This is a genomic window from Gordonia terrae (assembly GCF_051789125.1).
Taxonomy (GTDB): domain Bacteria; phylum Actinomycetota; class Actinomycetes; order Mycobacteriales; family Mycobacteriaceae; genus Gordonia; species Gordonia terrae_A.
The window spans coordinates 55,511-170,233 of record NZ_CP196526.1; the positions used below are offsets into that span (position 1 = coordinate 55,511).

Sequence of the window (114,723 nt, forward strand, 5' to 3'; positions counted from 1 at the left end):
CATCGATCTGGTAGGTTTGAGCAAACCCACCGCTGATCGGAAGACGTTGTGACAGAAGCGAATAAGTCCGCCCGCCGCCCGGCATATCAGGTGGTGGCCGACGCGCTTCGGGTCCGCATCCTGGCCGGTGAGCTGACTCCGGGCACCAGACTGCCACCCGACACCGATCTGCGCGCCGAGTTCGGGGTGGGGCAGAGCACCGTGCGTGAGGCCATCCGGTCCCTCGCCAGCGAGAACCTGGTCCACACCACCCGCGGGGTGACAGGTGGGACGTTCGTCGCCACTCCCGACATCAGTCAGCTCAGCGCGCATCTCGAGGCGGGGGTAACACTTCTCGCCGCAGCCGAGGGCGTGACCGTCGACCAACTCATGGAGGTCCGGCAACTCACCGAGGTGCCCGCGGCCGGGGTGGCCGCCTACCGCCACACCGACACCCATCTGGAAGAGTTGCGCGCCACCATCTTCGATCCGTCCGGCGAGATCGGTCCCGAGGTGTACGCCAACAACCAGGAATTCCATCGGGTGCTGCTCCGCGCCGCCGACAACCCCCTCCTCGACCTCATCACCGTGCCGGTGTTCCGGGTCATCGGAAGCCGATTCAGCCGGGACACCGCGCCGGAGGACTTCTGGAAGTGCGTCGACGAGGACCACCGGGCCATCCTCGAAGCGGTCGAGGCGCGGGACTCCATGACCGCGATGACGCTCATGCGCCGCCACCTCGACCACCTCGGGGACGTCTACAAACAGATGGACCTGCTCCGACGCCAGAACTGAGGCGAGCCCTCAGACGTCCACGTGCACCGGCGGGCGTCGAAGGTGCCAGTCGGTGTGCTCCTGGAAGTGCTCGGCCAGTGCGAACAGCGTGCCCTCGGCGCCGTGGGCGGCGGTCATCTGGGCGCCGATGGGCATCCCGGACGGATGAACACCCACCGGCAGGGCGAGCGTCGGACCGTCGTGCAACGACCACGGGTAGGTCAGCTGTCCCATCCGACGCGCCTGCTCGACGACGGCGCCACCCCCGCCCAGCAGCGGGACGTCGACCGGCATCGCCGGGGTGAGGACCGCGTCCACCGAGGTGAACACATCTCGCATGGCGGAGCGGAATTCGTCGCGCCGCCGCAGTGCGCCGACCACCTGTTCGTCGGAGATGCTGAGTCCCAGCCGGATTCGTTCGCGCGTCGCCGGCTGAAACCGGCTCGGCTCGTCGCGCAATCGCTCCGCGTGGGTCGTCGCCAGGTCCGAGTAGATCAACGTGTAGACCACGTCCTGTGCCGTCTCACTGAGTGGCACCGGCGTTTCCACGATCGAATGGCCCAACTGACGTAGCAGGCCCGCGGCGGCGCCGACCGCGTCGCGCACAGCCGGGTCCACCTCGTCGGTGACGAACGGCCACGGCAGCGCGATGCGGAGCGGCCCGGTCCGCAGGGGTTCCGGGTCGGCTTCGGCGAGGACCGCGAACGTCTCTCGCACCTGTGCCGCCGAACGTGCCAGAGGTCCGACAGTGTCGAAATCGGCACTCACCGGGAAGATCCCGGTCATGTCGAGCATGCCGACCGATGGCCGCAGGCCGGTCACGCCGCAGCACGCGGCGGGCAACCTGATGGACCCGCCGGTGTCCGTACCCAGCGCCACGTCGACGACTCCCGCTGCGACCGCGACGCCCGACCCGCCGCTCGAACCGCCCGGCACCCGGGACGCATCCCAAGGGTTCACCGACCCGCCCGACGCCGAGTTCTGACTCGTCACCCCGACGGCGAACTCGGCGAGGTTCAGCGTCGAGGTGATGACGGCGCCGGCCTTCTTCAACGCGGTCACGCACGCCGCGTCGGCAGATGCCACCCGGTCGGCGAAGTACTCCGAGCCGCAGGTGGACAGCACCCCGCCGACCTCGATGTTGTCCTTCACGCCGATCCGCACACCCGACAGGGGGCCGGACGCAACCTTGGAGTCGATGCCGAACTGCTCGGGCACCCACGAGATGACCGTGTTCAATTGATCAGCGACCGAGACGATTTCGGCAGAGCGCATCCCGGACATGCCGGAAGGGCCGGCGACAGAATCACCGGCCCCTCCGAAGTCTCTGCTCAGGACGCCACCCGCGACGAGCGCAGCTGCTCGGTGGCCGCAGCGTCGACGGTCCAGTCGTCGGTGTTCACGACGACACCGTAATCCTGGCGAGCCTCCTCCGCGGACAGGTATTCGTCCCACACATCGGACAGCACCGCGAACGGGTCACGCAGGAACGGATCGCCGAACCCACCGCCCGACGGCATCCGGATCTCGAGACGCTCGCCCTCGCGGATGACCTCCTGGGTCACCTTGGAGAACAACACTTCTTCCTCGGGGGTGCCGGGGTTCCGGATGAAGGAACCCGATGCACCGTCGCCGCCGCCGAGAGCGCCGGCGGGCGGGTCGGTGCGGTTGTCGGCCTCGGAACCGAGGAAGGTGTCGGTCTGCATGTACCAGGTCCGCACGCTGCCGATGCCGCCGCGCCATTGGCCGGGAGCAGGCGACTCGTCGCGGAGCTCGTAGCGCTCGGCACGCATCGCGTGGTTGAGCTCGAGTTCCTCGATCGGGTTGTTACGGGTGTTGGCCATCAGGGCGTCGACGGCGTCCATGCCGTCCTTGCCGTTGCGGGCGCCGTAGGAACCCTCGTTGATCTCGATGTACACCCAGTACGACTCGCCGTCCTCGGCCAGACCCGAGTAGGCGATCGCGCACAGTGCTGCCGACGAACCGGCGATCGCCCGCTCGGGCAACACCGGTGCGAGCGCCAGGTTGATCGAGTCGAAGATGCGGTTGACCTGAGAGAACCGAGCGAAACACGACGCCGGGAAGTCCGGGTTGAAGATCGTGCCCTCCGGGGCGTAGGCGCGCACCGGACGGAAACACCCGTCGTTCTGCGGGACGAACTCCTCGGTGAGGTACTCGTCGAGCAGGATGGTGCGGATCGCACTCACCGCGACGGGCAGCACCGAACCCTCGAACGGCACGTTGAACGCCGTCGGCACCTGGTCATTGGAACCGGTGAGGTCGATGAGGACGTCCTCGTCCTCGATCTGCACGCGCACCGCGACCTTCAGCGGCACACCGCGGTTCTTGCCGTCGTCGTCGAGGTAGCCGATCGGAGCTTCGTAGCTGCCGTTGGGGATCTGCCGGATTCGACTGCGCAGCATCTCCTCCGAGTAGTCCATCCAGCGGTCTGCGGCGCTCATGACGACGTCGAGGCCGTACTTCTCGAGCAGCTCGATGAACCGCTTCTCGCCGATCCGCGAGCAGGCGATGAGAGCCTCGAGGTCACCGCGGTTCTGCTCCGGGGTCCGCACGTTGTCCAGGATGTGCTGGATCAGCATGTCGTTGCGGACGCCGCCGTCGTAGATCTTCATCGAGTCCATCAGCTTGCCCTCGGCCCAGACGTCGACGACGTCCATGCACAGGCCGGGGAAGTTGCCGCCGATGTCGGAGACGTGCCCGGTGCACCCGGCGAAACCGATGTGCTCACCCTCCCAGAAGATCGGGATGATCACGCCGTAGTCGGGGGAGTGGGCGGCGCCGTGATAGGGGTGGTTGTGCAGGATCACGTCACCCGGCTTGTAGGTGCCGGCGAGCTTGCGGTTGACGCCGCGGATGTAGGCGGGGATCGAACCGCAGTGCATCGGAGTCGAATCCGATTCGCACAGCTCGCGACCGTTGACGTCGAAGATGCCGGCGCCGAGGTCCTCGGACTCGCGGATCAGGCTGGAGTACGCCATCCGGTAGAGGACCTGGGCCATCTCCTTGGCCATCGAGTTGAGTGCACCACCGATGACTCGCAGGGTGATCGGATCGACCTCGACGGTGTTCCAGGTCCGGTTGGCCTCGGCGGCAAGCGAAACGCCGTCCGTGGGCATCAGGGCTTTCGCCATGTCAGGCGCTCCTCTCGATGATGATGTGACCGACGGCGTCGACCGTGGCCTTCTGTCCGATGCCGACGATGGTCGTCGAATCGAACTGCTGCACGATGGCCGGACCCTCGAAGGTGTTGCCCGCCTCGAACAGAGCGCGATCGTAGATGGGTGTGTCGACCCATTCCGGATCGGCCGAGTCGTTCTTCCAGAAGAGCGCCCGCGTGGTGGCCTTGATCGCGGATGAGGCGTCCGCGTCGCCCTTGGAGATCTCGGAGATACGGATGTGCTCGACGGCGCCGACACCGGTCACGCGGATGTTGACCAGCTGAACCGGCGTGTCGTCGAAACGCTGAGAGTAGGTGCGGCCGTGGACCTCGTGGAAGGCGGCCGCGGTCTGCTCGACCCACTCGGCGGTGATCTCACCGGATGGTGCGGGCACGCGCAGCTCGTAACCCTGTCCGACATAACGACAGTCGACGCTGCGCTCGAGCGTGATGTCGTCGTCGGCGATGCCGTCGGCCTGCAACTGGGCGACCGCCTGCTCGGCGAGGCGGTCCATCTCCCGGCGCAGCAGTTCGAGATCGGGATCGGCCGACGAGGTCCACACCGTCGTGGGCACCTCGTAGCGGACGTCGGTGGTCAGCAGTCCGACCGCGGAGGTGATGCCGGGATGGCCCGGGACGATGACGCGGGGGATGCCGAGGTGCTCGGCGATCTGCCATGCGTACAGGGGGCCGGCGCCGCCCTCGGCGACCAGCGAGAACTCACGCGGGTCATAGCCTTTGCGTACCGAGTGCAGCGAGATGGCCTCGGTCATCGAGTGCGCGAGGATCTGGAAGATACCCATCGCGGCGTGTTCGATGTCGGCGCCGAGTTTGTCGGCGATGTGGGTCTGGACGGCCTCGGTGGCGAGTTCGGTCTTGACCTCCATGGTTCCCGACAGGAAGCTGTCCTCGCGGAGCCAGCCCATGACGACCATCGCGTCGGTCGAGGTGGGCTCGGTGCCGCCGCGGTTGTAACAGGCCGGTCCGGGCATGGCCCCGGCGCTGCGCGGTCCGACGCGGAACATGCCGCCCTCGTCGATGCTGGCGATCGAGCCGCCGCCGGCACCGATGGTGTCGACCTCGGCCATCGGGACCATTGCGTGGTAGTCGCCGATCCGGGTGTCGAGCAGGTGCTTCATGCGGAGCTTGCCGTCGGGTGCGACACCGATGTCGGCCGACGTACCGCCGACGTCGAGCGTGATGACACTGGGGTATCCCGACGCCTTGCCGATGAAGCAGCCGCCGAGCAGACCGGCGACGACGCCGCTGGTCAGCAGCGAGACGGGCACCTCACTCGCGCTGCGGGACGTGACGAGACCGCCGGCGGAGGTCATGAGATGCACGTCCTCGCCGACCCGGGCGTCCTTCGCCTTGCCGGCGAGGTTCTCGATGTAACGGGAGGTCTTGGGACCGACGAAGGCGTTGAGGGCCGTGGTGGAGAAGCGCTCGTATTCGCGGTACTGCGACGCGACGTCACTGGAGAGCGAGACGAAGACCCCGGGGTACTCCTCGGCGATGATGTCACGCACGCGCTGCTCGTGCGTCGGGTTGCGGTACGCGTGCAGGAAGGCGACCGCGATGGCCTCGACCCCGCGTTCACGCAGCAGGGCGACCTCGCGCCGGACGGCGTCCTCGTCGAGCGGCGTCAGCACGTTGCCGGCCGCATCCATCCGCTCGGCGACCGTGCGCCGGTTGCGGCGGGGCACGAGCTGCCACTTCTGCCAGGGAAGATCCTGATAGTTCGAGTAGTTCAGGGGGCGCTTCTTACGCGCGATGTGCAGGATGTCCCGGAAGCCGTCGGTGGTGATCATGCCGACGTCGCTGCCGTTGTGCTCCAGCACGATGTTGGTGGCCACGGTGGTGCCGTGGAAGAACATCTCGATGTCGGCGACGTCGATGCCCGCGCGTTCGGCGAGCACCCCGATCCCGTCCATCGTGCCGATCGAGGGATCGTGGTTGGTCGACGGCGTCTTGTGCACCGTGACCGTCCCGTCGTCGTCCCACAGGACCAGGTCGGTGAACGTGCCGCCCACATCCACGCCGATTCGCTTCATCGAAACTCGCTTCCTCTGTCCATGCCGTCACCCCGACGTCTTCGGCAGTGTTCGCACCCGATGACGGGAGTGATCTGAGCCATAGCTGCGCTCCGGAGCATCATGCAATACATCGGATGGTTTCGGCAACACCTGGATGTAAATTCGGGGTATCGCCAGGTTGGGCCGCACCTTGACAACCGAAAGATCAGATGTTTATGGTGGTCCGCGTCACGGCTCGTCGGCTGCTCTCCACGACGCCGCACCCTGAGGAGGACCATTGACCACCCATCCCGCCACTCTCGGACGCTTCTTCGAGGACTACGTCGTGGGCGACGTCTACCAACACCCGATGGGCCGCACCATCACCGACACCGACAACGCATGGATCACGTGCCTGTCGATGAACACCAACCAGAACCACTTCAACGCCCACCTCGCCGCGACGAATCCCATCACCGACGGCAAGGTCATCGTGAACTCGGGTCTGACCATCGCGCTGGTGCTCGGACTCTCGGTCATCGACATGAGCCAGAACGCGGTGGCGAACCTGCAGTTCACCGACGTCAAACTGGCCCACCCGGTCTACGTCGGCGACACCATCTACGCCGAGAGCATCTGCACCGACCTGCGCATGTCCCAGTCGCGTCCCTACGCGGGGATCGTGTCGATGGTCACCCGCGGGATCAACCAGGACGGCGAGGTCGTCATCTCCTGGAAGCGTTCGGTGATGGTGGCGACGCGTGAGAGCGGGATCGGGCAGAACTACTTCCCCGAGGTCAAGGCACCCTCGCTGACCGAGCTGACCGAGCTCACCGAGCTGACCGAGCGCACCGCGTCCAGCGAGGGGAGTGTCGGATGAAGCCGCTCGAGGACGTCCGCATCATCGCCATCGAGCAGTACGGCGCCGGCCCGTTCGGCAGCGTCCACCTCGCCGATCTCGGTGCCGACGTGTTGAAGATCGAGGAGCCACAGTCCGGCGGTGACGTCGGAAGGTATGTCCCGCCGTACAACTCGGGTGAGGACTCGCTCTTCTTCGAGGCCTTCAATCGCAACAAGCGCAGTCTCTCACTGGATCTCGCGACCCCCGGCGGCCGCCGGGTGTTCGAGGACCTCGTGCGGACCAGCGACGCGGTCTACTCCAATCTGCGCGGGGATGTCCCGGCGAAGATCAAGATCACCTACGACGATCTCAAACACCTCAATCCAGCGATCGTCTGCTGCAGCCTCACCGGCTTCGGCATGACCGGTCCACGCGCCAGCCAGCCCGGTTACGACTACATCCTGCAGGGTCTGGCCGGTTGGATGGACCTGACCGGAGACCCCGATGGGCCGCCCACGAAATCCGGTCTGTCCCTGGTGGATTTCTCCGGCGGATTCGTCGCCGCCCTGAGTCTCATGGCCGGCCTGCACGCCGCGCGACGCGACGGGATCGGCGGGGATTGCGATGTGTCGCTGTACGACACCGCGGTCTCCATGCTCACCTACCCGGCCGCGTGGCACCTCAACGCCGGTTATCGTCCGGGCCGCACCAAGAACTCGGCGCACCCGTCGCTGGTGCCGTTCCAGGCGTTCGAGGCCGCCGACGGCTGGTTCGTCGTCGGCTGCGCCAAGGAGAAGTTCTGGGTGCGTCTCGCCGAAGCCATCGGGCTGGCGGAGTTGCTCGACGACCCGCGGTTCACCGACTTCGCCGCGCGTGGACAGCACAAGGACGAGCTGCTGCCGATCCTGGAGAAGCGGTTCGCCGAGTCGACCGTGGATCACTGGGTGTCCTTGCTGACCGAAGCGGGGGTTCCCACCGGCCCGATCAACGACGTCGAGCAGGCGCTCACCGAGGAGCACACGCTCGCTCGCGGCCTCATCGCCACCACCGAACACGAGGTGTGGGGCGAGGTGCGGCAGGTGACGTCGCCGGTGCGTTTCGGGACCGACAAGACCGAGTATCGTCGGGCACCGCATCGCAACGAGAACTTCGACGAGGTGATGGGTCTGCTGGGCTACAGCGCGGATGACGTCCGGGGTCTCGTCGACGGTGGCGCTTTCGGCGCCGTCGAACAGGCCTCGTCGTGACCGCCCGCCGGCTCGCGACCTGGGCTGCCGGCCTGAGCGTCGACGCCATCCCCGAGAGCACCCGCCGCGCCGCGCTTCGCCATCTGCTCGACGGCGTCGGCAACGGCATCGGGGCCCGGCGCCTCGACCAGGGTGGTCCGGGGTTGACGGTGGCCCGCGGGCTCGGCGGTCCCGCGCAGGCTCATCCCCTCGGGGATTCCGAGGCGATCTCGGCTCCCGCGGCGGCGTTCGCCAACGGCGTGCTGATGCATACCCTGGACTTCGACGACACGCACGCCGGTGCGCTGGTGCACCCGACCACGGTCGTGGCCCCGGCGGTGCTGGCGGTCGCCGAGGAGGTCGGCGCGACCGGCACCGAAGCCGTGGTCGCGTTGGTGGCCGGGCTGGAGGTCGCGTGTCGTCTCGGCGCGGCCGCGCCCCACGGGTTCCATGCGCGCGGTCTGCACGCGACCGCTGTCGTCGGTCCGCTCGCCGGTGCCGTCGCCGCCGGGTTGCTCTACGGCGCCGGAGCCGATGTACTCACCAACGCGATCGGGATCGCCGCGTCGTCGTCGGGAGGACTCCTGGAGTTCCTCGACACCGGCGCGAACACCAAGACGCTGCACCCCGGCAACGCGGGCTTCAGCGGTGTCGTGGCGGCGCGGCTCGCGGTGGCTGGTGCCAGCGGACCCGAGTCGGTGCTCGAAGGCCGTCGCGGTCTGTACCGCGCCCTGGCCGATCGCGACGTCGACCCCGACCTCATCGTGGCCGACCTCGGAACCCGCTGGGAGAGCGCTGGTATCGGAATCAAACCGTACCCGAGTTGCCAGCTGATGCATGCCGCGCTCGACGCGGTCGGCGCAGCACTCGCCGTCGCGAGCGAACAGGGGCGCGACGTGGCCGCCTCGCACATCGCGGGTATCGCCGTCGACGTACACCCCGACAGCGTCGAGATCGTCTGTGGCCCGGGCACCGGTACCCGCAGCCCGCGCAGCGTCTACGACGCCAAGTTCGACCTGCCCTGGAGCGTCGCCGCGCTCGTGCACGACGGTGCTGTCACCGTCGACACCTACGCCTCGGACTCGATCGTGCGCCCCGAGGTCGCTACCACCGCGGGACTCGTCGAGGTCACCACCGTGCCCGATGGCCGCCCGGCTGCCGACGCCGCCGGCCGGGCGGTCATCACCTTCGACGACGGCACCCGGATCGTCGGCGAAGTACCGTGCAGCCGAGGCACTTCGGGCCGGCCGATGGACGATGCCGCCGTGGCCGCGAAGTTCCGCGGGAACAGCGGTGGAGGCGCCGCGTCCGACGACCTCGTCGACGCGGTGTTCGGTCTCCAGGACGCGTCGTCGGTCGTACCGATCACCACCCTCGCGACGGCCATCGTCGCCGCCGGCTGACACACACCACGCCCACCTCGACGCGGGTTTGCCGTCGCGAACCCGTTCGGTCACGCCTGAGAGCAAGGATCACAATGGATTTCAGCTTCAATGAGGAACAGCGCGACTTCCGCGCCGCCCTGCGCCGGCTCGTCGACAAGGAGATCATCCCGGTCGCCAACGAGTGGGAGCGCACCGGTCGCTATCCCACGGAGATCGTCGCGCGCCTGCGCGACATGGGGCTCTTCGGGATCACCACCCCCGAGCAATACGGCGGACTCGAACTCGACATGGTGTCGTTCACACTCGTCTACGAGGAGCTGGCCCGCGGCTGGATGGGTATCGCCGGAATCCTGGGCAGCCACAACCTGGCGTGCTGGATGATCGCCCGGCACGGCACCGAGGACCAGAAGCAACAGTGGCTGCCCCGCCTGGCGAGCGGTGAATGCCGCACCGGCATCGGCCTCACCGAACCGGGGGCGGGCACCGACCTGCAGGGCATCAAGACGACCGCGACCCGCGAGGGCGACGACTACGTCATCCGCGGGACCAAGACCTGGATCACCAATGCACGTCACGCGAATGTGCTTCCGGTGCTGGTGAAAACGGACCCGTCGACGTCGCCTGCCCACAAGGGCATGAGCATTCTGCTGGTGGACACCACCACCCCCGGGTTCGAGGTCCAGCGCGATCTGGGCAAGCTCGGCTACAAGGGCACCGAGTCCTGCGAGATCTTCCTCGACGAGCTGCGCGTCCCGCAGTCGACATTGCTCGGCGGCGTCGAGGGCCGCGGTATGCAGCAGGCGCTCTCGGGCCTGGAGATCGGTCGCCTCAACATCGCCGGACGCAGTGTCGGTATCGCGCAGGCGTCGTACGACGCGGCGCTGAACTACTCGCGGGAGCGGACCGCCTTCGGCAAGCCGATCTCGGACTTCCAGGCGATCCAGCTCAAGCTCGCCGACATCGCCACCCAGCTGCAGGCCGCTCGCCTGATGACGTACTGGGCTGCGGCCAAGGCGGATTCGGGGGCCCGCGTCGACGGCGAGGCCGGCATGGCCAAGTACTTCGCCTCCGAGACCGCGATCACCGCGAGTCTCGAGGCGATGCGTATTCACGGCGGATACGGCTACTCGACCGAGTTCAACGTGGAGCGCTACTACCGTGACGCCCCGCTGATGTCGATCGGTGAGGGCACCAACGACATCATGCGGACCGTCATCGCCAAGGCGCTCGTCAACGGCACCGTCACGGTCGGATGACGCAGGCCCTGGTCTTCCTGTACGTCCCGGGTGACCGGCCCGAGCGCTTCGACAAGGCGGTCGGATCCGGGGCCGACGCCGTTGTCCTCGACCTCGAGGACGCGGTGCCGGTGTGGGCCAAGGACACGGCCCGCATCGCCGTGGGCGGGTGGCTGGAGAACCGCGACCGGGACGGCGTGCCCGTCTGGGTGCGGGTCAACCCGGGAGCCGAGCTCCTCGACGACCTGACCATGGCGGTGCGAGCCGGCGCCGACGGCATCTGGCTGCCGAAGGTCGACGACGCCGCGACGCTCGACCGGGTGGACGCGATCCTGGCCGAGCTCGAGGCCGAGGGGGGACGACCCCGCACACCGGTGTCGCCGCTGATCGAGACCGGGGCGGGACTCTTGGACGCGGCGGCGATCGCGGCCGGACCACGGGTCGACTTCGTCCAGATCGGCGAGGTCGATCTCGCCGCCGACCTCGGTGTCACCTCCGTGCTCGGCAACGAACTGCTGTGGGCACGTTCGCAGGTGGTCGCCGCGTCGGCGGCCGCGCGGATCAGGCCGCCGCTCGGCGCGGCGTCGCCGGTCATCGACGACCCGGACGGCTTCGCCGACGAGACCCGGCGGCTGACCGCTCTCGGCTTCCTCGGCCGCGCCTGCATCCACCCGCGACAGATCGCCCCCGCCCGTGCGGGGATGGCGCCGACCGACGCCGAGGTCGCCTCCGCGCGCGACATCCTGACCGCCTTCGACGCCGCGGGTGGCGCCGCGGCGACCGACAGCGCCGGCCGCCTGATCGACGAGGCGGTCGCGCGGATCGCACGACGGACGCTGGCCCGGCAGACACCGTCCTGACGCCAGGTGGTACTCAGGTCGGTGGCGTCAATGACACGCCGGCAGGGAAAGGCGGTCAGCGTGACCTCGACGATCGACACCGGTCGGGCAGCGGAGAATCCGTTGCCGAAGAAGAAGGTCCTCTACGTCGACATGGACAACACCCTCGTCGACTTCCAGTCCGGGGTCGACCGGCTGAGCGCGGAGGACCGCGAGAAGTACGCGGGGCACTACGACCACGTTCCGGGCATCTTCGCCCTGATGGACCCGCTGCCCGGGGCGATCGAGGCCTTCCGGGAGCTGTCCGGACTGTTCGACACCTACATCTTGTCCACCGCACCCTGGGAGAACCCGAGCGCCTGGACCGACAAACTGCTCTGGGTGAAGAAATACATCGGCGGTGACGAGGACTCGCCGGCCTACAAACGATTGATTCTGTCCCATCACAAGAATCTGAACAGCGGCGACTACATCATCGATGACCGGGAGATGCACGGCGTCAAGGAGTTCAAGGGTGAGCACATCTTCTTCACGCAACCCAGATACGAGGACTGGGATGTCGTGATGGCGTACATGCGGTCATTGGCGTGAGCTGACCGGTGATTCTGGGAGCCGACCGACAATTCTGGGACAACACCAGAAATGCGACTCCTATTGTCTCAGGATTTGTTCAGGAAGTCCGTTTGTCCCGCTAATGTTCAGCAATGCGCATAGGTAAAGACCGCTCTCACCGGTCGATCCGCCTGTCGGCAGCCCTTCTCGTACTGACGCTGGCGACGACCTTCTCGTTCGTCGCAGCGGGCACTTCCGACGCCGCGCCCGTGGTGAACCCGCAGTCCGGCAAGGTGGTCGCACGATCGGACTTCCAGGTCAAGCGGGACGGGTTCTCGTTCGAGAACTGGGGACCCAACACCCCCGAGCACACGCGGGGCCTGTCGATCGACGGGATGCGTGCCGTCTTCGGTGACGAGGTCTGCGCACGCGTCGTGCTCGGCGTGTGCTCGCCGACGACCGTCGCCGAACTCCTGCAGGACGAGTTCAACGACTCGATGACGGGAGGGCACTGTTTCGGCATGGCCGCGCTCGCCGGCTTGTACTCGACCAGACGACTCAGCCCGTTCCCGCTCGCGTTGCCCTGGCAGTCCGTCTACGGCATCCGGCCGTCGGCGCCGCTCGACGAGCTCATCGCCCGCATGTTCATCACGCAGGGCTTCCCTCCCACCGACCTCGTCCAGTCAGAGGTCACGGTCACGCAGGGGTTGTCGCAACTGAGGTCCGCGTGGGCGCGCAACGACAACTACGTTCTCGCGATCTACACCGACGAGGAGCAGTCCGCCGGACATGCGATCAACCCGATCGCCATCCGCGACCTCGGACAGGGAAAGCGCGGCATCGTCGTGTACGACAACAACTTCCCGGGTGTCGAGAAGATGATCGTGGCCGACCCGGCCGCCAACAGCTGGTACTACTCGACGGCCACCAATCCCGCTGAGCCCACCCTGCTCTTCCAGGGTTCGCCGAAGAACAGGATGATGCTGGTCCCGTTGGCGCCGATTCTGGCCCGCCACCAGGACCCGGATCTGCGCAACGACGAGACGGTGGTCATGGTGTCGGACACCAACGGCGGCGCACGGGGTGCCGGCGACGTCGACTGGGACGTGCGCGTGACCGACCTCGCCGGCCGCGCCATCGCGGGCGTCGACAAGAAGGTCCATTTCAACAACGACAACTCTGCGACGTTCACGGTGCCTGCCGGACGCACCTTCCGGCTCGTCGTCGACGGCGTCGAAGCCGGCCGCACCGCGGACATCAATGCGACGGTGCTGAGCGCCGGCGGTGCTGCGGCTCTGGGCGACCTCGAGGTGCCCGCGGGCGCGGTGGCCGCGATCGATGTCGATCCGATACGCCACGGTCTCCGCGTGAGCTCGTCGGCACTGTCGACCGCGGAATTCGCGGTGGCGACCGAGAACTCGCTCCGGTCGCTGTCGACCGAGACGACGCAGCTGGCGGTCGGTCCGGGGTCTGCCGTGTCCCTCGGGACCACGCCGACCGGTGTGAGTGTCCGATCCGAGGGCCGGGCCCAGCGGTTGCGGCTCTCGGTCGAGCGCAGTGACACGTTCACCGATCGGACGGCGGTCAGCCCGTCGGTGATCACGCTGCCGGCCGACGCGACGGTCGCCGTGCCGGTGAACCTCTGGACGGGTTGGGGTCCGATCCTCGCGACCGTGCGCAGCGGTCCGTCGATCACGCCGGTACCGCTGAGCGTTCGGTGAGATCGCCCGCGGTGGCGAGGACTGTCGTTCGGCGACGGCGGATGACGGCACTCCTCGCCGTGCTGGTGGCGGGGGTGACCGCGTGCGGCGATGCCGGATCGGGCGCGCCGGCCGCCACGTCGAGCAGTCCGGCGCCGGCCGCCGAGTACCTCGACGAGGTGAGCGTGCATCACTTCGACTATCCGACGCCGGACGGCGGTGACTCCGAACAGAATTGGGCGGAGCTGTATCTGCCGGCGGGGGAGCAGCGAGTCGATTCGATCCCGCTTGTCGTCCTGATCCACGGCGGCGCGTGGCAGAGTGCGCTGGGCGCGGACATCTTCGAACCGCTCGCGCAGGACCTCGCCGGCCGGGGCATGGCCGTCTACAACATCGAGTACCGGCGAGTCGGCTCGGGAGGCGGATGGCCGACGACGTTCCGAGACGTCGCCTCCGCACTCGACCACGTGGCCGTGGTCGATCGGGAGTTCCCGCAGATCGACACCGATGACGAGCTCGTGGTCGGGCACAGCGCCGGAGCGCAGCTCGCCGTCTGGGGCGGCACCCGGCACAAACTGGACGACGACGAGGTCGGCGCACGACCGGTCTTCCGTCCCACCCGGGTCGTGTCCCTCGCCGGGCCCCTCGACATGGTCTACGCGGCGACCCACGGTGACGACCGCATCGTGACGGCACTCGGCGGTACGCCGCGGCAGATCCCGCAGCGCTACACGATGGTCGATCCCATCCAGAACATCGATCCGGACACACCCGTCGTCGCGGTCCACGGAACGGCCGATCGGATGGTGTCGCCGGTCAATTCGCAACGTTACGTCGACGCCGTCGTCGAGCAGGGGGGTGAGGCGGAGGCCGTGCTGATCGAGGGCGGCAACCACGGCTCGGTGGTGTCATCCGACGCCGCCGAGTACCCGCGCGTCCTCGACATCATCTCCGGTGCCTCGGCAGCCGACATCGAGGACGTCGCCTGAGCGGCAGGTTCAGATCGACACCAATGTGGCTGCGGGCGTGTACTTTTCCCGTTTGATGCGACGCGGAGGCATGCGCTTGCGTTTGAGTGCCTTGACTCCCGCTTCGACCATCGCGGGCGGGCCGCAGAGGTAAGCCGCGTGGTTTCGGCAGGACTCGAAATCCTCCATCAGCGCGTCACCGACATATCCGGTGCGTCCGGACCACGGTTCGCGGCTCAGGCATGGCGTGTACCGGAGGTTGGGGTGCTCGGTCGACAGTGCGCGCCAGAAGTCGACGTCGTAGAGCTCAGCCTGGGTACGCACGCCGTGGTAGACGTGGATCTCCCGGGTGGGCTCGAGGTCGAGCGCGGTCCTGGCGATCGACTTGAGCGGCGCGAGACCCGTGCCGCCGGCGAGAAGTACCAGGCCGATGCCGGAATCGGCGGGTTCGTAACAGAAGTCGCCCCAAGGGCCGGTCAGGGTGACCGATGCCCCGACGCTCAGTGAGGCGAAGATCCACCCGTCGGTGGCCAAGCCGTCGGGCTGGCGGCGGATGTGGAACTCGAGTTCGTCGGATCGACTGGGCGGGTTGGCCATCGAATAGGGACGCGTCTGGTCGGTGCCCGGTATCGACAATTCAACGTATTGGCCCGCGGTGAACTCGAGCGGGTCGTCGAGCAGCACTGTCGCCGCGACGGTGTCGTCGGCGACTTTTGTCATGCTGCTGACGGTTCCGGCGAGGTCCCGCAGGACGTGCTGACGCGTGCCCGCCTCCTGTGCGGGCGGTTCCACGATGACGTCGGAGGTCGGGGTCGACTGACAGGACAGCACATAGCCCTGATCCTGTTCGGCGGTGGACAGTACGCAGTCATCGACCGGTGGTGAGTCCACCGTCCCCCCGAGGACGCGCACCTTGCAGGTGCCACACGTGCCCTGATTGCAGGAGTTGGGGATCCAGACCCCGTTCCGCAGGAATGCGTCGAGCATCTTCTGTCCGGTCCCGCAGGGCACGGAGGAACGGCCGGCCTGGACGGTGAAGGCGGGAGAATCCGGCATTGTCACACCTCCCACACCGTGTGCAGCGAGGTCGGACCTCGAAATCCCCAGCCCCAGAACTCGACGTCGCTGTTGTGGTCGCGTTCGAGGTTCGGAATCGATTCGAACAACTCCTCGAGCCCGATCCGGCAGACGTGGTTGGCGAAATAGATGCCCGCGCAGGCGTGAGTGCCTGCGCCGAAAGCCAGGTGCGGCAGTGGTGGCCGGGTGATGTCGTACTCGGACGGGGCCTCGTAGATGGAGTCGTCGTGATTGGCCGACCCGTACGACATCAGCACCACCGAACCCTCCGGCAACTCGACGCCGGCGACCTCCACGTCCCTGGTGCTGATGCGAGCCGTCGCCGACCAGATGGGCGAGGTCCACCGCATTCCCTCGGAGATGGCGCGCGGGATCAGACCGGGTTCGTCGACGACCTGCTCCAACTGGTCAGGGCGAGTGAACAGGCCGACCAGCGTCGAGGCCATCGCATGTCCGGGCTCCTGCATCGCGCCGAGCAGGTAGACGTACAGGGTCGGATAGATGTAGTCGCGGTCGCGCGTCCGGCCCTCGGGCATGCCGTCGTGCAGCCAGTGTGAGATCGCGCTGTCGTCGGGGTTCTCGATCCAGTTGTCGATCAGTGGGTTGACAATGGACTGGATTTCGAGCTTGGCGTCGTCGGCCTCGGCGAAACCCTCGGGGTTGGTGAACTCACCGTTCTCGTCGACTCCGGCGTTGGTGAACGAGTTCGACAGTTTGTGGAACCACTCCCGCAGCTTGTCCGAGCTCACCGACTGCAGGCCGAGCAGGTCACCTAGTGCACGGACACTGACCGGTTCGCAGTACTGCGCGACGAGTTCGGCATGCCCGGTGTCCTCGAAGTCGCGAAGGTAGCGGCGCGCGATGGGCCGGACCAGGTCGTCGATCCACCGGTCGACCTCCTGGGGTTGCAGCGCGGGGTCGACCATCGAACGCAGGTCCTCATGGATGTGCCCGTTGACGCCGATCACCGCGGGATGGCCAAAGGTGCGTCCACCGGCCTTGGTGATCACCGCCTCGAAGTCCGGGCTGGTGGCGATCGACCGGCAGATGTCGGCGGTGGTGGCCACAAACGATCCGAGGACCGGCACATAGGCGAGGGGCGACTCGGCCCGCAGCCGCTTGTATACCGGATACGGATTGCGTTCGAGCTCGGTCATCGTGATGTCGTCGATCCACGAGAGTGTGCTGGTCATCGTCGTCTCCTCGAGGTGTTGCGGTCGTGGTGATTGGTGATTGGTGATTGGTGATTGGTGATTGGTGATGTGTGGTGTCTGGCGACATTAGGGATCGGCCCGTCCCGGGGCGATACGCGAAGCGCGATCCCGGTACGCATCCCGCGGCAAATGTGAGTGCGATCTCGGCATTGCTGGCGAGTGGCATGGATCACCGGTTGAATCAGGGGGTCGGCACACCCCGGCGGACCCGGACCGGAGCACGAGGAAGAACGATGTCCACGCGAAGCGGTACCCACACGAAGGACTGGGAGACGGCGCATCGGGCCGTCGAAGAGGTGTACTTCCCGCACGAACTGACCGCCCTCTCGGCGCCCGACCGGTTGGAACTGATGCTGCAGACGGTCGAACTGGGTCCGGTCACCATCGGCCGGCTCAACTGGGGGACCGACGTGTCCATCGCGTGTGACTATCCGGGGGCGTACGAGGTCAACATCCCGATCCGGGGCGTTCTCGATTCCCGCGCGGGTTCGGTTCGCACGACATCCGAGCAGGGCAAGGCCACCGTGTTCACCGCCGGTCGTCCTTCGGTCATCACCAGGTGGTCGGCCGACTGCGACGTGGTCGGGGTGAAGTTCGACGCCGAGTACCTGGAGCGTGAGGCCGATCGGGTGCGGGCGTCGGCGTTGCGGTCGACGTTGGTGCTGCCGGATCAGATCGATCTCTCCGGACGCGATCAACAGGCGTGGTTTGCACTCGTGCGCGCACTGTCGGCCCAGATCCGTGAGCCAGCGGATCTGTTGTCCAATCCGCTTGTCGGACCCCAACTCGCGAGTGCGATCAGCAGTGCCTTCCTGCTCGCGGTGTCGCCTCCGGACGCAGGCACTGGTCTGCGGCCGCGGACGGTCAAGCGGGTGCTCGACGCGTTGCACGACGATCCCGGTCGGGACTGGCGTCTGGCGGACATGGCCGAACTCGGCGGGACGAGCCTGCGCCGTCTGCAGGAGGGGTTCGCCGAACACGTCGGGTCGAGCCCGACCCGTGCCCTGCAGGACATCCGGCTCGACCGTGCGCACACCGAGCTCACCTCGCCGGACAGTGTCAGCACTGTGTCCGAAGTGGCTGCGCGATGGGGATTTTCGAGCCCGAGCCGGTTCGCTTCGGCTTATCGCAAGCGATATGGTGTGCCGCCGTCACAGGACCGTCGCCGCTGACCCGCGCCCGCTGGGCCGAGGCCGAGTCCACGTGGTGGCGGCCCGGCGCTCAGAGTCGCGTCAGCAGCTCGGCCAGGCATCGCTCGACGGGTGACAAGCCGACCGTCGAAGGCGGGATGACCTGACGGATGTCGAGACACGCGGCATCGTCGGACCGGTTGGGTCCGTGGATGTCTCGGCGCACATGTGCGAGATGTGCGGCCAGCCGCTTCGGTATGTCGGGTCGGCGGTTGATGTGCTCGGGGTTGGGTGGTGCTCCTGGTTCGCTGTTCAGTCGCCATGCGCAGCGGCCTTCATCGGGTCCGTGACGGACGATGCGGGTGGTGTACTGGCCGGGGTTCTTGCCGACCATGCGGTTGTGCCGTGGGCAGGCGGGGGCGAGGTCGTCGATGTCGGTGAGGCCGCCATCGGCCCAATCCTGGTGGGCGTGGTGCATCTCGACCTGGGTGGCGGGTTGATCGCAGCCGGGTGCCGAGCAGACATCACCGTCGGGTCGGGCGAAGGAGGCCAGGCGTTGTCCGCGGGTGGCCAGGCGTGTGCCGCGTCCGAAGTGCAGCGGCACCGTCGTCTGGTTCTTGAACACGGCCAGCCACGGTTGGGCATCGGCTGCGAGGTCGATGACGTCGGCGATCGGCAGCAGGGTGCCGGTGGCGGTGGTGGCGAGTCCGGCTTCGCGGATCAGGTCGTCGAGGTCGGCTTTGATGATCAGCTGTACGGGTAGGCCGCGATGGGATTTTCCGAGCAGTCCGTCTTCGAGGACAGCCTTGAGGAGCGCGTTGAGGGCGTCGTGGTTGATCTGCGCGGGGGTGCGGGCGTCACGTTCGGCGGCGGCGGCCAGGGTGTTGGGGTCGGCGTCTTCGAATGACCCTGTGGGCGAGTCGGGGTCGCCGGGGTTGTTCATGCCGGGTTTGGCCCACACGGCGAGCAGCATGGTCACGCGTGCGGCGAGTTCGGGTGTGAGGGTGCCGGTGAGTTTCGCTGTGCCGTCGGCGCGTTGGCGATTGACCCAGAGGTTGCGTCGCCGTGTGCGTTCGGTGTCGTCGGCGAGGGTGCCGTCGGGGTCGAGGTGGGCGATCAGCCGTGCACCCAGCTGGGTGATGTCGGCGGGGGTGTGAGCTTCGGCGATCTCGGTCATCTGTCGTTCGGCAGCGACCCTCACGTCATGCCCCACCGCCACCGGGATGCGATCGAGCACATCGAGTGCGGCGTGCACGTGCGCGCTACCGGCCGCGCCGGCAGCGAATGCGTCGGCGAGACTTGGATGTTCGGGCGGCAGGGTGTCACCGCACAGGCTGGTGCGGGTTGCGGTGGCGTCCATCTGCTTGCGGCGGCGCATCGGGTTCGACACCCGCAGGTGGTGGGTCATGAACTGGGTCAGGGTGCGACACCCGGTCTTGCGGGGGAGATCGCGCGCCTCGACGCGGTCGATCTGTCGGTCCCCGGCGAAAGTGAGCCGGGCGATGGCGCGTTCGGTGTCGGCGGCCACCGCGGCGAGCTCGGCGTCAGTGCAAGGGGACAGGTCGACGGTCTGCAGTTCGTCGAGGAGCCGGTGCAGTTCCACGGTGAGTTCGACTGCCCGGGGCGAGGGAGTGTCGGCGTCGCCCGGAGCAGAACCGTCGAACATGATGATCGTCACCCCCCAGCTGATCGAATCGAATGTATGTTCTACTCTAGCGCGTAAGCTCCAGGCGCGCAATGAATTCCGAGGCCAATGTGGAAGCCTCGGCCTGTCGGTGGCGTGTGATAGCGGCTGTCCCCACCGGTGAGTGCGACAGTCTGTCGGTGGCGATACGGTCGCGAACGAACATTCTGTCAGTGTCGTCGGCACCTGGGACGGATGAAGATGTATACACAGCGCATCGTCGCGCGACATGACCATCGCGCCCGAACCCATCGGGCCGACCACTCTGGACGGACTCCATGACCGCAACCGATGCCGCACCTTCGCCGGCCCCCGGCCCCGACCATTCGGTTCTGCACGCCGAGGCCGAACTCGAACTCATCCCCGAATCCGCCAAGACCCACGATGTGCGCGGCCAGTTCTGGATCTGGGCCGGGGCCAACATCGCGCCGATCAACTGGGTGTTGGGCGCACTCGGCGTCACGATGGGCCTCGGGCTGTGGGAGACGGTGGCCGTCCTCGTGGCCGGCAACGTCATCGGCATGACGATCTTCGGCGTCTTCGTCGTCATCGGGCAGCGCACCGGGGTGACCGGCATGGTGCTCTCGCGCGCGGTCTTCGGTCGCCGCGGCGCATACGTGCCGGCCGCGGTGCAGGCGCTCGTCTGTATGGGCTGGTGTGCGGTCAACACCTGGATCGTCCTCGACCTGGTGATGGCGCTGCTGGGCGAGCTCGGCCTCGTCGACCCCGACCTGGACAACAACGCCGCCCGCATCGTGGTGGCCGCCGTCATCATGGTCATGCAGGTGACGATCGCGTGGTTCGGCTACCGCGCCATCTCGGCGTTCGAGCGCTGGACCGTGCCGCCCACCGTCGCCATCCTGTTCGTGATGACCGTCGTCGCCTGGGTCGGGCTCGACGTCGACTGGGGACGGTCCACCACCCCGGAACTCACCGGATCGGCCCATGTCGGTGCGATCACTGCGGTGATGACCGCGATCGGGATCGGCTGGGGCCTCACATGGCTCGGTTACGCCGGCGACTACTCCCGGTTCGTGTCACGGGATGTGCCGTCGCGCAAGCTCTTCCTGGCCAGTGCGCTCGGCCAGTTCATCCCCGTCGTGTGGCTCGGGGTACTCGGCGCCTCGCTGGCGACCCTGAGCGATTCCGCGGACCCGGGCGAGATCATCGTCGACGCCTACGGGGCGTTGGCGCTGCCGGTCCTGCTGCTCGTGGTCCACGGACCGCTCGCCACCAACATCCTCAACATCTACACGTGCACCGTCTCCACGCAGGCGCTCGACATCCGCGTCGACCGGCGGGTGCTGAACGTCATCATCGGTGTGGTCGCTATGGCGATCGTCGTCTACTTCGTGCTCAACAGCGACTTCGCGACCACCATCGACAGCTGGCTGGTGTCGATCGTCGGGTGGCTGAGCCCCTGGGGCACAGTCGTTCTGGTGCACTGGTTCCTCATCGCCCGACGTCAGGTCGACGCAGAGAGCCTGTTCGCGAAGCCGGCCGACAGCGTGCTGCCCATGGTGCGGCCGACAGCGCTGGTCGCCCTCGCGCTGGGGGTCGTCGCGACGTGGCTGTTCATGTACGGCATGTTGCCCGTCCTGCAGGGCCCGGTCGCGGTCGCGCTGGGCGGCGTGGACCTGTCCTGGCTCGCCGGGGCGGTCGTCGCAGGCACCTCGTACTGGGTGATGGAGAAGGCCACCGACGGTCGCGTCGCCGCCTGACACCCATGCGGATCGGTGCATGTCGCGCCCGCCGAAACGCGGTCCCGGGCCGCGCCCGTCGATTAGGGTTCGGCGCAGCGGGAGGCGACGCGGCCTCTCGGTGAGGAGGGTTCCATGGCCACCGTTCACACCGCGACCGGCCCCATCGACTCGGCCGACCTCGGGCACGTGCTGGTGCATGAGCACGTCTTCATCGTCGGGGAGGAGTTCCGGCAGAACTATCAGGACGACTGGGACGAGGACGCCAAGGTCGCCGAGGCGGTACGCGATCTGACGGAACTCAAAGAGCTCGGGATCGACACCATCCTCGACCCGACCGTGCTGGGCCTCGGCCGCTACATCCCCCGCATCCAACGCATCGCCGAGCAGATCGACCTCAACATCGTCGTCGCCACCGGGCTGTACACCTACAACGACATCCCGTTCCAGTTCCACTACGCCGGTCCCGGCATGCTGTTCGACGTCCCCGAACCCCTGGTCACGCTGTTCGTGCGCGACCTCACCGAAGGTATTGCGGACACCGGCGTGCGGGCGGCATTCCTCAAGTGCGCCATCGAATCCCAGGGTCTGACGCCGGGCGTCGAAAGGGTGATGCGCGCCGTGGGGCAGACGAGTGCGCAGACCGGGGCGCCGATCACGGTGCACACCGACCCGCACAGCCAGTCGGGCCTGGTGGCACAACGTGTGCTGGCCGAAGAGGGCGCCGACCTGACCAAGGTGGTCATCGGGCACTCCGGTGACAGCGTGGACATCGACTACCTGATGAAGCTCGCCGATGCGGGGTCCATCCTCGGCATGGACCGCTTCGGACTCGATCTCCTGCTGCCCTTCGACCAGCGCGTCGACATCGTCGTCGAGCTCTGCAAACGCGGCTACGCCGACCGGATGGCGCTGGCGCACGACGCCGCGTGCTTCATCGACTGGTTCGATCACGAGGCGAAGAAGCAGGCGCTGCCGAAGTGGAACTATCGGCACATCAGCGAGGAGGTGCTGCCGGCGCTACGGGAGCGTGGCGTCAGCGACGCCGACATCACGACGATGCTGGTCGACGTCCCCCGACGCTACTTCGAGTAGTCGGCGGTCACTGACCGCGGAGCGCGGTCTGGTAGCGACGCATTCCTCGGAGCCAACGGTCGTAGTCGGCCCCCTTGTGCCGGTACATCTCGAGGACCTCCGGGTGCGGCAGGATCAGGAACCGTTCGTCGGCAACGGCTTCCAGGACGATGGCGGCCACCGCCCCGGGGGTGAGGACGGCGCCCGCGGTCTCGACGGCACGTCGCATCAGCTTCTGGTCCTCGGTGACGGAGTCGTCGTCGGACCGGAGCAGTTTGGTGTCGACGCCCATGGGACACAGGCAACTCACGCGTATGCCGTCGTCGCCATGGGTGATGTTGAGCCACTCGGCGAAACCGACCGCAGCATGCTTGGTCACCGAATAGGGCGCATTGCCGATCTGGGTGAGCAGACCCGCCGCCGACGCCGTGGAGACGAAGTAACCGCTGCCGCGCTCCACCCATCCCGGGACCAACCGCCGCGCGGCACGGATGTGGGCACGGAGATTGATGTCGAGGGTGAGGTCCCAGACGCTCTCCTCGGTGTCGACCCCACCGCCGACGCCCACGCCGGCGTTCGCGAAGTACAGGTCGACGGGCCCGAAGCTGTTCTCCGCCAACCGGACCGCGGCATCGATGTGTTCGTCGCTCGATGCGTCGCCGCCGATGGCCGCCGCGGACTCGCCGAGTGCGGCGGCCACGTCGTGGGCGGTGGCTTCGTCGAGGTCGGTGACCACGACCTTCGCGCCCGCGTCGACCAACGCGTGCGCAATCGCACCGCCGATGCCACCGCCACCGCCCGTGACGATGGCCACCTTGCCCGCGATGTCCATGGAACTCCCTTGTTCGGCTCGTGTGTCGATCCAGAGTTACCAGACGCACGGGGGCTTCGACAGGCTCAGCCGGCGGGTGGGGGGTTCAGCCGGCGGGTGGGGGGTTCAGCCGGCGGGAGATCTGCCGATGACTTTCCGGCGGGCCCCCGGTCTGACATCGTGACACCCACTCATCGAGACACAAGCGAGGCACAGACCATGGGCAAGATCCACGTCCACGAATTCATCACCCTCGACGGCAGCTACGAGGACCCGAGCTTCACCATGCCGTACGGATTCGCCGACGGGATGGGCGAGGTGCTCAACTCGTTCATGGCCGACTGCACCGGGATTCTGCTGGGCCGGAACACGTTCGAGATGTTCGCACCGGCCTGGTCCACCAGGACGGCCGAGGACGACCCGGGTGCGCCGTTCTTCAACGACACCACCAAGTACGTGGTGTCATCGACGCTCGACTCCGCCGAGGGTTGGCAGAACTCCGAGGTCCTGGGACCCTACGATGCCGACCGGATCTCCGAGCTCAAACAGGACCGCGACCTCTACATCAGCGGAAGCGGCACGCTGGTCCGGGCATTGCTGCGCGACAAGCTGATCGACGAGCTGCACCTGCTGGTCTACCCGGTGGTCCTCGGATCCGGGGCCCGGCTCTTCGACGGACTCGCCGACGTCCCGCTCACGCTGGTCGGCTCGGATGTCTTCGACAACGGGGTGGTGCACCTGTCCTACGGTTCGGCGGACTGAGGCGCCCGACTCAACTCTCGATCGACCGCTCCGACGATCCGCCCGCCAACTCCATCGCGCTCAGGAGTATTCGGGCGAGCCGCGCGTAGGCGCGGTGCTCGGCCTCGCACAGGGCGATCTCCTCGTCGCCGAGCTCCGCCCTGCGGGCGAGGACGAGACTGTCCATCCAGTCCCGCATCTCGGCCGCGCAGATGTCGAAGAACTCGTGCACCCTCTCGGGGTCGTTGCGGCAGGCGATGAGAGCGCTGCCGGGCGGGAGGCTCGAGTCCTCGCGGTGGGCCACCCGCAGGAGAACCTGCAGCGCACTGGGGAGGCGATCACCTCGGAGCCGATTTGGCAGCTTGTGGTTCTCGTCGGCTTCGAGGCGCCGGACCATGTCGCGTCGGGCGCCCTGGGTGAACTCATCCCAGCGTCGGAGTGCGGCGACGAGGTTGGCGGGACTGAACACGGCGACATCGATCCGGCGCTGCGCGTAGACGAGTCCGTTGCGGACGACGAGAGCGACCTCGGGCCACCTCGGGGAGAACTCCGACACGATCGAGCCCACCACCGAGGGGGCGGGCACCGTGGAGCTGAGGATGGTCACGAGTTCCAGCGCACGGCCGTCGCGCGCCGGTCGCAGCAGAGAGGTGTGTGTGGCCCGCAGGAAGATGGACTTGCGGGGGCTGACCACCACGGGCCGGCCGGTAGCCGCCATGGCAGCTCGGACGAGTTCGACCAGATGGTCCTGCGACTGTGGCACCACCCCGCCCTCGACCGGTGCGTCGACGGGCCGCGTGAGGGAGGCGAAGCGGATGGTCTCGGCGTCGACGGAGCCCCGACCGGCATCGGTGGGTTCGCCGGCCTCGAGTTCGGTCGAGGGCGTGGTCGAATGGTGTCGCGCGAACGACGGGTCGCTGATGCTGACGAACGACGGATGGATCACACCCCACACCTCGCGGAGTGCGCGTACCGCGGCGGCGGACAGGTCGCCGAAACGCACCGGGTCGACCTCGTAACAGAACGCGCTGCGGCCTTCGAGTCGACACCACCCGCGGTCGACGATGTAGGTCGCCTGGCGCATCCACCGGTCCTTGTCGGTCCAGGTCAGGTCTCCCGCCGAGATGGTGCACCGCAGCCGGACCGATGCGCCGGCGGTCTCGACGACGGCGAAGGTCATCCGACGACGCCAACCGCCGGCGGCCGCCTCGACGACGGCGAGCGTCTGTCCGGGGACGAGCCGGGGCACGCGGGTGGAGAGGGTGTCGGCGAAGTCCCGCCAGGCCGCCTCGAGGACGGCGTCGAAATCGGGGGACATGCAGTCTCCTCCTGGGTGTCGAGCGGCGCGGGACGTGTGCGGACCGGGATCCGAATACTACGACGCCGCGCGGACACCCGGGACGGATCTACCGCGGTGCCGGGGGCGCCGCGCGGCGTGCGTCGACGCGACGGGGAATCACCTGCGGGGACGAGGTGCGCGCCCCAGCGATCACCGGCGAGTGGGGCTCACTTGGCCGACGGACGACGGTCGGCGGTGTCGTCATCGGACAGCACGACGACCCGGAGCGCGGCCCGGAGATTGTGCGTGGTGGCCTGCCAGGCGTCGGCCTCGAGGCGGCACGCATCGGCTTCCACCGAGTCCGACGCGGCTGCTGCGTCGACAGCCGAGCGACGCCAGGTGAGGTATTGCTCCTCGCTGGTGTGGATGTAGGAGAGGATGTCGGTCTGGTTGTGCCCGCAGATCTTGGCGACCTCTCGTGCACTGAGCGACCGACCGTCCGGATCGAGCTCCAGCAACGTCTGCAACGCGTCGGGCAGCCGGTCGCTTTTCGTGATCGATACGGGCGAACCCTCGGTGACCTTGGCGATCACGCTGGGCGCGCAGTCGGCCAGGAAGCTGAACCACTCGGCGAGCGCGGAGCTCAGATTGTGGGGATGGTAGACGGCGCATTCGACGGTGAGGGTCGCGAACACCTCGTTCTCGAGCAGGTGCACGCGGACCGCGGAACCCATCGTCGGCTGGGCGGCCACCACGTCGGCGGCGCGTCGCCGGTCGGTGATGTCGCCTGCGAGACGCGCGAAGAACTCCAGCCGTGGCGCGTCGGAACGCGGGCTGAGCCACGAGGAGACCGGCTTGGTCGGGAGGGCGATGTCGCCGTCGACATCGGTCTGGATCCGGCAACCCGTCAGGTCCTCGAGCGACCCGACGAGCAGGGCTCGTAGGTGGTCGGCGTCGAAGGGCTGGACGGCCACCTCGATCTGCGGCTCGGGCCGGGCCGCAGGGCTGTGGTCGAGGAACGCCGGGTGGACGACCTCCCACACCTGTCGGAGGGTCTGCACGGTCACATGGGCCAGCTGGTCGACGCGGCGTCTGCCGACCTCGAAGATGTGGGTGTCGTTGCGCAGTCGCCGCCAGCCGAGAGCGGCCAGCATCTCGACATGCTCGTCGAAGTGTTGCGGGGTGGGGTGCAGGTCGGCGTCGTCGATGGTGCAGCGCAGCCGACGCGAACCGGTGATGGTGAACCGGAGCATGCCGTGGGGGCCCTCGGGGATCGTCGGATCCTGCTGGATGGTGAGGGTGTCCCCGGTGTCGAGGTGGGACAGGCGGTCGCCGACGTGCAGTGCGAACGTGCGCCAGGCCTCGTCGATGTTCGAGTCCACGGTGAAGTCGGTCATGTCGACTCCCTTCTTCGCGCTGACCTGCATGCGCATGTCTGCGGTGTCAGATCGGAGAACGGCTCGACAAGAGCTATGCGATGGCCGGCCCCGAACCTGCCTTCGGGTTCAGGTTAGGCGACTTCGCCGACAGACTTGGTCGGTTGATCAGACTCGAGCCTGAACTCCTGCCCGAACCGTACCCCGATGGTCGCCAACCGGCAGACTCAGGCGGGGGTTCGCCCGACGGGAACCCGAACCGGCGGTCGCATCGATGCCCGGATCAGACGCGCGCGCCGTCGCGCACCAGCTGCCAGCGGAGGGTCACGGCGGTACCGGATGGGCCGGTCGTGACCTCGGAGTCGTCACTGAGCGCGGTGAGCAGTGCCAGGCCGCGCCCCCGGAACTGATCGGAGTGTCCCGGCTTCCAGGTACCGGTGTCGGTCACCGCGACTTCCAGCTCGCCCGCCGGCGTCACACGCGCACGTACCCCGATGGAGCCGGGTGTTTCCTGCGCGGCGTACGCGTGCTCGGCCGCATTGGCGACGGCTTCGTAGACCGCGAGGATGATGTCGCTGCGCCGCTCGGCGTCGACGCTGACCGCCGCGTCGAGCCACTGGGTGAAACGCAGGCGGAACGAGTACGCGGACTCGGGAGTGGCGGCGACGGACAGCTCGAGGGCGCTGTCGGAGTCCCCGGGTCCGGGCCGGTGTGCCGGTGAGATCAACGCCATGGGGTCATCCAGCCGGGCGGTCGACCATTCCCTCAGGGCAGGTCATGGCCGTCACCGCTGCGGTGAGCGTCGGGTACAGGATCATGGTCTGGTCGAGCCCCATGATGGTCAGGGGCCGGGTGGTCGCCGGTCCCGCGGCGACGACCCCGAACAGGCCGCTCGGCGCGATCGCCTCGTGCGCCGCGACGAGTGCCGCCATGCCGGCCGACGCCAGGAACTCGGTGGATGTCAGGTCGATGATGAGACCGCGGGGTCGGCCGCTCAGGGCCTGGGACACGGCGTCGGAAAGCTGTGGGGCGGTGAGGACGTCGATGCTGCCCTCCACCGTGAGGATCACCAGCTCTTCATGCGCGACCGAGACCACCGACATCAGCGCGCGTCCGGCACTGAAACCGCTGTCGTCGACGATCACAGCCTCAGGATTGTCTGCCTGCATCGGTGGCGGCCCTCTCTCCTGGGGACGGTCCGCCTGAGGGCGATCCGTCCTGACAAAGACATGACGGCAACTGCTTCACCGGTGTGACCATCCTGCCACGGGGGAACATCCCGCGGCCAGCGGGGTGCGCCCATTCGTGCCCGTTTTGTTGCGTCGCATCGTCGGAGAGACTGTGCGGCAGCCTGATTCAGACCGCGATGACAGGGTGCGAGTCAGCGCGCGAAGAGTCGGCCGAGAAAGGGGATGGCGTCGGCCTGAGACCGGATCAGCGTTCCGCTGTGGTCGCTCTGATAGGTCCGGAACGTCACCGGTTGGCGATTGGCCGTGAGCGCGGCGACGTAGGCGGCCGTCGTGGGGTAGGGCACGTCGGTGTCGAACAGGCCGTGACCCATGAAGAACGGCTTGTCGAACCCGTTCTCGGGCATGCCCATGTATCGCGCGAGGGTCGCCGCGAATCCCGGCAATCCGGTGAGCGGTGCGCTGAAGAAGTCCCCGAGCGAGACGCCCCGCAGCCGGTCCTCGAACTCGGCCACGCACTGCGTCTCGGCGAGGGCCAGGTATTTGCGGCCGGTGGGTGTCAGCAGGCGGTCGATGCCCAGCTCCGGGTGCGCGTACCGAAGACTCGCGGCGATGTAGCTGACGTAGGCGGTGAGCGCGGGCGAGATCGCGATCGGCGGCACCCCGGGTCCGGCGACCTGCACGAGGCGTTCGATGTAGGCCGGTGTGCCGGTGCCCACCGCGCCGCGATAGTCGAGCTCGTCACCGCCGAACGCGGTGGCGTGGCGCGCGGTGTAGATGGCGGCGCCCCCGCCCTGGGATTGGCCGACCGCGGCCCACGAACGCGACAAGCGCTGGCCGACAGGCAGATTCGACGAGTACTCGCGCCCGGCGCGCACCATGTCGACGACATTGTGGGCCGTCGTCCGCCCGTCGAGGTAGGCGTGTAGGCCGGGGGTGCCGAGCCCGGCGTAATCGCTCGCCACGATTGCGTAGCCCTGCTGCATCCATCGCGCGAGGTAGGGCAGGTCGCGTTCGGGCAGGCCCGGACCTCGCACCGACGGCGCGCAGTCGTCGCCGAGGCCCGACGTCCCATGGGCCCACGAGATGACCGGCCAGCCGCCGCGCGGAGCCGTTCCCGACGGAATGAAGACCGTCCCGGTGCTCAGGGCCTTCTGACCGAACGTGTTGGTGGTGACGTAGGTCAGCACGGTGGCGCGAGCCGAACCGGGCACCCGGAACTGCGGTGCGAGGTCCCGTGATGCGACGACCGAGCCGACGTCGCCGACGGTCGGCGGTGAGGCGGTTGCCGGGCCCGCAGCGAGAGTCCCCGAAACCCCGATCGCGACCGCCGCGCACGCGACGAATGTCAGAGCCCTGCGGTGCCATCGAGTCACGCTTGTCACCGTACTGCGAACCTGTCCCGACCGTCCGACCGCTCACCGGTTCCGTTGACGGCCAGTCGGGTTCGATGAGCGGCAACGCATTCGGAGAGCGCGCCGGGGTGTCGCGGTGCTGTCACCGGGCGCGGAGTTCGCGTTTGAGCAGTTTGCCGCTCTGGTTGCGGGGCAGCTCGTCGACGAAGCGCACCCGCTTGGGCACCTTGAACGGGGCGATCTGCGACCTGACGTGCTCGATCAGCGCCTCCTCGGTCACCGATTCGCCGCTCCGAAGGACCACGACCGCGGTGATCGCCTCGATCCACTTGTCGTCCGGTTCGCCGATGACGGCCACCTCCGACACCGCCGCATGGGTGTAGAGGGCGTCCTCCACCTCGCGCGAGGCCACGAGGATGCCGCCGGTGTTGATGACGTCCTTGATCCGGTCGACCACGGTGATGAAGCCCTCGGCGTCGCGTGTCACCAGGTCGCCGGAATGGAACCATCCGTCCCGGAACGCCTCCTCGGTCGCCGGGGAGTTCTCCCAGTAGCCGCGGCACAGCTGCGGTGACCGGTAGAGGATTTCGCCGGGAACGCCGGGTTCCACGTCGTTGCCGTCGGCGTCGACCACCCGTGTCTCGACGAAGAACACGGGGCGCCCGCACGACGAGGCTCGGTCCTCATGCTCTTCCGGCCGGAGAACCGTTGCGAGCGGGCCGATCTCGGATTGTCCGAAACAGTTGTAGAACCCCAGGCCGGGGAAGCGCTCGCGGAGTCGGTTCAGGACGGTGACCGGCATGATCGACGCACCGTACTGCGCCTTGCGCAGGGACGACAGATCGCGGGTGTCGAGGTCGGGATGGTTGGCCAGCGGCACCCAGACGGTCGGTGCGAGGAAGAGTGAGCCTATGCGCTCGGCCTCGACCCGGCGCAGGATCTCGGGAATGTCGGGGGTGGCCATGAGTCGGACGGTCGCGCCGACCGACAGGTACGGCAACAGGAACACGTGCATGCCCGCCGAGTGGTAGAGCGGCATCGCGATCAGCGGATTGTCGTCCGCGGCGAAGTCCAGGGCGATGACCGACGAGACGTACTCGCTGATGAGCGCCTGATGAGTCATGAGTCATCATGGCGCCCTTCGGTTTCGACGTGGTACCCGAGGTGTACAGCAGCTGAGCCAGGTCGGCGCCGTCGGCCCCGGAACCGGAATCGGGCACCTCGCCCGACGTCGACGACGCGAGGACCGAATCGGCCGCGTCGCGGAACGGGATGACCCATTCCACGTCGGCGAGGTCGCCGCGGACCTCGTCGAGGTTGCCGGCCAGCGCCGGATCGACCAGCACCGCGCGTGCACCCGACTGGGCCGCGAGGTAGCGGAGTTCTTCGCCGCGCAGCGCATAGTTGATCGGCACGTGTACGAGTCCGGCGCGGCAGCACGCCAGGAATCCGATCACGTAGGCATCGGAATTGGTTCCGTATGCGGCGACCCGGTCGCCGCGTCGAAGACCGTGCGCCAGTAATCCGGCGGCCGCGCCGTTCACCGCGTCGTCGAGCTCGCGGTAGGTGTGCTTGCGGTCCTCGAAGACCAGGGCCGTGCGATCGGGGTGCCGAGCGGCCGACCTGCGCAGTATGCCGTCGATGGTGTTCGCGGAGGTGAGTGCCGTGGACATGCCCCGACGGTACTAGGACATCCTAGTGAACAGAAGCGGTTCTCACTTTCGTACCCGGGGTGTTTCGTACCCGGGGTGCTTCGTGCCCGGTGGTGTTCGGGGCCAGGGTGTTCAAGCCCAAGGGTGTTCAGGGCCAGAAGATGGTGCCGTTGAGGAAGTCCTGGGCGAACCGGCCGCCGGTCCGGTACTCGCCGCCGAGGGGGACGCCGAAGTACCCGCCCGCACCGCCGGTCTGCTGCCACTTGCGCAGGATCTGGCCCCAGACGATCTGCGCGCCGCCGGCCTTCGACCAGGTGACGACACCGCCCTGGAAATCGTTGCTGCGTCCGCTGCCCGACTTGTACTCGTTGGTCGTCGGGAAACCCAGGGCACCGCGCTCGGCTCCGGCCCGCACCCAGCGGGTACGGATGGCGCCACCCACCTGGTGCGCGGTGCCGCCGTCGACAGCGGGATGCCAGTAGAACGAGGCGTCACGTGAGAAGCTCTGGTAGCGACCGCGTTTGGCGGCGGCGCGCTCGGGCCCGACGGGCACACCCCACTTGAAGAAGCCACCGGTCTGCGCGTAGGCCTCCTCGATCTTGCCGCCGACCAGATGCCCGTTGATGATCCGGTCGGCCTGCGCGGTCGGTGCGACGGCGACGAGCGAGAGCACCGTGCCGAGGACCACCGCGAGCATGAAGGCGAGCCGCAGACGCGGCCGGGCGTGGCCGGCAACCGGGTCGTGGGATTCCTGTCGTAGCGATGAAGTCAGACCACTCATGCGCGCGATAGTACGGACGTACCGAGATGCCCGCCGTCTGCCCCGGCCCCGTCCGACGCCGGGGAGTGGGTCAGACCCGCCCGAACACCATCGACTCCTCGACCTTGTTCAGACGATGGTCGATGGCGTCGCGGTAGTAGTTGTGCCGGACCTGCCAGTGGCCGCGGGTGCCCGACTTCGGCAGCGCGTCCGGTGACCGTTCGACATAACCGGCCTTGAGGTCCCACAGCGGTCGCGCGGCCATGGGCTCGGAGCCGAGGTGCGGGTAGGCGTGCGTGTACCCGTTGACGCGCATGTGTTTCACGAGATCGGCCACCGCACGCGCGGTCATGTCCGCTCGAAGCGTCCACGACGCGTTGGTGTAGCCCACCGACCACGCCAGATTGGGCACGTCCTCGATCAGGTAGCTCTTGAAGACGAAGCGGTCGTGCGGTTTGACCTCGGCACCGTCGACGCGCAGCCGCGTGCCGCCGAAACCGAGCAGCTGCAGACCGGTGGCGGTGACGATGATGTCGGCGTCGAGGTGGCGTCCCGAGGTCAGCACGACGCCCGATTCGTCGAACCGGTCGATGTGTTCGGTGACCATCTCGACCGACCCGCCGGTGATGTGATCGAACAGATCGGCGTCGGGGACCATGCACATGCGCTGGTCCCACGGGTTGTAGGCCGGATTGAAGTGGACGTCGACCGGATAGTCCTCGGGCAGATTCGCCACGACGTTGCTTTGGATCAGCTTGCGCCCGAGCGACGGGAATCGGTGCGTGAGGTGCACGATGGCGGCGGTCTGCGTCGCGTATCGGGTGCGGATGACCTTGTGCGCGGCGCCCGGTGGCAGCAGACGCTGCACCAGCGGGGCGAGGTACTGCTTCTGTTTCGACGAGAAGATGTACGACGGTGATCGCTGCAGCATCGTGACGTGCTCGGCCTGCTGGGCCAGGCTGGGTATCAGGCTGACAGCCGTCGCCCCGCTGCCGATCACCACGACCCGCTTGCCCCGGTAGTCCAGATCCTCGGGCCAGTGCTGCGGGTGGACGATCGTGCCCGTGAACTCATCCGCCCCGGTGAAGCGGGGGGTGTACGGGTTGTCGTAGTCGTAGTAACCGGTGGCGAAGATGACGAACCGTGCGCGCTGGGTCTCCAGACGCGTCTGTGTCCCGTCGTCCACCTCGACGCCCAGCGTCCACGTGTCGGTCGTCGAATCCCAGTCCGCGGTGACGACGTGCCTGCCGTAGCGGATGTGCTCGTCGATGCCGAACTTGCGGGCGGTGTGCTCGATGTAGTGACGGATGTCCTCGCCCTGGGCGAGCGCACCGGGCTTGCGCCAGGGCTCGAACGGGTAGCTGAGCGAGTAGATGTCGCTGTCGGAGCGCACGCCGGGGTAGCGGAACAGATCCCACGTGCCGCCCATCCGGGCTCGACGCTCGAGGACCAGGTACTCGGCGTCGGGATTCTGCTCGCGGAGGCGGTACGCGCAGTCGATGCCCGAGAGGCCGGCGCCGATGATGATCACGTCCTGCAGGGGTGGCGGCGGATCGTCCGCCGACGGCCTGCCGGTTCTCTCCGGGCCGGTGCCGGTCGTCGGATCGGTGATGTCGCTGTCGGTCACATGGACCTCCTCGGGAGGGATGCCTCGGTTGCTGTCATCATGCAACACTTGTCCTCAGATGTGAACGGAATCACATCGAACCGCTGGCCGGCCCACTTTCATGCCGCGGTTTTCCGAGTCGAGGGGACGCATCATGGCGTTGGAGAAGCACACTTATTGCCGGATCTGCGAGCCGCTGTGCGGGATGATCGCCACCGTCGAGGACGATCGGCTGATCTCGTTGCGGCCCGACAAGGACCACCCGTTGTCGAAGGGATTCGCGTGCCCCAAGGGGATCGCGTTCACCGAGATCGTCAACGACCCCGACCGCCTGCGGCACCCGCTGCGCCGTCGGCCGGACGGCGACTTCGAACCCATCACCTGGGACACCGCGCTGTCGGAGATCGGCGACCGCCTCGCCGGCGTGCACCGGACCCACGGTGCCGACTCGATCGGCTGGTACTTCGGCAACCCCGCTACGTTCTCCACGGGACACACCCTGTGGACCGCGATCTTCATGAACCTGCTCGGCACCCCGCACGTGTACTCCGCGGGATCGCAGGACGTGAACAACCGGTTCGTCGCCAGCCACTTCCTCTACGGCAATCCGCTCACCGCGCCCATCCCCGACATCAACCGCGTCGACTACCTGATGATCATCGGCGCCAACCCGATCGTGTCGCACGGCAGTGTGATGAGCTCGCCACGAATCCGTGAAGGGCTGCGGGCGATCACCGCGCGCGGAGGAACGGTGCTCGTCGTCGACCCGCGCCACACGGAGACCGCGCGTGAATTCGACTGGCAACCGATCACACCCGACACCGATGCCCTGTTCCTGCTCTCGTTGCTGCACGTCATGTTCGATGAAGGGTTGGCCGACGAGGACCGGCTGCGGCGGCAGGCGCGTGGCGTCGACGATCTCAAGACGACGGTCGCGGCGTACGCCCCCGAGGTGACCGCCGCACGCACCGACATCGATCCGGGGCGGGTCCGTGAGATCGCCCGGTTGCTGGTGTCGACAGAGCGGGCCGCGGTGTACGGGCGCGTCGGCACCTCGCTCGGGCGGACCGGCACGCTGACCACAGCGCTGCTGGACATGGTCAACCTCGTCGCAGGCAACCTCGACGTCGTGGGCGGGTCCATGTTCGGCGATCTCGGCATTCCCGGGCAGAAGCTGGGAGTCGCTGCGCTGCAGAAGGTGTCGAGCTTCCGCTGGGCGGGACGTCGCAGCCGGGTCGGCAACCTCCCGCAGGTACTGGGGACCGCTCCGGCGTCGTTGATGGCCAAGGAGATCACGACTCCCGGCAAGGGGCAGCTACGCGCACTCTTCGTCAGTGCGGGCAACCCGGTGTTGTCGGTGCCCAACGGTGACGAGTTGCGTTCCGCGCTGGACGAACTCGACCTGATGGTCTCGCTGGACATCTACCGCAACGAGACGAACGCCCACGCCGACTACATCCTGCCGGCGACGACGATGTACGAGCGCGAGGACTTCCTGCTGCCGTTCCAGGCTCTGTTCACCACACCGTTCAAGCAGGCGACCGAAGCTGTGATCCCGCCGCAGGGCGAGGCCCGCGAGGAGTGGACGGTGATCAACGAACTCGTCGGAGCGCTGGCGTCGCAGAACCTGCTGATCCGATCGCTGCACACGACCAACACGCTTGCTCGCCGGCTCGGCCGGCCGGTGACGCCGCGCCGTGTTTCGGATCTGGTGATCCGACTGGGGCTGGGCGGTGACCGGTTCGGGCTGCGGCGCGGCGGCCTCAGCTATCGGCGGCTCATCGAGAAGCATCCACATGGCGCTGTGGTCGCCGATGGCCTTGCGCCCGGACAGCTTTCGAAGAACATCACGTTTCTCGACGGGCGCATCCGTCTCAGTGCGCCAGAGCTGATGGCGGAGATCGAGCGACTCGAGGTCGAATTCGACTCGGGATTTCCGTTGCGTCTCATCGGGATGCGTGAGATCCGCTCGGAGAACAGCTGGCAGCACAACGCCCCGATGCTGCTCCGCGGCGGACGATCACACGCCGCACGGATGCATCCGGATGATGCGACGATTCGCGGACTGGCCGAGGGCGATCTGGCCACCGTGGAGTCCCGCCACGGCCGGATCTCGCTCCCGGTCACCATTACCGAGGACATCAAACCGGGCGTCGTCGCGATCCCACATGGATGGGGCCACAACGGTTCCGGCGGTTGGACGCAGGCGAATGCGGCCGCGGGCAACGATCTCGGCACCGGCGGCGTGAACGTCAACGCGCTCATCTCCTCCGACCCGGCCGACCTCGAACGTCTTGCCGGGATGGCGAACATGACGGGTGTGCCGATTCAGGTGACGGCGCTCGACGATTCGCGGAGACGCGCCGGCGCGTCCGCCGGCGCCTCGCAGAACTGAACGCGCACAACCTGTTCGGACATCATCAGATCGGTTCGGACATGACGATTCCCGGCGACGGGGTGTGTCGCCGGGAATCGTTGTGAAACGTGTTGTCAGCCAGGGGTGCAGCCGACTCACATACCGGCCGGGGGCATCAGCACGGTGTCGATCAGGTAGACCTGCGCGTTGGAGGTCATGACTCCACCGCACACGACTCCGGACTCGTTGACCTTCAGGTTGTCGCCGGAACCGGTGACGGTGACCTTCTGGCCCTCGAGTGTGGTGTGCTCACCGACGATCTGATCCGGCGTGGCCTGACCCGAAACCACATGGTAGGTAAGGATCTTGCTCAGCAGATCGGAATCGGTCTTGAGCTGCTCGACGGTCTCCGGGGGGAGCTTCGCGAACGCGTCGTCGGTGGGTGCGAAGACGGTGTACTCACCCTCGTTGAGGGTCTTGACGAGGTTGACGTCGGGGTTGAGCTGTCCGGAGAGCGCCTGGGTGAGCGTCTTCAGCTCGGGGTTGGTCGCAGCCGCGGTGGCGACGGGGACACTGGACATTCCGGTGACCGACGCGGGGCCCGAGGGATTCGCCTCGGCGTATGCCGCGCAGCCGGGTCCGACGAGGTTCGCGGCCGGGTCGACCGACGCGCTCATCGACGACATTCCGGTTGCGGCGCTGGTGGTTTCGTCTGACGAGCCGGAGTCGTCGCTCGAACAACCGGCGATCACGCCGACGGCGAGGACCAGTCCGGTCACCGCTCCTGCTACACGGGGAACTCGCTTGATCATCGTTGATCCAATCTTCACGGTGGGTGAGCTGCCCTGTCTGGCAGCCTCACTGACACATTCGGATCAGGTTCCCCACCGGATGGGTGGTTTGCGAAATCAGTTGCGAATCCCGGTTGTTGTGCAGGTGGCGGTGCCGGCCGGGGTTTGTCGCCTGCGCGGGACTACTGGGCCCAGTCGGCGTCCGCCCAGTCCTTCGCCCAGTCCTGTCCCTCCGAGATCGCGCCCATCGTGTTCTGTCCGTCGAGTGCTTCGCGGATGATGTCGGCGTGGCCGCTGTGGTGCGCGGTCTCCCGCAGCAGGTGGAGCATCATCGTCCGGATCGACGACCACTCGCGCTCGGGTGCCCACGGCGCCGTCGGCTGGGGGATCAGCTCGTCGAGGCTCGCGGCGTCGGCGATCACCCGGTCGAGCTCGGCAGCCGCGCGGTCGTAGGCGTCCAGCCAGCCGGCGAGGGTCTCGTCGTCGCACATCTCGTACTCGGTGAGCGCCTGGCTCATGTCGAACTCCGCGTTCTCATCGCGCTCGATGATGATCCGCGCCGCGTTCTGTTCACCGTGTGCGAGGTGCTTGATGAGCGCGCCGATCGTGAGCGTGCTGACGGTCGACTGCTTGCGGGCGTCGTCGTCGGAGAGGTTGCGAGCGGTGATCTTCAGCATGTTGCGCTGGTCCTGCAACAAGGTCAGGAGTTCCTTCTTCTCGCCGGTGACCTCGACGCTCAGTTCCGCGGGGGTGTAGGTGCTCATCTCGGGTTCCTCTCGGTTGGTGTGAGAACCACGCTATGAGCGATAGAGGACAGGTTCGGTCCTCGTTGTCCCGGCTGCGGGAAATCGGTTGAATGCGGTCTCACCGCCGACGACGATGGCCGCATGACGAGTGATGGAACAGCCGGCGGAGGGGAGGGTCGCCCCCTCGGCTCCCTCACCCGCAAGCCCGAACGCTCCGCCGACCGTGCGGTGCTCGACGACCTGTTGGACGAGGCGAAGACCGGAACCCTGAGCACCGTCGTGGACGGCCTGCCGTGGTCGGTGCCGATGCTCTTCGCCCGCGACGGCGACTCGATCCTGCTGCACGGATCCACCGGGGCGGGCGCACTGCGGCACGTGGCCGCGGGTGCACCGGTGACCTTCACGGTGTTCGTCCTCGACGGGCTCGTCGTCGCCGACACCCTCTTCGACCATTCGGCGAACTATCGGTCGGCCGTTGTGCGCGGAGTCCTCGAAGTCGCCGACGATGCTCGGGCGGCTCTGGAGATGCTGTCCGACAAGCTCATTCCCGGACGGGTCGCCGAAGTCCGGCCGACGAGCCGCAAGGAGCTGGCGGCGACCGTCGCCCTGCGGCTGCCGATCATCGACGGCCGGTGGATCGCCAAGGCGCGTACCGGCGGGCCGGGAGGGGAGTCCGCGGAGTGGACCGGCGTGGTCCCCGTGCGGACGGTGTACGACGCCCCGGTCGCCGACAGCGGCGACGTCCCGCCGGCCTCGGTCCGGGCTCTCGTCGAGGGGACGCACCCGGACCGGTGAGCGACCCCGAGGCCGGAGCGGTCAGCGCCGGCGCAGCAGGAACCTCTGGATCTTGCCGCTCGGGGTCTTCGGGAGTGCGTCGACGAAGTGAACCGTGCGGGGATAGGCGTGTGCCGCGAACTGCGTCTTGACCAGCTGCTGCAACTCGGCTTCGAGTGCTGCGGAGCCCTCGACGCCGTCGGCGACCACGACGAACGCCTCGAGCACCTCACCACGCAGTTCGTCCGGGCGCCCGACGACCGCGACGTCGACCACCGACGGGTGGGTGATGAGGACACTCTCGACGTCGAACGGGCCGATGCGGTACCCGGCCATGATGATCACGTCGTCGTCGCGCGCGGTGAAGAAGTACCGACCCTCGTCGTCGACGCGTCCGGTGTCACCGGTGAGGTACCACCGGCCGTCGGCCGAATAGCGTTGCGCGGTCTTCTCCGGGGCGTCGAGGTAGCCCGAGAACCACATCAGCGGGCTGGCCGGGACATCGATGGCGATCTGACCGTCGACGATGCCGGCCGCGAAGCCGGGCATGGGTTTGCCCATCGAGCCCGGGACCAGCGGCTCGTACACGTCGTCGTGCCAATGGTTGTTGATGAACATGCCGTGCTCGGTCTGACCGTAATGGTCGCGAACCTCGGTGCCGATGGAGCGCAACGCCCAATCGATGACGTCCGGGGTCAGGGGTTCGCCCGCCGATGACGCCCGCCGGAGCGAGAAGCCCGAGATGCGCGCGTCCTTGCTGAGTGCGCGGTAGACGGTCGGTGCGGCGGCGAAGTTGGTGACTTCGAGCTCGCCGAGGATCCGCGCGGTGAGCTCGGGGGTGAACCCGGCGCGCAGCAGCAGATTGCGGCGACCGGCGGCGAGCGGACCGAGCACGCCGTAGTAGAGGCCGTAGGCCCAGCCCGGATCGGCGGCGTTCCAGAAGACGTCGTCGGCGCGGACGTCGAGGCCGAAGTGCATGTAGGCGACGAACGAGGCCAGCGCCTTCACCGGGACCGGAACGCCCTTGGGCGCGCCCGTGGTGCCGCTGGTGAACAACAGGATCAGCGTGCCGTCGCCACCGACCGCGACCGACTCGGCGATCGGCTGGTGCGAGGAGATCAGTTCCTCGAACTGCTCGCCGGCGATCACCGTGGTGATCCCGTCGATGTCGGTGAGTTTGTCCGCCTGACTCGGCTCGGTGATCACGACCTTCGCGGCGCCGGCAGCCAGACGCATCTCGATCGCGGGTGTGGCGAACGCGGTGAACAGGGGGATGTAGATCGCGCCGAGCCGGGCGATCGCCAGGAGCGAGACGACGAGCTCCTCGCGCTTGCCCATGAGGACGCCGACGGTGTCGCCGCGACCGACGCCCATCTCGGCGAGAGCCGCGGCGAGCCGCTTGGACCGCTCGGCGAGCTCGCCGTAGGTGACATCGGTGGTGACCGGGCTCGCCGAGCCGGAGGCAGCGCCATCGGGATCGACTTCGATCACGGTGAACGCGACGGCATCGGGGTCGTGCCCGTCGACGAGGAGTGCCGCCGCGTCGGCGTCGGGCGCCCCGTAGATCGCCATCCAGCGTTCGACCATCTCGGTGGGGGTCGTGGTGGCCTGTGTCATCCTGAACCTCGCTCCTGACTGAGTAAGCTGAGTCACAGTGTCCTCCGCGGACGGCCCCTGGAACACCCTCCGAAGAGGGGGAGAAGTGAGGTGAGATGCCCGAGCCGATGAGCGGGATCGTCACCGACGCGCTGCGCCGGGTGCGCAAGTCCAGCGGGGTTCCGCTGGCGTTCGCGGGCGTGCTGAACGGACCGTCCCACCTGCGACTACAGCACTTCGCCGGGACCACCGTCGGGGCACTCAACGGGGTGTCGGTCGAACTCGGGCACGGACTCGGTGGCAAGGTCGTGTCGCTGAACCGGCCGATGGTCGTCGACGACTACCTCCGTACCCCGCGGATCACGCATCGCTACAACACGATCATCGAGCGTGAGGGACTCCGCGCCATGATGGCGGCCCCGGTGATCGTCGACCGGACCCCGGTCGCGGTGATCTACGGCGCCTTCCACACTCCCGACCCGATCGGCGGCCGGATGCTCGACGTCCTCGCCATGGAGGCGCGGACCGTCGAACACGAGATCGTGGCGTCACGCGCGCGGCTCGAACATGCGGCGCAGGACGAGGCCGAACTGCGCGACCGGATGACGGCGGCGTACGCGCGGTTGCGCACGCTGGCCGACACGGTCGACGACGCACGCCTCGCGGACGAGATCGCCGCGATCACCGAGGTTCTCGTTGCAGCGGAAACGGCACGGACCTCGCACGTCGAACTGACCGGACGCGAACAGGACGTGCTGTCCCTCGCGGCTCTCGGGTATCCCAACGCGCGGATCGCCGAGACGCTCGGTGTCACTGTGTACACCGTCAAGGGCTACATGAAGGACGCGATGCGCAAGCTGGGGGCGTCGTCGAGGTTGGAGGCGGTGGTGACCGCCCGCCGGGAGGGGCTCCTGCCCTGACCCACGGGATTTCGTAGCGCGAATGCGCGCCATTTGCGCACTGGCGCTACGAAATCCCGGGCGGGCGGTTCGAACTCGGGCAGGTGGGTACCCCCGGGTCCTATGCGAGCACTCTCGTCGGCACTGCTGACACTCGGTCTCATCGGATCACTAGTCGTCGCCGTGCCGACACCCGCGCACGCGGCACCGGCCCGCGCATGCGGGGCCCCGCTCGACGACGCCGACCGGGCACGGATCGTCGAGCTCAGTACCGTTGATGAGAGCTCTCGTGACCTCCCGCTGGTCCAGTTGCGGCGTAACGTCACCAAGCTCTACGGCATCGTCGACATCCTCACCGAACACCGGGACCGGCGTGGGCTGTTCGCGCTGGGACTTGCCGCCGTTGAACGCGACGCGGTGATGCCGCTTCAAAACAACCCGCGGGTCTTCCAGACCCCGCGATGGGCACCGGTCATCAGTCTCGAACTGCTGAACCGCTTTCTCGACGCGGTCAACGACGAGTTCTCGGGACGTCCGGTTCCCGCGCAGTGGCGAAACTACTTCGATATGGCGGCCGATTGCCGGGTGCCCGGACAGCGCGTGGCGATGGCCGGATACAACTCACACATCACCGTCGACCTGGCCTACGCGACTGCCGACGCACGAGCGACCACGAACAACGCGCGTGACTTCTTCTTCATCGTCGACGCGATTGCTGCGCACGGGAAGTCGATCGTCGACGCGACCAACCGGTGGTACGGGGTCGACCTCGGTCCGATCTTCCGGTTCTACGTCGTGGGAGAGGGACTCGACCGGGTCGCGGGCGCCGGTCGCGCGACCGGGCCGATGCTGCGCGCCGCTGATGTGGGTTACAACGTGCTCACGTTCCGCAACGGCCTGGCACTGCAGAACCCGGGCTCGGCGGCGGGCGCTCGGTCCGACATCGCCGCGCTGTGGACCACCGCCGAGACCGCGCTGACCGCATTCACCGAAGCCGGGATCGTGCGGTGAGAAGTCCTCATGAGCGCCGCGGAATAACTCGCCGAGGGGTGCGGTTGTATCCCTCGACGGTGACGGATTCACTGCCCCGGGTCCCACCCTTTTGCCGCTTCGAGCGGCCTGTTTGCCGAGAGGCGCACTGACCGGCACCGTCCCTTTACACATCGAAGCCGCCGACCCCGAGGGATCGGCGGCTTCGGTGCGTTCTCAGACCTTGCGGATTCGCGGCCGGTGCGTGCCGGTCAGTGATCGCGCAACTTCTCGATCAGCTCGTCCTTCTTCAGATCCGAATAACCGGACAGGTCGAGTTCCTTGGCGCGCTTCTTGAGTTCGTCGACGGTCCAGTCCTCATACGACCCGGACTTGCCGCCGCTCTTGCCGACGTCCGAGCGCGAAGTGTTGGCGGCGGCATTGGCGATGCGGGCGGACTTCTCTTTGGAATTCCCCTCGTCGCGGAGCTTCTCGTAGAGTTCGTCGTCCTTGACCGAAGGTCCGGGGTCCTTTTTGTTCTCTGCCATGGGTTACCTCCTCGCGGTCGAAATGCGCAGCGTTCTTACGGGGAGTGCCCCGCCTCGTCCGTCCCGAAACACCGATCAATGTGGGTGTCGACCGCCACGGTGTCCGCGATGACCGAAACCGGGTCGGATCTACCGGCCCGAGCTTAGGGTGAGACGAGTGGATCGCGCCGGATAATCGCAGTGGACTGTGGCTACTCCGAGTAGACCGAGATCGACCGTACCGATAAGGTTGTGGCGATGTGTTCTGGCGCCGCCACAGTGCGCGCCGAAGTCGCGAACACACGTCGCATACGTACCCCGAACAACGCAGTTGCGGAAGGAACATCGCATGTCGCAGACAGTCAAGGGAGTCATCTCGCGCAGTAAGAAGGCGCCGACGGAGGTTGTCGATGTGGTGATCCCGGATCCGGGTGCGCGTGATGTGGTGGTGGCGATCAGGGCGTGCGGGGTCTGCCATACCGATCTGGCCTACCGTGAGGGTGGCATCAACGACGAGTACCCGTTCCTGCTCGGGCATGAGGCCGCGGGTGTGGTCGAGTCGGTGGGGTCGGATGTCACCCACGTGGAGGTCGGCGATTTCGTGGTGTTGAACTGGCGTGCGGTGTGTGGGCAGTGTCGTGCGTGTAAGCGGGGTCGTCCGTGGTATTGCTTCGACACTTTCAACGCCAGCGTGCCGATGACGCTGACCGATGGCACCGAGCTGACGCCGGCGTTGGGGATCGGGGCGTTCGCTGAGAAGACGTTGATCCATGAGTTGCAGTGCACGAAGGTCAATCCCGACACCGATCCGGCGGTGGCCGGTCTGTTGGGTTGCGGTGTGATGGCCGGTATCGGTGCGGCGATGAACACCGGCAACGTGGGTCGTGGTGATTCGGTCGCGGTCATCGGTTGCGGCGGTGTCGGTGACGCGGCGATCGCCGGGGCGCGGCTGGCCGGTGCGACGACGATCATCGCGATCGACCGTGATGCGTCGAAGCTGGAGTGGGCCACCGACCTTGGTGCCACCCACACCATTGACGGTTCGAAGGTCGACGACGTGATCGCCGCGGTGCAGGAACTGACCGGCGGTAACGGCGCTGATGTCGTGATCGATGCGGTCGGTCGCCCGGAGACCTACAAGCAGGCGTTCTACGCTCGCGACCTCGCCGGGGTCGTCGTGTTGGTCGGTGTGCCGACTCCGGAGATGACCTTGGAGTTGCCGCTGGTGGACTTCTTCTCCCGTGGTGGTGCGCTCAAGTCGTCGTGGTACGGCGATTGTCTGCCCGAACGTGACTTCCCGATGCTGATCGACCTCTACGAACAGGGCCGTCTGCCGCTGGAGAAGTTCGTCACCGAACGCATCGGCATCAACGATGTCGAGGCCGCGTTCTCGGCGATGGAAGCCGGCAAGGTGCTGCGATCGGTGGTGGAACTCTGATGTCGGAGCTGCGGATCGACAACGTCGTCACCTCGGGCACGTTCAGCCTCGACGGCGGTACCTGGGATGTGGACAACAATGTGTGGCTCGTCGGCAACGACGACGAGGTGATCATCATCGACGCCGCGCATTCGGCGCGGCCGATCCTCGACGGTGTCGGCGACCGCACGGTGACGGCGATCGTGCTGACCCATGGTCACAACGATCACGTGACCGTGGCGCCGGAACTGTCGCAGGCCACCGGCGCGCCGATCCTGTTGCACCCGGGTGATGACATGTTGTGGAACGACACCCACCCCGACGTCGCGCATTCCGACCTCGAGGACGGCCAGAAGATCAGCGTCGGTGGGACCGAGCTGACGATCATCAACACCCCCGGTCACTCGCCGGGGTCGTCGGTGATCCATCTGCCCGAGGCCAAGGTGCTGTTCTCCGGCGACACCCTGTTCCAGGGTGGTCCGGGCGCGACGGGCCGCTCGTACTCCAGTTTTCCCACGATCATCGCCTCGATCACCGAGAAGATCTTCACCCTCGACCCCGAGACCAAGGTCTACACCGGCCACGGCGACGGCACCACCGTCGGCACAGAGGCTCCCCACCTCGAGGAGTGGATCAAGCGGGGTAGCTGAGTTAGGGACGCGATCAGCCTGCCCGTTGGCTGGCTCGAGCAGTTCTCCGGGGTCGAAACGCGTGACCCACTCGGGCATCCTGCGTGCGGAAACCCGTTCACCGGTCCTGCGGGGTGCGCTCGACGAGTATTGGTCGACGGCCGACGCTGCCGGTGGCGGCCCACGATCGACCCGTCGGTGATTACCTCGGAGATGGCGGTCGCTGACGCGTCCGGCCTGTCCGAATACGAGTCGGTGCATTTCCCCACGCGACTTTTCCGCTGGCCGAACGCCTGAGCGTCACGGTGAGATACCGACCAGCGCGACCGTTGTCGTTTACTGTCGCGGCGAGTTCTGCCGACTGACGCGGCAGGCCGCGCAGTGGTTGCGCGATTAAGGCACTGACGCCAAGGCCATGGACGAGGGTGTCATCGAATGGCGCGCGGGCGAGGCGGCGAGCCTTGATGTGATGTCGGCGCCTGATGCGGTGTCCGAAGCGTCCCATTGCGATACTGATCGCCTTGCCGCGTCGGATGGGCCGAGCGAGGTCGGTACCGGGGTAACGAGCATGCAGATTTGTCGCCCAACGCGAACCCAGCACTCAAACCGATCCTGCGTCCACGAGCCCGTGAAGCGCCTCCGACCAGGAACCCCGCCAGAGCCGAACCGGTGGTGAACAACCGGATGGCGGACCCGCCATGCTGTGATTCCGAGCATGTCCAGCGCCAGCAGCCTCGGCGGACCGGGTTGGTGCCCGATCGCAGGTCGGTGGGCTAAGACGGCGGGGTCAGTCGGGGGCGGAACAGACCGAGCAATTTGAGCAGGCCCAGACCGAAGACCGGAAAGCGCTGGTAGAGCGAGGTGACGACCGTGAGCTGCCAGGGGAAGGTGAGCTCCCGGCGATTCTTGCGGATAGCCCAGACCGCACGTTCCGCGACCTCGGAGGGTTCAAGAACCGGGAACCACCGCGACATCCTGGGGTACCACCCCATATCAGCGTCGTTGCGCTCGAAGTATCCGGTGTTGACCTCCGATGGGCAGATCAGGGACACCCCGATCCCGTAGCGGCCCACCTCTTCGCGCAGGCTGTGCGAGAGGCCGACGATGGCATGTCGAGTCGCGGTGTAGGGAGCCATGAACGGCAGCGGAAAGTACCCGGCGGGGCTGGTCAGGTTGACAATGTGCCCTTCGCGGCGTGCGATCATCCCTGGCAGCACGGCGCGGCTGGCATGCAGGGCTGCCCCGAGCGGAAGGCTGAGGGTCATCGAGATCTCCCGCGGTTCGATCTGTTGGAGCGGCTTGAAGGTCCCCGTGCCGACGTTATTGACCAGGATCGCGATCGGCCCGAGATCGTGCTCGACATCGGCGACCATCGTGCCGACTGCGTCGGGGTCGCCCATATCGCAGGGATAGGCGTGGGCGCGCTCGCCGATTCTGGCGACCTGTTCGTCCAGAGCCTGAGGGCCGCGCGCCACGAGCGCGACGTGCGCGCCCGCACGGGCGAGCTCCTCGGCAATGGCCGCGCCGATTCCCAGTGACGCGCCGGTCACGATCGCGACCTTGTTCTGCAGTGTTCGCATCTCGGGTTATCCCTCGTACTCGACAGTGACCGACGGTGTGGTTGGGCGCGACTGGCAGGTCAGCACGTAACCCGCCTTCATCTGGGCGTCCGATAGTGCAAAGTTCTGTTCCATCGACACCGCGCCGCCGGTGACTTTCGCCGAGCAGGTGCCACAGGCCCCGCCCAAGCAGGCGTAGGGAGCATCCAAACCGGCCTTGAGAGCGGACTCGAGGACGGTTTCGCCCGCAGCCAGGGACACTTCGTGACTGCGTCCTGCCAGCCCGACCGTGACCTTCGCGGTCGCGAATCCATCGGTGGCAATGGACTTTCCGTAACCCTGGAACACCTCGACGTGGACGTGCTCGGAGTCGGCGCCGTGTTCGATGAGGATCTCTCGCACCTCGGCGACCAGGTCCACCGGCCCGCAGAGGAACCACTCGTCAATCGAGGCCGGTGTGAGTTCGGCGCCAAGCCAGTGCTCGAGCTTGTCCCGGTCGATCCGCCCGCTGAGCAATGGTGGGTGCTGCGGGTCGCGTGAACGGATGTGGATGATCCGGAGCCGGTCGCCGAAGCGGGCCTCAAGGTCATCGAGGTCACGGCGGAACATGGTGCTCGCCGCGTCGCGGTTACCGTAGATCAACGTGAAATGGCTCGTCGTCTCGACCGCAAGCGCAGTCTGCACGATCGAGAGCACGGGGGTAATACCACTGCCGACCGCAACGGCGACGTACCGCTTGTCGGACACCGGATCCAGCTCGGTCCCGAAAGATCCCGTCGGGGCAAGTAGCTCCAGGGTGTCTCCCGCCTTGAGCTGTTCCACCGCGTAGGTGGAAAAAACCCCGCCGGGAACGCGCTTGACGGCGATCGCGAACCGGCCCGAGAGCGCAGAGGTGCAGATGGAGTAGTTGCGCCGCACCGCGATGCCGTCGATCGTGGCGCGGACGGTGACGTGCTGCCCGGCCTCGAAGGTGAAGGCCTCGCGCAACTCATCCGGAATCTCGAACTGGATCAGCACGCTGTCGGAGGTCAGTTTGTCCACACCGGCCACCCGGATCGGATGGAAGTCCGCACGCCGGCCCGTGCCCTGCGGGACCCGCCGCAGCGGCAGCAGACGTCCCATCTTGGCGTTGAGCTGCTTCCATTCGCGGTACTCGTCCGGGGTGAGCTGTTGCCCGAAAGCAGTGCCGATAGCGGCATTGCGTTCGAGGTACTGGTCTTCGTTGCGTCGCCACGCGGCCACGTAACGGTAGAACGGGATGGAGGGGTGCAGGTGATGGACCAGGTGGTAGTTCTGCGACAGCAGCAGCGGGGTGAGGATCCACTCGGCGCCGACCCGATTACGGGTGGCCCGATACCGGTTCTCACGCTGGGTGTCTTCGAGGTCGTGATGGGGTAGCCAATCAAACCACCATGCGAGGACGAACATGCCTACCCGCTCCGGGATCAGGTATACCAGCGCCAGGGTCCAGAAGTGGCCGGTCAGCGCGCACCCGATGATCACTGCGACGCTCATCGTCAGGAGCGCCGCGGTCTCGATCAGTTCCGCTCGGGGTCGGCTCTTGGCGTTCCGCACCACAAACGAGAGGTAGGGGACGTCCATCACTCCGAATCGAGCTGGTGCCTTCCAGACTGAGGCGCCACTGATGAAGTGGTCGGGGTCGCTGCCATCGTGATCATTGGTGTTGCGGTGATGCGAAATATGGATGAAGGCAAAGGATTTGAAGGAAATCAGTGGCGAGACAAAGAACATCGCGACCCGGCCGAAGGCCACGTTGACCCAGCGGTGTGTGCTGATCGAATAGTGGGACGCATCGTGAAGGACGGTGAAGAGCACGAAGATGGCTGCCCCGCTGATCCCGATCGTCACCAGAGCTGGGAGCCGGTCGGTCACCGCCGCCCATGTCGATGCCGCAAAAGCGGCGATGGAGCCGACGAAGAGGGCGACGATGGGCCAGGACAGGGTGGGGATTCGTTCTCCGGGATCAGGGAGAGCTTGAATCGGCCGGGCGTTACCTGGGTTGCCGCCAGGATCGAGGTTGATAGGCGTGACCATGGTCACTAAGTTACGAATGCCGCGGATCGCGCGCGAGGGGTCGCGCGCCCATACGAATGTGCGGGGCGCACACTAGGTCACGCTAGTTCTTCGGTGCTGCCCAGCACCGCGGCTCCGAGCGTTTCGGCCAGGTGCAACGCCGCGTGGAGTTCGACGATTCGGCCGGAGGCGGTCCGCCCCAGACGCTCCTCGGCCCGGCGCATCCGCTGTAGCACTGTGTTGCGGTGTACACCTAACACTGTTGCCGCCGCGGCTAGACCTCCTTGTGCGTCGAGCACTGCCAGCAGCGCCCGGCGCTCCTCCGCCTCGCGGACACCGACGACGCCCAATTCGCCAAGTTCAGCGGCGACGAAGGCCCGAGCCAGGTCGAGGTCGCCGCTCATCGTGTCAACGAGGGCCATCTCGGCGTACGAGGTGACCGGAGCGCTTCGGCTTCCCAATTCGACGATCCGGCGGGCACGCTGTGCCTGGGCATGTGACTCGCGGAAGCCGACCGGGCCACGGGCCGGGTTACCCAGCGAGACCCGAACCGACTTGGGGATGGCGGATCCCAGTGACGCCAGAGAGTCCGGGCCGACATCGGGGGAGCCCGGGGTCGAAACCCACCCCCACAGCGTCTGAGTACCGTCGGGGAGCAGCAGCGGGTGTTCCGAGCCCAGACGTCCGCCGATCGTCTTGCCGATCCGCTGCAGATCGATATCGTCGCGTTCGGTCCAGCAGATGAACGCTGTCTGCCATCCGGTGAGACGGTGCGATAGCGTGCCTTCGGTTCCGCCGAGATCGACCCTGTCCCCGGCGAGTAGCCTGCGCACGGCATCGGTGCGAGCCGCGCGGACCCGGTGTTGGATGCGGTCTAGCTCGGCGACATACTCGGCTGCGACCTCGCTGGAGATCCGATCGACGTAGCCGAAGGCGTAGTTCTGCAGTTCGGCTACCACGGTCATCGCCAGCGCAGAGTCGGGCACAAACCTGCCAACTCCCGCCAGGATCCGTTCGGTGAAGTACGCGTGACCGAGACGGTAATGGCGCAGCATCACGTCGACGCTGTAACCGCGGGCCGCCATTGCCCGTGCGTGCTCCAGCGCGGTCACCGGGGCCGACGCCGCGGTAACGTCGATCGCGTTGCGCACCATCGATAGTGCGGCCTCGAGGTTCGATGAACAGGAAGCCAGAGTCAGCCCGCGTAGACCATCGTCCGTGGTCGCCTCGGGAATACGTTCGACAATGTACTCGAGCATTTCCTCGGTGTAGGCGGGCAGGCGCTGCAGCAGAACGGCGGCAATCCGGTTGATTTCGGCGCCGACCTCGTCGGGGAGGTTGGGCCATTGTGTCGTGGCCACTCGCTACCCGGCCACCGTGGCGGCGATGCGCTGCCGGTTGATCGCGGCGAGGTCCAGTGCGGACGTGTAGGCGCAGTGGGTCAGAAGCTCGAAGCGCTCGAGCGCGTCGGGGCTGCCGACGACGGCGGCCCGAGGCAGTTCGGTCGCTTCGCCCGAGAGCGAACGAAATACCTCGTCGCCGGTCCCGGTGATAGTCACCTCGGCGGACGCCGCCGTGCCGGTGACCTGGGTGCGGATGCCAACGAACTCTCGCCGCGATACCCCGCACACACGCATGGCCCGACCGTGGTCCAGCGCAACGACAACGATCACGGCCGCAGCCATGCCACGCCACACCTGTTTGATCGCGAGCCGAGCCGGCGCCGGTGTGTCGCGGAAGCCGAGCCGCAGACGCCGAATCTGGAACGGGACGTGATGACCCTCGTCAGCGAGGATGCGTTCGGACACGTCGACAAGGAGACGATCGCCCCCGCCCTCAGCCAGCGCACGGTAGTAGCGCAACGCGACGACCTCGGCGATGGTCAGGATCATCAGTTCGAGCCGGAGTCCCAAGAGTCGCCGAAGATGCACGAAGACGCTGTCGGACCAGTGCCATCGTTTTGTCTGCGCCCCGCCGGCGCGCAGCAGCAGCGCCAGCATGCGTGCGTGGTTTTGTTCTTCCGCGACGAAGAGACGCACGGCGGCCTCGTAGTCGCGGTCGCCTGCGGCGGCGGCGTTGGCGATTAGGTGAGATCCGTCGCCACTCTCGCCCACCTGGAACTTCTGCAGGCTCCGAACGATCGACGGGTCGAGCCGACTGCCGGCCGACCACTGCGGATCAGCTGCCTCGGACCGTTGCGCAGCCCGCACACGGAACCCCTCGGACCAATTGCCTGTTTCCACCTGTGAACTCATCGGCGCTCCTCCCCGGGTTACCTCTACCAAGCCAGTCTCCTGACTGACAGTGTCGATGACAGCGAGTTCGGGGCGGGGCATGTGTCTGAGACCCTGGGCCCCATCCTCGCTCCTCCATCCGGTGTTGTGACCCTACGGGTGTCCACGCGCGGGCGTGCCGCGAACCGGGACACGAACACCCCCACCAGGCAGCTGAAATCAACTGACGGGATGCCCCGCCGCCCGACGCTCAGCCTTTTCTCAGGGGTCGAAACGTATGTCCGCCGGCGCAGGCGTAACGTCGCGCGGATGAGCGATTCCGCGGTCCGCAACATCGATCATCCCGACCAGGCGCCGGTACCCCGTAGCCGCATCGTGATCGCGTCGATGATCGGGACGAGCATCGAGTTCTTCGACTTCTACATCTATGCGACAGCCGCGGTCCTGGTGTTCCCGGTGCTGTTCTTCCCCAAGGGGGACGACACCGCGGCGCTGCTGTCGTCGTTCGCGACCTTCGGCCTAGCGTTCGTGGCGCGGCCCATCGGTTCGATCCTGTTCGGCCACTTCGGCGATCGCATCGGGCGTAAGGCGACGCTGGTCGGGTCGTTGCTCACGATGGGTATAGCTACGTTCGTGATCGGGCTGCTGCCCACCTACGATTCGGTCGGTTACCTCGCACCGGCGCTGCTCGCGCTGATGCGCTTCTGCCAGGGCCTCGGGCTGGGCGGAGAGTGGTCGGGCGCAGCACTTCTCGCCACGGAGACGGCCGAGAAGGGCAAACGTGCATGGGCGGCGATGTGGCCGCAGCTCGGCGCACCGATCGGCTTCTTCTTCGCCAACGGGACCTTCCTGCTGCTGATGATCGGACTCGACTTCGACGCCAAGACCTCGGCCTCCGACCATGCCTTCATGACCTGGGGTTGGCGAATCCCGTTCCTGGCCAGCGCCATCATGGTGGCGGTGGGCCTGTACGTCCGGTTGAAGCTCACCGAGACACCGGTGTTCGCGAAGGCCGTCGCCGACGGCAAGAAGGTCAAGGCACCGCTGGCCGAGGTCGTGAAGACCAGTTGGCGTCCGCTCATCGCCGGCACGTTCATCATGGTGGCGACCTACACGCTGTTCTACATCGTGACCACCTGGGTGATCTCCTACGGCACCGGCAAGGTGACCGACGCGTCGGGCATCAAACTGTCGATCAGTTACGTCGACTTCCTGCAGCTCCAGCTGGTGGCCGTGCTCTTCTTCGCCGCGTGCGTGCCGATCTCGGGACGTCTCGCCGACCGCTACGGGCGCCGCGCGTTCCTCATCATCATCACCGCCGCGATCATCGTGTTCGGCCTGTGCTTCCAGTGGCTGCTCGCCCCGTCGTCGATGTCGGACGGGATGATGCTGTTCTTCCTGATCCTCGGTATGACCCTGATGGGTCTCACCTTCGGGCCGATGAGCGCGATCCTGCCGGAACTGTTCCCCACCAACGTCCGCTACACGGGCTCGGGTATCTCCTACAACGTCGCCTCGATCCTCGGCGCCGCGGTGGCCCCGTTCATCGCGACCTGGATCGTCGCCGACTACGGCGTCGGCTGGGTGGGTGTGTATCTCGCGGTGGCCGCGGTCGCCACGATGATCGCGCTGCTCAGCGTCCGCGAGACCAAGTCGGTCGACCTCACCGAGGTCTGACTCACGGCCATGGTCGGCCGCGATTGTCGGGGCCCCGGCGTACCGTCGAACGCGTGAATGCTCGTCCGGCTGCAGGTGAGGCGACGTGAAGCTGATCGATGTCGTCCAGACGTCGGCGGACGTGGCGCGCGACCGGTCGCGGACCCGTAAGACGGCGGTGCTCGCGGATGCGCTCTCGGCGACGACCGACGCGGAACTGCCGATCGTCGTCGCATGGCTCTCGGGTGAGATCCCGCAGGGTCGTCTGGGCGTCGGCTGGCGGTCGCTGTCGAAACTGATCGCGGCACCGGCGGATTCGCCGTCACTGGAGGTCGCGGCTGTCGACGCCGCGCTCGGTGAACTCGCGTCGGCCTCGGGCCCCGGTTCGACGAAGCGTCGCGGTGAGATCATCGCGTCCCTGTTCGCGGAGTCGACCGAGGCCGAGCAGAAGTTCCTCGTCGCACTGCTCACCGGCGAGTTGCGGCAGGGGGCGCTGGCGGGTGTCATGACCGACGCCATCGCCAAGGTCACCGGCCAGGAACTGACGCTCGTGCGCCGGGCGAACATGCTCACCGGCTCGCTGCCGGAGACCGCCGCCCTCGCCCGGTTCGGCGCCGAGGCGCTGGCCGCGGTCGGCCTCGAGGTGGGCCGTGCCGTCGAGCCCATGCTCGCGACCCCTGCCGACGATCTCGATGCCGCTCTCGCGCTCCTCGGGCCCGACCTGATCGTCGACTACAAACTCGACGGAGCGCGCATCCAGGTGCACCGCAAGGGAACCGAGGTCTCGGTCTTCACCCGGACACTTCGCGACGTGACCGCCAACGTGCCCGACCTCGTCTCGGTGATCGCCGCACTGCCGTGCGACTCGGTGATCCTCGACGGCGAGACCCTGATGCTCTCCGACGACGGCCGCCCGCGGTCCTTCCAGGACACGATGAGCCGGTTCGGCTCCGGGCCGACCGCGGCGGGTGAACCCGAACGACTCCTCAAGCCGTTCTTCTTCGACTGTCTGCATCTCGACGGCACCGACCTCATCGACCGCCCGTTGTCCGAGCGGCTCGCCGCCATCGACTCCATCGCCCCACACCTGCGCATACCGGCCGTGACGCGCCCGAGCGCCGAGGAGGCGCGCAGCCATTTCGACGCCGCGATGGCCGACGGTCACGAAGGTGTGATGGTGAAGTCGCTCGACGGCCTGTACGTGGCCGGCCGTCGCGGAAAGGCATGGCAGAAGGTCAAACCGACGCACACCTTCGACCTCGTCGTGCTGGGTGCGGAGTGGGGCTCGGGGCGGCGCTCGGGTTGGCTGTCGAACCTCCACCTCGGAGCCCGCGATCCCGAGACGGGTGAACTGGTGATGGTCGGCAAGACGTTCAAGGGCCTGACCGACGAGCTGCTCCGCTGGCAGACCGAGGAGTTCCCGAAGCACGAGACCCACCGTGACCGGTACGCGGTGTACCTACGTCCGGAGATCGTCGTCGAGATCGAACTCGATGGCGCACAACGAAGTTCGAGGTACCCGGGCGGTGTCGCGCTGCGATTCGCGCGCGTGGTCCGATACCGGCCGGACAAGACCGCGGCCCAGGCAGACAGCATCGAGTCCATTCGCGCGCTGCTGAAGTGAGCGCCCTTCGAGGTTCGTCGCCTGCGCTCCTCGCACCTCAGGGAGCATCGGTGGCCGGTGACGTCGTCGTCCGGGGTCAGAGCAGCGACAACTGCGCCACCGGAGTGGTGGTGGGTTGTGCCGATCCGCCGGGCGGTTCGACGGTGAACGCCAGCGCGGACGCGGAGTTGATCCCCGACAGCACGGCGGTGGTGACGGGTTCGACGTCCTTGTCGGTCATCGTGCCGGCCGAACGCGTGCCGTCCGGACCGATGAGCCACATCTGATAGACGGTGCCCGGCTTGGGCGGCGGCACGGAATTCATCACCAGCACACCGGTGTCGGCGGAGTTCGCCAAGTACACCGTGGCGTTGCCGGTGGCGACGGGGCCGGCCCGCGACCGCAGATCGTCGGCGGAGAAGACCTGTTCGGCAGGCGATGCCAGGGGTGGGGCCGGCTCGGGGTCGGAGCTCGACAATCCGATGGCCCAGCCCGCAGCACCGATCGCGATCGCGGCCACCGCCGCGGCCGCCAGATAGGACCAGCGGCGTCGTAGGCGCCGGCGCGACGCGAGGTCGTCGGGGTCGTCCGGTGCGGGAATGGGCGCATCCCGCTCGACGGAGGGGGACCGGACCACTGCAGGAGCGGCGACCTGAGGAACGACGGGCGGAGCATCCGGCTCGTCGAGGCCGGCCTCGGCACGCGCGGCGGCGAGCACGCGGTCGCGCAGCGTCGGCGGTGGAGGGGTCGCGGTGATCTTGCTCATGGCGGCCAGGGCCTCGCGCGTCGCGCGGACCTGCTTGTCGAAGAGCGCTCGGAACTCGTCCGGCGCAGCGGCGAGCCGAACCTCCACGTCCCGCGACTCGGTGGCGGACAGGGCGTCCAGGGCGATGAGCGGAGCCATCTCCAGCAATTCGGCAGCGTCGGGATCGAGATGATCAGACATCACGCACCTCCTGCTGCCATTGGTCGTCCGAGCTTCAGATGTCCCATCCCGCGCCGTCGCGGACGGGAGACCATCACGTTCCTGCGAGCGTCCGTGAGAGAGGAAGTCGCGGCAAGCAGTATGACGTGCGGTGCCGGAGGCCCGGCGACCGGCCGGAGCCGGGCCGGATCGTGAGTGTCATGCTCACTGTTCGGATCTGACGTCATACCCGGATGGGTGCCCGGTGGATCCGCGGAACGTACGGTCGGTCACAGTCGCGCGGGCACGCCTCCGGGCATCGGCTGATCGGTGGGAACGATCTCGGCACCGAGCGGCAGGAGCGACACCGGGACCATCTTGAAGCTCGCGATGCCGAGCGGGATCCCGATGATCGTCAAGCACATCGCGAGGCCGGTGGTGATGTGACCGATGGCCAACCACAGGCCGGCCACGACGATCCAGATGATGTTGCCGATGGTCGACGCGACGCCTGCGGTCGGTTTGCGAACCACCGTGCGCCCGAACGGCCACAGCGCATAGCTGGCCATCCGGAACGACGCGATCCCGAACGGGATGGTGATGATGAGAATGCAGCAGATGATGCCGGCGACGACGTAGCCGATCGCCATCCACAGTCCGCACAGGACGAGCCAGATGACATTGAGGATGGTCTTCATCCCCCCATTCTCCACGCGCCGACGGGGCGCGGGGTGGAATGTGAGACCAGGACCAGCACCTCGCGGTGCGCGCGGCACTACGATGACGGCGTGGGCGGACGGTCGGCTCGGACCCGAGAAACTGTATGGGCGGTACTCGCCACCGTCGTGCTCGTCATCCGCATCCTCGCGACCATCGCCCTGGTCCTCTTCGTGATCGGCTGGGCGGTGGCCGCTGTCCGGGATTCGCTCGACAACGTCTTCCTGTGGCCGTCGGTCTACGCCGGGATCGCATTGCTGGTCAGCACCTACGTCTACGGCTATCTCCGGGCGCGATATCCGCGGCACAACGGTTGGATTCCCTGAGGTCGGCTCACCCTCCTGCTTCCTGGGTGCGAGCGGAGCCGCCCCCTCGCACCGCAGGGAGCATTCGTCGCGAAGCTCAGGACGTGCGACGACCCAGCTTCGCGAGCAGCGTCGTCTGCCGATCGGCGCCGGTCGGGATCTCGACGCGCTCGCAGACCCCCTCGGAATACAGCGCGTCGCCGAAGCCGTCGACCGCCGTCTCCATCTCGGTCAGCTCGTCGTCGGTGAAGGTGTGTCCGACACCCGCGGCGCGCGCGATGTCCCACCGGTGGGCGATCATGTCGAAACCGTAGAAGCGGATGAGGGTTTCGCCGATGGTCGTCGGTCCGAAGTGTCCGTCGAAGGCGCGGTCGCCGACTGCCGGGTCGGCGAGAAGTCCGACGACGGTGTCGCGGTGGGCGCGCCAGGCGGCGGCCGGGTCGTCGAGCGGGGGGACCGGGCCGAGGTCGACATCGTGACGCGAGAAGAACTCCCGCTGGGTGTCGATGATGTGGGCGACCACGTCGCGGCCCGACCAGCCCTCGCACGGGGAGGCGTTGGTCCAGGTCTCGGCGGGTACGGAATCGAGGACGCCGGCGAGGCCGTCGGCGAGCCGGGTGTAGTGGGCGAGAAGTGGTGAGGTGTCGTTCACAGCGGTCATGATGGAAGTCAACCGCGACAGCACTGGACGGTGATAGATGAAACCCGACAAGCCGGGATCGACGCGACTCGACGACGTCGAGCGCGCCCATCTCGTGGACCCCGCGGACGCGACCTACCGGATCGGCCGCTGGACCCCGAGCCCCGACGTCGGTGACATGGTGCGGCGCTTCTGGGTTCCGGTCTGGTCGGTCCCGCCGGGAGCCGAGTCGCCGCAGCGGGTCTTGCAGTACCCCGTCTGTCTCATCGTCGTCAGCAACACGTACGCGCGGTTCTACGGCGTCAACAGCGGACTGTCGGAGACGGTGTTGAGCGGTGACGGGTGGGCTGTCGGAGTCATGCTGACGCCCGGTGCGGGGGGTCTGCTCGTCGGCGACGTGAGTTCGTGGACCGATCGATTCGACGAGCTGTCCGTGGTCTTCGGGGACCGCGGCGCCGAACTCGAGCTCGCGATCCGCTCGGTGATGGCCACCGGGTTCGACGACGAGGCGACCCAGCGGGAGGCGACCGACCTGGTCGAGAACTGGCTGCGGACCCGACTCCCGCTCGACGACGACGGCCGGCTGATCAACGCGATCGTCGAGTATGTGGAAGACGATTCGTCGGTGGTCGCGGTGGCCCAGATCTGCGATCGGTTCCATCTCACCGAACGCAGTCTGCAGCGGCTGACGCGCCGCCGCCTCGGCCTGACCCCCAAATGGCTCATCCAGCGTCGTCGACTCCACGAAGCCGCCGAACGCCTGCGGGACGACACCCGACCGTTGGCGACGCTGGCCGCCGAGCTCTCCTATGCCGACGAGGCGCACTTCGTCCGGGACTTCCGGACGGTGACCGGCATGACGCCGCGGACGTTCTCGGCGCGCTTCGGGTGAGGGCGACTGTGCAAGGCGCGGCGGCCGGCGGCGCGTCGAACTGCGCGGATGTTGCCGACATCACAGTCGGACGGGCACAATCGTCGGCACATGGACGAACCATGGAGGGTGCATGACTGACGCGGCTGGGGGTGCCACACGCATCCGCAGGGCGTATGAGGACTTCCTGTCCGGCGTGACCCCACCTGCGGATGCGGTGCGTTCCATCGTGCGCGATTCATGGGCGCGGTCGCTGACCAGGGGTGTGGACCCGACCGAAGCCGCGCGCGAAGGTGAGCGCGCTGCCGCGATGTCGGCGGAGGAGTTCGCGCGGTACCGCGCCTCGCATCCCATCACGGCGGTCCGGCCGCTCGTGCAGTCCCTGATGGTCGACGCGATCGCCGACACCGGGGTGGTCGTCGCGCTCACCGACCAGGCCGGGCGCCTGCTGTGGATCGAGGGAGACTCGGCGGCCCGCGACCGCGCCGGGCACATCAACTTCGTCGAGGGGTCGGTGTGGAGCGAGGAGGTCGTCGGCACCAATGCTCCCGGCCTGGCGCTCGCGGTGGATCGTGGCGTGCAGGTCGTCGGCCCCGAACACTTCGCCGGTCCGGTGCAGGAGTGGAGTTGCGCGGCGGCGCCCGTGCACGACCCGCTGACCGGGCACGTGATCGGCGTGATCGACGTGACCGGCGGGCGTGAGGTCGCGGCGCCGTTCGCGCTCGCGGCGGTGCGGTCGGTGGTCGCGGCCGTCGAACGGGAACTGCAGGCCGGAGCCGTCGATCTCGCCGACCCGTCGACCTTCGTCCCGGCCCCGACGCGGACCGCCGCCGCGCACCTCACCGTGCTGGGCGACGGGCCGGCGCGATGGCGCAGGGCCGCCGACGCGGCGAGCGCACGTACGCCGTCGCGTCGACACGCCGAGATACTCGTTCTGCTGCAGGCCTTTCCGGAGGGACTCAACACCGAGCAGCTCGCGCTGAAACTCGCCGAGGACGGACTCGACCCGGTGACCGTCCGAGCCGAGATCTCCCGGTTGCGCCGCGACCTGGGGGCCGACGTGGTGGCGAGCCGGCCCTACCGGCTCACGCTGGACATGTCCTCCGACGTCGACGACATCCGTTCACGCATCGCCACCGGGACCGATCTGATGTCGGTCGTCGACGATCTGGGACGCGGTGGTCTCCTCGCCGAATCGACGGCTCCGGGGATCGTCGAGATCTTCGAGGAGCTGCGCGAAGACCTGCGGTCGCGGGTCATCTCGGGTGGCGGCGTGTCCGCCCTGCGCAGGTGGACGTCGTCCACCCATGGCCGCGACGACCTCGCCGCGTGGCGTCGCCTCGAACACCGCCTGCCCGCGGGGCATCCCGACCGCGCGGTGGCCGGAGGGCGTATCCGATTGCTGGACAGACGCTACGGCGCCTGACGCGGTCGACCCGGGTTGGTTGCTCACGTTGCAACCCTCGTGCAACCAACGCGCCCCTACTGTGTGGAGCAGATCACATCGGGTCGCTCAGGTGGCCCGCGTGACATCCGCAGAGCGTCCTCAGTTGAGGCCCACACGCAAGGAGCAACCATGACCGTCTTCGCAAAGCCGGGTGCCGACGGCTCGGTGATGAGCTACGAGTCGCGATACGACAACTGGATCGGCGGACAGTGGACCCCGCCGGTGAAGGGTCAGTACTTCGAGAACCCGTCGCCGGTCGACGGCAAGGTGTTCTGCGAGGTGGCTCGCTCGACCGCCGAAGACATCGATCTCGCCCTCGACGCCGCGCACAAGGCCGCACCCGCGTGGGGCAAGACCTCGGTCGCCGAGCGCTCGCTGATCCTGCTGCGCATCGCCGACCGCATGGAGGAGAACCTCGAGAAGCTCGCCGTCGCCGAGACCTGGGACAACGGCAAGGCGGTCCGCGAGACCCTCGCCGCCGACATCCCCCTCGCGGTCGATCACTTCCGCTACTTCGCCGGCGCGCTGCGCGCCCAGGAGGGCTCGATCTCCGAGGTCGACGAGGACACCGTCGCCTACCACTTCCACGAGCCGCTCGGAGTCGTCGGGCAGATCATCCCGTGGAACTTCCCCATCCTGATGGCCGTGTGGAAGCTCGCACCCGCGCTCGCCGCCGGCAACGCGGTGGTCCTCAAGCCCGCCGAACAGACCCCCGCGTCGATCCTCTACCTCGTGAACCTCATCGGCGACCTGCTGCCCGCCGGAGTCCTCAACGTGGTCAACGGGTTCGGCGTCGAGGCCGGCAAGCCGCTCGCGTCGAGCAACCGCATCCGCAAGATCGCCTTCACCGGTGAGACCACCACGGGCCGGCTCATCATGCAGTACGCGTCGGAGAACCTGATCCCGGTCACCCTCGAGCTCGGTGGCAAGAGCCCCAACATCTTCTTCAACGACGTCATGTCGGCCGACGACGGTTTCCTCGACCGTGCACTCGAAGGCTTCACGATGTTCGCGCTCAACCAGGGCGAGGTCTGCACCTGCCCGAGCCGCGCGCTGATCCAGCAGGACATCTACGACGAGTTCATCGCCAAGGCCGTCGACCGCGTCGGAAAGATCAAGCAGGGCAACCCCCTCGACACCGACACGATGATGGGTGCGCAGGCATCGAACGACCAGTTCGAGAAGATCTCCTCCTACCTCGCCATCGGTCGGGACGAAGGAGCCGAGGTCCTCATCGGCGGTGGGCCGGCCGAGCTCGACGGCGACCTGTCCGGCGGCTTCTACATCAAGCCGACCGTCTTCCAGGGCAACAACAAGATGCGCATCTTCCAGGAGGAGATCTTCGGCCCGGTGTTGGCGGTCACCACGTTCAAGGACTTCGCCGACGCGATGACCATCGCGAACGACACCCTCTACGGTCTCGGCGCCGGCGTGTGGAGCCGCGACGGCGCCACCGCGTACCGGGCCGGCCGCGAGATCCAGGCCGGACGCGTGTGGACGAACACCTACCACGACTACCCGGCGCACGCGGCCTTCGGCGGGTACAAGCAGTCCGGCATCGGACGCGAGAACCACCGGATGATGCTCGAGCACTACCAGCAGACCAAGAACCTGCTGGTCGGATACGCTCAGAACGCCAAGGGCTTCTTCTGAGCCCTTCGAGGCTCGTCGCCATCGCTCCTCGCACCTCAGGGAGCGGGGGGTCGCGCTCCTCGCACCTCAGGGAGCGGGGGGTCGCGCTCCTCGCACCTCAGGGAGCGGAGGGCGTGGCGCTCCTCGAGCAAGCGTGAACGAACAAGCGAACAGAAGGTGATTCACGATGACCGCCGAGCAGAGTGTTCCTGATCGCGTGGTCGCCACAGACTCCGCCGTGCAGCTCCTGACCAAGTTGTCGGAGCTGCACGGCGGCCTCATGATTCACCAGTCCGGTGGATGCTGTGACGGCTCGGCGCCGATGTGTTACCCGGTCGGGGAGTATCGCGTGGGCCAGCGAGACGTGCTGGTCGGCGAGATCGGACTCCCCGAACCCATTCCGGCCGTGCGGGTCTGGATCAACGGCGACCAGTTCGAGTTGTGGAAGCACACTCAGCTGATCCTCGACGTCGTGAAGGGGCGCGGTGCGGGGTTCAGCCTCGAGGCGCCGGAGGGAGTCCGTTTCCTCTCGCGTGCACGCACTTTCACCGACGAGGAGAACGAGAAGCTGGCCGCGTCGCCGCCGCTGACCGGAGCCACCGCCGGCCCGTAGGCGCGCCGACCGCGAGCGGCCCAGACCGAGGGCGCCTCTCCGGGCGGTGTCATTGCCCGGTTCTCCCGGGGACGGGTCGGCGTGGGCCTACCATCGAGGAATGTCCAACGCCGGCGCCTCACCACCGCCCCGCCCGCGCGTCGCGATCACGCCGCTGCGTCCGCAACAGCCGATCGAACGCGCGCGCGCCGTCGGATACGTCGTCCTCGGATGGGTGGTGACCGTCGTGCTCGTCGTGGCGACCGTCGCGATGGTCGCGGTGGCGCTCACCGACATCCGTGCGGTCCTGGCGGCCGACCTCGTGCGTCGCCACCCCGAGAGCGGGACCGACGCCGCCCGCGCGGTCGACATCTCGCTCTGGGCGGGTGCGGGTCTGGCGCTCGCCATCGTGGCGGCCGGGCTGTTCGGTGCGGTGCGGCTGTGGGACAGCCGACGTTCGGGCCGCACCGTCCTCACGATCGGGGCGGTGCTGGCCGTCGCCGCCGCGGTGGGATTCCATCTGACCGTCAACCCGTCGGCTGCGGCGCTGACCGACGCCGGTCTGCCGACCCCGATTCAGTGGGCACCGGCGGCCGCGGCGGTGGTCGCCGTGATCGCCACCGCGGCGAGCTTCACCCGTTCAATCGGTGCGACCCTCCGCTGACCCCCCGCTGATGCGCGCCTCCGGTCTGCGCGGGACTGCCCGCCCCGATCATCGCGACGATGCCCTCGGCGCTGCGCACCGCCACCTGGCACGCCGATGCCGCGGTCGGGGAGAGCAGGGGATGGGCGGCACGCGCGCGCCAAGCCCGAGCGGCATCGACAGCCGCGTCGCGAATCCGGTGGGCGTCGGTGTCGGTCGGTAACCCCAGGCGTGTCGTCGGATCGATGCCCGACCCGCCGATCAGCCGCGTCAGCTCACCGATCTGGTCCGCCGGGAGATCGAGTCCACCCGCACGGATCGTGCTCAGCAGACGCAGTTCCCGGAATCCGTGGACGTCGGCGAGTTCGCGCCGTACCGCGGCCCGCACCTCACGCGCACTCGCCGACGACGAGCCGCTGAGCAGATGGTCGAGGGTCACCAGTGCGGAGTGCGACTTGAGCTGATCGGCCCGCTGGGCGAACTGGGTGTCGATGATGGCACCCAACTCCGACAGCCCGCTGCGTTCGACGAGCTCGGTGGCCAGCGCCGACGACGAGGTCGCGCCGAACCGGATGAGAGTCACCGCCATTCGGATCCCGAAGGCCCCGAAACGTTCGGCGAGAGATCGACGCAGATCGACCGAGATGGCCGGCAGGATGTCGGGCCGGGTGAACCGGTCCATCGACAGCAGAGCCGACTCGAGATCGGGGCCCGGGGTCGCGGCCAGCTGCGCGAGCGCGCGGAACTCGACCTCGCGCAACGTTCGCGCGCCGAGGGCGAGCAATCCCGCGACCGGGACGACCGCCTGGCACAACCCGGTTCGTTCGAGTTCACCGGCGAACCGTCCGGCGATCTGATGCGCCGAGATCATCGCGTCCATCCGGCCGGCACCGAGTTCGTCGGCGCGCGAGACGACCCCGATGACGCCCAGCGGTCCGGACGAGCCGCCGATGGCGGTGCCGATCCGACGCAGCATCGCGGTGTCGGTGGCGGTCAGCGAGCGGAGCAGATACACGACGGCATCGACGCCGGACTGTCCGTCCTCGGGGGTGAGTAGCCGAATCGTCGACGCCGACAGCTCCGTCGACAGTGACGCCGTGCCCGGGGTGTCGACGATCGTCGTCGAGTGCAGGGCGCGGGCGGGCCACTCGACGTCGAGGCGGTCGACGCGGTCTGCGGTGAGCCGGCCGAAGTCGAATCCGAGCCTGCCGCCGATCCGGGTCACCGGGATCGGTACGGCCCTGCCGTCGTCGACGTGCGCGGTCACCGACGGCGACTGCCCGTTGCGGTACCACGTCACGACCCGGGTGCACTCGGTTGCGTCCGTCGGCGCGATGTCCTGGCCCACAAGGGCATTCAGCAGGGTCGACTTGCCGGCCTTCAGCGAGCCCGCGAGTGCGACCCGCACCGGCTGATAGAGCCGGTGTTCGCAGAGGTCCAGGTCGGCACGGGCGTGCGGGTCGTCGGCGAGGGCGGTGCGGGCGGCATCGAGCAGTGTTCTCGCACGATCGACACCGGCCATCAGCGGGTCAACTCGCGGTCGAGATGGTCGGCGGCCTTGCGCAGCGCGGCGACCGCCGTGAGCCTGGACTCGAGTTCGGCGACGCGTCCCGCTCGTTCCGACTCGGCGACGGTCGCGGCCGATTGTGCGGCGGAGAGGGATTCGGAGATCGATCGGGCGGTCTGCTCGGCCACCGAGGTGAAGTGGTCGCGGAGGACGCGCTGGATCACCCGCAACCGGTCACGTGACTCCTTGCCGACCTGGAAGCTCACATCATCGGTGAACGCGCGCACCGCGACCTTCGCCTTGGCCCGGCGCTCGAGGACCTTGGACTGTTTGTCATCCCGATAGGCCTTGGTACCCAACAGGAGTCCGGCGCCGACGGACACCGGATTGATGAGGGCCATGCCGACCATCGTCGAGATCAGACCGAACATCAGCACACCGCCGTAGGAACCGCGCATGCCGATCAGGACCTTCTGGGCGACGCCGACGCGGCCGCTGTCGAGTTCGGCGAGTTCGGCCACCGAGTCGAGGACACCGGTCATGTCGGCGACGTCGATGTCGGGCAGCGAGTTCTGGCCGGCCGCCGCGAAATGGTCGGCGACCTTCTCGGCCAGCCAGACCGATCGCTCGTGGGCCCACACGAAGTTGTCGCCGATGACGGCCGCGGTCTGATCCGCAAGCCACTCACTGAGTTGCTCCCAGTCGACGCCGGGATCGCCTTCGTCGATGGCCCTTTCGGCTTCGCGGGTGACGGCCCGCAGTCGGTCGCGCAGATCGTGGTCGATGTCGGCGGCGAGGTCGGCGATCCCGTCGGCCAGGGTCTGTTGCCACTGGGCCGACTGGCGTCGCATCGCCTCGGCATCGGACTTGGCGCCCTGCAGCGCCCCGACCGCGCGACCGGCGGTGTCCGGGTCACGCAGTGCGGCCAGCTCGCTGCCGAGGGTGAGGGCGAGATGCTCGCTGACGACGCGGAGATCGGTGGCGACCGTGCTGCGGGTGGCCTGTTGTGCCGTGGACACCACGCGCTCGCGCAGGTAGCGGTAGAGATCGAGGAATCCTGCTTCGGCATTGAGCTTCTCATCACCGAGACGGAGTGCGTGCGCGCGCAGTACCGACGACACCGGCAGCAGTGGGATGTCGATGCCGGCGGTCTGCAGATGCCCGCGGTCGGCGTCGACGATGGCCCGCCAGTGCGGATACAGGTCGGTCTTGGTGATCAGGCACGCGACGGTCGGGCACAGGCCGATCACCTGCTGGATGAACGACATCTCCGGTGCCGTGAACTCCTGGCTGGCATCGGAGATGACGAGCACCGCGTCCGCCGCGGCGACCATGCCCAATGTGGCTGCGGCATAGGGATGCCCGTGGCCTCCGACGCCGGGCGTGTCGACGAGTACGAGGCCGTCGGCGAGCAGCGGGCCGGGCGCCTCCACCTCGAGCCGGAGCACTTCGCGGCCACCGGCGAGCGGCGAGTCGGGAGTGATGCCGCCGATCGCATCCATCGGTACCGGGATGCGGTTGTCGGGAGACGGGCCGTCGACGACGAGGTGTGCCGACGGTTGCGGCGCGTGGGAGATCACGGTCGGCACCGCGGTGGTCTCGTCGTCGCCCACGGTGCAGACGTCGAGATTCAGCAGCGCGTTGACGAAGGAGCTCTTGCCCTGTTTGAGCTGACCCACCACGACGATCCGCAGTCGTGGATCGGTGATGCGGGTGCGTGCGCCCTCGAGGCGGCCGACGAGGTCGTTGCGGCCGGCCTCCCGCGCCACATCCGCCATCGTGGACAGCAGATCGCCGATCGTGGCCGGGGCCTGCGAGTGCGTCTGGGCACCGGGTGCCGAGATCCGTGCCGGGGTCGGTGCCGGTGTCGCCGAGACAACCTGTGCCGCGGATGTCGGTGCGGGAGTGGCGGCGTGGGCCGCGCGACGGGGTCCGGCGGGAGCGGGGGCGTCCCGGTCGGCGGCGTGCCGACCGACCCGTGGCGGTTCGGCGGGAGGAGTGGTCATGGTGTCCTCACGGTAGCGGTGAGTCGGCGTCTGTGGGGCCCCCATCGGGGGGACGGAACGCGGGACGAGGACCGCCCCGGGGCCGGCCCCGTCCAGGATTGCTGGTCGGAGGCGGTCCCGGGGCGGGATACCGTCGGGTGATGTGGTCAGTCGGCGTCGGGGCCGGCGTCAGGGGTGTCGACGCCGATCCCGGTGTCGGTGTCGCCACCGAGTGCACCGCCGAGTCCGCCGGTCAGCCCGCCGGTGAGTCCACCGGTCAGGCCGGCCGTCGTGTCTGCCACGCCCCCGACGGTGGTATCGAGTGCGCCACCGAGGCCGGCATCGGTATCGGTTGCGCCACCGAGGTCGAGGCCACCTTCTGCGTCGCCACCGGCTTCGGCGCCTCCGGTGAGTCCACCGGTCACGCCGCCGACGATGTCGGTCGTCGTGTCGAGGGAGCCGCCGACCGTGCTCTCGAGCGAGCCGCCGACGGTGGTCTCCAGGGCGCCGCCGACCGTGCTCTCGAGGCCGCCCGTGCCGATCGAACCGGCCGCGTCCACCGCACCACCGGCGGTGCCGGCGATCGCCGTGGTCAGGTCGGAGGTGACGTCCGCGGGGAGCTCGGTGTCGAGTGCCCCGCCCAGTCCCAGGCCGCCGCCCAGTCCGAGGTCGCCGCCCAGTCCGAGATCGCCGCCCACACCAGGTTCGGTGTCGAGCCCCAGATCACCGCCGAGGACGGGACCGACGCCGGCCAACGCACCGTCGAGCCCGGTCTGCAGGGTGGTGTCCACCCCGGCGACCAGGTCGCCGCCGGTTTCGGCGACGGTGCCGAGTCCGGCCAGGGTCCCGGCGCCCAGGTTGCCGGTGAGGCCGTCGACGACCGTGCCGCCGAGCCCTTCGGTGACCAGGAGCGGTCCGCCGACGGTGATGGTGCCCTCGGGGGAGAGGATCAGGCTCGGGTTGATGATCGCCTCGAGTTCGCCGGTCAGCGCCCCGCCGAGACCACCCGTCGCCTCCAGGGTCGAGTCCAGTGTGGCCACGAGCCCGTCGGTGGCCGAGAGGTCGACGTCGAGTGCCGTGCTCAGCACGGTGCTCAGTGCCGCGGGCAGCTCCGCGCCGCCCGCCAGCTGGCCGGCGAGCGAGCCGCCGAGCTCACCGCTGAGTGCGGTACCGAGGACTGCACCGAGCGAAGCGCCGAGGTCGGCGCCCACATCGCCACCCGCGGCCAGCACGGCTTCGAGGGTCCCGGTGAGATCGGCAGCGGTCTCGGTCACGAGACCGAGCCCTGCGCCGGCGTCGAGTGCGGCGTCGAGTGCGCCGCCGAGCTGTGCGATCAGTGCGCCGTCGACACCGAGTGCACCGCCGAGGTCGGCGGCCAGCAACTCGCCGAGGTCCAGGCCGGCACCGGCCGCGGCTTCGAGGATTCCCTCGATACCGGTGGAGGCGCCCAGCACGCCGCCGAGCGTGGCGCCGAGTTCGGCCGCGAGGTCACCACCGCCGCCGACGATCGCGCCCAGTTGCGCGGCCAGGTCGGTGGCAAGTCCGCCCTCGAGGAGGCCGGTGAGGTCGGCACCGAGAACGCCACCCAGTTCGAGTGCGCCACCGAGTGCCGCGCCCAGATCGGCGCCCGCGGCGGCACCGAGGACGCCGGTGAGCACCGTGCTGAGAGCGGTGTCGAGTCCGGCACCGGCGGAGAGCAACCCGCCCAGCGCTGCGCCGAGTTCGGTACCGAGTCCGGCTCCGAGGCCGAGCCCCGCTCCGAGGGCGCCTTCGACGGCACCGCCGAGTCCGGCTCCGAGCCCGAGTCCCGCTCCGAGGGCGCCTTCGACGGCACCGCCGAGTCCCGCGCCGAGGCCGAGTCCGGCGTCGATGGCACCGCCGAGTCCGGCGTCGATGGCACCGCCGAGTCCGGCGGTGAGGTCGGCGGCGAGGCCGCCTTCGAGTGCTGCGGCGAGTGTGCCGCCCAGTGCTGCGCCGAGATCTCCGGCGATGTCACCGCCGGACTCGAGTCCGGCTGCCAGCGCACCGGCGAGGGTCGCGCTGAGGTCGCCACCGGCGCCCAGGACTGCTTCGATGTCGACCAGGCCGCCGGCTTCGAGCACGGATTCCAGTGTCGCGGCCAGCCCTGCCTGGGCGCCGCCGCCCACTCCCAGTGCCGCGGTCAGCGCGCCGCCGAGAAGCGCGTTCACGCCGGCCGCACCGGTGAGCGCCAGCCCGCCGGCCGCCGCTGCGGTGGAGGTCAGCGCAACGCCGAGTGCGGCACCGACCGATGCGGCAGCGGTGCCGCCCGCGGCGAGGGTGGAGCTCAGTGCCCCGGTCAGGGTCGCGCCGAGCTCGCCGGAGAGATCGGCGATGGCCTGTGCGTCGAGTAGCCCGGCCAGCGTCGCGGACAGGTCGCCCGCCACGTCGAGCGTCGAGGTGAGTGCCGCGGTCAGGTCACCCGACAGTTCGGCGCCGAGGCCGAGTGCACCGGTGAGGACGGCGGAAATGGCGCCGCCGGCACCGAGGCCGGCTGCGAGTGCAGCGGCGAGATCGGCGCCGAGGGCGCCGCCCGCACCGATCGTGGCGCCGAGCAGACCGCCCAGCGTCGCACCGAACGAGCCGGCGAGTTCGCCGCCGAGCCCGAGGACGGCGGACAGCTGCGCGGCGAGCCCGCCGCCGAGCCCGAGTCCGAGGTCGGCGCCCGCGGCGAGAAGTGCGTCGAGAGAGGCTCCGAGCTGACCGATCAGCGCGCCCTCGGCACCGATCGCCCCGGCCAGCGCCCCGGCGATGACGGGACCGATGCCCACGCCGAGTTCGAGTGCGCCGCCCACCACGGTCTCGAGAGCCGCGCCCAGTGCCGCACCGAACTGTGCTGCGATTGCTCCGCCGGCACCCAGTCCGGCGGACAGCGCCGCACCCAGTGCGACGGCCAGCTGCCCCGCGAGGTCGAGGTCCCCGAAGGCGATGCCCCCGAGGTCCAGGTCGGCGAGCGTCAGTCCCGACAGGTCCACGCCACCCAGCCCGATGCCGCCGATGAGCCCACCGAAGTCGATGTCGCCCAGGTCGATTCCGCCGAGGTCGAGTCCGCCTAGGTCGAACCCGCCCAGGTTCACGTCGCCGATGTTGACGTCACCGCCGCCGACGTTGATGTCCCCGAAGTTCACGTCTCCGAGGTTCAGGCCGCCCAGTCCTACGCCGGCCCCGCCGCCGATCACGCCACCGCCGATGACGCCGCCCCCGATGACACCGCCACCGATGACACCGCCGCCGGCGCCGATGATGGCGCCGAGACCGCCGCCACCTCCGGCTGCCAGGCCCGCGTCGGCGACGAGCGGCGCCGCGGCGGAGATGTCGGCGGGGGTGACGCCGCTCAGGCCGGCGCGATCGATCGCGCCCTGTGGGTTGCTGCAGTAGGCATTGAAGGATTCCTCGTCGCGAAGCAGACCGAGGATGAAGTCGAGAACCGCGTTGGTCGGCATGGCGTCGTTCCTTGCGTCGGGGAGATCGGAGTTCGATCCCGTGTCGAGTACGACGTTATGGATCGGCGCGGCGTACGGCATCGGGGAAAAGCCCCAGTCCTGTCCGCACCGGGCGATGGGGGGTCGATCCATAGGGGATCGGTGTCGACGCGGCCGTGCGGGATAGGGGGATCGGGTGTTTTCCCCCAATAACCGTTCGGGGCTAACGCCTCGGGGGTCATCCGCGACACACTGATTGAAGTGCACCGTTCGGGACCGGGGCACAACCGGACATCGACGGTCAGCGCGCCACGGCGTGGCAGGCGCACCGTCATCGACCACCGTCTGCAGGTGCGAACAGAGAGTTGACCGCCATGGCCATCGGGATCGGTGTGAAGATCGGAACGGCGAACAGTGTCGCTGTCGCTGATTCGGAGCAGTCCTGGGAGAACTCGATCTCCCTCGAGACCACCGCGCTCGTGGGTGTTGCCGACTTCATCGAGCGGGTGGGTGACCCGGTGCCGATGATCGACGATCACGGACAGACGCGCGCCGCCGCGGACATCTACGCCGACGCGGTGGTCGAACTGATCACCCGCCTCGACCTGGACGAAGGCGCCGAAACACAGGTCACGGTCGTCCATCCGGACACCTGGAACGATCAGGCAGTCGAGGATGCCCGCACCGCCCTCGACGCCCGTGACCCCGTCTTTCCTGCCGCCGTCAGCTGGGTTCCGGAATCACGCGCGGTGCTCGCCGCCGTCGAGCACAGTGGCGGCGCGTTCGCCGACGGGATCGTCGTGGCCTACGACCTCGGCGCATCCGGTTTGACCGTGACCGTCCTCGCCACCGGCGCCGAACCGCACGCCCTCGGACGCCCACTGCACCTCGACACCGTGAGCGGAAACGAGTTCGACCGCCTGCTTCTCGGGCACACACTGACGGTTACCGGTGCGGATGCGACCGTCGAGCTCGCGATGGGTGATCCCGTTCGAAGTGGCGCCGTCCTCGACGACCTCGGCCGGCTGCGCAACGAGTGCCGGCGTGCCAAGGAGTCGCTGTCGGTGGACACCGACACCGTCGTCGACGTCCGCGTGGGGACCACCGGTACCGAGGCCCGAATTGTCCGCGACGAGGTCGAGGAACTTCTGCGGGCCCCGTTGTTGGAGTCGGTGGCCCTGGTACGTGAGGCCCTCGCCGCAGCCGGCGCCGACCGCTCCGGCGTCGGTCCGGTCGGAGTGGCCGCCGTGCTCCTCGCCGGTGGCGGTGCCGCCATCCCGCTGGTGACCGAACTCCTGTCCTCGACGCTCAGACTGCCGGTCGTTCTCGACCCGGAACCCGCGTCGGCCTCTGCCGCTGGTGGCGCTCTGCTGGCCACCGCCGCCCTTGCCGCACGGGAACCCACGACGACGGCCCTGCCGGTGGCTGCTGCCGCCGGCGCGATCGCCGCGGCGTCCCCGGAGGACCGGCCGTTGCGCGAGATCATCCCGGCGCCCAGTACGCCGGTCACCGAGCCGGCCCCGCGGTTGTCCCGGCGCAAGCGCGGCACGCTGATCACTCTCGGCGCCGCTGCGTTGGCGCTGGTCACCGCCACCGGCCTGTCGGTGGGCACCGGCCTCGTCGGTTCCGTCGGCGAAGCGACACCACCGCCCGCCGGCGCGGCGACCACGACGGCCACCTCGTCGCAGAACCCGGGCAGCGCACCGGGGACGACCGTGGCGGGGGCACGTCCCGGCACCTCGGCGGCTCCCGTCACCGGCGCGGGCACCCGGGCTCCCGGCGCCAGCGCCGGCACACCGGGCCGCGCTGCCACCAACGCACCGACGGGCGGCGCTCCCGCCCCCGGAACCACTCCCGGGCGCCCGGCGCCCGCACCCGCGGCGCCTTCGGTGCCGTACAACCCCGGCACACCGTCGATACCCGATCAGAATCCGCCGGCTGAGCCCGAGGTCCCCGATCCGGGCACCGGCGGCAACACCGGTGGCGGTGTCACCCCCGGCGGGGTCCTCGAGGTACCCGGCCGGGTCCTCGACGGCACCGGCCAGGTGCTGTGCGGCGTCACCGGCGTCGTCTGCTGACGCCCGGGGCCTGATCGGTGACCTTTTCGAGTCCGACGGTCGGCGACCGCAGGGGATCCACCGCAGAATCGCCCGCGTCGTCCTGGGTGAGCGGCATCCTCGACCGCGCTCAGGCCGGAATCCCCTTGTGCGCGGTACTCATCGGAACGCCCGGGAGCGGTCGATCGGCGCTGTTGAAGGATGTGCACGGACTGCTGGATCGACGCGGTGTCCGGGTCAGCGTCGGCATGCCCGCCGGCGAGGTGCCGTTCGAGCACGGACTGTTGGTCGTGCTCGCCGACGACATCCACGCCTGGCCGGGTGAGCTGGTCGAGACAGCCATGACGATGCTCGACGCCGGCCGGATCGCACTGGTCGCCACCACCGAACCCCGGGACGCGCACCCGCACGTCACCCGGTTGGTCGCACGTGCCCGACTTTCAGGCGCCGCCCTCGAACTCGACACCGTGAGCACCGCGGAAGTACTCACGCGCGCCACGCGGGCCGGACTGACGCTCGAACCGACGACGGCATCGCTCATCCGCAGAAGGTGCGGCGGTGCGCGCACGGTGGTCGATGCCGCGCTCTCCGCGATCCGGGAGGCGACGGCCGAGGCCGCGGCCGGCGTCGACGAGGCCGCCATCGCCGAAAGCGTTGCCCGCGACCGGCATCATCGTCTGCTGCGTGGTCTGGACCCGTCGACCCTGTCGGTGCTGGCGCTGGCGTCGGTGCGGGCACCCGTCGATCCCGACAGCGTCGCCGAGGCGGCGTCGATCGACCGCGGCGCCGCCGTGATCGCGGTCGACCGGGCGCGCGGAACCGGACTGTTGAGGGGCGCCGACACATTCGTCTCCGCCGCCGCCGGTCCTCTGCGAGAAATCCTGGGGGACCACAGGATCGATGATCTCCGTCGGCGATCCGCGATCGCGCGGCTGCGATCGCCCCACCTGTCCGCCGACGACGCTCTGCTCGCGGCGGAGGCGGGCGTCGCCGACCCGCGTCTGGTGGATGTGCTGCTGGCCGGCGCCGAGGAGGCGACCGCCGCCCGCGCTGTGGTCCTGCTGCGGGCGGCCGATCGTGTGGAACCCGGACGCGATGACATCCGGTTGATGATGGCCCAGCGCGCGTTGGTATCCGGAGACGTCGACGGAGCCGGCATGGTCGCCGACCGCCGACTCGAGACAGCCGCCGCGTCCGATCGTGGGGTCGGGCGGTGGGTCGACGTGGCGGCTGCCGTGGCCGTGCACCGCGGGCTGGCGTCCCACGCCGCTGACCTGTATCGCTGGCTCGGTCCGGAAGCCGCTGCGGCGGAAGGTTTGTCGGCGGTCACCACGTTGGTGGCGGTCGGAGACCACGGTGCTGCGACCGCGGTTGCAGAGGCCGGGAGCGGTCTTCCCCCGGTCGGCAGTCGTGCCGCAGGGGCCCTGGCCATCCGCGGGTTGCTCGGCTCGCTCGACGTCACCGGTGCGGTCGGCTCCGGGGGCGCGGTCGACGAGTTGGTGCGCGGGCTCTCCTCGAGAGGAACGGTACGGAGCGGTCCCATGGCGGCGCGGATTCTGCACGCCGGTACCACCCTGGCCCTGAATGACGGCAACACGATTGCGGCGCAGACGATCCGACGCTCGGCACCGGAGGCGGTGGGCGCTCTCCTCGACGCCGAGCTCGCGCTCTCGACGGGCGATCTGGAGGCTGTTGCGAGACTCCTACCGGTGGATGAGCCCACGGGCATGCCCGAACGCTTCCGGCTGCATTCTCTCCGTCTAGGTCTTGCGCGCCGCAACGGCGATGTCCCGGCCCTGACGACGTTGTGGGAACCGGCTCTGTCGCTTCTCGCCGCGACTGAGGTGGATCTGTATCTTCTCAGGCCCCTCGCCGAGTTCTGGCAGGCCGGCGCCAGACTGGGCCGGGCAACGGTGATCGCGCGCCATGTCGCGACTGCGGATCGACTGCTCGACGGATTGGGCCTGCCCGCCACCTGGTCGGCGCCGTGGCAGTTCGCGGGGGTGCAGGCAGCGATCCTCACCGGCGACGAGCCGGCCGCCGACGATCGGCTGAATCGGCTCGAGGCGGCGGGCAGCCGGAGCCCGACCGCGGCGGCTCTGGCCACCGGCGCCCGTGCGTGGGTTGCGCTCGCTTTCGACCGGGCAGGCTCCGTCCCCGTCGACGGGGTGGCCGACGCGGTTGAGGCTCTGCGCGGTGTCGGATCGAACTGGGAGGCAGCCCGTCTGGCTGGCCTGGCGGCATCGCGCGCCGGGGACTCGGCCACTGCGGCCGGATTGCTCGACGCGGCGCGTTCGGCGGGCGAGGAGCTCCGACGCGCCCAGCCGGTCGGCGGTCCCCTGACCGATCGAGAAGCGGAGGTCGCCCGAGAGCTGTTGCAGGGGTTCACCTATCGGGAGATCGGTGAACGGCTGTATATCTCGGCGAAGACCGTCGAGCACCATGTCGCCCGCATTCGACGCAGGCTCGACGCCGGTTCGCGTTCCCAGCTGCTCGCGGCGCTGCGGGCGGCTGGATACGGCTGAGCGCCGCCAACCGCGGAATTCCAGAACCGGTGGCAGATGAACAGTGCCATGACCGATGATCGGGGGTAGGCGACGGCCGCCTTCTGGAGAGACGACACCGAGGTGTACACGACGATGACCCCTGATCTGTTCGATGTGAGTGGCAAGACCGTCCTGGTCACCGGCGGAACGTCGGGTATCGGTGCGATGATCGCCCACGGCCTGCGTGACCGCGGCGCACGGGTGCTGATCACCGGCCGCAACGACGACGCCCTCGCATCCGCGCGGGAGGCGGGTCTGACTGCGCTGCAGGCGAATCTGTCGACGGCGGAGGGTGCTCGGGCACTCGCCGAGGAAGTGCGGTCCGAGACCGACGTTCTCGATGTTCTCGTCAACAACGCCGGGGCCACGTGGGGCGCCCCGCTCGAAGAGTTCCCGGACTCCGCCTGGGATCGGGTGTTGAAACTCAACGTCCAGACACCCTTTGTGCTGACGCAGACGCTGCTCCCGTTGTTGACCCGGACCGCGAGCGCGGAGAACCCGTCGCGCGTGATCATGATCGGCAGCGTCGACGGGATTCGCGTGCCCCGCACCGCGTCGTACTCCTACTCGTCGAGCAAGGCCGCCGTCCATCAGTTGACCCGCCATCTCGCCCGCGACCTCGGCCCCCGCCACGTCACCGTGAACGCCATCGCCCCGGGGCCTTTCGAGTCGAAGATGATGGCGCCGATCCTGTCCGAACTCGGGGACGAGGTCGCGGCCGCCTCACCTCTGGGGCGGATCGGCCGGTCCGACGACATGGTCGGGTCGGTGGTGTACCTCGCCAGCCGGGCCGGCAGCTACCTCACCGGTGCCGTGATCCCCGTCGACGGCGGGATCGCGACCACTCTCTGAGCGTTGAACCGGACGGCCAAGGGTGTCGGTGACAGCGGATCCGCGGGAACGGCCGCGCCGGCGAACTCACCTGGTTGTCACACTCGCGCCGCCGTCGGTGTCTTGAGGACGAGCACCTCGGACACCGACGGAAGGCAGGACCATGAACACCACCGACATCACCCGGATCGACGACGAGAAGGTCGGCGGCCAGCGGGCGCGGGTTGTCGTCCTCGGCGCGGGTTACGCCGGCGCGATGGCGGCGAACAGGCTACGACGCAATCCCGCCGTCGACGTCACGGTCGTCAACCCGCAGCCGTTCTTCGTCCAGCGCATACGGTTGCACCAGTTCGTCTTGGGGACCGGCGATCCGCAGGTCGGCTTCGATGACCTGCTTGCCCAGGGTGTTCGCGTCGTCGTCGACACCGCCACGCGGATCGACACCGCCGGACGCCGGGTGCGTCTCGCTTCGGGTGCCTGTCTCGACTACGACCACCTCATCTATGCGATCGGGACACGCCACCGCACGCCGGAGATCCCGGGGGCGGCAGAGCATGCACTGTTCATCGCCGATTGGGCCGGCGCTCAGCGGATGCGCGACCGCGTCGAGGGCCTCGCCGCCCACGACATGATCACCGTCGTCGGCGGGGGACTCACCGGGGTCGAGGTCGCCGCGGAACTCGCCGAGAGCGGTCGCCACGTCCGGCTGGTGGGTGGCGGTGGGATCGCGACCACGGCGAGTGTCCGTGCCCGCCGCGTCACGGAGAAGCAACTGAGCCGACTCGGTGTCGACGTCGTGGACGACGGTCGCGTCGTCGAGGTCACGCCGCGGACCGTGGTCGTCGACATCGACGGTGAGCGTGGGGAACTGGCGAGCGCGGCAACGATTCTCGCCACCGGTTTCGAGGCCCCCGAACTGGCGGCCGACAGCGGCCTTACCACCGACGAGCTCGGCCGCCTGCGCACTGATGCGGCCCTGACCAGTATCGACGACGATCGGATCGTCGGCGCCGGGGACGCGGTCGTGGCGGAGGGTGTTGCTCTGCGGATGAGTTGTCAGGCTGCCGAGCCACTGGGGGCGCAGGCCGCTGACGCCGTGCTCGCGAAGATCGCCGGGCAGCAGCCGAAAGCCGTCGACCAGGGTTTCGTCGCGCAGTGTGCCAGCATCGGCCGCCACGCCGCGACCCTTCAGTTCACGCGCCGTGACGATTCGCCCACCCGTGCGGTGGTGACCGGCCGCCTCGCGGCCTGGACAAAGGAGTTGATCTGCCGCGAAACCGTGGAGAACATCCGGCGTGAGGGCGCACGGCCCGGTAAGTTCAGCTGGTTCCACGGGCCGAAGACGACGACGACCGAGCGCGAACCGGTGTCGCGATGACCGGCGGGTCGACCAGGACGGAGTGGCGATGACCGGTAGCGAATCCGACCGTCGTGCAGAACGTTTCGCCGAACTTCGGCCACTGCTGTTCACCGTCGCCTATGAGATCGTCGGGTCCGCGGCCGACGCGGACGACGTCCTGCAGGACAGCTACCTGCGGTGGGCCGAGGTCGATGCCGACGGTGTCGCCGACGCGAAGGCCTACCTCGCGAAGATCGTCACTCGACAGGCACTCAATGCTCTTAGGTCCCGATCGCGACGACGTGAGGAGTATGTCGGCCCCTGGCTTCCCGAGCCCATTCTGCTCGACGACCGGGATCTGGCCGACGACGTCGTACTCGCCGAGTCGGTGTCGACGGCGATGCTGGTGGTGCTGGAATCGCTGAGCCCCGACGAACGCGCGGTGTTCGTCCTGCGTGAGGTGTTCGGCTTCTCCTACACCGAGATCGCGACGATGGTGTCGAAATCCTCGGCTGCGGTCCGTCAGATCGCGCACCGCGCCAGGTCACATGTCCAGTCCCGGCGGCCCCGTTTCGAACGGGTCGATGCCGATCGTGCGGGCGCGGTCGTCGAGGAGTTCCTCGCGGCCGCGCAGTCGGGCGAGGTGGAGTCCCTGATGGCGATGCTCTCGCCCGACGTGGTGTTCACCGCCGACAGCGACGGCAAGGCCTCCGCGGTCAAGAAGCCCATCCAGGGTGCGCTGCCGGTGGCTCGCCTGCTCACCGGGTTCGCGCGGCTCGGGGCGGCGACTGCCGACTACCGGGCCGAGGTGGCAGTGTTCAACCACGAACCGGGCATGCTCGTGTACTTCGACGGGAAACTCCAGGGCGCGTTCACCTTCCATCTCGTCGACGGCGTGATCGCACACATCTACGCGATGCGCAATCCCGACAAGCTAGCCGGGATCGAGGAGCCGCGGACGATCGCGCGGTGACCCGTTCGACGAGAACCGCGTGGCGGCAGGTGGCGCTCACAGTTCGACCACCGAGCGCAGGACGTCGCCCGCATGCATCGAGTCGAAGGCCTCTTCGACGCGGTCGAGCGTGATGCGCTCGGTGACGAACTTCTCCAGGGGGAGACGTCCCTGCTGGTAGAGGTCGACGAGCATCGGGAAGTCGCGCTCAGGAAGGCAATCGCCGTACCACGAGGACGTGAGTGAACCTCCCCTGGAGAAGAAGTCGATCAGCGGCATCTCCAGCCGCATCTCCGGGGTGGGGACGCCGACGAGGACGACGGTGCCGGCCAGGTCACGCGCATAGAAGGCTTGCGTCCACGTCTCGGGTCGCCCGACAGCGTCGATGACGACGTCGGCTCCGAACCCGCCGGTGATCTCCTGGATTCTCGCGGTCGGATCGGTATGCGAGGCGTCGACGCAGTGAGTGGCTCCCAGCGTCGCCGCCCAGGCGAGCTTCTGCTCGTCTCGGTCGACGGCGATGATCGTCGATGCGCCTGCCAGGCGAGCACCGACGATGGCGGCGTCGCCCACTCCTCCGCAGCCGATGACGGCGACCGAATCGCCACGACCCACGTTGCCGGTGTTCATCGCCGCGCCCATGCCCGCCATCAACCCGCAGCCCAGCAGCCCGACGACGGCGGGATCGGCATCGGGGGCGACCTTCGTGCATTGGCCCTCGTGGACCAGGGTCTTGTCGGCGAACGCGCCGATGCCCAGCGCCGGGGTGAGCTCGGTGCCGTCTGTGAGCGTCATCTTCCGTGACGCGTTGTGGGTGTCGAAGCAGTACTGCGGGCGGCCGCGTCTGCACGCACGGCACTGACCGCACACCGCGCGCCAGTTCAAGACGACGAAGTCGCCGACCTGGACGTGGGTGACCTGGGAGCCGATGGTCTCCACCACGCCCGCGGCTTCGTGGCCGAGCAGGAACGGGAACTCGTCGTTGATGCCACCGTCGCGATACGTCAGGTCGGTGTGGCACACACCGCACGCCTGGACCCGGACGATGACGTCACGGGCACCGGGGTCGGGGATGACGATGTCGACGAGCTCGACGGCGGCCTTCGCCTCGCGTGCGATGACTCCACGGACTGTCTGGGGCATGGTTTCTCTCTCAAGTGGGCGGCGACAACTCGCCGAAGTGCCGGTGAACGAAAGGGGGATCGAGATGAAGGGTGCGCCGTGAGGGAGTGGTTCGCCGTCACCCGTTGTTGTTCCGCAGCAGGTGCTTCTGGATTTTTCCCGTCGAGGTCTTGGGGAGATCGTCGACGATGACGACGCGCTTCGGCGCCTTGTACCGGGCCAGCTGCCCGCGAACCCGATCGATGATGTCGGCTTCGCTGACCATGTGGTTGTCGGGGTCGCGGATGGTGATGAAGGCAACCGGTACTTCACCCCACTTCTCGTCAGCCATACCGACAACGGCGACCTCGGCCACACCGGGATGCTCGGCGATGACATTCTCGACTTCGACGCTGGTGATGTTCTCGCCACCGGAGATGATGACGTCCTTACTGCGGTCGCGTAACTCGATGTATCCGTCCGGATGGCGGACCCCGAGGTCACCGGTGCGAAACCAGCCATCGCGGATGGCATCCCGCGTGGCGCCGGGATCCTTGTAGTACCCCAGCATGACGTTGTTGCCGCGCAGGGCGATCTCGCCGATGGTCGACCCGTCCGAGGGGACGTCGCGCCCGAGAGCGTCGATGACCCGCGGCGGTTGCGAGACGACATTTCCGACGCCTTGACGAGCGTGGAGTTCTGCCTTCCGGCCGGGGTCCTCGGCATCCCATTCAGGCCGCCAGTCGCAGATGACAGCCGGTCCATAGGTCTCGGTGAGCCCGTAGAGGTGGGTGAGGTCGAAGCCGAGCGAGGTCATTCGCCGTAGCAACGCCGGGGACGGAGGTGCGCCGCCGGTGGCAACGCGGATCGGCTGAGCCAGCGGATGCGCCTGGGCAGCATCGGCGATCAGTGTCAGCACGGTGGGCGCGCCGTTGAGGTGGGTGATGCCGTGGGTTGCGATGGAGTGCCAGATCTGGGCCGCGTCGACCTTCGGCAGACAGACATGCGTTCCGGCGACGGCGGTGACGGCCCACGGAAAACACCAACCGTGACAGTGGAACATCGGCAGTGTCCACAGGTAGGACGTCCGGGTGTCGAGATGCAGCTGGGCTGTCATCGCCAGGGCCTGAAGGTAGGCGCCGCGGTGGCTGTACATCACGCCCTTGGGTTTTCCGGTTGTCCCGGAGGTGTAGTTGATCGACAGGAGGGCGTTCTCGTCGGACACCTCGACACGACCCGGTCGACCGGTGAGCAGTTCGGGGTTGATCGCACCTGCCGAGGTGGACAGCATGACCGGTTGCGGCGGAGACGTCAGATGGGCGAGTGCGGTGGTGGCCAGTTCCTCGAAAACCGGGTCGTACAGCAGCACACTGCATCGGCTGTGTTCGAGCAGTGCCGCGAGCTCGGTGGGAGCCAATCGAGTGTTCAGTGGAACCATCGGGACTCCTGCCCACGGAATGGCGAAGTGTACGAGCAACATCCCGGCGGTGTTGGGGGCGAGCACGGCCACGGGGCGGAACCCGGCCAAGGTGCGCAGGGTCCCGGCCATGGCTGACGCGGCGTCGAGCATCGAGCGGTAGGTCCATGTGTTCTCACCGTCGATGATGGCGACTCGACCGGCGTGGGCGGCGGCGGCTCGTTCCAGGAAACCGGTCGGGGTCAGTGCGGTGTGCGACCACTCGGTCATGCGGTGACTTTCTCGACCCAGGTGGTGATCGCCTGCAAGGTGTCCGGCAGACGCTGGGGTGGCCCTTCGAAGTAGTGGCCGGTCCCTTCCACCGCGAGGAGTTCTCTGCCGGGGTGTGACGACGCGTCGAAGAGCTCCCGAGCCATCGAGGGAAAACAGCCCTTGTCGGCCGTCCCGTAGACGACCATGACGGGGACGCTGACGTCTTCGAGGCAGGTGGGGCCGTGCGCGTTGGTGTCGGCGACGCTCCACTGGGAGAGCCAGGACCGCAAGGTCGAGGTACTGCCGAGGGTGACCGGCCGCAGATTCGCCGACATTGCGTCTCCCCACAGGGTCCCCGGCTCGCGATCGGAGGGGTCGAGGGTCGTGTCGACGAATCGTGGGTCGGCGCACGTGCCGTGGATGCGGAACGGCAGGTCGGGCACCGCATCCCCGTACTCGTCGTGGAGCCTGGTGAGCTGAGCTCTGACCCAAGCGGTTATCCGATCGGCGCGATCTGCCTGGGCCTGACGATAATGCTCGACCCACCCTCGATCCAGGGGCGCACGACGGCCGGCCGCGAACAAATCGAGATCGGCATCTCGACCGAACGGATCGTCCTCGTCACGGATCGCCGGGTCCAGCCACCCCTGCAACAGGGCGGCCCGGCCGGCATGGGCGTTGAGCATCACCAGCGCGTCGGCGGGCGGAAGGACCGCTGTCGTGAGATCGGGTCCCCCGCCACCGGGTGCGTCTGTGACCGTGGGCTTTTCGGCCTGTTGCTGATAGAACGCCGACAGTCCACCGCCCCCGGAGTTGCCGACCAGGATCACTCGGCGGTAGCCCTCATTCTCGCGTAGGTGCGAGATGACCGAACCGAGATCAGAGACGCAGTTCTCCAGGATCACCTGAGTGTCGTTGCCCCCGTAGCGGGTGACCACACCGACGGCGTCGTACCCCAGACCCGCTGTAGCCCGCAGGGCGTAGTGGCCGACGAAGTTGGAGCTGGGATGGCAGAACACGAGCGCGGTGTCGGAGACGATCCCGGGCTCGGCGCGCTCCCGCCCGCACCACAGAAGCCCTGAGGCACGGGCGATTCCGGAGTACACATCACCGCCCATGGTCTCCTGCATCGGGACCGGGAGGAGTTCACGCATGAGCCGGTTGTCCTTCCAGGTTCGCCCACGTGTACGGATATTCGGGGTCGGCGCACTGCGCGGCAGCTTGTACGCCGATGTCGAGCGGCCGCATGGTGTCCACCATCACCTGGTATTCGTCGGATCTCTGTGCCCCGATGGCCCGTTCGACGTTGCCGGGGTGTGGGCCGTGGATGAAGCCTGCGGGGTGCACGGTGACCGACCCGGTCGCCACACCGGTGCCGCGGCGTGTGGCCGCATTCCCCTTGGCGTAGAAGAGAACCTCATCGCTGTCCACGTTGGAGTGGAACGGCGGGATGGGCACCGCGTCGGGGTGGTAGTCGAGCATGCGAGGAACAAAGTTGCACATGACGAATCCCTGGGCCTGGAAGGTCTGGTGCATCGGTGGTGGCTGGTGCAGACTGCCGGTGATGGGTTCGAAGTCGGCGATGTTGACCGACCACGGGTACATTCCGCCGTGCCATCCGACGACATCGAACGGATGGTGGCGATGGGTGTGTTTGGTCAACCCCGTCCGGCTACGCACGATCACGTCGACATCGGTGCCGGTGTCCTGGAAGACCTCGACCGGGCGTCGGATGTCGAGCTCGCAATAGGGCGTGCCTTCGAGGAATTGCCCTCGCGCGGACAGGTAGCGCTCTGGAGGGTCGATGTGGCCGGTGGCCGCGACGGTCAGCAGGCGGAGTTCGGAACTGGTCACGATCCATCGATGGATCGTCGAGGTGGGCACGATGATGTAGTCGCCGGCGGAGATGTCGAACGCCCCGAAGGTGCTCTGGAACGAGCCGTGTCCGCTCTCCACGTAGACGACTTCGTCGCCGGTGCAGTTCTTGTAGAGCCGGCTGTCGTGGGTGGCGATCACATAGCTGATGCGGACATCGTCGTTGCCCAGCAGCAAGATCCTGTCGAGAACCGCGTCACCGCCGGTGGTCAACCCGTGCAGGTTGAGGTGGATCGGAGTGACGGGATTGTTGGGTCGCAGGGCGTCGTCGGTTCCGGCGACGGATTCGATGGCGGTGACCGCATTCGGTGGATAGCGGTGATAGAGCAGCGAGGTGTCTCCGACGAAGCCGTCCTCGCCGATGAGCTCCTCCCAGTACAGAGTGCCGTCGGGTTGACGGAAGACGGTGTGGCGCTTGCGCGGAACCTGGCCGACCTTGGTGAAGTAGGGCATGAGTTCAGTTCTCCTGTTCGCTGCCGATGAGTACCGCGGCGAGGGTGACCGACTGGTCGGTGCGGTTACGCCACGCATGGCGGGTGGCGTTCTGGACGACGATGTCCCCTGGGTCGAGATCGGTGGTGACACCGTTGTCGAGTTCCAGCGTGAGACGTCCGGTGAGCACGATGGCGTAGTCGATCGTCGGGGTGCGGTGCATTCCGTCCGGTTCGAACGTCTCGGCCAGTCCCGGCGAATACTGGAGTTGTTCGGCGACGTAACCGGGACCGTCGAAGGTCGGTTCGCCCATGGTGGCGTCGGGCGGAAGCGTCAGAACGAGCAGACGCGTTTCGCCGACACCGGGCAACAGAGACGTCACGGCGGGGGTCGGGTCCGCTCCGATGGTGCTGACCGGGTCGTGCGGGTCGGTGGACCACGCGACTGTCGAGGAGAATCCGGGAAAAGCCGCGAAATCGTGTGTACGAGGTGGTGTTCCGTCGTCGACGATGATCGACTGTCCGGTCTCGTCGTGGCCGGTGACGACTCTACGCATGATGTGCCTCCTTGGCTGTTGCGGTGACGGCGTGACGAAGTTCGGCGGCTTCGCGGAACGCGCGAAGTTCTCTCGGGATGTCGCGCCCAGCGGGTTGGTAGAGCACGGCGCTGGCGCCGGCATCTTCGAGTCGCTTGAGGGTGGTGGCGATGTCGGAGCGGGTTCCTGTCATCGTCCCTCGTCGGATGACATCAGCCGTGATGTAGCGTCTGTCGATCGAGTTGGGCTCGATGAGATGCCCACGATAGAGCTCGAGGTGGCGGCGGTTCTCGGGCAGCGCTGCGATCTCCCTGGCGTAGGCTTCGGCCTCGGGCATGCCGGCCAGCGGCCCGTGCTCACCCATGTGCAGGGCCAGTGAGGCCCCGGGGCCGGCGGCATCCACAGCGCGAGGCGAGTCGATGGCTTCGTCGTCATCGAGAACTGTTCCGTAGTAGGTGAGTTGGCAAGCACCTGCGAAGGGAACCGGATTGTCGCCGTGGGTCGGATTCGTGACCACTCCGGCGCCGAGCCGCTGCGCGACCCCGAATCCCTTGGGGCCGTGGGCACCGATCCAGATAGGCGTGTCGATGGGGTAGCTGATACCTGATGCGGGACTGTGCATCAGGCTCACCGTGGCACCTTCCCATTCGAGATCGCCGCCGGCGAGGAGGACCTGCAGGGCGCGGACGTACTCCTCGACATAGGCCCATTTCGACGGTTTGCGCCCGAGATAGGTAGAGCTGGTGAAGCCTGCGCCCACACCGGTGTCGAAGCGTCCTGGAGCGATGGTGGTCAGGTAGGCGATCAGTCCGGCGTTGGCTGTGAGATGCCGCAGATGGGGTGTGAAGACGGACACCCCGAGGCGAATCGTGGTGGTGCGGTGAGCCGCAAGCGCGAGCGTGGCGCCCGTGTCGGCATAGGAGACCGGCACGTCGTAGACCCAGGCGCGTTGATAACCGAGGTCCTCGGCCAGGGCGATGTGGTCGGGTGTCGACAGGGATGGAGGGAAGACGCAGTTGATTTCCATGGGGGTTCCTTGTTGTGCTCTAAGCCGTGGCGTGCAGGTGCGCGCGTAGGTCGACGGCGGGGTCCGCGACGCGGAGCGGGTCCGGTGAGAGTCGGGCTGACAACATCCGTCGGGCGTTGACATGATCGGCCGGGCGATTGACTGATTCGACGGCGCACAGCCGATCCTCGCGATAGCGGAACACAGAGAACTTGCCCGTGGCAGGATCGCCACGCACCACATCGAGGTCGGAGTCGGTCGCGTACCCGGCGATTTGGAGTTTCATCGGCCCCTGGTGACTCCAGAACCAGGGTAGGCACCCGTACGGGTCGACCTCCTCTCCGAGGATCTGGGCGGCGACCAGACGAGCATGATCAGTTGCGGCCTGAACCGATTCCAGCCGAATGTCTCTGCCGGAGAAGGAGTCAGGGAACTGCGCACAGTCACCGATAGCGAAGATCGCGCGGTCAGTGGTACGAAGCCGCTCATCGACGATGACGCCGTTGGCAACCGGCAGTGCGGCGTCGGCTGCGAGGCGGATGTTGGGTCGCACGCCTATCGCGACGACGACAAGATCTGTGTTGATCTTCTCGCCGGTCACGGTGCTCACCGATCGGACCGACCCCGAGCCGTCGTCGTGGACGGCCGCGATGGCTGTGTTCAGCGCGATCTCGGCCCCTGCAGCGGTATGTCGTTCGGCGAGATAGTGGCTCATGCGCGGAGACACGGCGCGCGCCAGGACGCGGTCGGCGATATCGACCACCGTGCATTCGACACCGAGTTTCGTGGCAGTCGAGGAGAGTTCGAGTCCGATGAATCCGGCCCCGATCACGGTGAGGTGCCGGACATCTCGCAGACCGGTCCGCAATGCATGGGCGTCGGCGAGTGAACGCAGGGTGAGAACTCCACGGTGTCCGACCCCTTCCAGCGGCGGCATGATGGGGCTGGTCCCCGTGGCCAGCACCAGATGTGAGTACGAGACGGTGTCGCCGTCATCGAGAACAACCCTCTGGTTGTCGCGGTCGATCCGGGTGACCCTCGTGCTCAGACGTAGGTCGATTGCCTTGTTCGTGTAGTAGTCCGAGCTCCGAAATGCGAGGTCATCGTCCTGGCCCGGGCCGGACAACAAGAACCCTTTCGACAGCGGCGGACGTTCATAGGGCAGATCGGTCTCGTCCCCGATGACGGTGATCGGGCCTGGATACCCACGCTCACGCAGGGTCGTGGCGACGGTGGTGCCGGCCTGGCCGGCGCCCACGATCACCACCGGCGTGGTCACAGGTCCTCGGCCGGTACGTAGACGAGCATGCCGTCCACCTCATCGGTGACCGGCAACTGGCAGCTCAGCCGGCTCGACGAGACACGCGGTGAGGTCGCGCATTCGAGCATCTCGTCCTCGTCTTCGCCGACCGGAGGCAATCGATCCTCGCCGACGCGGACATGCACGTGACAGGTCGCGCACATGGCCTGACCGCCGCACTCCGCGAGGATGCCGGGGATGTCCGCGCCGACGGCGGCTTTCATGAGGCTGATCCCGACCGGTGCCTCGATCGTGTCGACACGGCCATCAGGTTGCTCGAATCGTATGGTGGGCATGGCTCAGTCCTTCCAGGTCGCCGGCAGCTGTACCGGTCCGCGGAAGACCCACCCGGCCATCGCGACCGTGTCGGGTCGGTTCAGGGTCAGTCGCGGTATCCGCGCGAACAGGGTCGGCAGGGCGATGTCCGCTATCGAGAGCCGGGCAACCCATGTGCCCAGGCAGAAGTGCGGGCCGCCGCCGAATGCGAGGTGAGATCCCGAATCACGGTGTATGTCAAAGACGTCCGGATCAGAGAACACCGAATCATCGCGGTTGGCAGAGGCGATGACGACGCCGATCCGGTCGCCACGCCGGAGAACGGTCCCCCCGAGCTCCACCGGTTCAGTGACCTGACGCGGGTACATGCCGATGGGCGACACCCATCGCACCGATTCATCGAACACCTTGCGCCAGCTGACCCGCCCGTCGACGACGTCGGCGCGTTGATCGCTGTTGCTCAGGAGGCCGTAGATGGCCACTGCCGTCGCGTCACGAGGCTCGTTCACGCCACCCCCGACGAATATCTTTATGTTGGTGCGAATCTCATCGTCGGTCAGACCGCCCTCGGCGTGAGCCATCGACGACAACACGGTGGGGTCGTCGGTCGCCCTCGCGGTCGGCAGCATCTCGGTCACGGCGGCGTCGAGTTCCTCACATGCAGTCGCGCACCGTGCCCACACCTCGGGATCGTCGGCGTAGTTTCCGCACCCGTCGATGAACGCCTGCGACCACCGTTGAATGTCGGCGGCCGTGGCGTTGCGCAGGCCCAGGATCGTCGCGAGATTCTCTGCGGCCAACGGCGCGGCGAAGTCGGCTACCAAGTCTGCCGATCCGCGGGCGATGAACGAATCGATCAGTGCATCGGTGTTCGCCTGAAACGCGGGCATCCACCGTGTCTTGATCGTCTTGGGCCGAACCGGCCCTTCGGCCGCCTTGCGGATGCGCCGGTGCGCATCGCCGTCCTGGCGCAGTAGCGTGGCCCCGATCGCACGCGTCATCAGCGAAGGTTCTTCGACCGAGCTGAAGAGTTCGGGGTGCCGTTCGACGAACATGACGTCCTCGAAGCGCGTCACCAGGTAGCGATTGACCGACGGCACCCATGCCACCGGCTCCTCGGCCCGCAGCCGCGCGTACGCACTGTATGGGTCTGCCGCGAGCTCGCTGACCTGCACGTCTGCCGCGAACGAAGTCGACATGGTAGCCCCTATGTGTTGAAGATCATTGACTGTCACCAAATATGACAGCCATCACTAGATATGGGAAACTAGTCTTTCCAACCTCAAACCTAGGAAATGCTTATGTCGCCGTCGTTCACTCTGCGCCAGATCGAATTCTTCGAGGCAGCGGCTCGCCTGGGATCGTTCACCGCAGCCGCTGAGGCGTGTCACTCCTCGCAAGCCGCGGTCTCCTTGGCGCTTGCTGATCTGGAGAAGCGGGTCGGCGTCAAGCTGCTCGTCCGACGCCGGGCCAAGGGCGTCTTGCTGACCGAGGCGGGGGCTCGAATACTCGCCGACGCTCGCCGCCTTCTCGAAGCCGCCGGCGAGTTGGAGCGCGACGCTCACTCGTACAGCGCGGCACTTCATGGCACACTCACGATCGGTTGCTATCTGACGTTGGCGCCGTTCGTGATTCCACCCGTGCTGGACGATTTCGCTCGCAGGCACGCAGGCCTGAAGGTCAACGTCATCGAGGGTGCTGGTGACGAGATGCACGAAGCGCTACTCGATGGGCGATGCGAAGTCGCGTTCCTCTACGGTGACGACAGCAGCGCCTCCCTGGTGACCACGAAGGTGAAGACCACCGAACCCTACGTGATCCTGGCGGCCGAACACCCACTTGCACAGAGTGATTCAGTCGAACTGAGTCAACTTGCGGACCTACCCATGATCATGTTCGACGTGCCCAGCGCCCGCAACGCGGCACACATCCTGCGGAGTAACGGACTGACTCCCAGCATTCGCCACATCACACCCAACATCGAGTTGGTCCGTTGCCTGGTCGCCCGCGGACTCGGTTACTCCATCCTCGTGCAGCGCTGGCCTGTTGAGGTCAGCTATGAAGGGCGGCCCCTGGTTGCCCTGCCGATCGCCAACAACACCGACGAACGTCACGTCGTCCTGGCCTGGCCCTCCAATTCGACCCCGACGCGACGCGCAGCGGCTCTGATCGACGCGGCACCCGAACTCTTCTAGGGCGTCGGCGGTGCTGTCGAGTCTCCTGCGAGACGGGGCCCAGTGGTTTGTGCTCGACGCCGGGCCGTCGCCACGGAGACGACGGCAAGTCGGCTGCATGGTTTGGATTTCTAATGCTTCTCATTGCGAATTCGACGTTTTCAAGCGCTTCCGGGTTTGCGATAGTGGGACCGATCGCTTCCTGTAGCGCAGGTCACAGCACTCCGTCATCCGGAGCCTCCACGTCGCCATCCTCGGCGGGCGCGCACGGCGCGCGGCGGTCAGTCCTCTCCTCTGAAAGGGTCACTATGTCCAGCACCATGAGGGCAGCGCGCATGCACGCTCCCGGCGAGCCGCTCACGGTCGAGCGAGTACCGATCCCGACGCCGGGCCCCACCGATGTCCTGGTCGAGGTGAAAGCGTGTGGGATCGTGCCGAATCTCGGCAACGTTCTCGCCAATCTGCAGTCGTGGTACCCGCACCTGAGCCTGCCCCGTCTGCCTGCGATCTTCGGGCTCGACCCGTCGGGGGTGATCGCTGACAAGGGGGCCCAGGTCCACGGCCTCGAAGTAGGCCAGCGGGTGTATGTGAATCCCGGCCGATGGTGCGGCGGTTGCGAGGTCTGTCGACTGGGCAGGTTCGAGGATTGCGAATATTACGCCTTTGCAGGCTATTTCGGTATCGGACGGTGGTCCCGCCAGCTTCTCGACGACTATCCGTATGGAGGAATGTGCGAGTACATGACCGCGCCCCAGACCAGCATCGTCACACTTCCTGACAGTGTTTCGCACGAGACTGCCGCTCGCTGGGGCTATTTGGGTACGGGGTTCAAAGCGCTCCGGGCGGCGGGTGCCGGTCCGCTCAGCACAGTGCTGGTCACCGGAGCGACGGGGACCCTGGGGTTGTCGGTCGTTGTGTTCGCTCTCGGCCTCGGGGTGCGGAAGGTCTTCGCTGTGGCACGCGACGAGGAACTGCTCGAGCGTCTGCGGCAACTGGCTCCCGGACGCATCGAGACATACTCGACGAAGGGTGGGACCGCCTCTGTGTCGAGTTGGGCCAGATCGCTCACCGGAGGCGACGGGGTGTCGATCGTGATCGATGCACTCGGCCCGGGCGCGCCGGCCGAGGTCATGATCGACGCGGCTGCCGGTATGCGCCGTGGCGGACAGCTGGTGAACATCGGCGCAGTCGTCGGCGACGTGCCGCTCAACCTCAATGCCATGATGTCCCACGGCCAGAGCGTCATCGGGTCTTGCTGGTTGTCGACCTCGGACGGTCAGATGATGGCTGGTATGGCCGAATCCGGCATGGTGAACCTCGACGTCTTCGAACACGAGGTGTACTCACTCGACGAGGTCAACGACGCGCTGGCGCTGATCGGTAACCGTAACGGCGGATTCAGCAACTACGTCATCAGTCCGGGCGGGTGACGCGAGGGGAAGCTCGGCATTCAGCTACTTCCCGGGATCCCTGTCGCGAAGGTCGATCGCCAGAACCACTTTCCCTCGCCCGTGGCCGGTCTCGACCGCGGCATGCGCCTCGACGACGTCCGTCAACGGGTAGGTCCTGACCGGCATCGTCAGGAGGCCCTGGGCTGCCAGATCCACCACCCGGGCCAGACGCCCCGGATCTCGCGGGGCGCGAACCACACGCGTACCGAGCGCTGACGCGGACTCTTCGTCGACGATGGTGCCGATCCGGGCTCGATCGATTCCGAGTTCCACGGACGCGGACACGGCCCCTCGTCCCGCCGCGTCGAGTGCCACCGTCGGTGTGAGGCCGGTGGCCCGAACCTCGTCGACGAGCCCGGGGCCGTAGGCCACGGGGATCGCACCGAGGTCGCGGAGGTACTCGTGGTTGCTTCTGCTCGCGGTCCCGATGACGGTGGCGCCGAGGAGCCGTGCGAGTTGCACCGAAAGGGTTCCCACCGAACCCGCGGCGGCATGGACCAGCAGCACGTCGCCCAACTCCACGCCGAGTTCGTCCAGGGCCCCGGTTGCCGTCTGCCCGGCGGCGACCAAGCCCGCTGCAGTGGGAAAGTCGAGGTCGGCGGGCTTGCGGACGAGCGTGTCGGCCGACACGACGACCATCGACGCCTGACCGCGCAGCATCGTCGAGCCGAGGACCGCGTCTCCCGGTGCCACCGAGGTGACCCCATCGCCGACGACATCCACGATCCCCGAGTACTCCTGACCGATCTGCTGGGGGAACACCGCGGTCACCCAGGGCATCGTGCCGTTGCGCACCGCGAGATCGAACGGTTGTACGCCGGCTGCCCGAACGCGCACGCGGACTTCACCGAAGCCGGGTTCGGGATCGGGCAGTTCGGCGAGGCGTAAGACCTCCGGTGGGCCGTGGCGGTCGAAGACGGTGGCGATCACGAACACAGGCTGCAACTTCAAGTTCGGATGAAGTCAACAGCGGCACCAGGGCCGAGGTATTCCCGTTCGGTATGTTCTCGTCTCGATGCAACCAAACTCTCGACCGATGATCACATAACGGGCATACTGTCCCCGTGATCTCCCCGGTGAACCGATGACGGTAACGGACGGCACGGATCTGCTGGTGTCCTCACTGTCGGCGAACGGCTCTCGGACGTCCGACCAGGTTCGTGACGTCACCGCACGCCTGATCCGGGACGGCAAGCTGGCCGTCGGCACCCGCCTCCCGACCATCCGTGAACTGACGCATCGCTCGGGGCTGAGTACACGGTCGATCGTCTCGGCCTGGGGTGAACTGCGACGGGAGGGCCTGATCGAGACGAATCGCCGAGGTGGCACGGTGGTCGTGAACTCCGCCGCGGCCACCCCGTCCTGGGCCGACCGTGACCTGCTCACTGGCAGCCCCGACTACACGCTGCAGCCCGATCTCGCGCGTGCGCTGTCGGCCGGACTCCGATCCGATCACCTCAATCATCCTGGGCGCGAGTACATCACGAGCCGGCTTCACGACGCGGTGGTGGGGGATTGGCCCTTCGAGGCGGCGTCCTTCGTCGCCGCGGGTGGCGGGTCGGAGGGTCTGCTGCTGGCCGTGGAGGCGGCGGCACCCGCCGGCTCGGTGGTCGCCGTCGAGGAGCCGGTGATGCCGGGCTTCCTCGACACCCTCGCCGAGGTCGGGTACCGCGTGGTCGGCATCGCCTCGGACGAGTCCGGCGCCCGCCCGGACTCCTTCGCCGCCGCGCTGGACGCCGAACCCGCCGCGATCGTGCTGCAACCCGAGGGCGGCTATTCGGCGGGTGGGACGCTCACCCCGGGCCGTCGGTCGGAACTGGTCGCGCTGGTGGCCGACGCCGACCGCACGCCGTGGATCGTGGAGGACGATGCCGTGGGTCCGCTTGCCGGCGCCCAGGCGCCGTCACTCGGTGAACATCTCCCCGACCGGACCGTCCGTGTCCGCAGCTACTGCAAGGCCTACGGCATGGACATCAAGACCTGTGTCATCGGCGGCAGCGATGAACTCATCAACCGGGCGATCCGGCTCCGCGTCCACGGCATCGCGGCCAACAGCCGCATCCTGCAGAACGCTCTCGCGCATCTGGTCGCCGACCCCGAGACCGACACCGTCATCGAGACCGCGCGCACGCGCTACCGGAATCGTCGCGAGGCGCTGCGCACCGAGTTGACCGCACGCGGGGTACGCGCCCGCTCGGGTCCCAACAGCCTGGTGCTGTGGGCGGAGGTGCGCGACGAGACCGGTGCTCTGATCGAGTTGGCGCGCCGCGGGATACACGTCGGTTCGGGAGCGCGATCCTTCGTCGACCCGCTGGGTCACGGCCTGCTGCGGATCGCGGTGCCGCAACTGCCCGACGATCCGGACGCGATCGCGGAGCTCGCGGATGCCGTCGCGGCCGTCGCGGGCGCCGTGCACCGCGAATTCCTCGACTGAGGGTTCCGCGAACCTTCTGTCGGCGAAGCGATCTCAGATGTGCTGGGCGCGCAGGACCGACAACGCCGGGACGATCTGCTCGGCGATCCGCGCCATGCACTCCCCATACCGGGCGTGGTCGAGCGCGAGCGGGACATGGAACAGCCAGTCCGTGGATCTCGTGACGAGGGGACTGTCGCGGACCGCGTCGACCACGGTGCCGGCGTCTCCGCAGTGGATGGCGAGATCGTCGCGGTAGGTCGCCGCATCACGATCGTCGAGCTTGTCGGAGTAGTAGGCCGGACTCGTGGCGATGTCGAGGTCGAAGATCTCCCGTGCATCGGTGTCGGACTTCCCCGGGACGACGGCGATCGTGCCACCGACACGCGGCGACGGGTGTCCCGGGCCGTCGGGGCGGAACGCGTCGAGGTAGGCCTCGATCAACTCGTCGGCGCCGCCGCGGCCGGCGGCTTCGGAAGCGGTGTGCGCCAACAGGCCGTCGCCGGCTCGTGCGGCGTGCCGCGCGGTCTCCGGGTTGCCGGTGGACTGCCACACCCGCGCACGCAGCGACCGGGGGTCCGGATGCACGGGCACCCCGGGCGCCACCCGGCCGGTCTCGAGAAGACGATGCAGAGCCTCCCGCCGCGAGGTGTAGAGCGCCTCCCGATCAGCCTGTACGAGACCGAATCCGGCATACGTCGTCGCCGACAGGCCGAAGCCGAGCCCCTTGCCGATGCCGAGTTCGAGCCGGCCGTCGCTCAGCTCGTCCGTGACCGCCGCGTCCTCGACGAGCCGCACCGGGTTCTCGAAGGGGAGCGCGACGATGCCACTGCCCACCCGGATCCGGTCGGTGTGCTGGGCCACCGCGGCGAGCAGGGGGAACGGCGTCGGAAGTGCCGCCGAGTGCGCCCCGAAATGGCGTGTGGCGAACCAGATCGTGTGGAATCCGAGGCGCTCGGCCTCGACGGCGAGGTCGATGGCCGACCGGTACACCGAGGCGGTCGGCGGTCCGGTGCGCACCTGGACGAACAGCGAGGAACGGGGCGCGGCGATCGTCGTGGTGGTCACGGGTGGGTGCTCACAGGCCGTAGTGTCCTCGGAGAGTCGTGGTCGCGTACTCGGTGCGGAAGAGCCCGCGCCGCTGCAGTATCGGTACCACCGTGTCGACGAACAGTTCCAGTCCGGACGGCAATTCGTCCATCATGACGTTGAACCCGTCGCAGGCACCGGAGCGGAACCAGGTCTCGATGTGATCGGCCACCTGCTTCGGTGTCCCGACCACCGTCACGTGGACGCCGCCGGCGGCGAGGAGGCGGGCGGCGCCGCGGGTGTCGAGACCACGGCGCCGGACGAATTCCAGGAAGACCGCCCGCTGGCCTCGTGACCCGGGAACCTCGGCCTCGGCAGGGATCTTGTCCCACGGGATCGGCGCGTCGAGATCGAGGTCATCGGCGTGCATGTCCAGACGGGCGGCCAGATTCGCGATCTGCACGTGGTCCGGGATCAGATCGGTGAGTTCGCGCTCCCGTCGGCGCGCACCCTCCTCGGTGTCGGCCAGCACGATGATCAGACCGGGCAGCAGCTTGACTGTGTCGGGGTCGCGGCCGGCGCCGGCGGCCAGTCGCCGGATCTCCCCGCGCCGACGCTGCGCCGACTCGAGATCGGTGTGCGCGGAGTAGATCGCGTCCGCGGTGCGGGCACCCAGTTCGACGCCATGGGTGGACGCACCGGCCTGGATCACCACCGGCCGGCCGTCGCTCAGCGGTGGTGCCTTGAACGGCCCCTCGACCCGGAAGTGCGCGCCCTTGTGGTCGATCGGGTGGATCCGCGCGGGATCGAGATACCGGCCGGAGCCCCGATCGGCGACCAGTGCACCCGGTTCCCATGAGTCCCACAGGGCGGTGACGACCTCGAGGAACTCCGCGGCCCGCTCGTACCGCTGCTGCTTGGGCAGGGCCGCGTCGAGCGAGTGGTTCCGGGCGGCCGCATCCCCGCCGGTCACGACGACGTTCCAGCCGGTGCGCCCGTGGGAGACCGCGTCGAGTGAGGCGAACTGGCGGGCCAGGTTGTACGGGTCGCTGTACGACGTCGTCGCGGTGACGACGAGTCCGATCCGTTCGGTGCGTGCCGCGAGGACCGCCTGCGCGATGAACGGGTCGAGCAGACGGCTGGGGGAATTCCAGTCCTTGGCCTGCAGGTCGGGAGAGTCGGCCAGGAAGACCGCGTCCAGCAGGCCGCGTTCGGCCACCCGTGCGACGTCGACGTAGTGCTCGATGGTGACGAAGTGCTCGCCGTCGGGTGCGGCCCGTCGCCACGGACTGCCGATGGTGCCCCCCGGAATCAGGTTGGCGTTGAGGATGACATGGCGGCCCGTGCTCATGCGATCCCTCCGACCGGGACCGAGGTCGGGGCCCCGGCGAGCGCCCCACGGATCACGAGGCGCGCCGGATCGGCGGACCACTGGGAGAACGAGCCCGGATAGAGCGCAGCCCGGACACCCAGGGACTCGAGGACCAGGACCTGCAGGGCGGCGGCGACGCCACTGCCGCAGTAGGAGGCGGATTCGATCCCGCGATCGGTGACCCCGAACGTGCGGTAGCGCGCCTCCAGGTCGGCATGGTCGCGGAGTCGGCCGTGGGCGTCGAGGTCGTCGAAGACGGGGGCGGCGACGGCACCCGGGATGTGGCCGTGTCCGAGGTGGTCGGCCTCGGGGCGGGCGTCGAGGACGACGCCGGTGCGTACCAACCGTGCCACGTCGTCGGTGTCCACCACCGGCATCGAACCACCGGTGACCTCGATGTCGCCGTCGCCGTCCGGTTCCTCACCGATCGCGATCGGACCCCGGGCAGCGATCCAGGCACGGAGGCCGCCGTCGAGCACACGGACGTCGGACAGTCCGGCCCACCGCAGCACCCACCAGGCGCGTGCTGCCGCAGCGGATCTCGAGTCGTCGTAGACGACGACGGTGCTGTCGTCGGACAGCCCCCACCGGCGCAGGCATTCCGTCAACGCCGCGGGCTCGGGCAACGGCCGCGCGCCGGACGCCGGCGTGACCTCCCCGGCGAGGTCCGCGTCGATGTCGACGAAGTGCGCCCGCGGGAGATGGCCGCGCAAGTAGTTCTCGCGGTCCGCGCGGCCGCCGGCATCGACACGGACGTCGAGCAGTACGAGCCCGGGCGGGCGTCGGCGTACCAGTTCAGAGGCGGAACACACGAGATCGTCGCGGCGGTCGGGCATCGGCGGCTGTCCTTCGCATCGGGGGCGGGAGTCGGTGAAGCGGCTGCAGGAAAGTTATGTGATCAGCGCGACGTGAGAACATACTTCAACCCTTCGTGATTTTTGTATTCACCGGGGACCGCCCGACTGCTTATGTTTCAACTGCCCGACTTCCCGGGCCCCGAACGGAGGAAGGAGGTCCTGTGACCAACGCTGTGAACACCGTCGATCCGAGCGCTGTCGCCTCGGAGTCGCCCGACCCGGAGGCCTCCGCCTTCGTCGGCGTCGACTGGCTCGCGCGACGTCTGTCGGACCCGGACGTCGTCGTCATCGAGGTCACCGACGATCCAGAACATGTCGACGGCCCGGGGGTCATCCCCGGCGCGCGTTCCGTGTTCTGGAAGCGCCTCCTGTGGCACGAGACCAGCCGTCGGTTCGCCGACCCCGCGGACCTCGCGGAGCGGCTGCGAGTGCTGGGTGCGGGCGAGGACCGGATCGTGGTCTTCGCAGGGCGCCCAGCGCAATTCGCGGCCTACGCAATCTGGGTGGCGCGCGTCGTCGGCGTCGGCGGTGAGCTGCGCTACCTCGACGGGGGCCTTCCCGCGTGGGAACTCGGACACGGGTCACCGACGGGCACCTCCCCGACCGTCGAGCGGCGAACGCCCGCGTCGGCGCTCCCGCTGGTGACGCCGTTGTCGTCCGCGGTGATCGACCGGGACGGGGTACGGCGGGCGATCGACTCCGAGTCCGTGATCGTCGACCTGCGCACTCCCGAGGAGTACGCGGGCGAGCGGGTCGCGCCGGACACCGAGCCGATCGATCACGGGGCGCAGCGGCACGGTCACATCCCCGGTGCACGTCCGTTGCACGTGAACGAACTGCTCGACCCCGCCGGCCGGGTGCTGCCCGCCGACGCACTACGCCGCCGGATCGCCGGCCTCGACGCCGCCGACGCCACGGAACTCGTGTTCTACTGCCGACTCTCGCATCGTGCCGCGCTCGGGTGGCTGGTGGTGACCGACATCCTCTCCGATCCCCGTGTGCGTGTGTACGACGGATCGTGGACCGAGTGGGGGAGCATCGTGGGCACCCCTATCGAGCGATGACCGCCACCCGGGGCCTCTCCGATGCCGACACCGCGGCGGGCAGGCTCGTCACCGACACGCCCACCCTTACGGCCCCGACCGGCTCGGCCGGCGCCGCAACGGTGCCGATCACTGCACCGGGACGACGCTCGGCCCCACGGCGGGTGCTCGCGATCGCAGTGTCCGCGCTCGTAACCATTTGGGCCGCGGCCACTCTCGCCTTCCTCGCCATTCACCTCGCGCCCGGTGATCCGGTCACCGCGGTGATGGGCGAATCGAGCAACCCCGACCTCCGGGCTCAGGTCGAGCAGGAATGGGGTCTCGACCGACCCCTGGCTGTGCAGTACCTCGATTACCTCGGCGACGTGCTGCACGGCGACCTCGGCTACTCCTACGTCCGCGGCGAGGCCGTCACCGACGTCCTGTTCGGCGAACAGCTCGCGGCGACCGCACAGCTCGCCGGCCTCGCCCTCCTGTTCGTCGTGCTCATCGCCCCGACACTCGCAGTGCTGACCGCGGGTCGGCGAAACTGGTTCTCGCGCACGGTCAGCGGCGTGGAGCTCGCCGTCGCGTCGGCACCGGCGTTCTGGGTCGGCCTCATCCTCATCTGGGTGTTCGCATTCACCCTGCGCGTACTGCCGGTCACCTCGGGCACCGAACTCCAGCGCCTGATCCTGCCCGCGCTGACCCTGGCACTCCCCATCGCGGCCGTGCTGTCGCAGGTCATGCGGGGCGGCGTGGAACGCGCGCTGGAGCAACCGTTCGCGGTGACGGCCCGCGCTCGCGGGATCTCCGCGACCCGTCTGCGCCTGACCCATGGACTGCGGCACTCGCTGCTGCCTGCCGCCACCTTGGCGGGTTGGGCCGTCAGCGGACTCCTGACCGGCACCGTCGTCGTCGAGGAGGTGTTCGGGCGTACCGGACTCGGCACCGTCACCGTCGAGGCGGTCACCTACTCCGACCTCCCGGTCGTCCTCGGCGTCGCCCTGCTGACCGCGGTGATCTATCTGACGGTCACCATCCTCATCGACCTCACCTACGTGTTGATCGACCCCCGCCTGAAGGAGGGTGTCCGATGACGAGTCTGTCGCTGTCGCAACGACGGTGGCCCGCGCTGACCCTGCCGGGCACGGCCGGGACGTGGGCGGCCGGAGGCTTTCTCGTCGCGCTGGCCCTCGCGGTTGCCGTCCCCTCGGTGTTCGCGGCGGGCGACCCCCTGCACACGGATCTGGCGATCTCTCACCAGGCTCCGTCGCTCACCCACCCGTTCGGCACCGATCAACTCGGCCGCGACGTCTGGACCCGTGTGGTCCACGGCGCGCGACTCTCGCTCTTCATCGGTGTCGCCGCGACGCTGCTCGCCGTGGCCATCGGCGTGCCCGCCGGATTGGTCGCCGGTCTCGGCAACCGCGTCGTCGACACCGTGCTCTCCCGGTTCTTCGACCTGCTCGGCGCCTTCCCGGAGATCCTGCTGGCCTTGGTCCTGATCACGCTGACCGGGTCGGGGACAGCGAACCTGATCGTCGCCATCGGGATCGCCTCGGCACCGCGCTATGCACGCGTGATGCGCGCCGAGACCTCGCTCGTCCACCGTTCGGCCTTTGTCGCCCAGGCCGGTCTCCTCACCCCATCTCGGTGGCGAATCGTACTGCGGCACACGCTGCCCAACGCGATCGGCACACTGCCCGTCCTCGTCACCCTGGGACTCGGTACCTCGATCCTGGGCGCGGCGGCGCTGAGCTTCCTCGGCTTCGGACCCCAGCCCCCGACGCCGGAGTGGGGAGCACTGCTGGCCGAGGCTCGTGATGATCTCCGGATCGCGTGGTGGTCGGTGCTGTTCCCCGGTGTGGCCGTCACCGCGACCGTCATCGCGACGACGGTGCTCGGCCGCGCGGCACAGCGCCGGTTCGAGCGGAGGGTCGCGCGATGACGCTCACCGTGGCCCGCCCCGAGGCCCACGAGGGTGTCGTCACCGACGCGCTCGTCCGGGTCACCAACCTGCGCATCGCATTCGGTTCCGGACCCGAGGTGGTGACCGGGGTGGATCTCGAGATCCACCGCGGTGAGGTCCTCGCCATCGTCGGTGAGTCCGGTTCCGGGAAGTCGGTCACCACACGGAGTCTCGTCGGTCTGGCCGGCGACACGGCACACGTCCGCGCCGACCGCTTCGAGATCCTCGGCGAGGACGTGTCCGGTCATGGCGAAAAGGATTGGCGACGCCTGCGCGGCGCGGGTGTCGGCCTCATCCTGCAGGACGCGCTGACCGCGCTGGACCCTTTGCGGACCATCGGGCGTGAGGTCGCCGAGGGTCTGACCGGCGGTCCCAGGGTGTCCCGGCGCGAACGCGCGGCCCGCGTCGACGATCTCCTCCGGTCGGTCGGTCTCGACGACCCGGAGGTCAGGCGCAGGCAGCGGTCCTTCCAGCTGTCGGGCGGGCAGCGCCAGCGTGCGCTGATCGCCGCCGCCCTCGCCGGCGACCCCGACCTCGTGATCGCCGACGAGCCCACCACCGCGCTCGACGTGACCGTCCAGGCACAGGTCCTCGACCTGATCGTGGCGCAGGCGCGGGCGGGTCGCGCAGTGATCCTCGTCAGCCACGATCTCGCCGTGGTGTCGGCGGTCGCCGATCGGGTGCTCGTCATGCGTGAGGGGCGCATCGTCGAATCGGGACCCGTCCGCCAGGTCATCGACGATCCGCGTGATCGATACACACGAGCCCTGATCGATGCGGTGCCGCGGGGTTCGGCGAGACCGCCGGTCGTGGCCGACGATCGCACCCCGGTGGTGTCCGCGGCCGGGCTCACCAAGTCCTACCGCGTCCTCGGACGGCCGGTGACGGCGGTCGGGGATGTCTCGTTCGACGTCCGGTCCGGGGAGGTCCTCGGCATCGTCGGCGAGTCCGGGTCCGGGAAGTCGACCATCGCGTCGATGCTCACCGGTCTCACCCGTCCGGACGCCGGAGAACTCCGATTCCTCGGTGCGCCGCACCCCGCAGCGGCTCATGTCGGCCAGATCGGTCTGGTGGCACAGGATTCGGTGGCGTCATTCGATCCGCGGTACCTGGTCGGCGAGGTCATCGCCGAGGCGCTCGGCGCCGCCGGCCTCCCGTCCGGGCGGTCCGGCTCCGCATCCCGTGCCGCCGAGGTCCGAAGGCTGCTCGACGCGGTTCACCTGCCCGCGGACGTGGCCGGACGCCATCCGCGCGAGCTGTCCGGCGGGCAACGCCAGCGGGTCAACATCGCCCGCGCGGTGGGTGCCCGGCCACGACTGATCGTGTGCGACGAACCGGTCTCGGCACTGGACATCTCGGTTCAGGCGCAGATCCTCGACCTCCTGCGGGAACTGGCCGAGACCGGCGACCTGGCCCTGGTCTTCATCTCCCACGACCTCGCCGTCGTGCGGCAGCTGTGTCACAGCCTGCTCGTGCTGCACCGCGGCCGCGTCGTCGAGCAAGGGCCTGCCCGCGACGTGTTCGCGTCACCGTCCTCCCCCCACACCCGAGCACTTCTCGACGCCATCCCCACCCTGCGGTCGGCCGCCGACCGCACCGACCCGGCCGATCCGGCCCCTGCCCGAAAGAGTTCCGACCGTGCGTAGCAGACAGACACGAAATACCCTCACACACAACAGACTCCGCCGCGTCATCGTCACCTTTGCGACGGTCGTCGGCCTGCTGGTGGTCGGCGCTTGCGCGGCCGACCCCGAACCCGGCAGTGGCGGCGGGGCGCCGTCGGGCGAGCCCGCACCGGGCGGCACCTTCACCATCGCCCTAGACAAGTACCCCGAACGCGGCCTGAATCCGCACTACGGATCGGCGTTCGACGCCTCGCAGGTGCTGCGCAACACCTACGACAGCCTCATCTCCGAGGATGCCGACGAGAACTTCCACCCCTGGCTGGCGTCGTCGTGGACGATCTCCCCGGACGGACGAACCTACGAGTTCCGCCTCCGCGACGGAGTCACCTTCTCCAACGGCGAGAAGCTCGACGCCGCAGCCGTCAAGGCGAATCTCGACGCCCTGCGCGACCCGAACTATCCGTCGTGGACGACCAACGGTCTCCTCCAGTACTCGAGCGTGTCCGACGTCGTGGTCGTCGATCCCGCCACGGTGCGACTCACCCTCTCCCAGCCGCGGGCCGACCTGCTGTCCACCCTGGCCGGGCTGAGCGGCGCGATCGTCGCGCCGAGCACTCTGCGCGGTGACAAGGCCACGCTGACCAGCGGAGCGGACATGATCGGCTCGGGGCCGTTCATCCTGAACCGGGTCGTACAGGGCCAGGAGATCCACTTCCGGAAGAACCCCGCCTACCAATGGGGTCCGGCGACCGCGCGTCACACGGGACCGGCTCACGTCGACGACGTCGTGGTCAAGTACGTCCCGGAGGCCTCGACGCGCGCCGGCCTGCTGCGCAGCGGTGAGGTCGACGCGATCGGGACGGTGAAGGCCACCGACATCCCGCTGTTCGAGGACGTGTCCGGCTTCCAGTACGCCCAGACCGGTTCCGCCGCATCGACGACCGTCATCATGCTCAACGTCACCGACGGTGCGACCCGGGACGTGCGGGTGCGGCGGGCGATCAGTCGTGGCGTCGACCTCGAGGCGCTCGTCGAGTCGGTCACGAAGGGTAGTCAGGAGCGTGCGTGGAGCCTGATCTCCCCGGACAGCAAGTACTTCGACGCCAAGTACGACGACGCGGCACCGGCCGATCTGCCCCTCGCCAAGAAGCTGCTCGACGAAGCCGGATGGCGGACCTCGGGCCAGGACGGGGGCATCCGCAGCAACGACGCCGGGCAGCGGCTGACGATCCGGCTCGTCGCGACGACGCCGACCTATCCGCAGGACGATGTCCTCAAGGCGTGGCAAGCCGAACTCCGCCAGAACCTGGGCGTGGACGTCGAACTCAAGTACGTCGAGAACGCCCAGGTCTATGACCTCCTTGCGCAGAACGACTATCAGGCGTTCCCCCGGCAGGTCGGCGGTCTCGACCTGTCGCTGCAGTTGAACCGGGCCTTCGGCTCCACCAAACCCGATCTGACCTATGGCCAGATCGACGGGATCACCCTCGGTTCCATCGTCGGCGGCTCCAAGCTCGCCGATCCGCAGGTCGACCGCTGGCTGCTCGATGCCACCCGGGCGACCGATCAGAACACGCGAAAGGAGTTGTTCGACAGAGTCACCGGATACATCCTCGACAACGCCGTCGCGATCCCGCTCTACACGGATCGCAACAGCGTCGCCGCGACGTCCGAGGTCCACGGGCTCACCTCACTGTTCGATCCACCCCGCAACTCGGTGAACGGCTGGGCGTACGACATCGCCGTCCGCACCGGCTAGCAGATCCACCACGAGTACGACGTCCGAAATCAGCAGTCCGACAACAGAAAGGCACGACGTGTCCATCACACTCGAAGAACTGTCGTTCGACCGCAACATCCCGCGCGGCATCGTCCATCGCGAATCCATCGCCGAGGTCTTCCTGACCGACGCCCAACAGACACCGGACGGGGCGACCTTCGCAGCGCAACTACCGCGCAACCACTCGTACTTCAGCGATCACCGAGGCACCGCGACCACCTACGACCCGCTCCTGCTGATCGAGGTGTTCCGCCAGGTGGCGATCTACTACGCCCACACCTTCGTGGGGGCCGACCGATCCGAGAAGTTCATCTTCGGGGCCGCCGACTTCGAGATCCTCGACGAGGAGACCCTCCGGATCGGTGCCTGCCCCGGACACTGCGTGATCGAAGCGCACGTGGTCCACGAGAAGCTGCGTGAAGGCCAGATCATCGGTCTCACACTGGAGATGGTCGCCTCCATCGAGGGACGGGTCGCCGCCCGCGAGGCGATGACCTACCAGTGGATGCCGTCGGCGGCGTGGAAGAAGATCCGCAAACGCGGACGTGAGAGCCTGGGCCTCCCGCCGGAGCACACCATCCCGCCGGTGAGTCACGTCGCGCGGATGCGCCCGAACTCGGTCGGTCGCCACAACCCGCGCAACGCGATCCTCGCCAATCCCGAACTGGCCGGCCCACAACTCAACGCCCTCACCATCATCGACACCAACCACCCGTCGTTGTTCGATCATGCGCTGGACCACGTGCCCGGCATGCTGCAGTTCGAGGCCGCCCGCCAGGTCGCGATGGCAGCGGCCAACGCAACGCTCGGCCTGGACACCAGCCGCATGGTGATGCATCGGTTGCGCATCGAGTTCACGAAGTTCGGCGAGTTCGAACGCGACACCGTCGCACGGTCCACCGTGGAAGCCGACGACGACGGTCGCGGTGCGCTCGCCGACATCGAACTGACCCAGGACAGCGACGTGATCGCCACCGGCTGGGTGCATCTCAAACTCCTCCCGGTCGACGTCTGGACGATGGTCCAGTGACCGCAGCATCGAGAAACACGGAGACGGCCGGCCGTCGGGGACCGTTCGTGTGGTTCGACTTCGGCGGGGTCCTCTCGCCGGCGCTCGACGACCTGTTCGGTCTCTACGAGCAGAACACCGGCATCCCGTCGGACGCGTTGAAGCGTGCGATCGGGGTCGTGGGGCAGGAATACGGGCTACCCCCGCTGGCGCCCATCGAGTTGGCGCTGCTCGACGAACGCGACTGGGTCGCCCGGTTGCATCGGGCGTTACGGGCCGAGGACCCGGACCTCGACCTGTCCCGCAGCGAACCCGACTTCGGCAGACAGTGGTTCACCGGGCACGTCGTCAACGAGCCGGTGCGCGATCTCGCGATCGAACTCGCCGGCGAGGGTCTGCGAGTCGGGATCCTCAGCAACAACGTCGTCGAGTGGGAGGCGTACTGGCGGCCGATGGTCGGGCTCGACGATGTGGTCACCGACCTCGTCGACTCCTGCAAGGTCGGTGTCCGCAAACCGGATCCGGAGATCTTCGATCTCGCTGCCCGCCGCAACGACGTCGACCCCGCCGACTGCATCCTCCTCGACGACCTCGAGGAGAACTGTGCGGCCGCACGGGAAGCCGGCTGGACCGCGATCCGCTTCGTGGACGCGGCCCAGGCTGTCCGGGACGTCCGAGCGGCGGTCGCGGCACGCCTGGTGGCGTGAACCTACCCGACGGCCTCGAGGTAACCGTCGGGTCGGATCAGCGCACTCACCCAGGGCTGCTCTGGGGTCACCTTGCCGGTGACCACCACCCGCCCGGGTACCGCTCGGCCCGCTCCCGGTACCGGGGCACTCGCGTCCGGCCGGACCGCCACATACCGCCCCGCGGAGAGCAGTTCGGCCAGCGTGTGGATCGTGCCGTCGTCCTCGGTCACCACGAGGTCGTGCTGGAACCCGGCTTGGAACTGTCCGCTGATGAGGTCCGCGACCGCGTCGTGGATCGCCGGCACGGCCAGCATGGTCACCACCGCATCGCGGAGGTCGGTCTTCGCCGGGTCCATCATCCGCGACTGCAAGACGGTGTTGGCGACGACCGCCTCGGCCACCCCGACCCGCGAACGCGACCAGTCGTCGAGCATCGAGTCGTCGGCGGCACCGCTGCTCACCCGGGCGAGACGCCACCCGAGGGTGAAGGCGTCCTGCATCCCGGTGTTGAGTCCCTGTCCGCCGAGCGGGTAGTGCACATGGGCGGCATCACCGACGAGCAGAAGCCGGCCGTCCCGCATCCGGGTCCGGAGCCGACCGTGGTCGCTGAACCGGGTCAGGTGCGAGATCTTCTGCAGATCAACAGTTCTGCCGAGAACGGCACCAAGGCGATCGACATAGTCATCGGTCCCGGGGACGTCCCGGATGGTCGCGGGTCCCGAGAAGTCCATCGCGATGATCCGGGCGGGCCCGCCGGGATTGGGGTTGTGCAGTGTCCACCCGGACGGGGTCGGGTGCCATCCGGGCGGTGGTGCGTCGGGCCCCGGGGCGATCGCCAGCCCGGCGATCGCGCTCATCGTGGCGGGGTAGGTGCGGGTGGGGAAGTCGCCGGCCGCGGCGACCGGCCCACGCGCGCCGTCGGCGCCGACCACCCAGTTCGCGTCGATCGTGACCGTGTCGCCGGCCTGCTCGGCCACGGCGTCGACCGTCACCGACGCGTCCCCGTGTCGGATGGCGGTCACGGTGTGGCCACGCAGGATTCGTGCGCCGCTGATTCGGGCCCTGTGCTCGAACGCGGCCTCGAGGCGGGCCTGCGGGATGCCGGCGATCGGCGCGGCCTCGACCGCCGGTGCGGTGATCGAGAGCACCGGCTGGGCGGCGAACTGGAACGGGGTGCGTCGCGTCATGCCTGCGTTCCGGACGATGTCGTCGGCGCGCACAGACGGCAGATACCCGCGCCGCGTGAGATGCGAGATCGAGCGCGCGTGCACCGTACCGGCCCGCGGCCGCTCGTCGACCTCGGTCCGTGTCTCGAACACGGTCACCGCGGTGCCCTGCTGTGCGAGTTCGGCGGCCAGCAGCATCCCGACCGGCCCACCCCCGACGATCACGACGTCGGTCCGACTCCTGGAACTGGCCATCTCGATGAGTCCTCCTGTTGCACCCGTACGACAGCGATGGTACCTACTAATAACATCGTAGCTACGATGTCGCTAGTCGTACTCCGACCGATCGATCCATATGACCGAACGAAGGGAGATCCCATGTCGGCCACGACCGACGAGACCGCATCAGCCACCGGCACATCGACCGAACGGCAGTCCGAGGCGCCCAGCAGATGGACGCTGCCGATCGTCCTCGCGGCGCAGTTCGTCACCCCGACGGCGATCGCGGGCACCGCGATCGCACTACCGTTGATCTCACGTGATCTGGGATCGAATCCCACTGCACTGCAATGGGTCGTCAACGGGTTCAACGTCGCCTTCGCGCTCGCGACCCTCGTGTGGGGCGCGCTGAGCGACCGGATCGGCCACCGCACCACATTCGCCGCGGGAGCGGTTCTCGTGACCGTCGGCAGTGTCCTCAGTGCCGCTGCCCCCACACTCCTGGTCCTCGACGCCGCCCGGGTGGTCGCCGGCATCGGCGCCGCCGCGATCCTGACGGGGTCGAGTTCGATGCTGTCCAATGCCTTCGAGGGCGACCGACGCACGCATGCGTTCGCCATCTTCGGCACGGTGAACGGCCTGGGGCTCGCTCTCGGACCGACCATCTCGGGTGCGCTCGTGTCGTTCGCGGGCTGGCGCGGGGTGTTCATCGTGCACGCGGTGATCCTGGCGGCGGCCGCCGTCGGATCCCGGGTGCTCCCGGCCGCGCGTGCGGTCGTCGGGGACAAGGCGCCGATCCTGGACGTGTCGCTGCTCCGCAACCGGGAGTTCCTCGCCATGTGCCTGGTTCCCGTCGCCGGTTCCATCGGGTTCGTGACGCTGCTGACCTACCTGCCGTCGGCGTTCAGCGGTATCAAGGATCTGTCCGCGGGCACCTCTGGTCTGGTGATGCTGGCGATGACGATTCCGGTCCTGGTGGCACCGCTTGCGGTGGCGCAGTTGATCACCCGTGTCCGCGCGCTCACCGTCGGGGTGGTCGTCTATCTCAGCCTCGGTGCCCTCCTGCTGGGCAACGCGGGTGTCCTGCTGCTCACCGAGGGACGCTCGATCGCCTGGGTCATCGTCCCGATGATCCTGCTGGGCTTCGGCTTCGGCCTCCCGATCGGACTGGTCGACGGTCACGCCCTCTCCGTCGTGCCGGCGCAGCGGTCGGGGACCGCGGCGGGCCTGCTGAACTTCTTCCGGATCGGTAGCGAGGCGGTGTTCGTCGCCGGCTATGCACTGGTCCTCTCCACCGTGGTCGGCGCGCATCTCACCGGGGCGGCAGCCGACGACACCGCCGCCGGCCAGTTCGGGCATCCGGACGTCTATCGCTCGGCCTTCGTCACCACCGTCGGTGTGCTGATCGCGCTGCTCGTCGTGGTCACCATCGCCATCGTGGTGGTGCGCAGCCGGAAGAGCCGCACCGCCGAGACCGCTACCACCGACCGTCCCGCCGAACAAGGAGATCTGAGATGACCAGCGCCACAGACACATCCGTCCGGTTCGACCTACGTGAGATCCCGAACATCTCACCACCGCAGATGTACACCGCCATCGCCGAACGGACGGCGGGCGGACTCGAGCAGATTCGTCTGCCGAGCGGGCACGCGGCCGCGCACCTGACGTCCTACGCGGACGTTCACAAGGTCCTCACCGATCTCACCTTCGCGCGGGCGGAGACCAACGTCGACGACGGCCCTACCTTCCTGCCGACGATCATGCCGACCGAGATGTTGCTGAACCTCGATCATCCCGATCACGGTCGGTTGAAGGGTTTCGTGTCATCGGCGTACAGCGCTGCCACCATCGCCCGCCGTATCCCGAGTGTCCAACGAGTGCTCGACGCCGCGGTTGCCGACCTGCGGACGCAGTACGCGGCGGGAGGGGCCGACCTGGTGGGCACGCTGCTGGATCCGCTCACCATCGGCGTCAACGTCGACTACCTCGGCATCCCGACCTCCGACATCTCCTACTTCCGCCACCTCTCGCGGGAGATGCAGCTCGCCCACGACACCGACGTACCGCAGCTGCTGGAGGACTTCTGGACCCTCTACACCTACATCGGCGACCTGGTCGCCGGACGCCGGCCGGTCGAGCCCGGGCTGATCAGCGACCTTCTCGCCGCCCGTGACACGGTCTCGCCGCCGGTCACCGACGGCGAGTACGCGGCCATCCTGCTCGGATCGCTGGTCGGTGGTGATCAGAACATTCTGTCGGTGGTCACCAAGATCGCCTACGTCGCGCTGGCCCGCCCGGAGCTGTGGAACCACCTGGTCGACAATCCAGACGAGATACCGGCCGCAGTCGAGGAACTGCTGCGGCTGCTGCCGCTCGGCCGGATCTCGACCTTCCCGCGGGTGACGACCACTGAGGTGACGCTCGAGCACGGCGTGCTGTACCCGGGTGACGTGGTGTATGCCGATGCGCACGAGGCGAATCGGGATGCTGCGGTCTACCCGGATCCGTGGACGGTGGACGTGCGGCGCTCGGGGCGCCGGCACCTCCAGTTCGGGTACGGCATGCACCACTGCATGGGTGCGGCACTGGCGCGGATGGAGATCGTGGAGGTGCTCGGCCGACTGACGTCGGAGTTCCCCGGACTCCGGCTCGCCGTCGATCCCACCGAGGTCGAGTTCGAGACCGGGGTACTGGTGCACCGTCCGGTGTCGTTGCCGGTCACGTGGTGATCTGACGCGCAGCCGGGGAGGTGTCGCAATCTCAACCGGCCGGCGCGCGATCCGCGGTGTCGGCGGCGAGGATCGCATCGAGCAGGCCCGGGAAGACCCGATCCATGTCGTCGCGACGCAGTTTGGTCATCCGGCCGTTGCCGACGTCACGCTGCCAGATCAGCCCGGCCTTGCGGAGGACGCGGAAGTGGTGAGTCCGCGTGGACGGCGCCCAGGGGAGGCCGAACACACTGCAGAACTGTTCGGCCCCCTGGGGTTCGGCGGCCAATTGCGCGATCACGCTCCGGCGGTTGGTGTCCGACAGTGCATGCAGCACCGCGGACAGATCGAACTCGTCGACGTCGGGATGTCCGTCGGCATCGGCCATCGCGCACCTCTCTCCACATTCACATCGCCCGGCGTGTCTCCGCGCCGGAACATACGAGAACCATCGTACCTAGTCGTAGAGGACCGCGTCTCCGCGCTGCCGAAGTGCTTCCAGTCCCGCGCGGAATCGCTCGAGATACTCGGGCGAATGGGGCACCCAGTCGGTCATCTCGCCGACGATCCGTACCGGTTGCGCACTGCGGTAGGAGTGGGTCGGGTTGCCGGGGAACTTCTTGTCGGTGACGTTCGGGTCGTCATGCACGTCGTCCTCTGGTTCGACGACGTAGACCCGGGGCCGACCGTCACCCACCGCCATCTCGGCCGCGAGCACCGCACCGTCGAGCACCTTGGTCATGTAGACGTAATTGGAAATGTGCTCGGGACGGTAGTTCGACCGGTGTCCCGGTGTCAGGAACTCGCCGACGCGGAGATCGGCTCTGGTGCCGTGAAAGTAAGCCCCGGACTCGTGGACCCGGAACCGTTCCGGTGTGTCCGCCATATCTGCCATCGATCGCCTCCCGTGTGTCGGTCGTCGAGCGATTGTGCACGGCCACGGGGGCCTTGCCGCAAGCCCCTACTCCTGGCTTATGGTGAAAGGGGCAGGGTTCGGGGGCGGAGCACCACCCCCGAACCGTTCCCTCATCCTCCTTTCGAGAATTCCTCACCACTGGTCGAAGCCGACGTTGACCTGGGGGTAGCCGGTGTCGATGTGGTTGTTCATCCAGTACTGCTGTGCGTGGGGTCCCCAGATGCCGCTCATGTCGGTGTTGACGTTGTAGTGGTGGTTGGTGAGTTGGTAGTTGGCGGTGGGGCCGAACAGTCCGATGCGGTAGATGGCGTTGACGTCGAGATGGTTGTTGTAGGGCGCTGTGGCCGTGATGGTTTCGGTGGCGCCGGGGTAGAGGATGTGCTGGGGGGCGTTGACCCACTGGCCGCCATCAGCGTTGGCGCCCTGAAGGTATTCGGGCTTGTCGGTGTGGTTGGTGATGGTCATGGCGACGGTGGGTTCGCCGGGCCGGGTGACGGGAAGGGTCCCGGCGTGGGCGGCGCCGGCGGCGCCGAGTGCGATGCCGGCTGCGGCGGCGAGTCCGAGTGTTGCGGTGGCGATGCGGGTGGTGATCTTCATGGTGTGCTCCCGGTGGTGTGGGGTTGTTTCGGTGACACCAATGACTCTGCTCGCCGCGGGCGGTGTGTGGTTTCCGCTGACCGGGTGATGCAGGGGGTGAACCGTGCATCCACCGATCGGGGGACACGCCCTCACTGTTCGCGGGCGGGTACGTCCACGATGGCGACCGTGCCGCCGCGGGGGTGGTCGGCGAGCGACATCGTGCCGCCGGCCCCCTCGATCCGCACTCGTCGCGAGGCAAGTCCGATGTGACCCTTGGCCTGTCGTTGACGCATCAGCTCCTCGACGTCGACGTCGGCGGGCAGACCGACACCGTCGTCGACCACGACGAGCCGCGCTCGCCCGTCGTCGAACTCCGCGGTGACCTCGACGGTTGTCGCGGAGGCGTGTTTGGCGACGTTGGTCAGCAGTTCGCGAGCGGTGGCGAAGATGAGCGGATCGACCGAGGTACGGAGCCCCGGCGGCCAGCCGGCAGTGTCGACGGAGACGGTGGGCGCTCCGGCGCGGCTGCCGAACGACGATGCGAGATCGGTCAGCGCCACGGAGAGCCCGGACTGCTCGAGCACCGCGGGGTGCAGTTCACTCAGCGTGGACCGCAACAGTTGCGCCGCGTCGCGCAGCGCCCCGTCGACACGATCAAGGGTGACCGGGTCGGCGGAGGCGCGGAGCGTGGCCAGCTCCTGCCGCGCGGCGAGAACGTACTGCAGGGCGCCGTCGTGCAGGTTGTCGGCGAGATCGCGCCGCTCGCGTTCTTCGATCTCCATCGTGGCATCGAGCAACCGAGCCCGTTCGGCGGCAAGCGATCCGATGGTCGTGACGCGCGAGCGCTGCAGCCTGGACAACAGGATCGCGCCGATCGCCAGCGCGGTGACGACGAGTATCCGCAAGACGACGACCGACCACGGTTCACCGTTCGACGACCGGGCGAGGGCGCTGGACACCGCGTACACGAGCGCGGTGGCGACCACCACGACGGCACAGACGGTCGGTTGCAACGCGATCGCCGCGATCATCGGCACCAAGACGAATCCACTGATCAGAACGTCTGTGGTCCAGCTGATCTCGTCGGATTGACTGGCCACCACGGCCAGCGCGGTGAGGAGCAGTAGGTCGATCGGCAGTGCGACCCATGCGTAGCGCGCCATCATCGCCGGACGCCGGACGACGACAACCGCGCCACCGATGCACCAGACCGCGTAGAGCGCCGCGGTCACCACACTGAAGGCGGCGGCGTGCGCAGGTGGGTCGAGGCTGACGGCGAGGAGTACGAACAGCGACAGGAACAGCCGGAGCACCACCTGAACCCGGATGCCGCGGATCGCGTGATCGATCAGGATGCCGTGGATGCGTGGCTCGTCGGCGAACTCCGGAAAGCCCAGATGTCCTGCCGCGCCGTCGATGTCGAGGCGAGTGCGCATTGTCGGCCGGCCTATTCGAGGAGTCCGCGACGCATCGCCTCCGCCACGGCGGCGGCCCGATCGGAGACGCCCAGCTTCTCGTAGAGCCGCTGGGTGTGCGTCTTGACGGTCGAGGCGCCGATGTACAACTCGGCCGCTACCTGAGGAATCGATTGTCCGCGAGCGAATCCTGTGAGCACCTGGCGTTCTCGTTCGCTCAGTGCCGGGGTGTCACGCTGGGTCTGTGCCCGGATCTCCCCGGCCAGGCCGGCCGCGAGTTCGGGTGGCACCACGGTCTCGCCGCGCGCCACTCGCGTCACCGCGCCGACGATCTCGTCCCGGTCGGCGTCCTTCGACAGATAACCGGCCGCGCCCTCCTGAAGGGCGCGGAAGACGATGGGCCCGTCGGTGACCGCGGAGAGCAGCAGTACCCGGGTGGGCAACTGGTCGCGGGTCACGGCGTGGGCCACCTCGACACCGGTCATGATCGGCATCTGATGGTCGACCACCGCGACGTCGGGGTTCTCACGCCGGATCAGCTCGAGGCCCGCCGCACCGTCGCCCGCCTCGCCGACGACGCGCACGCGGCCGCTCGCGGTGAGGCCGCGCGACACTCCGTCGCGGAAGAACGGGTGGTCGTCGACGACCACCACGGTGACGAGGCTGTTCATCGGCTCAGGATATGTGCGAGACACCGGCGGACCAGGCTGAACGGCGCTCTCGTCCCCGAATGGAGGTGGGACCGATCGCCGTCGGATTCCGCGCCGGTCGCGAAGGGCAGCGCGATTTGGCAACCTCGTCTCGGGGAACCGAGATCGAGGATCGGAGTGGGGGATGTACCGACCGGATGTGCACCTGGGTGCGTTGAGCGGACCGCTCCCGCGGTCACCGCTGCACGTGCTGCGGGTGTATCTGCTGGTGACGACGCTGCTGTACGCGATCGGGGTGGGGCTCACGCTGTTCCCGGTGGACGACTCGGCGACCCTGTCCGACCCGACCGGGGGGTTCGTGGCGATCGGCCTGGGGGTCGCGGCACTGATGTGGCTGTCGGCGCGCCCGCAGCGTCCGCTTCCCGCCGTGCTCGCGGCGTGTGCGGCCACCCCGGCGGTGATGGCGTTCCACGAGCTGATCAGTGCCGAGTTCCTGTGCATGGTCGCCGCGATGTTCCTGGCCATGTACCTGCGCGCAACCCACCCGCGACGGCAGGCGTGGGTACTGGTCGGTCTGCTGACAGCAGCCTGCGTCGTCGCGCTCGCGGTGGCGCCCGCCCCGAAGTACCTCAGCACATACATCGTCGTCGCCGTCGCGATCCCGGCGGCTGCCGAGTCGTTCGGACTTCTGACCCGGACACTGCTCACCGCGGTGTGTACCGACCCGGTGACCGGCGTGTTCAACCGTGCCGGATGGGAACTCGCCACCAGGGGAGCCCTCGACGGTCGTCGCAGGTCGACGACGGCGGTCACGGTGATCGCCTTCGACGTCGAACGCGCCGGGGCGGTGGACGACACGGCGGCCACCGGCGGGGCGGCCGTTCACCCGGCCGGCGAGCAGCTCATGGCGCAGCGCGCCCGGAGCTGTGTCGACCTGCTGCCCGACGAGACCGTGCTGGCACGGCTCGGTGACGACGAGTTCGGTGTCTGCCTGATCCACGATGACGCCGGATCTCCCGGCCAGGCGGCAGCTCTGATCGCCGAGCTGCGTGCGCGACTCCCGGGCACCTCGCTGGGTGCGGCGACGGCGCCGGTGGCGGCGGCCGACATCACCGCGTTGCACGCCCAAGCCCACTCGCGGCTCACCTCGGAGAAACGCGTCCGGCCGGAGCCACCGGCGCGGACAGATGAACCCGCCCGCGGGAACGGCGGACCGGCGAACCCCCGCCCGCGGGACGATGCGCCGTGAGCCACGGTCGCGGGACGATGGTCGCCATTGACCACGAGTGCGCACCTTGGTCCCGCTAGGGTCGGAGCATGACGCGGTGGTTCGATGAGAGGATCGTCGAGACCGGCCGTCTGCCGTTGTTCTTCCTGCTCCTCGCGTTCGTCCTGACCTTCCTCTTCATCCGGTTCAGTGTCCGGATGATCCGTGCGGAGGTCAGCTGGTGGCCCGGCAACGTGACCCCCGGTGGGGTGCATGTGCATCACGTGTTCTTCGGGATGATGCTGATGTTGTTGTCGGGCTTCGGGTTCGTCGCGGTGGATCCTCTGCGCACCCCGGTGATGGACTGCGTCCTGGCCACGTTGTTCGGCATCGGCGCCGCACTGGTACTCGACGAGTTCGCCCTCATCCTCCATCTGCGGGACGTCTATTGGTCCGAGGAGGGCCGAGCATCGATCGACGCGGTGTTCGTCGCCATCGCCATCGGTCTGCTGTTCCTGGTGGGGCTGCAACCGTTCAGTGCGTTCGAGATCGTCGGGGAGATCCGGAACGAGACCGGCCTCGTCGCCCGGATGGTGGCCGCGGGCGTCGTCGTCCTCAACGTGATCCTCGCCGTGGTCACCCTTCTCAAAGGCAAGGTGTGGACGGGTCTGATCGGGATGTTCATCCCGGTCCTGCTGTGGTTCGGTGCCGTTCGACTGGCGCGCCCGCGATCACCTTGGGCGCGCTGGCGGTACACGACGCGGCCGCGCACCATCGCGCGGGCGATCCAGCGGGAGAGGCGGTATCGCGAGCCGCTGATGCGGTGGAAGATCGTCGTCCAGGAGGCGGTCGCCGGTCGGTTCGGCGTGCCCGATACGCCAGTACCGGTGTCGGTCCCGGTGCCGGTGTCCGCCGCCCCGGTGGCGGTGGTGACCGAGCGGGTGCCGGGAGCGCTGGCGACCGCGATCCGGTGGCGGCGCACACGCCGCGCCCTGCGTTCGGTGCCGATCTGGCGTCTCCCGGTCGTGCTGGTCACGCTGGCGATCGTCGCTGCTCTGGCGACCGTGAGCGTGGACGAGGTACTCGAGTTCGAGGTCGATCCGGGCACGCTGGCGACGCTGCTCAGCGTCATCGCCGGTTCGATGGCGACCCTCACCGGTCTGGTGTTCACCGCGGTGACCCTGGCGATGCAGTTCGGTGCGTCGTCGATCTCGGTGCGGGTCATCCCCATGCTGCAACAAGAACCGGTGATGCGGTGGTCGACGGGGTTCTTCCTGGCGACCTTCGTCTACAGCGTCATGATCGCGATCGACCTCTCGGTCGGCGGGCCCGATGAACCGACGCCCGGGTTGTCGACGGCGATTGCGTTCCTGCTCACCACGATCAGCGCCTATCTGTTCATCGCGCTCGTAGGCAAGGTCGGCACCATCCTCAACACGTCGCGGCTGCTGCAGTGGATCGCCGACGACGGGCGCTCGGCCGTGCTGCGCCAGATGCCGCTCCCGCACGAGCGTGCAGGCGGCGACGTCGGGCCGGTTCCCGACGAGGCCGGGCCGACGCCGGACGGGGACAAGGTGGCGCCGAACCCGGTCCGCTCGGTGATCCGGGCGGGGGAGGTGACTTCCAGGGGTCGAATCCTGCTGGCGGTCAACGACGATCGTCTCCGACGCCAGGCTTCGACGTGGAACGTGCGGATCGACGTCCTGGTCGCGGTCGGCGATCACGTACCCCTCGACCATCCGGTGGTCGAGATCGTCGGGGACCCGACGCGGGTGGACACCCGCCGCGTACTGGGCTGTCTGCTGTTCGGTGACACTCATCAACCGTCGGTGAGCCCGGCCGCAGCGCTCCAGGCGATCTCCGACATCGCGCTCAAGGCGATGTCGGCGGGCAGCAACGACCCGAGTGTCGTGGTGCAGGCGCTCGACCACACCGAGGACCTGCTGTTGCTGCTGGCTCCGCGCCTGGCCGGCGAACCGCTGGAATCGGGTGGCGCGGTGCGCGGTACCCGACGCAGCTGGGCCGACCACGTCGCCATCGGGACCGATGAGATCCGGCGTCACAGCACCGGCCAGGTGCAGGTGCAGCGGCGTCTACGGGCTCTGTTCGAGTCGCTCCTCGCGTCTTGCGCTCCAATGCAACAGGTCCCGATCGAGACACGCCTGGCGGTGCTCGACGCGCAGGCGGCTCGCGACTGGTCCGATGACCTCGACCGTAAGCTCGCCGGGGCGGCCGACCGCCAGGGTTACGGGTCGGAGTTCGGTCAGCGTCCATCGCGGTGGGGCGAGAGTGACCGCACCCCGGGCCGTTGATCGTCACGCGACGTGATCAGGTTGGGGTTCTCCCGGTATCCGGGAAAACCGCACTGCGATCCGAGTACGCGCATTCGCTCGGCTGGTGAACGAGGACCAGTGAATGCCGCCGGCCGGCAAGTGCGCAGCCTGGTGAATACCGATCGTGTGTTGCCCCGCGCTCAGCTCTCGACGACTCGCAAGGCCAGATCGGCCACGTGGCGCAACTGCTCCTCGTCCGCGCCGTCGCGCGCATACGCCGAGAGGCCGATGAGCAGCGCATGGGTAAACGCCGCCAAGGTCTCTGTGTCGCAGTTTGTCTCGTCGTCTGTCACCTCCCGCAACCGAGCGGCGGTGATCGCACGATTCTGGGCGCGATTACCGGACAACTCTGGCGAGCTGTTCACCAGGCATCCGCGCGGATGCGCTGCGCTCGCGTACTCGCGCGTCGCTCGGTCGAACATCGCCTGCAACACCTCTCGCGGGTTACTACCTGCGGTCCCGGCCGTGGTCACGGATTCCGGACTGGCCTCGTAGCGGGCGACCGCCTCGTTGAAGAGGGCGAGCTTGTCTCCGAATGCCGCGTACATGCTCGGGGCGGAGATGCCGAGCTCTCGGGTGAGGTCGCTGACCGAGGTCTGCTCGTAGCCGTGTTCCCAGAAGAGGCGCATGGCTTTGTCCAGCGCGATGTCTCTGTCGAAGCTGCGGGGCCGTCCCATGCCGCGATTCTATATCGATCACTACAGATCTGCTAACGTGGTTCTGTATCGACCGATACAGAATCCAAGAACCGCACGACAGGGGCATTGATGAACACCACCGCCGAGACGACGACGGCATTCCTGGAACAGCTCGGCGCGCAGAACGCTGACGCGCTGGGGGAGCTGTTCGCGGAGCAGATCGACTGGGTTGTGCCCGGAACGGCGTCATTGACGCCTTGGGCGGGTAAGCGGTCGCACCGGAGCGAGGTGCCGGACTACTTCCGGGCCCTGTGGTCGGCGCTCGAGCCGGGCAAGAGCGTGGTGTCGGTGGGGGCCGTGGTCATAGACGGCGAGGAGGCCGTCGTCTTCGCCACGTTCGACCACGTCGCAGCACCCACCGGCCGACCCTTCCACACCGACGTCGCGATGCGACTGACCGTCGTGGCGGGGAAGATCACGCGCATGCATCTCTTCGAGGACACCGCGGCGACGGCCGCGGCCTTCGCTGCGTGACCAGACTGCTGTCGCCTGAGGCGCGCACGTAACGCTTCCCGGGTCGCACGCGATAACCCGACTAGTCGCCGACCTGCCAAACCCCCGACCTGGCAGGTCGGCGGCGCCTTTTCTCCCGGCTGCCACGGCGCCGGATGCCCACGATCGCGTCAGACTTGACCTGATCCTCCCGAATGGCAGCGAAATCTCCGTCAAAACGCGGATGATCGCGACATCGGTGCGGCGCACAGTCGGCCGACGGCACCGTGCCGCGACTGCAGCCTCAGAGGAGACAACTGTGAACGCCAAGTCGATGATCCTGGGGCTCGCCCCATGGTTCGTGTTCGCCTGGGCCGCCGAGCGACTCGGCGCCGATCACGTGACGCTGGCCGCGCTCGCGGCATGCGCACTGGCCTTGGCCGTCACCATCTACGAGACCGTCCGCACCAAGGGCGGCTGGAAGATCATCGACGTCGCCGGAGTCATCCTGTTCGGCATCATCGCCGTCATCGGCATGGTCGGCGACCATCAGGTCGACGAGGCCCTCGTGTACTTCGGACGCGGGGGATCGGCGTTCGTCCTCGCCGCGGTCATGGCGATCTCCGCCTTCACCGTCCCGTTCACCGAACAGTACGCACGTGAGACCGTCGACCCGGCCTTCTGGCACACGCCGGCGTTCCGCGAGAAGAACCGCAAGATCAGCCTGCTGTGGGCGGGTGCCATCGCCCTCATGGGGTGCGCCCATCTCGTCGCAGGCGTCCTGGCGTCCTCGGCGTCGGTGGCGGGCAACCATCCCGGCAACGTCCTGCTGAACTGGGTCGTCCCCATCGCTCTCATCATCTTCGCCGTCAAGCGCACCAAGGCCATCGCCGGCGACGTACCGGACGCTCCCGCCGAACGCGCACCGCAGAACGCCGGCTGACGACCCCCCGGCACAGCCCGCCACCCAGCCACCCAGAAGGAACCACGCATGACCACCACGACACCCCCCACCCCGCCTGCTCCCGTCGACCTCACCCACCACAGTCATCTGACGGGGGTCTTCGCACCGCAGCGCGAAGAGGTCGACGTCGCCGACCTCACCGTGCGCGGTGAGATCCCGGCCGATCTGCGGGGCAGCTACCTCCGCAACGGACCCAATCCCCGGTTCGACCCGATCGGCTCCTTCGTCTATCCGCTCGACGGGGACGGCATGGTCCACCGGATCAGCATCGCCGACGGCCGGGTGAGTTACTCGAACCGCTTCGTCCGCACCC

The 114,723-nt window shown here is 68.0% G+C and carries 97 protein-coding genes and 1 pseudogene (1 of these 98 running past the window's edge); 49 read left to right on the forward strand and 49 right to left on the reverse strand.

The features are described 5' to 3' along the window. The first annotated feature begins 48 nt into the window (after nt 1–48). Nucleotides 49–774, forward strand: a complete 726-nt coding sequence (locus ACSUZC_RS00300; protein ID WP_439030964.1) for a FadR/GntR family transcriptional regulator — start codon at nt 49–51, stop codon at nt 772–774. Nucleotides 775–783: 9 nt separating this feature from the next. On the opposite strand, the gene ACSUZC_RS00305 is transcribed toward ACSUZC_RS00300, so the two are convergent. From ACSUZC_RS00305 to ACSUZC_RS00315, 3 genes are read right to left on the reverse strand one after another with little or no spacing between them, the layout of a single operon-like run. Further along, the gene (locus ACSUZC_RS00305; RefSeq protein WP_439030965.1) at nt 784–2,028 is read right to left on the reverse strand and encodes an amidase; all 1,245 of its coding nucleotides are present in this window, start codon (nt 2,026–2,028) and stop codon (nt 784–786) included. 56 nt (nt 2,029–2,084) lie between these two features. Next, nucleotides 2,085–3,905, reverse strand: a complete 1,821-nt coding sequence (locus tag ACSUZC_RS00310; protein ID WP_439030966.1) for a hydantoinase B/oxoprolinase family protein — start codon at nt 3,903–3,905, stop codon at nt 2,085–2,087. A 1-nt stretch (nt 3,906) separates the two neighbouring features. Continuing rightward, a complete protein-coding gene (locus tag ACSUZC_RS00315) occupies nt 3,907–5,985 on the reverse strand; it encodes a hydantoinase/oxoprolinase family protein (RefSeq protein WP_439030967.1) in 2,079 nt (692 codons plus the stop codon). A 259-nt stretch (nt 5,986–6,244) separates the two neighbouring features. On the opposite strand from ACSUZC_RS00315, the gene ACSUZC_RS00320 reads away from it, so the two are divergent. From ACSUZC_RS00320 to ACSUZC_RS00355, 8 genes are all read left to right on the forward strand, one after another. After that, on the forward strand, nt 6,245–6,826 hold the full coding sequence (locus tag ACSUZC_RS00320; RefSeq protein WP_439030968.1) for a MaoC family dehydratase: 582 nt from the start codon (nt 6,245–6,247) through the stop codon (nt 6,824–6,826). After that, entirely contained in the window at nt 6,823–8,034 is a 1,212-nt protein-coding gene (locus ACSUZC_RS00325) for a CaiB/BaiF CoA transferase family protein (protein ID WP_439030969.1), read from the forward strand. Before ACSUZC_RS00320 ends, ACSUZC_RS00325 begins: the two co-directional genes overlap by 4 nt. After that, nucleotides 8,031–9,416: an MmgE/PrpD family protein gene (locus ACSUZC_RS00330; RefSeq protein WP_439030970.1), complete on the forward strand. Its 1,386-nt coding sequence runs from the start codon at nt 8,031–8,033 to the stop codon at nt 9,414–9,416. The genes ACSUZC_RS00325 and ACSUZC_RS00330 overlap by 4 nt, the downstream gene beginning before the upstream one ends. A 74-nt stretch (nt 9,417–9,490) precedes the next feature. Beyond that, nucleotides 9,491–10,654 (forward strand): acyl-CoA dehydrogenase family protein, encoded by a 1,164-nt coding sequence (locus ACSUZC_RS00335; RefSeq protein ID WP_439030971.1) that lies wholly within the window; start codon nt 9,491–9,493, stop codon nt 10,652–10,654. Then, nucleotides 10,651–11,493 carry an HpcH/HpaI aldolase/citrate lyase family protein gene (locus tag ACSUZC_RS00340; protein ID WP_439030972.1) on the forward strand — a complete coding sequence of 281 codons (843 nt, stop codon included), beginning with the start codon at nt 10,651–10,653 and terminating at the stop codon, nt 11,491–11,493. The genes ACSUZC_RS00335 and ACSUZC_RS00340 overlap by 4 nt, the downstream gene beginning before the upstream one ends. Nucleotides 11,494–11,625: 132 nt before the next feature. Continuing rightward, a complete protein-coding gene (locus tag ACSUZC_RS00345; protein ID WP_439033222.1) occupies nt 11,626–12,063 on the forward strand; it encodes a 5' nucleotidase, NT5C type in 438 nt (145 codons plus the stop codon). Nucleotides 12,064–12,176: 113 nt separating this feature from the next. After that, the gene (locus tag ACSUZC_RS00350; RefSeq protein ID WP_439030973.1) at nt 12,177–13,745 is read left to right on the forward strand and encodes a hypothetical protein; all 1,569 of its coding nucleotides are present in this window, start codon (nt 12,177–12,179) and stop codon (nt 13,743–13,745) included. A gap of 41 nt (nt 13,746–13,786) precedes the next feature. Next, nucleotides 13,787–14,713 carry an alpha/beta hydrolase family protein gene (locus ACSUZC_RS00355; RefSeq protein ID WP_439030974.1) on the forward strand — a complete coding sequence of 309 codons (927 nt, stop codon included), beginning with the start codon at nt 13,787–13,789 and terminating at the stop codon, nt 14,711–14,713. Nucleotides 14,714–14,722: 9 nt separating this feature from the next. Here ACSUZC_RS00355 and ACSUZC_RS00360 read toward each other — a convergent pair whose 3' ends face one another. Then, nucleotides 14,723–15,748 carry a 2Fe-2S iron-sulfur cluster-binding protein gene (locus ACSUZC_RS00360; RefSeq protein ID WP_439030975.1) on the reverse strand — a complete coding sequence of 342 codons (1,026 nt, stop codon included), beginning with the start codon at nt 15,746–15,748 and terminating at the stop codon, nt 14,723–14,725. Between the two features lie 2 nt (nt 15,749–15,750). Beyond that, complete coding sequence (locus ACSUZC_RS00365; protein WP_439030976.1) at nt 15,751–16,962, reverse strand: cytochrome P450; 1,212 nt, start codon at nt 16,960–16,962, stop codon at nt 15,751–15,753. A 254-nt stretch (nt 16,963–17,216) separates the two neighbouring features. Here ACSUZC_RS00365 and ACSUZC_RS00370 point away from each other — a divergent pair, with 254 nt between their 5' ends. Continuing rightward, entirely contained in the window at nt 17,217–18,155 is a 939-nt protein-coding gene (locus tag ACSUZC_RS00370) for an AraC family transcriptional regulator (protein WP_439030977.1), read from the forward strand. Between the two features lie 49 nt (nt 18,156–18,204). Here ACSUZC_RS00370 and ACSUZC_RS00375 read toward each other — a convergent pair whose 3' ends face one another. Beyond that, nucleotides 18,205–19,779, reverse strand: a complete 1,575-nt coding sequence (locus ACSUZC_RS00375; protein ID WP_439033223.1) for a DUF222 domain-containing protein — start codon at nt 19,777–19,779, stop codon at nt 18,205–18,207. 296 nt (nt 19,780–20,075) lie between these two features. On the opposite strand from ACSUZC_RS00375, the gene ACSUZC_RS00380 reads away from it, so the two are divergent. Beyond that, nucleotides 20,076–21,518, forward strand: coding sequence for a purine-cytosine permease family protein (locus ACSUZC_RS00380; RefSeq protein WP_439030978.1), 1,443 nt, complete (start codon nt 20,076–20,078; stop codon nt 21,516–21,518). A gap of 114 nt (nt 21,519–21,632) precedes the next feature. After that, a complete protein-coding gene (locus ACSUZC_RS00385; RefSeq protein WP_439030979.1) occupies nt 21,633–22,592 on the forward strand; it encodes a phosphotriesterase family protein in 960 nt (319 codons plus the stop codon). Between the two features lie 7 nt (nt 22,593–22,599). Here ACSUZC_RS00385 and ACSUZC_RS00390 read toward each other — a convergent pair whose 3' ends face one another. Continuing rightward, on the reverse strand, nt 22,600–23,403 hold the full coding sequence (locus ACSUZC_RS00390; protein ID WP_439030980.1) for an SDR family oxidoreductase: 804 nt from the start codon (nt 23,401–23,403) through the stop codon (nt 22,600–22,602). Between the two features lie 198 nt (nt 23,404–23,601). On the opposite strand from ACSUZC_RS00390, the gene ACSUZC_RS00395 reads away from it, so the two are divergent. Next, nucleotides 23,602–24,144, forward strand: coding sequence for a dihydrofolate reductase family protein (locus ACSUZC_RS00395; protein WP_439030981.1), 543 nt, complete (start codon nt 23,602–23,604; stop codon nt 24,142–24,144). 10 nt (nt 24,145–24,154) lie between these two features. On the opposite strand, the gene ACSUZC_RS00400 is transcribed toward ACSUZC_RS00395, so the two are convergent. From ACSUZC_RS00400 to ACSUZC_RS00435, 8 genes and pseudogenes are all read right to left on the reverse strand, one after another. Further along, nucleotides 24,155–25,441, reverse strand: a complete 1,287-nt coding sequence (locus ACSUZC_RS00400; RefSeq protein ID WP_439030982.1) for a TY-Chap domain-containing protein — start codon at nt 25,439–25,441, stop codon at nt 24,155–24,157. Between the two features lie 188 nt (nt 25,442–25,629). Further along, on the reverse strand, nt 25,630–26,799 hold the full coding sequence (locus ACSUZC_RS00405; RefSeq protein WP_439030983.1) for a TY-Chap domain-containing protein: 1,170 nt from the start codon (nt 26,797–26,799) through the stop codon (nt 25,630–25,632). Nucleotides 26,800–27,061: 262 nt separating this feature from the next. Beyond that, entirely contained in the window at nt 27,062–27,511 is a 450-nt protein-coding gene (locus ACSUZC_RS00410) for an ATP-binding protein (protein ID WP_439030984.1), read from the reverse strand. A 4-nt stretch (nt 27,512–27,515) separates the two neighbouring features. Further along, nucleotides 27,516–27,947, reverse strand: a complete 432-nt coding sequence (locus tag ACSUZC_RS00415) for an STAS domain-containing protein (RefSeq protein ID WP_439030985.1) — start codon at nt 27,945–27,947, stop codon at nt 27,516–27,518. A 212-nt stretch (nt 27,948–28,159) separates the two neighbouring features. Further along, the gene (locus tag ACSUZC_RS00420) at nt 28,160–29,341 is read right to left on the reverse strand and encodes a lipase family protein (protein ID WP_439030986.1); all 1,182 of its coding nucleotides are present in this window, start codon (nt 29,339–29,341) and stop codon (nt 28,160–28,162) included. Nucleotides 29,342–29,462: 121 nt separating this feature from the next. Then, a pseudogene (locus ACSUZC_RS00425) lies at nt 29,463–30,993 on the reverse strand (acyl-CoA synthetase). 127 nt (nt 30,994–31,120) lie between these two features. Next, nucleotides 31,121–31,753, reverse strand: a complete 633-nt coding sequence (locus ACSUZC_RS00430; protein WP_439030987.1) for an LGFP repeat-containing protein — start codon at nt 31,751–31,753, stop codon at nt 31,121–31,123. A 70-nt stretch (nt 31,754–31,823) separates the two neighbouring features. Further along, nucleotides 31,824–33,272, reverse strand: coding sequence for a flavin-containing monooxygenase (locus ACSUZC_RS00435; RefSeq protein ID WP_439033224.1), 1,449 nt, complete (start codon nt 33,270–33,272; stop codon nt 31,824–31,826). Between the two features lie 220 nt (nt 33,273–33,492). Between ACSUZC_RS00435 and ACSUZC_RS00440 the strand changes: the two genes are divergently transcribed. After that, the gene (locus ACSUZC_RS00440) at nt 33,493–35,733 is read left to right on the forward strand and encodes a molybdopterin-containing oxidoreductase family protein (RefSeq protein ID WP_439030988.1); all 2,241 of its coding nucleotides are present in this window, start codon (nt 33,493–33,495) and stop codon (nt 35,731–35,733) included. A 116-nt stretch (nt 35,734–35,849) separates the two neighbouring features. On the opposite strand, the gene ACSUZC_RS00445 is transcribed toward ACSUZC_RS00440, so the two are convergent. Together ACSUZC_RS00445 and ACSUZC_RS00450 are read right to left on the reverse strand one after the other, a co-directional pair. Further along, nucleotides 35,850–36,506 (reverse strand): fasciclin domain-containing protein, encoded by a 657-nt coding sequence (locus ACSUZC_RS00445; RefSeq protein WP_439030989.1) that lies wholly within the window; start codon nt 36,504–36,506, stop codon nt 35,850–35,852. Nucleotides 36,507–36,667: 161 nt separating this feature from the next. Beyond that, on the reverse strand, nt 36,668–37,249 hold the full coding sequence (locus ACSUZC_RS00450; protein WP_439030990.1) for a DinB family protein: 582 nt from the start codon (nt 37,247–37,249) through the stop codon (nt 36,668–36,670). A 123-nt stretch (nt 37,250–37,372) separates the two neighbouring features. Here ACSUZC_RS00450 and ACSUZC_RS00455 point away from each other — a divergent pair, with 123 nt between their 5' ends. Next, the gene (locus ACSUZC_RS00455; protein ID WP_439030991.1) at nt 37,373–38,026 is read left to right on the forward strand and encodes a pyridoxamine 5'-phosphate oxidase family protein; all 654 of its coding nucleotides are present in this window, start codon (nt 37,373–37,375) and stop codon (nt 38,024–38,026) included. A gap of 21 nt (nt 38,027–38,047) precedes the next feature. Here the strand turns inward: ACSUZC_RS00455 and ACSUZC_RS00460 are convergent, their stop codons facing one another. Further along, complete coding sequence (locus ACSUZC_RS00460) at nt 38,048–39,622, reverse strand: AMP-binding protein (RefSeq protein ID WP_439030992.1); 1,575 nt, start codon at nt 39,620–39,622, stop codon at nt 38,048–38,050. A gap of 95 nt (nt 39,623–39,717) precedes the next feature. On the opposite strand from ACSUZC_RS00460, the gene ACSUZC_RS00465 reads away from it, so the two are divergent. Both ACSUZC_RS00465 and ACSUZC_RS00470 read left to right on the forward strand, forming a co-directional pair. Further along, a complete protein-coding gene (locus ACSUZC_RS00465) occupies nt 39,718–40,521 on the forward strand; it encodes a LuxR C-terminal-related transcriptional regulator (RefSeq protein WP_439030993.1) in 804 nt (267 codons plus the stop codon). Between the two features lie 102 nt (nt 40,522–40,623). Then, nucleotides 40,624–41,511, forward strand: coding sequence for a DUF5995 family protein (locus ACSUZC_RS00470; protein ID WP_439030994.1), 888 nt, complete (start codon nt 40,624–40,626; stop codon nt 41,509–41,511). A 230-nt stretch (nt 41,512–41,741) separates the two neighbouring features. Here ACSUZC_RS00470 and ACSUZC_RS00475 read toward each other — a convergent pair whose 3' ends face one another. Next, nucleotides 41,742–42,017, reverse strand: coding sequence for a DUF7218 family protein (locus ACSUZC_RS00475; RefSeq protein ID WP_439030995.1), 276 nt, complete (start codon nt 42,015–42,017; stop codon nt 41,742–41,744). Nucleotides 42,018–42,345: 328 nt separating this feature from the next. Between ACSUZC_RS00475 and ACSUZC_RS00480 the strand changes: the two genes are divergently transcribed. Next, nucleotides 42,346–43,434, forward strand: coding sequence for an S-(hydroxymethyl)mycothiol dehydrogenase (locus ACSUZC_RS00480; protein WP_439030996.1), 1,089 nt, complete (start codon nt 42,346–42,348; stop codon nt 43,432–43,434). Beyond that, complete coding sequence (locus ACSUZC_RS00485) at nt 43,434–44,063, forward strand: MBL fold metallo-hydrolase (RefSeq protein WP_439030997.1); 630 nt, start codon at nt 43,434–43,436, stop codon at nt 44,061–44,063. The genes ACSUZC_RS00480 and ACSUZC_RS00485 overlap by 1 nt, the downstream gene beginning before the upstream one ends. Before the next feature lie 752 nt (nt 44,064–44,815). On the opposite strand, the gene ACSUZC_RS00490 is transcribed toward ACSUZC_RS00485, so the two are convergent. From ACSUZC_RS00490 to ACSUZC_RS00505, 4 genes are all read right to left on the reverse strand, one after another. Further along, nucleotides 44,816–45,622 (reverse strand): SDR family NAD(P)-dependent oxidoreductase, encoded by an 807-nt coding sequence (locus ACSUZC_RS00490; protein WP_439030998.1) that lies wholly within the window; start codon nt 45,620–45,622, stop codon nt 44,816–44,818. Between the two features lie 6 nt (nt 45,623–45,628). Continuing rightward, nucleotides 45,629–47,656, reverse strand: coding sequence for a fatty acid desaturase (locus ACSUZC_RS00495; protein WP_439030999.1), 2,028 nt, complete (start codon nt 47,654–47,656; stop codon nt 45,629–45,631). A gap of 77 nt (nt 47,657–47,733) precedes the next feature. Beyond that, entirely contained in the window at nt 47,734–48,996 is a 1,263-nt protein-coding gene (locus tag ACSUZC_RS00500; protein ID WP_439031000.1) for a helix-turn-helix domain-containing protein, read from the reverse strand. A 3-nt stretch (nt 48,997–48,999) separates the two neighbouring features. Beyond that, entirely contained in the window at nt 49,000–49,890 is an 891-nt protein-coding gene (locus ACSUZC_RS00505) for a ferritin-like domain-containing protein (RefSeq protein ID WP_439031001.1), read from the reverse strand. Nucleotides 49,891–50,178: 288 nt separating this feature from the next. Between ACSUZC_RS00505 and ACSUZC_RS00510 the strand changes: the two genes are divergently transcribed. Both ACSUZC_RS00510 and ACSUZC_RS00515 read left to right on the forward strand, forming a co-directional pair. Next, the gene (locus tag ACSUZC_RS00510; protein WP_439031002.1) at nt 50,179–51,546 is read left to right on the forward strand and encodes an MFS transporter; all 1,368 of its coding nucleotides are present in this window, start codon (nt 50,179–50,181) and stop codon (nt 51,544–51,546) included. A gap of 85 nt (nt 51,547–51,631) precedes the next feature. After that, entirely contained in the window at nt 51,632–53,149 is a 1,518-nt protein-coding gene (locus ACSUZC_RS00515; protein ID WP_439031003.1) for an ATP-dependent DNA ligase, read from the forward strand. Between the two features lie 76 nt (nt 53,150–53,225). Here the strand turns inward: ACSUZC_RS00515 and ACSUZC_RS00520 are convergent, their stop codons facing one another. Both ACSUZC_RS00520 and ACSUZC_RS00525 read right to left on the reverse strand, forming a co-directional pair. Beyond that, the gene (locus ACSUZC_RS00520) at nt 53,226–54,074 is read right to left on the reverse strand and encodes an anti-sigma factor (protein WP_439031004.1); all 849 of its coding nucleotides are present in this window, start codon (nt 54,072–54,074) and stop codon (nt 53,226–53,228) included. A gap of 248 nt (nt 54,075–54,322) precedes the next feature. Continuing rightward, entirely contained in the window at nt 54,323–54,730 is a 408-nt protein-coding gene (locus ACSUZC_RS00525) for a YccF domain-containing protein (protein WP_439031005.1), read from the reverse strand. A gap of 90 nt (nt 54,731–54,820) precedes the next feature. Between ACSUZC_RS00525 and ACSUZC_RS00530 the strand changes: the two genes are divergently transcribed. Beyond that, the gene (locus tag ACSUZC_RS00530) at nt 54,821–55,075 is read left to right on the forward strand and encodes a hypothetical protein (protein WP_439031006.1); all 255 of its coding nucleotides are present in this window, start codon (nt 54,821–54,823) and stop codon (nt 55,073–55,075) included. 76 nt (nt 55,076–55,151) lie between these two features. Here ACSUZC_RS00530 and ACSUZC_RS00535 read toward each other — a convergent pair whose 3' ends face one another. After that, on the reverse strand, nt 55,152–55,715 hold the full coding sequence (locus ACSUZC_RS00535) for a maleylpyruvate isomerase family mycothiol-dependent enzyme (protein WP_439031007.1): 564 nt from the start codon (nt 55,713–55,715) through the stop codon (nt 55,152–55,154). A 37-nt stretch (nt 55,716–55,752) separates the two neighbouring features. On the opposite strand from ACSUZC_RS00535, the gene ACSUZC_RS00540 reads away from it, so the two are divergent. From ACSUZC_RS00540 to ACSUZC_RS00560, 5 genes are all read left to right on the forward strand, one after another. Continuing rightward, the gene (locus ACSUZC_RS00540; RefSeq protein ID WP_439031008.1) at nt 55,753–56,586 is read left to right on the forward strand and encodes a helix-turn-helix domain-containing protein; all 834 of its coding nucleotides are present in this window, start codon (nt 55,753–55,755) and stop codon (nt 56,584–56,586) included. A 112-nt stretch (nt 56,587–56,698) separates the two neighbouring features. After that, entirely contained in the window at nt 56,699–57,991 is a 1,293-nt protein-coding gene (locus ACSUZC_RS00545; protein WP_439031009.1) for a GAF domain-containing protein, read from the forward strand. 150 nt (nt 57,992–58,141) lie between these two features. Next, nucleotides 58,142–59,665, forward strand: coding sequence for an aldehyde dehydrogenase (gene adh / locus ACSUZC_RS00550; protein WP_439031010.1), 1,524 nt, complete (start codon nt 58,142–58,144; stop codon nt 59,663–59,665). 166 nt (nt 59,666–59,831) lie between these two features. Continuing rightward, nucleotides 59,832–60,257: a DUF779 domain-containing protein gene (locus ACSUZC_RS00555; RefSeq protein ID WP_439031011.1), complete on the forward strand. Its 426-nt coding sequence runs from the start codon at nt 59,832–59,834 to the stop codon at nt 60,255–60,257. A gap of 100 nt (nt 60,258–60,357) precedes the next feature. Next, the gene (locus ACSUZC_RS00560; protein ID WP_439031012.1) at nt 60,358–60,900 is read left to right on the forward strand and encodes a hypothetical protein; all 543 of its coding nucleotides are present in this window, start codon (nt 60,358–60,360) and stop codon (nt 60,898–60,900) included. Here the strand turns inward: ACSUZC_RS00560 and ACSUZC_RS00565 are convergent. The 3 genes from ACSUZC_RS00565 to ACSUZC_RS00575 all read right to left on the reverse strand — a co-directional run bounded on the left by ACSUZC_RS00565 (nt 60,869) and on the right by ACSUZC_RS00575 (nt 67,832). Continuing rightward, nucleotides 60,869–62,401, reverse strand: coding sequence for a dynamin family protein (locus tag ACSUZC_RS00565; protein ID WP_439031013.1), 1,533 nt, complete (start codon nt 62,399–62,401; stop codon nt 60,869–60,871). The two genes, ACSUZC_RS00560 and ACSUZC_RS00565, sit on opposite strands and share 32 nt — an antisense overlap. Then, complete coding sequence (locus ACSUZC_RS00570) at nt 62,401–64,392, reverse strand: dynamin family protein (RefSeq protein WP_439031014.1); 1,992 nt, start codon at nt 64,390–64,392, stop codon at nt 62,401–62,403. Before ACSUZC_RS00570 ends, ACSUZC_RS00565 begins: the two co-directional genes overlap by 1 nt. A gap of 146 nt (nt 64,393–64,538) precedes the next feature. Beyond that, entirely contained in the window at nt 64,539–67,832 is a 3,294-nt protein-coding gene (locus ACSUZC_RS00575) for an IniB N-terminal domain-containing protein (protein ID WP_439031015.1), read from the reverse strand. A 353-nt stretch (nt 67,833–68,185) separates the two neighbouring features. Here ACSUZC_RS00575 and ACSUZC_RS00580 point away from each other — a divergent pair, with 353 nt between their 5' ends. From ACSUZC_RS00580 to ACSUZC_RS00600, 5 genes are all read left to right on the forward strand, one after another. Beyond that, the gene (locus ACSUZC_RS00580) at nt 68,186–69,889 is read left to right on the forward strand and encodes an Hsp70 family protein (RefSeq protein WP_439031016.1); all 1,704 of its coding nucleotides are present in this window, start codon (nt 68,186–68,188) and stop codon (nt 69,887–69,889) included. Nucleotides 69,890–69,906: 17 nt separating this feature from the next. Next, nucleotides 69,907–72,393 (forward strand): LuxR C-terminal-related transcriptional regulator, encoded by a 2,487-nt coding sequence (locus ACSUZC_RS00585; protein WP_439031017.1) that lies wholly within the window; start codon nt 69,907–69,909, stop codon nt 72,391–72,393. Between the two features lie 114 nt (nt 72,394–72,507). Next, on the forward strand, nt 72,508–73,266 hold the full coding sequence (locus ACSUZC_RS00590; protein ID WP_439031018.1) for an SDR family oxidoreductase: 759 nt from the start codon (nt 72,508–72,510) through the stop codon (nt 73,264–73,266). Nucleotides 73,267–73,408: 142 nt separating this feature from the next. Beyond that, on the forward strand, nt 73,409–74,623 hold the full coding sequence (locus ACSUZC_RS00595; protein ID WP_439031019.1) for an NAD(P)/FAD-dependent oxidoreductase: 1,215 nt from the start codon (nt 73,409–73,411) through the stop codon (nt 74,621–74,623). A 28-nt stretch (nt 74,624–74,651) separates the two neighbouring features. Then, on the forward strand, nt 74,652–75,557 hold the full coding sequence (locus ACSUZC_RS00600; protein ID WP_439031020.1) for an RNA polymerase sigma-70 factor: 906 nt from the start codon (nt 74,652–74,654) through the stop codon (nt 75,555–75,557). Nucleotides 75,558–75,593: 36 nt separating this feature from the next. Here ACSUZC_RS00600 and ACSUZC_RS00605 read toward each other — a convergent pair whose 3' ends face one another. The 9 genes from ACSUZC_RS00605 to ACSUZC_RS00645 form a co-directional block, all read right to left on the reverse strand. Beyond that, complete coding sequence (locus ACSUZC_RS00605) at nt 75,594–76,679, reverse strand: S-(hydroxymethyl)mycothiol dehydrogenase (protein WP_439031021.1); 1,086 nt, start codon at nt 76,677–76,679, stop codon at nt 75,594–75,596. Nucleotides 76,680–76,776: 97 nt separating this feature from the next. After that, a complete protein-coding gene (locus ACSUZC_RS00610) occupies nt 76,777–78,324 on the reverse strand; it encodes an AMP-binding protein (RefSeq protein ID WP_439031022.1) in 1,548 nt (515 codons plus the stop codon). Further along, on the reverse strand, nt 78,321–79,460 hold the full coding sequence (locus ACSUZC_RS00615; RefSeq protein WP_439031023.1) for an alpha/beta hydrolase: 1,140 nt from the start codon (nt 79,458–79,460) through the stop codon (nt 78,321–78,323). Before ACSUZC_RS00615 ends, ACSUZC_RS00610 begins: the two co-directional genes overlap by 4 nt. Next, nucleotides 79,453–80,634 carry a homogentisate 1,2-dioxygenase gene (locus ACSUZC_RS00620; RefSeq protein WP_439031024.1) on the reverse strand — a complete coding sequence of 394 codons (1,182 nt, stop codon included), beginning with the start codon at nt 80,632–80,634 and terminating at the stop codon, nt 79,453–79,455. The genes ACSUZC_RS00615 and ACSUZC_RS00620 overlap by 8 nt, the downstream gene beginning before the upstream one ends. A gap of 4 nt (nt 80,635–80,638) precedes the next feature. Then, nucleotides 80,639–81,169 (reverse strand): cupin domain-containing protein, encoded by a 531-nt coding sequence (locus ACSUZC_RS00625; protein WP_439031025.1) that lies wholly within the window; start codon nt 81,167–81,169, stop codon nt 80,639–80,641. Beyond that, entirely contained in the window at nt 81,162–82,175 is a 1,014-nt protein-coding gene (locus ACSUZC_RS00630; RefSeq protein ID WP_439031026.1) for an LLM class flavin-dependent oxidoreductase, read from the reverse strand. The genes ACSUZC_RS00625 and ACSUZC_RS00630 overlap by 8 nt, the downstream gene beginning before the upstream one ends. Before the next feature lie 19 nt (nt 82,176–82,194). Continuing rightward, nucleotides 82,195–83,433, reverse strand: a complete 1,239-nt coding sequence (locus tag ACSUZC_RS00635; protein WP_439031027.1) for an NAD(P)/FAD-dependent oxidoreductase — start codon at nt 83,431–83,433, stop codon at nt 82,195–82,197. Next, nucleotides 83,430–83,750, reverse strand: a complete 321-nt coding sequence (locus tag ACSUZC_RS00640; protein ID WP_439031028.1) for a 2Fe-2S iron-sulfur cluster-binding protein — start codon at nt 83,748–83,750, stop codon at nt 83,430–83,432. Before ACSUZC_RS00640 ends, ACSUZC_RS00635 begins: the two co-directional genes overlap by 4 nt. Nucleotides 83,751–83,753: 3 nt before the next feature. Next, a complete protein-coding gene (locus ACSUZC_RS00645) occupies nt 83,754–84,929 on the reverse strand; it encodes a cytochrome P450 (protein WP_439031029.1) in 1,176 nt (391 codons plus the stop codon). A 102-nt stretch (nt 84,930–85,031) separates the two neighbouring features. Here ACSUZC_RS00645 and ACSUZC_RS00650 point away from each other — a divergent pair, with 102 nt between their 5' ends. Together ACSUZC_RS00650 and ACSUZC_RS00655 are read left to right on the forward strand one after the other, a co-directional pair. Continuing rightward, complete coding sequence (locus ACSUZC_RS00650; protein WP_439031030.1) at nt 85,032–85,925, forward strand: LysR family transcriptional regulator; 894 nt, start codon at nt 85,032–85,034, stop codon at nt 85,923–85,925. 287 nt (nt 85,926–86,212) lie between these two features. Continuing rightward, the gene (locus ACSUZC_RS00655) at nt 86,213–87,334 is read left to right on the forward strand and encodes an alcohol dehydrogenase catalytic domain-containing protein (RefSeq protein ID WP_439031031.1); all 1,122 of its coding nucleotides are present in this window, start codon (nt 86,213–86,215) and stop codon (nt 87,332–87,334) included. A gap of 24 nt (nt 87,335–87,358) precedes the next feature. Here ACSUZC_RS00655 and ACSUZC_RS00660 read toward each other — a convergent pair whose 3' ends face one another. Next, entirely contained in the window at nt 87,359–88,285 is a 927-nt protein-coding gene (locus ACSUZC_RS00660; RefSeq protein WP_439031032.1) for an NADP-dependent oxidoreductase, read from the reverse strand. 154 nt (nt 88,286–88,439) lie between these two features. On the opposite strand from ACSUZC_RS00660, the gene ACSUZC_RS00665 reads away from it, so the two are divergent. After that, nucleotides 88,440–89,789 (forward strand): aminotransferase class I/II-fold pyridoxal phosphate-dependent enzyme, encoded by a 1,350-nt coding sequence (locus ACSUZC_RS00665; RefSeq protein ID WP_439031033.1) that lies wholly within the window; start codon nt 88,440–88,442, stop codon nt 89,787–89,789. 33 nt (nt 89,790–89,822) lie between these two features. On the opposite strand, the gene ACSUZC_RS00670 is transcribed toward ACSUZC_RS00665, so the two are convergent. Genes ACSUZC_RS00670 through ACSUZC_RS00680 form a run of 3 tightly spaced genes read right to left on the reverse strand, consistent with a single transcriptional unit; the run spans nt 89,823 to nt 93,005 of the window. Beyond that, nucleotides 89,823–90,836, reverse strand: a complete 1,014-nt coding sequence (locus ACSUZC_RS00670; protein WP_439031034.1) for an LLM class flavin-dependent oxidoreductase — start codon at nt 90,834–90,836, stop codon at nt 89,823–89,825. 10 nt (nt 90,837–90,846) lie between these two features. Next, nucleotides 90,847–92,148 (reverse strand): NtaA/DmoA family FMN-dependent monooxygenase, encoded by a 1,302-nt coding sequence (locus tag ACSUZC_RS00675; protein WP_439031035.1) that lies wholly within the window; start codon nt 92,146–92,148, stop codon nt 90,847–90,849. Further along, nucleotides 92,145–93,005 (reverse strand): sulfurtransferase, encoded by an 861-nt coding sequence (locus ACSUZC_RS00680; RefSeq protein WP_439031036.1) that lies wholly within the window; start codon nt 93,003–93,005, stop codon nt 92,145–92,147. Before ACSUZC_RS00680 ends, ACSUZC_RS00675 begins: the two co-directional genes overlap by 4 nt. 182 nt (nt 93,006–93,187) lie before the next feature. Between ACSUZC_RS00680 and ACSUZC_RS00685 the strand changes: the two genes are divergently transcribed. The 7 genes from ACSUZC_RS00685 to ACSUZC_RS00715 are packed head-to-tail and all read left to right on the forward strand — an operon-like array spanning nt 93,188 to nt 101,141. After that, nucleotides 93,188–94,090: a sulfurtransferase gene (locus ACSUZC_RS00685; RefSeq protein WP_439031037.1), complete on the forward strand. Its 903-nt coding sequence runs from the start codon at nt 93,188–93,190 to the stop codon at nt 94,088–94,090. After that, entirely contained in the window at nt 94,087–95,148 is a 1,062-nt protein-coding gene (locus ACSUZC_RS00690) for an ABC transporter permease (RefSeq protein ID WP_439031038.1), read from the forward strand. Before ACSUZC_RS00685 ends, ACSUZC_RS00690 begins: the two co-directional genes overlap by 4 nt. Further along, on the forward strand, nt 95,145–95,999 hold the full coding sequence (locus ACSUZC_RS00695; protein ID WP_388061904.1) for an ABC transporter permease: 855 nt from the start codon (nt 95,145–95,147) through the stop codon (nt 95,997–95,999). Before ACSUZC_RS00690 ends, ACSUZC_RS00695 begins: the two co-directional genes overlap by 4 nt. Then, a complete protein-coding gene (locus tag ACSUZC_RS00700; protein WP_388061902.1) occupies nt 95,996–97,666 on the forward strand; it encodes an ATP-binding cassette domain-containing protein in 1,671 nt (556 codons plus the stop codon). The genes ACSUZC_RS00695 and ACSUZC_RS00700 overlap by 4 nt, the downstream gene beginning before the upstream one ends. Next, complete coding sequence (locus ACSUZC_RS00705; RefSeq protein ID WP_439031039.1) at nt 97,659–99,404, forward strand: ABC transporter substrate-binding protein; 1,746 nt, start codon at nt 97,659–97,661, stop codon at nt 99,402–99,404. Before ACSUZC_RS00700 ends, ACSUZC_RS00705 begins: the two co-directional genes overlap by 8 nt. Before the next feature lie 58 nt (nt 99,405–99,462). Next, nucleotides 99,463–100,455, forward strand: a complete 993-nt coding sequence (locus tag ACSUZC_RS00710) for an AfsA-related hotdog domain-containing protein (protein WP_055477064.1) — start codon at nt 99,463–99,465, stop codon at nt 100,453–100,455. Next, nucleotides 100,452–101,141, forward strand: a complete 690-nt coding sequence (locus tag ACSUZC_RS00715; protein ID WP_439031040.1) for an HAD family hydrolase — start codon at nt 100,452–100,454, stop codon at nt 101,139–101,141. The genes ACSUZC_RS00710 and ACSUZC_RS00715 overlap by 4 nt, the downstream gene beginning before the upstream one ends. 2 nt (nt 101,142–101,143) lie before the next feature. Here the strand turns inward: ACSUZC_RS00715 and ACSUZC_RS00720 are convergent, their stop codons facing one another. Continuing rightward, entirely contained in the window at nt 101,144–102,544 is a 1,401-nt protein-coding gene (locus tag ACSUZC_RS00720; RefSeq protein ID WP_439031041.1) for an FAD-dependent monooxygenase, read from the reverse strand. 123 nt (nt 102,545–102,667) lie between these two features. Between ACSUZC_RS00720 and ACSUZC_RS00725 the strand changes: the two genes are divergently transcribed. Together ACSUZC_RS00725 and ACSUZC_RS00730 are read left to right on the forward strand one after the other, a co-directional pair. Next, nucleotides 102,668–104,026 carry an MFS transporter gene (locus ACSUZC_RS00725; protein WP_439031042.1) on the forward strand — a complete coding sequence of 453 codons (1,359 nt, stop codon included), beginning with the start codon at nt 102,668–102,670 and terminating at the stop codon, nt 104,024–104,026. Then, entirely contained in the window at nt 104,023–105,237 is a 1,215-nt protein-coding gene (locus ACSUZC_RS00730; protein ID WP_439031043.1) for a cytochrome P450, read from the forward strand. The genes ACSUZC_RS00725 and ACSUZC_RS00730 overlap by 4 nt, the downstream gene beginning before the upstream one ends. Nucleotides 105,238–105,268: 31 nt before the next feature. On the opposite strand, the gene ACSUZC_RS00735 is transcribed toward ACSUZC_RS00730, so the two are convergent. The 5 genes from ACSUZC_RS00735 to ACSUZC_RS00755 all read right to left on the reverse strand — a co-directional run bounded on the left by ACSUZC_RS00735 (nt 105,269) and on the right by ACSUZC_RS00755 (nt 108,797). Continuing rightward, complete coding sequence (locus ACSUZC_RS00735; RefSeq protein ID WP_439031044.1) at nt 105,269–105,604, reverse strand: ArsR/SmtB family transcription factor; 336 nt, start codon at nt 105,602–105,604, stop codon at nt 105,269–105,271. 69 nt (nt 105,605–105,673) lie between these two features. Beyond that, the gene (gene arr, locus ACSUZC_RS00740) at nt 105,674–106,102 is read right to left on the reverse strand and encodes an NAD(+)--rifampin ADP-ribosyltransferase (RefSeq protein ID WP_439033225.1); all 429 of its coding nucleotides are present in this window, start codon (nt 106,100–106,102) and stop codon (nt 105,674–105,676) included. A gap of 162 nt (nt 106,103–106,264) precedes the next feature. Beyond that, nucleotides 106,265–106,729 (reverse strand): hypothetical protein, encoded by a 465-nt coding sequence (locus ACSUZC_RS00745; protein WP_439031045.1) that lies wholly within the window; start codon nt 106,727–106,729, stop codon nt 106,265–106,267. A 131-nt stretch (nt 106,730–106,860) separates the two neighbouring features. Next, on the reverse strand, nt 106,861–108,147 hold the full coding sequence (locus tag ACSUZC_RS00750; protein ID WP_439031046.1) for a sensor histidine kinase: 1,287 nt from the start codon (nt 108,145–108,147) through the stop codon (nt 106,861–106,863). Between the two features lie 11 nt (nt 108,148–108,158). Beyond that, on the reverse strand, nt 108,159–108,797 hold the full coding sequence (locus ACSUZC_RS00755) for a response regulator (RefSeq protein WP_439031047.1): 639 nt from the start codon (nt 108,795–108,797) through the stop codon (nt 108,159–108,161). A gap of 163 nt (nt 108,798–108,960) precedes the next feature. On the opposite strand from ACSUZC_RS00755, the gene ACSUZC_RS00760 reads away from it, so the two are divergent. Together ACSUZC_RS00760 and ACSUZC_RS00765 are read left to right on the forward strand one after the other, a co-directional pair. After that, nucleotides 108,961–110,025: a GGDEF domain-containing protein gene (locus tag ACSUZC_RS00760; protein ID WP_439031048.1), complete on the forward strand. Its 1,065-nt coding sequence runs from the start codon at nt 108,961–108,963 to the stop codon at nt 110,023–110,025. A 68-nt stretch (nt 110,026–110,093) separates the two neighbouring features. Then, nucleotides 110,094–112,295, forward strand: coding sequence for a DUF2254 family protein (locus ACSUZC_RS00765; RefSeq protein WP_439031049.1), 2,202 nt, complete (start codon nt 110,094–110,096; stop codon nt 112,293–112,295). Between the two features lie 161 nt (nt 112,296–112,456). Here ACSUZC_RS00765 and ACSUZC_RS00770 read toward each other — a convergent pair whose 3' ends face one another. Then, nucleotides 112,457–112,993: a TetR/AcrR family transcriptional regulator gene (locus tag ACSUZC_RS00770; protein ID WP_439031050.1), complete on the reverse strand. Its 537-nt coding sequence runs from the start codon at nt 112,991–112,993 to the stop codon at nt 112,457–112,459. A 90-nt stretch (nt 112,994–113,083) separates the two neighbouring features. Here ACSUZC_RS00770 and ACSUZC_RS00775 point away from each other — a divergent pair, with 90 nt between their 5' ends. The 3 genes from ACSUZC_RS00775 to ACSUZC_RS00785 all read left to right on the forward strand — a co-directional run. Further along, a complete protein-coding gene (locus tag ACSUZC_RS00775; protein WP_439031051.1) occupies nt 113,084–113,488 on the forward strand; it encodes a nuclear transport factor 2 family protein in 405 nt (134 codons plus the stop codon). 277 nt (nt 113,489–113,765) lie between these two features. Beyond that, nucleotides 113,766–114,389, forward strand: a complete 624-nt coding sequence (locus tag ACSUZC_RS00780) for a hypothetical protein (RefSeq protein WP_439031052.1) — start codon at nt 113,766–113,768, stop codon at nt 114,387–114,389. A 48-nt stretch (nt 114,390–114,437) separates the two neighbouring features. Next, nucleotides 114,438–114,723, forward strand: partial view of a carotenoid oxygenase family protein gene (locus ACSUZC_RS00785; RefSeq protein WP_439031053.1) — the 5' portion only. It continues 1,127 nt past the right edge of the window; only the first 286 of its 1,413 coding nucleotides appear in the window; it begins with the start codon at nt 114,438–114,440; its stop codon lies beyond the right edge, outside the window.

What these genes read in the sequence shown, in the direction of transcription:
- ACSUZC_RS00655 (WP_439031031.1), top strand. Translation starts at nt 86,213, where the DNA reads ATGTCCAGCACCATGAGGGCAGCGCGCATGCACGCTCCCGGCGAGCCG.
- ACSUZC_RS00365 (WP_439030976.1), bottom strand. Translation starts at nt 16,962, where the DNA reads ATGACCAGCACACTCTCGTGGATCGACGACATCACGATGACCGAGCTC.
- ACSUZC_RS00605 (WP_439031021.1), bottom strand. Translation starts at nt 76,679, where the DNA reads ATGCCCCAGACAGTCCGTGGAGTCATCGCACGCGAGGCGAAGGCCGCC.
- ACSUZC_RS00460 (WP_439030992.1), bottom strand. Translation starts at nt 39,622, where the DNA reads ATGACACAGGCCACCACGACCCCCACCGAGATGGTCGAACGCTGGATG.
- adh (WP_439031010.1), top strand. Translation starts at nt 58,142, where the DNA reads ATGACCGTCTTCGCAAAGCCGGGTGCCGACGGCTCGGTGATGAGCTAC.
- ACSUZC_RS00495 (WP_439030999.1), bottom strand. Translation starts at nt 47,656, where the DNA reads ATGGTCACGCCTATCAACCTCGATCCTGGCGGCAACCCAGGTAACGCC.
- ACSUZC_RS00525 (WP_439031005.1), bottom strand. Translation starts at nt 54,730, where the DNA reads ATGAAGACCATCCTCAATGTCATCTGGCTCGTCCTGTGCGGACTGTGG.
- arr (WP_439033225.1), bottom strand. Translation starts at nt 106,102, where the DNA reads ATGGCGGACACACCGGAACGGTTCCGGGTCCACGAGTCCGGGGCTTAC.
- ACSUZC_RS00700 (WP_388061902.1), top strand. Translation starts at nt 95,996, where the DNA reads ATGACGCTCACCGTGGCCCGCCCCGAGGCCCACGAGGGTGTCGTCACC.
- ACSUZC_RS00310 (WP_439030966.1), bottom strand. Translation starts at nt 3,905, where the DNA reads ATGGCGAAAGCCCTGATGCCCACGGACGGCGTTTCGCTTGCCGCCGAG.
- ACSUZC_RS00430 (WP_439030987.1), bottom strand. Translation starts at nt 31,753, where the DNA reads ATGAGTGGTCTGACTTCATCGCTACGACAGGAATCCCACGACCCGGTT.
- ACSUZC_RS00390 (WP_439030980.1), bottom strand. Translation starts at nt 23,403, where the DNA reads ATGGACATCGCGGGCAAGGTGGCCATCGTCACGGGCGGTGGCGGTGGC.
- ACSUZC_RS00480 (WP_439030996.1), top strand. Translation starts at nt 42,346, where the DNA reads ATGTCGCAGACAGTCAAGGGAGTCATCTCGCGCAGTAAGAAGGCGCCG.
- ACSUZC_RS00520 (WP_439031004.1), bottom strand. Translation starts at nt 54,074, where the DNA reads ATGTCTGATCATCTCGATCCCGACGCTGCCGAATTGCTGGAGATGGCT.
- ACSUZC_RS00725 (WP_439031042.1), top strand. Translation starts at nt 102,668, where the DNA reads ATGTCGGCCACGACCGACGAGACCGCATCAGCCACCGGCACATCGACC.
- ACSUZC_RS00750 (WP_439031046.1), bottom strand. Translation starts at nt 108,147, where the DNA reads ATGCGCACTCGCCTCGACATCGACGGCGCGGCAGGACATCTGGGCTTT.
- ACSUZC_RS00570 (WP_439031014.1), bottom strand. Translation starts at nt 64,392, where the DNA reads ATGACCACTCCTCCCGCCGAACCGCCACGGGTCGGTCGGCACGCCGCC.
- ACSUZC_RS00325 (WP_439030969.1), top strand. Translation starts at nt 6,823, where the DNA reads ATGAAGCCGCTCGAGGACGTCCGCATCATCGCCATCGAGCAGTACGGC.
- ACSUZC_RS00580 (WP_439031016.1), top strand. Translation starts at nt 68,186, where the DNA reads ATGGCCATCGGGATCGGTGTGAAGATCGGAACGGCGAACAGTGTCGCT.
- ACSUZC_RS00595 (WP_439031019.1), top strand. Translation starts at nt 73,409, where the DNA reads ATGAACACCACCGACATCACCCGGATCGACGACGAGAAGGTCGGCGGC.
- ACSUZC_RS00395 (WP_439030981.1), top strand. Translation starts at nt 23,602, where the DNA reads ATGGGCAAGATCCACGTCCACGAATTCATCACCCTCGACGGCAGCTAC.
- ACSUZC_RS00400 (WP_439030982.1), bottom strand. Translation starts at nt 25,441, where the DNA reads ATGTCCCCCGATTTCGACGCCGTCCTCGAGGCGGCCTGGCGGGACTTC.
- ACSUZC_RS00380 (WP_439030978.1), top strand. Translation starts at nt 20,076, where the DNA reads ATGACCGCAACCGATGCCGCACCTTCGCCGGCCCCCGGCCCCGACCAT.
- ACSUZC_RS00440 (WP_439030988.1), top strand. Translation starts at nt 33,493, where the DNA reads ATGGCGTTGGAGAAGCACACTTATTGCCGGATCTGCGAGCCGCTGTGC.
- ACSUZC_RS00545 (WP_439031009.1), top strand. Translation starts at nt 56,699, where the DNA reads ATGACTGACGCGGCTGGGGGTGCCACACGCATCCGCAGGGCGTATGAG.
- ACSUZC_RS00360 (WP_439030975.1), bottom strand. Translation starts at nt 15,748, where the DNA reads ATGCCGGATTCTCCCGCCTTCACCGTCCAGGCCGGCCGTTCCTCCGTG.
- ACSUZC_RS00375 (WP_439033223.1), bottom strand. Translation starts at nt 19,779, where the DNA reads ATGTTCGACGGTTCTGCTCCGGGCGACGCCGACACTCCCTCGCCCCGG.
- ACSUZC_RS00565 (WP_439031013.1), bottom strand. Translation starts at nt 62,401, where the DNA reads ATGGCCGGTGTCGATCGTGCGAGAACACTGCTCGATGCCGCCCGCACC.
- ACSUZC_RS00600 (WP_439031020.1), top strand. Translation starts at nt 74,652, where the DNA reads ATGACCGGTAGCGAATCCGACCGTCGTGCAGAACGTTTCGCCGAACTT.
- ACSUZC_RS00305 (WP_439030965.1), bottom strand. Translation starts at nt 2,028, where the DNA reads ATGCGCTCTGCCGAAATCGTCTCGGTCGCTGATCAATTGAACACGGTC.
- ACSUZC_RS00350 (WP_439030973.1), top strand. Translation starts at nt 12,177, where the DNA reads ATGCGCATAGGTAAAGACCGCTCTCACCGGTCGATCCGCCTGTCGGCA.
- ACSUZC_RS00690 (WP_439031038.1), top strand. Translation starts at nt 94,087, where the DNA reads ATGACCGCCACCCGGGGCCTCTCCGATGCCGACACCGCGGCGGGCAGG.
- ACSUZC_RS00405 (WP_439030983.1), bottom strand. Translation starts at nt 26,799, where the DNA reads ATGACCGACTTCACCGTGGACTCGAACATCGACGAGGCCTGGCGCACG.
- ACSUZC_RS00765 (WP_439031049.1), top strand. Translation starts at nt 110,094, where the DNA reads ATGACGCGGTGGTTCGATGAGAGGATCGTCGAGACCGGCCGTCTGCCG.
- ACSUZC_RS00730 (WP_439031043.1), top strand. Translation starts at nt 104,023, where the DNA reads ATGACCAGCGCCACAGACACATCCGTCCGGTTCGACCTACGTGAGATC.
- ACSUZC_RS00345 (WP_439033222.1), top strand. Translation starts at nt 11,626, where the DNA reads ATGGACAACACCCTCGTCGACTTCCAGTCCGGGGTCGACCGGCTGAGC.
- ACSUZC_RS00615 (WP_439031023.1), bottom strand. Translation starts at nt 79,460, where the DNA reads ATGCGTGAACTCCTCCCGGTCCCGATGCAGGAGACCATGGGCGGTGAT.
- ACSUZC_RS00640 (WP_439031028.1), bottom strand. Translation starts at nt 83,750, where the DNA reads ATGCCCACCATACGATTCGAGCAACCTGATGGCCGTGTCGACACGATC.
- ACSUZC_RS00675 (WP_439031035.1), bottom strand. Translation starts at nt 92,148, where the DNA reads ATGAGCACGGGCCGCCATGTCATCCTCAACGCCAACCTGATTCCGGGG.
- ACSUZC_RS00720 (WP_439031041.1), bottom strand. Translation starts at nt 102,544, where the DNA reads ATGGCCAGTTCCAGGAGTCGGACCGACGTCGTGATCGTCGGGGGTGGG.
- ACSUZC_RS00475 (WP_439030995.1), bottom strand. Translation starts at nt 42,017, where the DNA reads ATGGCAGAGAACAAAAAGGACCCCGGACCTTCGGTCAAGGACGACGAA.
- ACSUZC_RS00535 (WP_439031007.1), bottom strand. Translation starts at nt 55,715, where the DNA reads ATGACCGCTGTGAACGACACCTCACCACTTCTCGCCCACTACACCCGG.
- ACSUZC_RS00445 (WP_439030989.1), bottom strand. Translation starts at nt 36,506, where the DNA reads ATGATCAAGCGAGTTCCCCGTGTAGCAGGAGCGGTGACCGGACTGGTC.
- ACSUZC_RS00665 (WP_439031033.1), top strand. Translation starts at nt 88,440, where the DNA reads ATGACGGTAACGGACGGCACGGATCTGCTGGTGTCCTCACTGTCGGCG.
- ACSUZC_RS00680 (WP_439031036.1), bottom strand. Translation starts at nt 93,005, where the DNA reads ATGCCCGACCGCCGCGACGATCTCGTGTGTTCCGCCTCTGAACTGGTA.
- ACSUZC_RS00315 (WP_439030967.1), bottom strand. Translation starts at nt 5,985, where the DNA reads ATGAAGCGAATCGGCGTGGATGTGGGCGGCACGTTCACCGACCTGGTC.
- ACSUZC_RS00560 (WP_439031012.1), top strand. Translation starts at nt 60,358, where the DNA reads ATGTCCAACGCCGGCGCCTCACCACCGCCCCGCCCGCGCGTCGCGATC.
- ACSUZC_RS00415 (WP_439030985.1), bottom strand. Translation starts at nt 27,947, where the DNA reads ATGCAGGCAGACAATCCTGAGGCTGTGATCGTCGACGACAGCGGTTTC.
- ACSUZC_RS00540 (WP_439031008.1), top strand. Translation starts at nt 55,753, where the DNA reads ATGAAACCCGACAAGCCGGGATCGACGCGACTCGACGACGTCGAGCGC.
- ACSUZC_RS00575 (WP_439031015.1), bottom strand. Translation starts at nt 67,832, where the DNA reads ATGCCGACCAACGCGGTTCTCGACTTCATCCTCGGTCTGCTTCGCGAC.
- ACSUZC_RS00610 (WP_439031022.1), bottom strand. Translation starts at nt 78,324, where the DNA reads ATGACCGAGTGGTCGCACACCGCACTGACCCCGACCGGTTTCCTGGAA.
- ACSUZC_RS00340 (WP_439030972.1), top strand. Translation starts at nt 10,651, where the DNA reads ATGACGCAGGCCCTGGTCTTCCTGTACGTCCCGGGTGACCGGCCCGAG.
- ACSUZC_RS00735 (WP_439031044.1), bottom strand. Translation starts at nt 105,604, where the DNA reads ATGGCCGATGCCGACGGACATCCCGACGTCGACGAGTTCGATCTGTCC.
- ACSUZC_RS00775 (WP_439031051.1), top strand. Translation starts at nt 113,084, where the DNA reads ATGAACACCACCGCCGAGACGACGACGGCATTCCTGGAACAGCTCGGC.
- ACSUZC_RS00630 (WP_439031026.1), bottom strand. Translation starts at nt 82,175, where the DNA reads ATGGAAATCAACTGCGTCTTCCCTCCATCCCTGTCGACACCCGACCAC.
- ACSUZC_RS00755 (WP_439031047.1), bottom strand. Translation starts at nt 108,797, where the DNA reads ATGAACAGCCTCGTCACCGTGGTGGTCGTCGACGACCACCCGTTCTTC.
- ACSUZC_RS00555 (WP_439031011.1), top strand. Translation starts at nt 59,832, where the DNA reads ATGACCGCCGAGCAGAGTGTTCCTGATCGCGTGGTCGCCACAGACTCC.
- ACSUZC_RS00455 (WP_439030991.1), top strand. Translation starts at nt 37,373, where the DNA reads ATGACGAGTGATGGAACAGCCGGCGGAGGGGAGGGTCGCCCCCTCGGC.
- ACSUZC_RS00490 (WP_439030998.1), bottom strand. Translation starts at nt 45,622, where the DNA reads ATGCGAACACTGCAGAACAAGGTCGCGATCGTGACCGGCGCGTCACTG.
- ACSUZC_RS00465 (WP_439030993.1), top strand. Translation starts at nt 39,718, where the DNA reads ATGCCCGAGCCGATGAGCGGGATCGTCACCGACGCGCTGCGCCGGGTG.
- ACSUZC_RS00355 (WP_439030974.1), top strand. Translation starts at nt 13,787, where the DNA reads ATGACGGCACTCCTCGCCGTGCTGGTGGCGGGGGTGACCGCGTGCGGC.
- ACSUZC_RS00770 (WP_439031050.1), bottom strand. Translation starts at nt 112,993, where the DNA reads ATGGGACGGCCCCGCAGCTTCGACAGAGACATCGCGCTGGACAAAGCC.
- ACSUZC_RS00645 (WP_439031029.1), bottom strand. Translation starts at nt 84,929, where the DNA reads ATGTCGACTTCGTTCGCGGCAGACGTGCAGGTCAGCGAGCTCGCGGCA.
- ACSUZC_RS00385 (WP_439030979.1), top strand. Translation starts at nt 21,633, where the DNA reads ATGGCCACCGTTCACACCGCGACCGGCCCCATCGACTCGGCCGACCTC.
- ACSUZC_RS00470 (WP_439030994.1), top strand. Translation starts at nt 40,624, where the DNA reads ATGCGAGCACTCTCGTCGGCACTGCTGACACTCGGTCTCATCGGATCA.
- ACSUZC_RS00335 (WP_439030971.1), top strand. Translation starts at nt 9,491, where the DNA reads ATGGATTTCAGCTTCAATGAGGAACAGCGCGACTTCCGCGCCGCCCTG.
- ACSUZC_RS00625 (WP_439031025.1), bottom strand. Translation starts at nt 81,169, where the DNA reads ATGCGTAGAGTCGTCACCGGCCACGACGAGACCGGACAGTCGATCATC.
- ACSUZC_RS00590 (WP_439031018.1), top strand. Translation starts at nt 72,508, where the DNA reads ATGACCCCTGATCTGTTCGATGTGAGTGGCAAGACCGTCCTGGTCACC.
- ACSUZC_RS00370 (WP_439030977.1), top strand. Translation starts at nt 17,217, where the DNA reads ATGTCCACGCGAAGCGGTACCCACACGAAGGACTGGGAGACGGCGCAT.
- ACSUZC_RS00695 (WP_388061904.1), top strand. Translation starts at nt 95,145, where the DNA reads ATGACGAGTCTGTCGCTGTCGCAACGACGGTGGCCCGCGCTGACCCTG.
- ACSUZC_RS00745 (WP_439031045.1), bottom strand. Translation starts at nt 106,729, where the DNA reads ATGAAGATCACCACCCGCATCGCCACCGCAACACTCGGACTCGCCGCC.
- ACSUZC_RS00485 (WP_439030997.1), top strand. Translation starts at nt 43,434, where the DNA reads ATGTCGGAGCTGCGGATCGACAACGTCGTCACCTCGGGCACGTTCAGC.
- ACSUZC_RS00410 (WP_439030984.1), bottom strand. Translation starts at nt 27,511, where the DNA reads ATGGCGTTGATCTCACCGGCACACCGGCCCGGACCCGGGGACTCCGAC.
- ACSUZC_RS00760 (WP_439031048.1), top strand. Translation starts at nt 108,961, where the DNA reads ATGTACCGACCGGATGTGCACCTGGGTGCGTTGAGCGGACCGCTCCCG.
- ACSUZC_RS00510 (WP_439031002.1), top strand. Translation starts at nt 50,179, where the DNA reads ATGAGCGATTCCGCGGTCCGCAACATCGATCATCCCGACCAGGCGCCG.
- ACSUZC_RS00620 (WP_439031024.1), bottom strand. Translation starts at nt 80,634, where the DNA reads ATGCCCTACTTCACCAAGGTCGGCCAGGTTCCGCGCAAGCGCCACACC.
- ACSUZC_RS00450 (WP_439030990.1), bottom strand. Translation starts at nt 37,249, where the DNA reads ATGAGCACCTACACCCCCGCGGAACTGAGCGTCGAGGTCACCGGCGAG.
- ACSUZC_RS00505 (WP_439031001.1), bottom strand. Translation starts at nt 49,890, where the DNA reads ATGAGTTCACAGGTGGAAACAGGCAATTGGTCCGAGGGGTTCCGTGTG.
- ACSUZC_RS00650 (WP_439031030.1), top strand. Translation starts at nt 85,032, where the DNA reads ATGTCGCCGTCGTTCACTCTGCGCCAGATCGAATTCTTCGAGGCAGCG.